Raw genomic sequence first — 115,343 nt, forward strand, 5'->3', positions numbered from 1 at the left:
GCTTTGATTTCGTTCGGGAAAACCTGCCAGGCTTGTCGGATTGCGGCAGTCTATGTGCCTGTGAAGAGTTTTGCCTAAAATGCGTTTTTGCCGGTTTGAGAGGAAGCGTCAGATAACGCCTTCCTCCCATTCTTCTTCTGTTTCCGCTCCAGCAGTCTCATTGTTTGCCGCATTCAGGGCTGCAGTCAGTTTTGTGACTGCCTCATTAATTGTGATCCCGCTCAGCAGGTCACGCAGACCGATATCTATCTTGAGGGTAGCCGTGATGGCATTGCGGACTTGCACAGCCATCAGGGAATCGAATCCCAGGTCAGAGATCGGCATGTCGGGATCCAGCGAGGATGGTGCATAGCCAAGGGCACGCCCGACATGGATTCTCAGGAAACCTTCCAGAAGTTCGGGTCTCTGATCCGCAGGTGCAGCCAGGATATCCATTTCTGATTGGGCCGAAGCGTCAGCGCCCGCTGTCTCAGCCGGGACAGCATTGCGGCCCAGAAGGGCGCGCACGCGGGTGCCGCTTTGTGAAGCGAGAAGATTGAGGTTCGCCTCAACCACGCTCGCATAGGCACGATTCTGGCTCACCAGCCTTTCCATCGCATCAAGTCCTGCCTCAACGCCGATCTGGCCCAGACCAATGCGTTCCCACCGTTCCCGAACGGATGTCGGCAGGCGTGCGGCCATGCCGATATCCGCCCATGCGCCCCAGCCGATGCTGGTGATCGGTTTGCCTTCGCTACGCCCGTGTGCGGCCAGGCTGTCCAGCCAGGCGTTTGCGCCCGCATAGTTCGCCTGACCCGGCCCACCGAACATGGCGGAGCTGGAGGAGAAGAGGACGAACCAGTCTAGCGGCGCACGGGATGCGGCGCGTGTCAGATTCCGTGCGCCATCAACCTTCGGTCCAGCAACCCTAAGAAGGCTGTCCAAAGATTGTTCGCTGAGTGGAGAGTCGTCCAGAATGCCGGCGGCATGCATGATACCGCGCAGGGGCAGGCTGTCTTTCAATGCAGTGGTGAAGAGATGATCGACAGAGGCAGAATCTGCGATATCGCAGGCAATGGCGCGGACTGTGCAGCCATGGGCCTCAGCCATCCGGGTGGCCGTCTGCTGCGCTTCGGCGCTGTCGCCTGAGCGGCCTGCCAGAATGATCTCGCCAGCCCCACGCTTTGCAAGACGTTCTGCAACAGCCAGCCCAAGACCTGAAAGCCCTCCGGTGACCAGATAGGCCCCGTCCTGACGCACTTCCATGCTATCGCCCGTCTGAAAATCAGGCAGGATGGCAATCTTGCCCGTGTGCCGGGCATTCGCCATAAAGCGGAACGCATCAGCAGCCTGGGACAGAGGGAAGGCCTGCACAGGAAGCGGGGTGAGGGATCCACCTTCAACATCCTTCAGAAGACTCTCGAAGGAGGATCTGACCTGAGCGGGATCTGCAATGATCTGCTCGCCTAGATCAACAATCCGGTAATTCACATGCGGAGCACGCTCGGCTGCTTCTTCCGGTGTCCAGATATTATTCTTGCCGATCTCCAGGAAATAGCCGCCTGGCTTGGTCACGCGCATGCCAGCGACGATCATGTCTCCGGACAGCGCGTTGATGACCATGTCGACGCCTTCGCCATTCGTGACTTTTTCGATCTGGTCGCCGAAACTGTCAGACCGGGAATCGAATGCGTGAGAGGCGCCGTGTTCAAGCACGAAGGCGCGCTTTTTCTTATTGCCGGCGGTGGCAATCACTTCGGCGCCCGCCCGCAGGGCAAGCTGCATGGCCGCAAATCCGACGCCCCCGGCAGCGGCATGGACCAATACGCGCTGGCCTGGTTTCAGCCCGCCTGCTGTCGCAAAGCACAGCGCAGCCGTCAGGTAGGTGTTCGGCAGCGTGACGGCGTCCGCAAAAGTAATTGAGGCCGGTTTGGGAAGCACAAAGCGTTCCTTGACGGTGACATGGCTGGCAAAGCTGTCGCCTGCTAGGGCTACGACAGGGTCTCCGGGTTTCAGGCTGGAAACATGTTTGCCGACCCTGCTGACTACACCCGCGCATTCACTGCCCAGTCGGCCAGGATCGCCGGGATACATGCCAAGCGCATTCAGCACGTCCCGGAAGTTGAGGCCGCTCGCGCGAATGGCAATCTCTACATCGTGATCGCCCGGCGCTGTGCGCAGTTCTTCCTCAAGACGCAGCCGGTTGAGGTCCCCACGCTCTGTGACGCGCAGTACGCTACGTGTGTCTTCCGCCAGCGCGGCCGGGGCTTCCACAGGGCTGAGGCGGGGCGCGAAGAATGTGCCATTGCGCAGGGCCAGTTCCGGTTGACTGTTGGACAGCGCCAGGGCCTGCAGAATTGTTTTCGGATTTAGATCCGTATGGGGATCGAGATCCAGCTGCAGGATGTGCGAGGTCTGAATTTCCGTATCTGCTGTACGGCATAGGCCGGCAAGTGTGCCTGCTGAAAGGTCCGGCAGGTCCTCAGGGAGGACGACCTTGGCCCCGCGGGTCAGGACGCACACATTTGTTCCGGCGCCGTCATGCTGAAGGGTCTGAAGTGTGGACAGGACAGCATCATATGTTGCTGCGCCAAAGGTGTCCTTCTCATCGCCACTTGTCGCCTCCATACCTGCGCAGGAAATGACCCAGGACGCAGGGGCTTGCTTGAGCGCTGCTGACAATTGCGAAGGCGCGATCAGGCGTGCGTTCAGTGTCTTTGCGATAGTCTCAGACTGGGCGCCGCCATTCCCGACGACAAGGACGCTCTCCGGGCTTGCGGCCTCAACAGAGGCAACAGGCTGCCAGGACAAGGCCAGCTCATTGAGAGACATCTTTCCTGCGCCCAGGGCGCGCGCCAATGATTCAACTGAGACAACGCGGGCATGAAGCCCTTCAAGCCGGGCGATCGGTTCGCCCTGTTCTGTTTCCATAAGCAGGTCAGCGACAAGCTCAATATCATCAGAGCTTTCCTGGCGCAGACGGGCAACCATGACGACATTGCGCGGGGCAGGCCTCAGCCACTGGATCTTGTCGATCCCGGTCGGCAGGTAGAGGCGGTCCTCGCCATCGCTTGGCACGATTGCGGTGACAGCATGGAAGATGCTGTCCAGAAGGGCCGGATGGAAATTGTAGCTGGCAATGTCCTGTTCTGTATCCGGCAGGGTTGCCATGCCGACGGCGATGCCGTCTCCCTTGTTCAGGGTGGCGAGCCCGCGGAACAAAACTCCGTATTGCAGGCCCAGATTTTCCAGCCTTTCGTAAAGCGCCGGAACATCCACGGCCTCAGCGCACAGGGCGCGTGCCTCAGCCACGGTCGGGATATTGACGCTGTCCGATGTTGTGGTGCCGGACACGCGGGCATGTGCCAGATTTTGCCAGTCAGATCTCTCGTCTTCAGGTACACCGCGGACGATAAAGTCAAAGCCTTCCTCATGTGAGGGCTTGAGTTCCGTATGCAGCGTATGATCCGTGTCAGCATGTAATTCCAGCGGGGCATCAATGACCAACCCGGCAAGCGTGACGGGCTGGTTGCCCATCGCCGCCTTGCCGGCTGTCAGGGCCATCTCGATATAGCCGGTCGCGGGGAAGATGACGCGATCAAGAATCTTGTGATCTGCCAGAAAGGCCGGGAAGTCAGCGCTTAGCGTTGCAATATGCGCATGTGCCGGAGGGGGCATTTTCTGCGTGTCGCCCAGCAGGGGATGAGAGGCTTCGCTGGCGCGTTGACGGCGTGCTGGCTGTTCGTCGATCCAGTAGCGTTGTTGCTGGAAAGGATATGTCGGTACGGCCACAAGTCTGCCGCCGGTCTCTTTGTAGACATTCTGCCAGTTGATTTTCGCGCCAGCGGCATAGGACTGTGCCAGGGCTCCGCGGATGGTGGGCACATCCTTTTGGCCGCGGCGGAGAGATGGAATGGTTTTCCATTTTGCTGCAGGCCGTGCGCGGGCAGCGAGCCCAAGCAGGGCTGGCTGAGGGCCCAGTTCGATGAGGATGTCTGCGCCCGCGTCTTCCAGTGCGCCGATACAGTCTGCAAAGCGTACGGCTCCGCGAGCATGGTCCCGCCAATATCTGGCGTCGGGCTTCTTACTGGCTGGGAAAGCCTGGCCAGTCAGGTTCGAAATCAGCGGCAGTCGCGCAGATTGGTAAGAGACTTTACTCGCGGCCTGCTCAAAGGCATCCAGCATCGTGTCCAACAGCGGCGAGTGGAAGGCATGGCTGACCGACAGGCGTCGGAACCCGATCTCCTTGCTTTCCAGCTCTGCGAGGACGGCCTCAACGGCTTCCTCACTACCGGAAATGACGGTCTCTTCAGGTCCGTTGACCCCGGCGATGGCAATGTCTTTCTCGCGGCCTTTCAGTAGGTTCGCAATCTGGTCTTCGCTTGCAAAGACTGCCGCCATGGCACCGCCAGCGGGCAATTGCTGCATCAGGCGCCCGCGTTCGGCAACCAGACGCAGGGCATCTTCATGCGACATGACCCCGGCCAGGCAGGCGGCGACATATTCACCGATGCTATGCCCGGCGACCATGTTTGGCGTAACGCCCCATGATTTCCATAGCTCTGCCATGGCGTATTCCACGGCAAACAGGCAAGGCTGGGTGTAGAGGGTTTCAGAGATACGGCTGTCTTCTTCGCTCTCAGTATACAGCACATCGAGAAGCGGGCGATTTAGTATGCCGGACAGGATTTGTGCAGAGGTGTCGATGGACGTGCGGAAGACTGGCTCGGTCTCGTACAGCTCTCGTGTCATGCCGGGATATTGAGAGCCCTGACCGGTACAAAGGAATGCAATGCGGGGGGATTGGCTTGTGCTGGCATGTCCCGTCGCGGTGCCGGGCAAGGGAGCGCCCTGGGCCAGAGCCTCAAGGCCTTGCCGCAGGTCATCTGTGCTCGAAGCAACAAGTGCGGCGCGGTGCATGCGGTGCGCGCGGCCAACGGCAAGTGTGCGCGTGAAAGAGGAAAAGTCCGCAGAATTGTCACGGCTCAGATAGTTCGCGTATCGCTCGGCAAGATCCCGCAGGGCGTTCGGGGTCTCGGCTGATAGCGGGACTGTGCGCAGGGCATGATCTTGTTCTGTCTCTGCCGTCTCGGCCTCAGGCGCGTCCGCGAGCAAAATGTGCACATTCGTGCCGCTGAAACCGAAAGAACTGACACCCGCCCGGCGCGGCGTTTCGCGGCGCGGCCATGGCGTAGGGGCCGTTACAACCTCCAAAGCAAGGTCATCCCAGTCAATACCGGGATTGGGTGTTTCGAAATGCAGCTGGGGCAGAAGCGTTTCTGATCTCATGCAGGCCAGAACCTTCAGCAGTCCTGCAATGCCGGAAGCCGCTTCCGTATGGCCTATATTGGTCTTGATGGAACCGATGCGCAGCGGGTTTGAGCGCTCGCGCCCTTCGCACAGAATGGCACCCAGAGCGCCTGCTTCAATCGGGTCACCAATGGGGGTACCGGTACCGTGGGTCTCGATATAGTCGATATCCAGCGGGGTCAGGCTTGCGCTCTTCAGGGCGTTGCGGAGCATGCGCTCCTGGGCTGGACCGCTGGGGACGGTCATGCCGCTGGAGCGACCATCGGAATTGGTCGCAGAGCCGACAATCAGACCGAGAATGGGGTTTCCGTCAGCCTTTGCGTCAGACAGGCGCTTCAGCGCAATCATGGCGCAGCCTTCTGCCCTGGCAAAGCCATTTGCGGAGGCATCGAACGTCTTGCAGGCACCGTCTGGCGAAAGCATGCCCCAGCGTGAGAACATGGCCATGGCATCCGGCAGGGCAATCACGGCGGCGCCACCGGCCAGCGCCAGATTGCTCTCCCCCTCGCGAAGGCTGGCGCAGGCAAGATGGATTGCGTTCAGAGACGAAGAGCAGGCCGTGTCAACGGCAACGCAGGGCCCAAGAAAACCATAGGTAAAGGAGATGCGGCCGGGAGCGGCATTCAGCGCGCCGCCTGTCGCAGAATAGACATCAGACTGTTCGGCGCCCTTCGCCCACATCAGGCGAGCATATTCGGTCGTGGACATGCCGACGAAAACGCCCGTCGCGCTGCCCTCCAGCTTGTCTGGCGCTATACCTGCCGTCTCCATGGCTTCATGAGCCGTTTGCAGAAGAAGACGTTGCTGAGGGTCCAGGGATTTTGCCTCGCGTGGAGAGATGCCGAAGAATTGCGGATCGAACAGGTCAATGCCTTCAACAAATCCCCCCTTTTTGGTGACGATCTTGCCCGCTGCATTCTGGTCAGGCGAATAATATGCATCAGCATCCCAGCGGTCAGCCGGAATCGTGTCGACCGCGTTCACCTTGCCGGCGAGCAGGTTGTGCAGGTCATCCAGAGACTTTACCCCGCCAGGGTAACGCATGCCGCATCCGACAATTGCGATCGGTTCGGTCTTGGCATGCTTGGCGGCATCCAGTTTGGATTGAAGCCGCTCAATGGCGCTGAGTGCGTCTTTCAGCATGTCACGGGAGGTTGTCATGAAGGGAGTCTCTTACGAAGGGCGTTGAAGCCGAGAAGTATGGGGGTAATACTGGCCAGGCAAACAATTGCCAAAAGAATAAGAACCTGAAGGCCGGGCCGCTGATGTGTACTGAGCCAGTTCAGAAGGAATGTGAGTGGAATTGGAGCAAGCAAAAGCGGTGCAACCGGCGCCACAGGCGCTGTTTTTGCGGCTTTATCAAGCATCCACAAGGCGACCAAACTCATTCCTCCGGTAAGCATAAAGAAGAGGATGTGTTGCAAATCCGGTGCCATCCACACCTTCGGAATGAACGGCATCAGGCAAGCGACTATCCCGAGCGGCAAATAGAAAAGATTTGCCGATGTTGGCTCGGTTTTTAGGGCGCGTGTCAACACAATGAACAGGCTGAACGATACAGGCATTCCAATGATTCCGGCCAGGGCACGCGCATGAGGAATGGCTGGCTGTACGAAGATCAGGCCCGCCGCCAGACCGCCTGCAATGGCCGCCAGCCAGAGGAAAGCGGGTGTCCGGTCTTTTGACAGGATCGCCGTAAAGAGGATGACAAGGAAGGGAGTGGCCCAGAATGCGGCATAGGCTGTGTCTCCGAACCCCTGCTGCCTGGCGAAGGCCCAGGAAAGGGGCATCATCAACAGCATGACAGCCCTCAGAAACTGGAAGGTAAGTTTTCCAGTGCGGACCAGCCTTTTGGGGCCCCGAACACCCACAACAAGCCCCCAGATCACCAACTGCATCAGATAGTGCATCCAGACTATTTGAAGAGGCGAATAGGCGTTGAGAAGCGAGCCTATGATGGCTTCCGTAAGGATCCAGACCAGAACAAATCCGACCATCAGGGCTATGCTGCGCGATGCCATCGTCATTCAAGCGTATCCAGTTTCGCGCGAAGACGGGCCATGATGTCTTCTTCGCTCATATCGTCGTCTTCAGCTGTCTGGCGGGTATTCGCATCGGCAGATGCGGCAGGGGCTTTGGGAGTGGCGGCCTCCTGCGGGGCGAAGCGTGTTTCCAGAAAACCTGCCAGCGCGTTCACATTGGGATAGTTGAATGTCAGCGTTGAGGGCAGTTTCAGGCCCGTTCCGACTTCCAGTTTGCGACGTAGCTCCACGGACATGAGACTGTCCATCCCCATTTCAAACAGGCCTCGGTCAGGAGGAATGTTGTCGCCAGAGGACTCTCCCATCACTTGCGCAGCCTGCTCTGAAACAAAGCGCGCGAGTATGTCCAGCCGGGCTGCTTCTGGCGCATTGGCGATTTGCTGATGGAGATCCGTTTCCGGAGTATCAGCGGGGCTCAAGGTTGGTTTCGCCCCAAGGGGCTGGATGCGCCCTGACACCTTCTTCAGGCCGCTTAACATGGGTCGCGCACGACGTGTTTCGTGAAGGTCTGTCAGACGCTGCCAGTCGATCTCGGCAATAAGTGTATGGCCGGTTCTGGCGTCACGCATCAAGTCTCCCAATGAGGCGAGGGCGGCTTCGGCCTGCATCGGTGTCAGGCCCTGAGCAGCATAGGTCTTTTGTGTATCATCAGAGGCGAGACGCATCGTATCCCACGTGCCCCAACCAATCGAAAAGACCTGCAATTCCTCCGGCTTGCGCTCTGCCGTAGCGTCCAGAAAAGCATTTGCGGCAGCATAATGGGCAAAGCCCGGAGCCCCCAGAACGGCGGTGGTTGAAGAGAACAGGGCGAGGAAATCCGCACCGCGCTTGTTCAGCGCCTGTTCGAGCGCCAATGTACCCATCACTTTCGGACGGAACATGGACTGTACCCGCTCCGCGTTCAGATCTTTCAGGGGAGCGGCTTCCAGATGAGCCGCCGCGTGGAACGCGCCACGCAGGGCGGGACCAGCCTGAAGCAGTGTATCCAGAGCGGCATTCAAGGCTTCAGGGTCTGAAATATCTGCTTTCAGGGCAACGGCTTCTGCGCCCACTTCCCGGATGGCTGTCATGGCAGGGCCATCCGGGTCCGGATGCCGGCCCAGCAGAGCGATACGTCCAGCGCCATTTTCTGCAAGCCAACGGCCAATCAGGGCGCCTAGCCCACCAAAGCCGCCTGTGACCAGATATGTGCCATTCTTGTCAAACTGGATGGACCGAGAAGGCACAAAGGACTCTACAAGTCGTGGGGCGTAGCGTTTGCCCTGTCGCCATGCCGTCTGGTCTTCTGTGTCAGCGTTGAGAAGAGAGTTCGCCGCGCATTGGGCCTGAGTTTGCATATCATCATCCGTATCGAGATCAATGATACCGCCCCAAACGGATGGGCATTCCAGGGCCGCGACGCGGCCAAGGCCCAGCAGAGGTGCCTGCCATTGCACGCATGGCTTGGCTGGCGCATCTCCGCAGGCAAATGCCCGGCGTGTTACGATCCAGAGGCGACAATCCTTTTGGGATTCCATCAGGTTTTGCAGATGGCTGAGAGGGGTGAGGAATGCTCTGGCTTCCAGATCCGCTGGCATGGGCTCTGACTCGGGCAGCGCAAGAGCATCCAGATACAAAATGTCCTGCACTCCATCTGGCACCTCATTCAGATCTGAGACCGTCAGGAGCTCAGCCCCGCATGTTTCAAGCGTGTGGGACAGCGTGTCCGTGAAGTTCGTTTTCTCTCCCAGAATGGCAATCCGGTGTTTGGCCAGAGGTTTGCGCGCTGCAATCAGCATTTGCTGGGAGGCGGCGCGGTTCAGCGTCTGGTCTCCGCCGACACTCGCAATGTCTACCAACTCGGCGTCTTGTAGCAACGTTTGCCAGGCGTTCCTTGAAATCAGCGGGTAATCTGCACGCAGGTTTCGATCCGTAAACCGCCACCAGCCCGGTGTCATTCCAAAGGTGAGGTCTACCCATAATTCAGGGACTACGCCTTCCAGCAGTGTCATGATACCACCTGGGGCAAGTAACTGGCTGGCATGGCCAATTGTTTGTGACAGATCCTGTGTCGCATGCAGGACATTGGCGGCGATCACAAGGTCATATTCCTTGCTTTCATAGCCTTGGGAGGCAGGACTTTTCTCGATATCTAGAAGGCCGGTTCGAAAGCCTTTATTATGCCCAAAGTGTTCAGATGCGGCCTCAAGGAAATGGGGCGAGACATCCGTAAACATGTATTCAACGGCGTAAGATGAGAGCGCCTCAAGCACAGCGCCAGTGCTGCCGCCGGTTCCGCCGCCAATTTCCAAAACCCGCACAGGCCGTCCTTCGGGAAGGTCTCGTGTCACTTTTCTCAAGAAGGACGTGATTGTTCCATTATAGGTTCTTGCGAACGGTGCCTCTATGTAGAGTTCCCGCGCTTCGGCAAGTGATCCGCCTGGGAACAACAGGTCGATGGCATCCGCGTCTCCGGTCAACACCTCCGCGAGAGATGTCCCGCAGCGCTGCAGAATGGAGAGTTCTGCGTGTGCTGTGTTTGAATTGCGGATAGCTTCAGACAAGCCCTCAATATCAGCCTTTGGCAAAGCGGCCTGGACCGTGAACTGATCGGCCTCTGTGGTGATAATGCCCTGTTCAGTCAGGATCTTCAGTAGTCTTCCAAAAAGATGTTTCTGGCCATCCGTGATTGAAAGCCGTCTGGCTTCTTTCCCGGCATCGAAGGAACGGCCTGGCGTTTGATCAAAGCCAAGTTTACCCAGGGCTTCAGAGATATAGCCGACGGAGATGTCATCCAGTATTGGCAATACGGATGAGTAAGCTTCCAGGCCCTGCTGCCGGGAGATGTCGGCAAAGGCGTGCGCGAGGTCTTCTGCGATAGCGGCCGGGGATGTTAGATCACGGGCTGCAACCGATCTTGCTGGCGTTTCATGCCAAGCGATTTCATAAGCTGTAGCACGATCAGCCTGCTGAATATTCGTGCGAGTCAGCTGTATGTTTTCCAGTCTGCCGCATGCGTGGCCAGCCTCGTCGTAAATGTCCACATCCACGCATTTTACGTCTGCTGTAGAAGCGGAAGTCTGAATGGCATGACACCAGATGCGGTTTGGAAGCTCGTCTTTCAGGGTCAGGTGTCCAATCCCGGTCAGGAAGAACAGAGGTGTGTCAGCACTGTCAGTCGTCTCAGCCAATGTAGCGCCTGCAGCCTGCAAGACGCCATCCAGAAGCCCAGGATGGGCTAGCGGAGCATCCATTTGCGCGGCCGCGTCAGGCAGAGTGAGGTGGGCAATCAGTTCGCCATCGCGTTTGTGTAACTTATCCAGCGTGCGGAAGCCGCCGGAGAGTTTGATGCCGAGGGAGCCCAGCTTGTTCAGATGGTCTGCAGCCAGGTTTTCCTGACCAAGTTCGATGGCACGAGACGCCATATCTTCCCGTGATGCAGGCAAGTTTGGTTCGTCTGATACCAGACGCCCTGATGCGTGCAGCATCCATTGATCATCACCTTGCGCGCGGCTGTGAATGGTGAATGAAATGGCCCCACCTGGCAGCCTGTTGAGGCGGGTTTCCACTGTTACAGAATTCGCCTGCGCACGCAGCGGAGCGTGAATGCGAAAGTCTTCCGTACACCAGCCGGTATCGCCTGTGACCTTTTCGGCTGCACCCGCCGCCATGGAGAGATAGACAGGACCGGCCAACAGTGCGCTGCCATGGACCATATGCTCCGTCAGCCAGGGATGGGTTTGTGTGGATAATTCCAGGCTGAACGTCAGAGCCTGCGTGTCGACAAGGTGGCCGGCCAGGTTGGCGGATGCCTTAAATCCAGAGGCGTGAGACCTGCGCTTTTCCGATGGGTCAATCCAATAGCGTGTGCGCTGGAACGGATATGTCGGAAGAGGAACGGGCCGCGGGCGCCTGCCTGAGTTCAATTTTGCCCAGTCAATGGAGACGCCTTCCACAAAAAGGGCGCCGAGGGCGGAAGAGATTTCGGACATATCATCATGACCGCGTCTCAGACTGCCGAGAAAGACGGGAGCCTCCTTTTCATGGCTGATATCTCTTGCGGCAAGTGCGGCCAGGACGGGGTGGGGGCCAATCTCCAGGAAGACCCGGTGGCCATCCTTTTGGAGTTTGGCCATGCCCTCCGAGAAACGGACGGGTTCGCGCAAATGTTGGCGCCAGTACTTTGCATCTGGTGCACCTGCTGGTAACGGAGCACCGCCGGTCAGGTTCCATGCTACGGGAATGGTTGCAGGACGTACCCGAATACCGCTGGCAATCTGCTCCATCTCGTTCAGTGCACTGTCCACCTGAGGAGAATGCGCTGCAAAGGAGATGTGCAGTTTATGGCCCTGTATGCCAGCCTTTGAAAGCTTTTCCAGTATGGAATCGATGCCATGGGAGCTGCCAGAAATAACGATGCTGTCTTTGGCATTAATGGCGGCAATCGAAACTTCCTCTCGGAAGGGGGCAATGAGCTCTGCCGCTTCGGCTTCGCTCATGAAGAGGGCGGCCATCGCCCCGCCAGCCGGAAGGCTGGCCAGCAGTTTCCCGCGCGCCGCTACAATCTTCAGGCCATCTTCCAGATCGAAGACGCCGGCAATCGTTGCGGCCGCGAATTCGCCGGCTGAATGCCCGATGACGGCAGTAGGCTCTACGCCCCAGGAACGCCAAAGAGCCGCCAGGCCACATTCGACAGCGTAGAGCGCGGGCTGGGTCCATTCGGTCTGGTGGAGGAGGGCGTCAGACCCTTCGTCTTCATTCATGACCTCAATCAGGGTGCGGCCATTCTCCTGTACGCCAAGGGCTGAGCTGCAGCGGTCAATCACGTCACGGAAGACATCAAAGCGATCATAGAGTTGCCGGGCCATGCCTGGATATTGCGCGCCTTGTCCGGTGCAGAGGAAGACCACGCCGGAAGACTGTCCCGGTTCGACATGCCCGCGCTGAAGGCGGTCATCCTGTTGACCCGAACAAAAGGCGTTCAGGGCGGCCTCTGCTTCCGCTAGCGTGGATGCCCTTACGGCCAGTCTGTCCGGCAAGTGTGCGCGGCCTGTTGCGAGCGTGCTGGCAATGGCACTGAGGGATGCATCTGATCCGCCAAGAATTTGGGCGAGGCCGACGGCCTGCGCCTTGAGAGCAGCCTCACTACGCGCAGAAATTGGCAGGCATACGGAGAATATCTCTGTAGAGGGCGTCTCGGTGGTGTGAGGAGCTGCTTCAAGAATCAAATGGGCATTGGTGCCGCTAAAGCCGAATGAGCTGACCCCTGCAAGCCGCCTGGATGCGTGCGCAGGCCAGTCTTGTGCTTGGCTTGCAATGCTGACGCCCGCGCGGTCCCAGTCAATTTCCGGATTGCCTTGTGTAAAGTGCAGGTGAGGGGGAATTTTGCCATGGTGAAGCGACAGGGCCGTCTTCATCACACCGGCAATACCGGCGGCGCTCTCAAGGTGGCCAAAATTGGTTTTCGCGGACCCTACAATCAACGGCTTGTCGCGTCCCTGTGTCAGGGCAGCAGAAATGGCGCGGATTTCGATCGGGTCGCCGAGCTTGGTTCCGGTGCCGTGCGCCTCAACATAGCTGATATCCTGCGGCATGACGCCGGCATCTTCCAGCGCCTTGCGGATCAGGGCTTCCTGGGCTGTGCGGCTGGGCACCGTGAGACCGGCGCTTCTACCATCCTGATTCATGGCGCTACCGCGAATGACGGCATAGATGCAGTCATTGTCCCGTTCTGCGTCCGACAGTTTTTTTAGGGCAATCAGGCCGCAGCCTTCGCCTCTGGAAAAGCCGTCTGCAGACGCATCAAATGCCTTGCAGCGCCCATCTGGTGCGAGCATTCCGGCTTTGGACAGGGCGACCATGGTTTCCGGTTCGCAAATCACATTGACACCCCCGGCTAGCGCTAGGGAACATTCCCCGCTTCTGAGGGACTGCACCGCCTGGTGAAGCGCGACGAGCGAGGATGAGCAGGCTGTATCCACCGTCATGGCTGGCCCATTCAGGCCCAGCGTGTAGGAGATTCTGCCTGCTGCCACGCTGGAGGCATTTCCAGAGGCCAGATACACATCAATCTGTTCCGCGCCGCGTTCCAGCACCCTGTGATAATGGTCACTGTTGCAAAGGCCAACGAAAACGCCCGTATCGGTGCCAGACAGGCTGTTTGGGGCAATACCAGCATGCTCAAGGGTTTCCCATGCGACTTCCAGCAACAGGCGTTGCTGCGGGTCCATCGTGCTTGCTTCGCGGGGTGTGATACCGAAACTGGCTGCATCAAACCCGCTGATGTCATCGAGGAAGCCGCCTAGTTTGACAGACATCTTTCCGTCAGCATTAGGATCTGTATCAAACCAGTCATCGGCGTTCCAGCGGTCTGTCGGAACTTCCCGAATGGCTTCATGTCCTTCCAGTAGGAAGCGCCAATAGGCGTCCGGGCTGTCTATGCCCCCAGGGAACCGGCAGCCCATGCCTACAATGGCGATGGGGGCAGAGCGCGCCGCTTTTGCCTGCTCCAGCTCATTATTCAGGCGCAGGGCCAGAACGGCCAATTGCTTTGGCGACAGCTTTTGGATGCGTTCAAGAAAATCGGTCATGCATCACTCTTATCATTCAGTCCCAGCATTCGGTCCAATTCTTCCTCACTCAAATCCTCCAGGCCTTCCAGGGCACTGTCGGCGGCGAGTTTCGGGGATGCAGGGGCAGGGGTCTCGGAGGCTTTCTCGACAAAGTCTTCAATCAGGGCACCGCCCAGTGTCAGGAGGGTCGGACTTTCGAACAGCAGGGTTGCTGGCAGCTTGCGCCCGAGGGCGCGGCCCAGCCGATTGCGAAGCTCAATTGCCAGAAGGGAATCCAATCCCATCTCGCCGAAGGGCATGTCCGGATCAATCTTTCTGTTTGCTGGCAGCGCGAATGTTGTGCGCAGCATGTCTTCTAGGAAGGTGTCGAGAATTTTGCGTTTCTGATCGTCAGGGGCGCTGACAATGCGCTGTGTCAATTCTCCGTCCATCTCGGATGAAGCGCCGCCTGCCTTCTGCGACTCCTGCGTAGATTGACGGCTTTCAGACTGTACTGAGTGCTGATGCAGTAACTCCGCGAAAGCGGGCTGGGTTGCGCCTCTCCATTCGCTGAGCTTATGCCAGTCGATTGGCGCCACAGCGACTTGCCCGCTTGCGTGGCTTATCAGATACGCGCTTGCTGCCCGGCCCTCTGACGGACTTATCGCAGATATTCCTTGCTCTGACAGGCGGTTCAAAGTGTCCCCGCCGGCGGCAGCACCTATCTCGCTCCACGGCCCCCAGTCGATGGACAGGCCGGGGAGACCCAGGCGTACCCTGTCCTGCATGACCGCGCCCATGGCAGCGTTTGCGGCGGCATGGTTTGACTGTGTGGGTGATCCGAGAGTGGCGGCCAGTGAAGAATAGGCGCAGAAAATGTCGAGCGCTTCCCCCCGGCTGAGTTCCTCCAGAATGCGCAGACCATCCAGTTTCGGTGCGATCACCGTTTGCAGCGTTTCCTGTGTCTGCTGCAAAAGGCCTGCATCAGATAGCGTGCCGGCGGAATGGATAATGCCACGTAGGGGGAGGCTACTCTGGCGGATGCCGGAGAACAGGCGCTCCAGGGCGGGCTTGTCTGTGACATCTACAGAATGCGTTTCTATCCGGGTGCCACCGGCTTGCAGCTTTGCCAGTTCGGCCTTCACCTCATCCGACGCTGCCTTGCGCCCTATTGCGATGATGCGACCGGCGCCCTCGCTGGCAAGCCAGCGGACAGTATCGAGTCCCAGACCAGACAGGCCACCGGTAACCAGATATGTCGCATTCTGATGAATTACCGGCACATGGTCTCCGTTCCAATCGATGACAATTTTGCCGAGATGTCCTGCCTGCGCCATCAGGCGGAAAGCGTCTGTGACTTTTCCCGGTCCAAAAGTATGGTGCGGTAATGGCTTCAAGGCACCTGCGTTTATCTCGGAGACGATCCGTTTCAGAATTTGCCCGATGCTTCCTGGGTCTTCATCTGCCACATGTCCCCAATTGATCGGCAGGTAGGTGAAAGCCTTGCCAGATGCCGCAACGAAATCTTCCGCGCGAACATCCCGCACTCCCAGTTCGATAAAACGTCCACCCGGCTTGAGGGCCCTCGCAGTGGCATCAATCAAGTCCCCGGTCAGGGAGTTCAGGACCAGCTCCACGCCTTGCCCGCCCGTTGCCTCAAGGATTTGTTCTGCAAAGGCTGGTGAGCGCGAATCCATAACAAGCGTTGCGCCGAGACGGCGCAAGAGCGCTCTTTTCTGCGGGCTGCCTGCGGTGGCGTAAACTTCTGCACCAGCCGCAAGCGCGATTTGTATGGCAGCCATACCTACGCCGCCTGCTGCCGCATGTATGAGAATGCGTTCACCCTTGGTGATCTTGCCAAGCTCTCTGAGGCAGTAATCCGCAGTGACGAACGGAATAGCGAAGGCCGCGCCATCAATCATGCTGAAGCCATGAGGAAGAGGGACCGTAAGGGCCGCAGGCAATGTAACATGTGATGCAAAGGCGCCAGCCGTCATAGCGACGACCGGGTCGCCGATCAAAATGCCTTCAACATCTTCGCCGACCGCAATGACGCGGCCAGCGCATTCCCCACCGAGGGGAGGCGCACCCGGATACTCACCGAGAACATTCAGGACATCCCGGAAATTGAGACCCGTTGCTTCGACCTCGACTTCAACCTCATTACTTCTAGGCTTGCGGCGCTCAAGAGGATGACGTTCCAACTGGCCCAGTGTGCCGGGAGCGGTGTTGACCAGTTTCCAGGTCTCAGTCTGAGACTGAGGAGCGACAGCGGCTTCCCATTTCGTCAGACGCGCCATATAGCGTTTGCCGTCGCGTACTGCGAGCTCTGTCTCCGAATGGCTAGATTTCAGTGCGGTCGCAATCGAAGCCACTGACGAGGTGGTGTCGATATCTATCCGTCGGCAGACAAGTTCAGGGAATTCGAGTGGAACACTTTTGAGGAGCCCGCCGATTGCCGCGTCCTGCGGGTTCAGCTGTACTTCTGTGCCCGTAACGAATTCTCCATTCTGGCTGAGTACGGTCAGGCGGCTATCCGGGTTTGCTGCGACGATATGCTGGATCGTGGTCAAGGCGGAGGGCAGGGTAGCGACCTCGTTTCGGAGAAGCACGATTTCATCCGGCTCCGTGCCAGACGACATGGCCTGTTGCAGTTTTCCGGATATGGCATCAGATGCGATGACTGAGACGGTTTCCCCGCTATGGCGAAGCGCCTCGGCAAGCGGGTCAGCATAGGTGGCATCAGGTGAGACCAGCCACCAATTCCGTTCAGTCTGGAGGTCTGCAGACGCCGTTAGAATGGCCTGATTGCGCCGACATCCGGATGCGTCCAGATCACCATTGAAGGCGCCAGTATCGCTGAGCCCGACCTGCCTGAACAGGTCCAGCCAGGCTTCGCGTGCGAGGAGCGGATTGCCTGTCCGCAGGTCCGTGTCTTCATAGGTCCACCAGCCTGGTGTCAGGCCGACTGTAAGGTCAAACCAGATTTGAGGGCGGGTGACTTCCAGAAGAAGAAGGCGGGCGGAAGGAGACATGACATCCTTCATCCGCTGTAGGGTGTTCTTCAGATTACGTGTGGCGTGAATAACGTTTGCGCCGACAATCAGGTCAATTGAGCCAGCTTCAATGCCTTGTTCGGTAAGATCCCGTTCCAGATCCAATGTCTGAAAGCGCATGCCCGAACGGTGCCTGAAGCGCTCCTCTGCTCTTTCGACAAAGCTCGGCCCGACATCGGTGAATGTATAGCTCGTCCCTTCAGGAAGGCGCTCTACCAGACGCGCTGTGGTGCCGCCCGTGCCGCCACCCACTTCCAGTATACGGAGCGCTGGATCGGCTTCTGCCAGTTCGGAAACCAGGTTTGCAATCAGGCCGTTGAAGTAGACCGATGTTGGTACATCTCGATACAGAGCTTCATTGGCTTCGGTGTTGCCGCTTGGGAACAACAGCTCCAGCGGGTCGCACTTGCCCTGAAGGGCATCGGCGAAACCAGCCTGTGTGCGGACCACGATCTCAACTTCCGGGATAGCTGAAGTGGGTGCGATAGTGCGCAGAGAGGCTTCCAGCTGGTGAGGGTCTGAATGAGACAGGGGGGTAAGGACGGTCCATGTCTCCCCATCGCGCCTGATATCACCTGCCTCTTCCAGAATCGCCAGCAGGCGGCCGAGAAGACGTGCATGACGATCAATGATCCCTAGCCGGTCTTTCAGCTCAGCTTCTGTTACAGTCTCGCCAATGCCGGGTATCCAGCCAAGGTCCAGGAATGCATTGCGGACATAGTCGACGCATGTGCTTTCCAGGCATTCGACAAATGCATCATATGCGTCCAGCCCGGCCTTTTGTGCCAAAGCCGGGGCATGTGTATGTGCTGTTTTCAGAAGGGTTTCTGAGTCTGGAAGGTCTGGCTGTGCTCTCCACACGGTTTTGTAGAGTGCGTCGCTCAAGGGCCGACCGGCGGCTGTCAAAGTCGCCATAGGGTTCAGCCTGCGGAGGCGAACGCCCTCCATTTCTAATATGACCTCTCCCTCACCATTTGTCGCGATGATGTCGACGGTCAGCATGTCCGGTGTTTCAGCGCGTAGCGTTGCTTCGCACCAGATGTGGGTGCTGTGAGTGGAGCGAAGGGTAAGACGGTCCATCGCGAAGGGCAAAAAGGCGTTCTTGCCATTGGATTGGACTGTCTCTGACACTGCAATAATCTGCAGGCAGCCATCGAGCAGAAGAGGATGTATCGGCAAGGCAGGGTCCTGGCGGACGAAGTCCGGTAGAACTACATATCCTGCCGCGCCGGAGTCTGTTGGCGAGGCCTTTTCCAGCACCTGGAAAGCAGGCCCCAAAGATATTCCGCGCGATTTCAGGCCTTCATAGAAGGCGTCTTTGTCAAACTCTGTGTGCGTTGCAATAAGCGCATTGATGTCGCGGCTTGTCTGAGACAGGACCGCTGGGCCGGCTCTCGCCACCGCATGTCGCGTCCAATTCGAAGGACCTTCGGCAGGTTGGCTGTTGACACTGATTGTTCCGTTCGGCCCGTGATTGATCGTCTGAATACGTGTGAAAGCCCCGTCCTCTGTTACAGTAAGGGGCGTTTCAATAATGATGTCTTCAAGCGTGGCGCTATCGGCCAAACCGGATCGCGTCATTTCCGATGCGGACATCATGCTGAGCAGAGCAGCGCCTGGTATAATGATGCCCTCGCCAACCCGGTGGTCCTTCAGCCAGTCGGGAGACATTGCCGATGCACTGCCTTCGCTTATGTCTGCTTCCATTGCCACGGGCAGGCGTTCACCGATGAGGGAAGCCTTCCCCCTGTGGCTCATGGGGCAGACTTTACGTGCCTCTACCCAATGACGCTCCCTAGCGAAAGGATAGGTTGGAATGTCCGTAACATGCCCCCCGCGCACATTCTCAATCGCGCGCCAGTCCGCACGTAGGCCGCTCTCCCAGAGCGCTCCCAGCGATGCCTGTATCTGGTCCCACTCGTCACGGCCGCGCCGCATGGAAGGCAAAAACTTCGCATCCGGGGCGACATTCGTTTCATCGAATGTTTCCCGGACTAAAGCCGTGAGAACAGGTTGCGGGCCAATCTCGACAAAAATGTCTGCGCCATGGTCTGCAAGGGCCAGGGCGCCCTCAGCAAAGTGCACAGTTCCGCGCATATGGTCTCGCCAGTATGCCGGTGTACAGATCGTTTTGCTGTCAGCGGTCTTCCCGGTCAGGTTAGAGATAAGCCGCAGCTTAGGCGAAGAGAATTTGATGCCGCTTGCATATCTTTCAAAAGACTGCAGGACCGGGTCCATGAGAGAGGAATGAAACGCATGGGAGACCGGCAGATGACGGAACTTTATGCCGTCGCGCTCAAGGTCTGAGCTGACCTGCTGTAGCACGCTCAGCGGCCCGGACAGTACAGTCTGGCCGGGAGCATTGATCGCAGCAATGCTTAGCCCGTCGCGCAGGTATTCAGAGACAATTTTCTGTGCGGCGTTGACAGACATCATTCCCCCGCCTGCTGGCAGGCTATTCATCAGACGTCCGCGTTCTGCCACAAGGTCCAGCGCATCTTCAAAGCTGAGAATGCCAGCAGCGCAAGCGGCTGAATATTCTCCGATCGAATGCCCTATTACCAGGTCCGGTTCGATACCCCATGATTGCCATGTGCGGTAAAGCGCATATTCCAGTGTAAAGAGAGCAGGCTGCGTATAGGCTGTCTGATCAAGAAGGCTGTCATCTTCCGTCTTACCAAGCATTACGTCGATCAATGGTGCGTCCAGTTTCCCGGAAAGCTGATGCGAGGCGATGTCAAGAACATCCCGGAAAACGGGAATGCGATTATAGAGCTCACGGCCCATACCCGCGAATTGCGCGCCTTGCCCGGTGAACAGGAAGGCCACTTTCGGCCTGGAACGTATGGGCCCGCTGATGGGAGCATCAGGTTGTGCAAGTGCATTCATTCCCGCCTGCAGATCTTCCGCCGTTGCGCCGGAGACAGTGGTTCTATATGCGAGCTGCGCGCGTCCCGCATTGGCGGTGCGACAGAAATCTGTGAGGGATATGTTTGCCGTGTCTTTAAGAGTTGCCGCGTACTGCGCAGAAAGTGTGTGGACAGCGTCTGGTGTGGCGCCCGAAAGCGCTATCGTCACAGGTGCATCCTGAATAGCCTTGGTGCGAGGCTCGGCGGCTTCCTCAAGAACAATATGGGCATTTGTTCCGCTGAAACCAAAAGAACTGATAGATGCGAGTCGGCGCTCATTCACGGGCTGCCAGATTTCAGTCTCGACAGGGATACGAACAGGCAAGGTTGCCCACGGAATATGCGGACTGGGTGTGCTGAAGTGAAGGTGACGCGGAATGCGCTTTTCCCTCAGCATCAGGACCAGCTTGATTACGCCGATAACACCGGCTGCCGCTTCCAGATGCCCGATATTGGTCTTGACGGAACCAACCACCAGCTTGTCTGCCCGTGAGGAACTGAAAACGTTCCCCAGCGCTCGCATCTCCTGGGGGTCACCCAGAGAGGTGCCTGTGCCATGGGCTTCCAGATAGCCCACATCGTCAGGGGTGATGCCGGCATCTTCGAGAGCTGCCTTTATAACCGCTTCCTGCGCTGGACCGTTTGGTGCGGTAAGCCCGCTGGAAGGGCCATCCTGATTGACTGCGCTGCCGCGGATTACGGCTAGCACGCGGTCTCCATCTTTTTCTGCGTCTTGCAGGCGCTTCATCACCAGGACGCCGCACCCTTCGCCGCGTGCAAAACCGTCTGCGCTGGCGTCGAATGTCTTGCAGCGGCCATCCGGGGCCAGCATGTGTGCGCGGGACAGGGCGATAAAGAGTTCGGGCGAGAGGATCTTGTTTACCCCACCGGCAATGGCCATTCGCGTCTCACCCTTGCGCAGCGAGTTCACGGCCTGATGAATGGCAACCAATGATGAGGAGCATGCTGTATCAAGCGTCACACTTGGGCCTTGCAGGCCCAGTAGATAGGAAAGTCTGCCGGAAACGATGCTGTGGGCAATGCCGGAGGTGAAATGCGCATCCAGCAAATCGGGGTCTTGAGCGCCTAATTGGATATAGGCATAATCAGACCCGGTTACGCCGCAGAAAACGCTGGTTTTTGATCCGGACAAGCTATCGGGCGCGATGCCCGAATGTTCTAGCGCTGCCCAGGCAGTTTCCAGAAACAGCCGCTGTTGTGGGTCCATACTACGGGCTTCACGCGGTGCAATGCCGAACAGCGTTGCATCGAATTTGTCCACCTCATCCAGAAAGCCCCCGCGATCAGTCGCAATGCCGCCTGGCTGCTCCGGGTCCGTCGTAAAGTATTTTGAGTGATCCCATCTATCCGCAGGAATTGGTCCCGTCGCGTCCGTGCCATTTTCCAGAAGCTGCCAGAAGGCTTTCGGCCCTTTGGCCCCTGGTACACGGCAATCAAGGCCAATGATCGCAATCGGAGCGCGTGCAATGTCCTCAAGTTCCTTTGCGCGAGCCTGCGCTTCTTCCAACGCGATGAAGGCGCGCTTCAGTGGAGAAAGTGCTGTCTCGTTCATGTCAGGGCTGCTGGGTGGTTGGGAGGTCATTTCTTCAGGCGTTCCATCAGAAGCGCTTCGACTTCTTCGTCTGTCATATCCGCTATGTCGGTATGATCAGTATGTTGCGTATTGGGTGGTGTCGGTGCCGCAGCGGGTTCAGGGCTGTCTCGTTGAGTGAGTTCGGCGAGGTACTCTGCCATGGCAGTGAGGGTTGGGTAGTCGAATACCAGCGTCGTTGGCAAACCACCCGGAATGTCCAGATCCTGGGCGAGCGCGTTTCTCAATTGAACAGCCATAAGAGAGTCCAGCCCGATATCGAGCAGTCGTTCGTGATCGCCGGGAGGCTGATCCGTCCGACGACGGAGAAGCGCCATCACGCGTTTGCGCAGAAGGTCGCAAATGGCCTGCGGTCGTTCTTTCGGCAGGGCAGCCTCAATTGCTTCCAGTGCAGATTGGATCTCCGGATCTGCTTCGAGCTCCGGCATGTCCATGAATTGTGGTTCTGCAATGATCTCACCTGTGCTGGAAGACATTTCGTCAGATGAGGTGCGTGCCACTACCAGATGCTGGCCAATTGCCTCACCGGTGGAGCCATCGCGGGGCCACGTTTCTGCAGAGGCAAATCCGGCGTCCAGAAGCGCTGCCCGCCATTTTGGAGCATTGAGCAGCGCCAAATCATCCCGCAGATCATCTTCGGCATGACGCCAGCCCTCAATCAGACCCGTGGTTACGTCAAACCATGCAAAATGCGTTGTGGATTCAACAAGAACAAGTGTGCCGGACGGGCGCAAAAGACTGCGCAAATATGTCAGTGTCTCTGGCAGATTGCGAACCGCATGGACGGCATTGGACGCTAGGACAATATCGTAACTTCCTGTCTGGAAGCCCTGTTCTTCAGGAGGGCGCTCTAGGTCAAACAAGGCAAACTTCATGTCCGGCACATTGCGGAACCGCGTGCGTGCACGATCAAGGAATAGGTCCGAGACATCCGTATAGTGATAAGTAGAATTGGTGTCCCGTAATGTGTCCAGCACAGCGGCGCTTGTGCCTCCCGTGCCGGCACCAGCTTCCAGAATTTTCAGTCCCGGTCGGGCAGAGGCGAGAGCATCCACTGCCGCGGCAGCAAGGCCATTCATGTATTGCATTGTCGCCGAACGCTCATAGAGATCGAGCGCAACGGAAAAGTCTCCGCCGGGGAACAAGGTTTCCAGCGGGCTGATGTCACCCCTCAGCACAGGGCCAAGCAAGTCTGCACAGTGCAGGATATAATTGCATAGTGGGATATTGTCGCTCAGGGCTTGCCTTACCGTCGCTCTGCCGGCGTCAAGATCCGGGGCTTGCAGTGCCTGCGGTGCGGTCACGTATTCATCGGAAATCGTCAGATCGCCGCTGTCTGCAAGAGATTGCATCCAGCGTGTCGCTAGTGGGACGAGTGCGTCACACACTTTCATGCTGGATATGATGGCGTCCATCCTGTGGGTCTCGCCATCAGCTGCAAACAGCCCGGCTTCACATAACAAGGATATGATCAATAGGCGGCGGAATTCTGCCAGATCTTGCCATTTTTTCGGATAAGCTGAGGCATCAAAGCCGAGAGGCCCACGCACAGATTCCCGATCAAGACGTGTACAGAGTCTGGACCAGGAAAGGTCTGCGTAAATATGCCTGGTGCCACCGGGCTGCGGTGCGCTGGAGTGCCAGTGGCGTGTCCGCTCAAACGGGTAGGTTGGCAGGCTGATGCGTTTGGGACAGGCAGAGCGCGCAAGGCATGCCGGATCGATGCCTGCGCCGTCCACATAGAGGCGACCTACACTGCTCGCGAGATCTTGCCCCGGATTTCCATCACGTCGCAAGGAGGGCAGGAACACCGGCGCGGATGTGTCGGCACCGGTTGCGATGTCCGCCGCCATTCCTGACAGGACCGGGTGAGGGCCAATTTCAATGAAATGTGTAATGCCTGCGTCCAGCAGGGTACGGATACTATCAGAAAAGCGTACTGGCTGGCGCAGATGGTTAGACCAATGCTCCGCAGTCGATATTTCGGCTCCGTAGCCGCCTGTCAGGTTTGATACGATTGGTATGCTGGCCTTGTCGAAACGTACTCGCTCGGCCGCTGCGCGGAAGCGGTCCACGACCGGATCGACCAGTTTGCAATGCGCTGCGAAGGCAATGCGCAAAATATCGGCGCGGATACCATCCGCATTCAATCGGGCCACAAGGGGCTCCAGGTCGGATGAAGGCCCGCTCAATACATGATTGGCCGGGCCATTATAGGCAGCGATCTCAATGGACGGGGACGCAGAGATTATGTTCCGCAATGTATCTTCATCAGCAAACACGCTGGCCATCATGCCGCCAGCACCTGCCTCCGCCGTCAGCTTGCCGCGTTCTACGACAAGGCGCAGGGCATCTTCCAATGGCATGACGCCCGATAGTGTCGCCGCAACGAATTCACCAAGGCTGTGCCCGCAAAGGGCTTCGGCTTTTACGCCGAATGATATCCACAGCTTTGCCAGCGCATATTCCAGCGCAAACAGGGCCGGCTGCGCTGTGCTCGGGTCTTGAAGTCGGGAGGTGTCCGCGACGGCATGAAGCGCAGCGACCAGTCCGCCGGGAACAGTGTCGCCTAATATATCAGCGCACTGATCTATAGCGTTGCGGTAGACAGGTTGCGTTTCGTAAAGCTCCCGCCCCATTTGTGCATATTGCGCGCCTTGGCCGGTGAACAGGAATGCTATGCGTGGTGGCTTGCCTGCGACAGCCCGGCCCGGTGTAACATCCGGATGGGCTTTGCCTTCCTGAACTGTTTTCAGTGCTGAAACGAGGTCGTCTCTCGACCTGGTCGCGACAGCCAGGCGAGAGGGAAAATGTGCGCGTCCAGCGCCTGCTGTGAAACAGGTGTCCGCAAGCGAATGATGACTATCTTCCAACGTCGCAGCCATCTTGCCTGCCAGGCTGAGAAGAGCGGCGGGGCTACGTGCCGACAGTGGGAAGATTTGCCAGGAAAGGTGCTCTGCGGGTGCGGCTGCTTCAGCCACATGAGGCTGTTCCAGAATGATGTGCGCATTTGTGCCGCTGAACCCGAAAGAGCTGACCCCGGAGAGCCGTGGGCCATTCATTTCTGGCCAAGCTTGCCCTTCGGTTGGTACGTGCACGGATATTGTATCCCAATCAATGTGCGGATTGGGGGTTTTGAAGTTCAGATGTGCCGACAGCCGTCCGGACTTGAGGGCAACCAGGCTTTTTAGAATACCGGCAGCGCCCGCAGCAGATTCCAGATGCCCCAGATTTGTTTTCACCGATCCGACATATATGGGGGCAGCGTCCTTGCGATCACGCCCATAGGCGCGCGCGAGCGCATTCATTTCAATCGGATCGCCTAGCGGCGTTCCAGTGCCATGCGCCTCAACATAAGAGACCTGATCTGGCGTGACGCCGGCTTCCTTCAAAGCCTCGCGGATCAAGGTCTCTTGTGAAGGGCCGTTTGGAGCTGTCAGCCCGTTGCTGCGGCCATCCTGATTGATCGCGCTTCCGCGGATGATTCCCAGAATGTGATCTCCATCTGCTTGGGCATCTTCCAGTCGGCGAAGGGTGAATATTACACAGCCTTCGCCCCGGACGTATCCATCCGCATCCGCATCGAATGTCTTGCAAAGCCCATCCTCGGCCAACATGCTGGCCCGGCTGAAATTGACGTGCACTTCAGGGGAGAGGATGAGGTTCACGCCCCCCGCGAGTGCCATGTCGCACTCTCCGGCCTTCAGGGCCTGACAGGCAAGATGCAGTGCCACCAGGGACGAAGAACAGGCCGTGTCGAGTGTAATTGCCGGTCCTTTCGTCCCCAGGAAATAGGCCAGCCGTCCACTTGCAACGGAGAAAGATGAGCCAGATGTGAAATATGGGTCAATCGCAGGCAGGTCCGACAGCATAGTGCGGCCATAGTCGCTATTTGCCATGCCTAGATATATGCCGAGAGGGGTATCTGTCAGCTTGTCGGGCGCGTAACCGGCATTCTCCAGGGCTTCCCAGCCGGTTTCCAGCACCAGACGCTGTTGAGGGTCCATGCTTGCTGCTTCAAGGCCGGAAATTCCAAAGAACTCGGCATCAAACAGGTCGACTTGATCCAGAAATGCTCCGTAGCGCGCGGATGGGGGCAGATCTGCGGGCATGTCTGAGGCCTGCCAGCGGCTGGACGGAATTTCGCTGATCGCATGACGACCTTCGGTGAGCAGCGTCTCAAACCCGGCAAGGTCAAATATACCGCCCGGTAGGCGGAGACCCGCGCCCACTATGGCGATCGGTCCAGATTTCTCAGCGTTCTGTTTGCGGTTTTCCAACTCGCGGCGAAGGCGACGGATTTCCAGCAGAGCCTGCTTCATTTGCTCGGTAGAGGATGTCATCCCCCGCGTCCCCCTTCCGTTTTTTGCCCCACATCCGAAGCGTTCAGTTCCGCTTCCAGAAGTTCCGCCAACTCTTTATCAGAAAGATGGTCGAGGTCATCAGTGTCATCCCCAACACTGCCGGGTTTTTCATTAAGGGTAGGGCTGAATTGCTCTGCAAGATAGCCGCAAAGACGGTCAATCGTTGGATAATCGAACAGCAAGGTCGCTGAAAGGCGAAGCCCCAGAGTGCGGGCCAGATCATTGCGCAGTTCCACAGCCATCAGGGAGTCGAGGCCAAGATCCTTCAAAGGCTCGGCGCGGCCAATCTCATCGGTTTCGTCCATTCCGATGATGCTGCGTACTGCGCTTTCGGTAATACGGCGCAGTTCAACCTTAATCGCTTCACGTGAAAGGCTTGCCAGCTGGTTATGAAGGGCATGGGCAGCAGAAGAAGAGGGCGTGTTGCTTGCGGCTAAGCCCGTATCCCGGCTAAGGCCGTCGAACATGCTGAGATCAATATCTTTAGGTGCCGTTTCCAGGAATCGGGCCCAATCAACCTTGGCAGCCATCACTGCAGGGTTTCCACTGGCCAGCAAGGTTGCCATCGCCGGAAAGCCGTTTTCAGGTGTAATTGCGCCTAGCCCGCGAGTTGACCAGGTATCGCGGCCTGACTCTGCAAGTCGTGCGCCCATGCCTGCGTTGCTCCAGAAGCCCCATGCCACGCTGAGGGCTGCAAACCCATCGCGACGCCGGGCTGCGGCCAAGGCATCCAGCCCGGAATTTGCGGCGGCATAAAGCGACTGTCCGGGCGCGCCAAGGCTTGCGCCTGCGGCGGAATACAAAACGAAAAAGTCCAGCGACAGGTCGCGAGTCATTTGGTCCAGAAACATTGCACCGCGCAGTTTTCCTTGGACGACGATATCAACATCTTCCGGGGTTCGCGTCATTACAGGGCCATCCCGCAGCGCGCCGGCGGCGTGTACTATCCCCTTCATGGTGGGCAGGGTGTCCGATATTGTTGCCAACAGAGCCGCTACGGCATCCTTATCCCCAATATCGGCCTGAAAGACATGAACGCTCGCTCCCGTTGCCTCAATCTCGGTAATCATATTCTTGGCTTTCTCATCAGGAGCAGATCGGCCTGTCAGCACGATATGCTTTGCACCCTGTGAGGCGAGCCATTTCGCCGTATAAAGACCAAGACCGCCAAGACCGCCTGTGATCAAATAGCTTCCATCCGCATGAATGACGGGTTTGCGACGGGGCGGCACTCGCAGCACAATTTTTCCGGTATGTTTGGCAGCCGCCATAAAGCGCATGGCCTCTGCAGCCTGATCCAGGCCAAAGGTGCGGACAGGAAGAGGGCTGAGGTGACCTTTTTGGAGACCGTCGAGCACATCTGACAGTAGCGGAGCCAGATGTGCGATACCTGCCTCAATATCCTGTCCGAGATCGTAGACATGATAACTCGCATTCGGCTTCATGCTTTGGAAGGTTTCAGGAGACATCAGGTCGCGTTTGCCGATCTCCAGGAAACGCCCGGTTTCGGATAGACAGCGCACACTGGCTGGAATGAAAGCTCCGGAAAGTGAATTCAGAACGACATCGACGCCTTGGCCGTTTGTTGCCTCAAGAACATGGTTTTCAAACTCAAGGGATCGGGAGTCGAAGACATGACTAGCGCCCATCGCTTTCAGCATGTCACGTTTTTCCTGAGACCCTGCGGTGGTGAAAATGTCTGCGCCGCGCGCCAGCGCAATTTTGATGGCAGCCAGCCCCACGCCGCCAGCGCCCGCATGAATAAGTACGCGCTCGCCTTTTTGAAGCTTTGCCAGCCGGTCCAGACCATAGAATGCTGTGCCAAAGGTGACAGTCAGTCCGGCGGCAACTTCATCAGACATCCCGCTTGGAATGGGCATCATCCAGTTTGCGGGGGCAGTCACTTCTTCGGCAATCGCACCGGGTGCGTACCCGAAGACCCGGTCTCCCGGCTTTAGGGCCGTAACAGCCGCGCCTGTTTCAATAACCTCGCCTGCACATTCCACACCCAGAGGCGGCATCGCTCCGGGCAACATGCCGAGTGTGCTGAGCACGTCGCGGAAGTTAAGGCCAGCTGCATGCACGGCTATGCGTAGACTGTCATTTCTGAGCGGTACACGAGGCGTTTCCTTCAGCACGAGGGAGTCAATGCCTGCATCTCCCGGAAGACATAGCGCGAGTGGGGCATCACTCTCCAGCTGTTTCGCGGGCGCGAGACGAGGGGCGAACCATTTGCCATCCCGCAGGGCCAGCTTGACAGGCCCTGAAGCGCTGACGGCGCCGCAGACGGCTTCGCTGACCTGTTCGTAATGACCCTCATCTGTATCCGGATCTATATCCAGGCAATGTATTTCGAGTTCTGGATGTTCGAGCGCCGCGGTTGATACGAAGCCCTGGAGGGCGCGACCGCTTATCGAGGGAGCCGAATGCTCTTGTCCGGTCTGAAAGGCGCCTTGGGATATTGAAGCATATCTGATGGATGCATCGCGGCTGGCGACGCATTGGACGTGAGCGAGCCCTGTCTTGATGACGGCGATGGCGTCATCGGTATCTAGGCTGCTGAGGTCCAAGACTTGTCTTGGCTCAGGGGCTGTAGACAGCCAATCGAGAGCTTTATCCAAGGCCTCCGGATCTGCGGCAGAGATAATGCGGGCATTATCTTTTCCAGCAGCCAGGGCTTTTGCCAATTCCTGATGGTCACCGGAAATGATCAGCCAGGACGCTGCCACTTTGGCACTTTGCAGTTCAATCGGATGCCAGTCTGTTGTGTATAGTTCCACAGGAGTGGCAAGGCTTGCCGCCAGGGCCTGCCGTGAGGCCGGAGCGAAGCGTACGCCCTCCAGCGTGGCTACGGTGTCACCGGTCTCATTACGGAATATAACATCTGCGAGTAATCCATCCGTATCGTTACTTTCCTGTAGACGTGCTTCCGCCGTGAGGCTGAACAGGGAAGTGTGCGCCGGTAGAATAGCAGTCCGGACCGCGATAGGCAGCCAGGCCGTGTCACTGTTTCTCGCCATCAAGGAGCAAAGCTGCAGGCCCGCGTCGAGAAGGCTCGGATGGATGCAATGCGCTGCATGGAGTAAATGAGATGGCAGGTTGATGCTGCCTGTCGCAACACGCTCCCCAATTCTTACATTTGACAGCAGGCGAAAAGCGGGTCCGAATTCGGCACCTATCTTTTGGAAAGAGGTTTCGATATCTGAATCTGAAAGGGAGTGCGTCAGTGTAGCGGGATCAGTTCTGGGGCCTTGTTCGCGTGGGCTGTCTGGATGATCTCTTGCTGTTGCCTCTGCGATCGGATGAGGCAGGGGGGCGGTTTCATCATTTGAGATGAGGTGAAGTTGCAGCAGCCATTCCGAGTTGTTGCGTCGGGCGATGACTTGCCATTGGGCATCTGATCCGTCCAGCCTGAAGCAGGGGAGAGGCGCGGAAATGGAGAAGTCTTCCAGCCGAGCACCTGGGCCGGCCAGTTGCTTGGCTGCCGCGGCCAGAATTTCCACCATAGCTGTGCCGGGTGCAATGGTTTGCCCAAGGATTTTATGATCTTTCAACCAGTCGCGACTTCTCGTAGCCGAGCCCTGAAAAATTGCCAGATCATTGGAGGCGATTGTCAGCCTATGTCCCAAAAGCGGATGGCCTGTATCAAGGCCTGCCAGGCCGGGCTCGGCAGCAGCGACATCACGCCAATAGCGTTTGCGCTGCCATGCATAGGGCGGCAGGGAGACAACATTGCCTTTGGGCTGAAGAGCGGCCCAGTTCGGGGAACTGCCAGTCTCAAAAAGTCGCGCGACGCAGTCGCCCAGAATATCCCGATCCGCCCTACCTCTGCGCAGGGCTGGAACGATAGGGGCGTCTGGCATCTCCGTGTTTTCAAGTGTCGCGGCAATTGATGCAGACAGGACCGGATGTGGCCCGATCTCAACATAGATCGTGCGCTCGTCTTGCGCCGTCTGCTTGATTGCGTTTGAAAACAGGACGGGAGCTCTAATGCCCCGCGCGAAATGCGCTGCATCAATTTGGGAAATAGGCTTTCCGGTGATTGTGGAAATCGCCTGAATGCCGTTGCCGCGGGTGGATTTTATCTCTCCTAGCGTATCGACAAGCTCTTGTTCAAAGGGTGCCATTTGCTCGCTATGGAAAGCGTAGCGGACGGGCAAACGGCGGTAATTTACGCTGCGCGCATCCAATGACGATAACAGGCTGCCCAGCGCCTCCATGTCTCCGGAGATGACTATTTCGTTTGGCGCATTTACAGCGGCTATGCTGAGCGCGTCGCCATATGGTGCAATGGCCTCACTGGCGGCCAACTCGTCAAGTGAGACAGATGCCATCGCGCCTGTGCCATCGGCCTTCTGCATGATCCGTCCACGATGTGCCGCGATGCGAAGGGCTTCCTCAAGAGATAGCAGGCCGGCAGCTTCCATGGCTGCGATCTCACCGACGCTGTGGCCCGTAACAGAGTTGGGCGAGAGGCCCCAGCTTTGAAGCAAGGCCACAAGACCCGTTTGAAGGGCTGTCAGGGCGGGTTGTGCAAAGGCTGTCTCATTCAGGCGGGAAGCGTTGTCCTCGCGCGAAATTTCCTCGATCAATGACCATCCGGTCAGAGGACGGAGTATGGTATCGCAACGTTTTAGATGTTCAGCGAAGAGGGGCTCTGACTCCGCAAGCTGGAACCCCATTTTTGCCTGCTGAGGGCCCTGACCGCAGAACACAAAGCACACATTCGGAGCAGCAGGTTCAACAACTTTGTCCATCCGCTCGGCCAGTTTTTGCGCAAGCGCGTCACGCGACGAAGCCGAGACAGCCATGCGATAGGTTTGATGCGAGCGGCGTTGGGATGCCGTGAAGCATATGTCTGCCAAGGGTGCGGCGTGTGTGTCCAGCCACGCTTTCCATGAGGCCGCATTGGCCTTCAGGGCCTCAGGAGACCGGGCGGAAAGCGGCAAGGTCCAGACCTGTTCTGCGCTTTCTTCAATTGCCGGTTTCTTCAGGTTCGGCGCGGCTTCCAACACGATATGAGCATTGGTGCCGCCGACGCCAAATGAACTGACACCTGCGGCGGGTGTTCCTGTTGTGGCAGGCAGCGCTTGGAGGTCCTCGGCAATCTTGAGCCGGGTGCGATCCAGAGTGATGTGCGGGTTCAGTTTAGTAAAGCCAGGTTGCCCCGGAACCTGCTTATGCGACAGGACAAGAGATGTCTTGATGATGCCGGCGATACCGGCGCCTGCTTCCAGGTGTCCGATATTGGCTTTGACACTGCCAAGCAGACAGTCCGGGCGGTTCGGGCCGGCAGTTCCAATCGTCTCTGCCAAAGCGTCAACTTCAATCGGGTCGCCCAGTATGGTGCCTGTTCCGTGAGTTTCAACATAGACGACATCATCAGGGTGAACCTTAGCATTGACGACTGCTTCGCGCACGAGTGCGGCCTGAGCGTGGACATTCGGTGCGGCCAATAGGGTGGATTCGCCGTCCTGATTTACCGCCGAGCCGCGAATGACAGACCAGATGCGATCCCCATCGGCAATTGCGTCGGAAAGCCGTTTGAGGGCAATTACGCCGCAGCCTTCACCGCGTCCAAATCCATCCGCACTCGCATCAAATGTCTTGCATCGGCCATCAGGAGCCAGGAAGCCGAGGCGTGACATGGAGACCATCAGCTCCGGAGCGAGAATGACGGAGACACCGCCCGCGAGGGCGAGGTTGCTTTCCCCCGTCCTGAGGCTCTGGCAGGCCATATGGACGGCGACCAGTGAAGAGGAACAGGCCGTGTCGACAGAGATGCTGGGGCCCTTCAGATCAAGCAGATAAGAAAGCCTGTTTGCCAGAACGCTGTGCAGAGTGCCTGTCAGTGTTCGCTGATCCATTGAGGCAGGATCGCGGTACAGCATCTGGGCGTAATCATTATGATAGCTCGCAATGAAGACGCCGGTTCGGGAACGGCGCAGATCCTCAAACCGCAGCCCGGCATCTTCCAGCGCTTCTATGGCGACTTCCAGAAATATGCGTTGCTGAGGATCCATTTGATCGGCTTCACGGGCGGGAATGCCGAAATAGCCCGCATCGAACGTGTCGACAGAGTCCAGAAATGCCGCTCCTGCTGCAATGCTGAAGCCTGGCGCGTCCGGGTCTGCGCTATACCATTTGTCCGCATCCCAGCGATCTGAAGGTATGCCGGACACGACATTGCGCTTCTCTAGCAGGAATGACCAGAACTCTTCCGGTGTTTTGCTGTCGCCTGGAAAGCGGCAGCCCATGCCAACAATAGCAATTGGGTCGGCCGCAAGTGTTGCGCCAATCTTCTCGCGTGCATTCCGTGCCATCAGAGCCAGTTTGACCGTTGAAACGCGGTCTGTGTTTTCAGGATTTTGGCTCACTTGCGGTCTCCAAGAAGGGCCGCCAGGGCGTCTTCTTCGCTCATGTCTTCAATTTCAGAAAAGCTGTCATCATAGTCACCGGTCGACGCCTTGTTGGCGTTGGTCGGGTTGGCGGGGGTAATACCCTGCGCAACAGTGTCAGTACACAGATAATCAACAATGGCGCGGGCTGTCGGATAAGTCCAGGCCAGCGTTGCCGGCAGGGGACGGCCAACATGTTTCTCCAGTGCATTGCGCAGTTCAATTCCCATCAGGGAGTTCAGTCCCAAATCGCCCAAGGGTCGGTTCAAGTCGATATCCTGCTGCCCCAGTTTCAGAACCTTTGTGATACTGGCAGGGACAAAAACCTTCGCAGCAGCGGTCCGTTCTTCAAGGGGAAGCGCTTCAAAGCTCCGGCCTGCATTATCGGCAGGCATCTCTTGGGCCAGCAAATCTTCAAACAGCTTGAAGGTGCGGCCAGCCCGGCTGTCCTGAAAAGTTGGCCAGTCCATGCGAAAGGCACTGATGCCGCTCCCGTTGCGACCTAGCAGCCAACCAATCAGCGCGTCCCCTTCTTCGGCCTCCAGAGAGAGTTCTCCGCGGGCATCAAATTCATCGGCGACATGCCCCAGAGCGGCGCGGCCGAGATCTTTCCATGGTCCCCAGGCGATGCTCATGGCGGCTTTACCGCGCGCGATCCGGTCTGCAGCCAGGGCATCCAGTCCGCAATTGGCTGCGGCATATCCTGCGAGACCATGATGAGGCACAAAGCTCATTGTGGATGAGTAGAGCAGAAACAAATCAAGCTCCGGTAACAGACGGTCGAGGAGACGCGCTCCTTCCAGCTTGGGCCCCAGAGCCGCGTTGAAGGTGCTCTCACTCGTATTGGCCGCGAGATGGGTCTCATAGCTGGTGGCGAGGTGGATTACGCCATGAATGGTAGGGCGCATCTCGGCTTCGCGCGCTTTCAGGAAAGCGTTGACGGCGCTTTCGTCGGAAATGTCTAGCGCGGCGGTTTCAATAGAAGCCCCGGCAGATTCAATGGCCAACACGCCCGCAATTCGGTCCGCCGTTTCTGATCCTTTTGCGATGCTTTGCCAGTCTGACCTAGGCGGCAATCCACGGCGTGACAGCAGAATGATGTGCCGGGCCCCGGCTTTGGCCAGCACTGTTGCCGCACGCAGACCTAGAGAGCTGAGCCCGCCAGTGATCAGATAGGCTGCCCCTGGTTTCACTTGGAAATCATGTGAGGGCATGCCCGCCTCTGGCGCCTCATGCAGGCGCGGAACGAAGCAGTCTCCAGCGCGCAGAGCGATTTCGGATTCAGACTCGTCCGAGAGTGCAAGGGCGGCAATGTCTGCGGCTTGTTCCTTGAGGTTCGTCGCAGGGTCGCCATCAATCATCCGGAAACTGAACTCCGGGTGCTCATCGGCAGTTACACGCATGGCCCCAATCAATGGGGCTTGCCCCACGCTCACGCGCTGGTCACCCTCGCCGACGGAAACTGCGCCTTGCGTGACAAAAACGAAATGACAGGTGCTTTGTGCGGTGCCGCGCACAAGGTTCAGAAGCCTTACAGGCAGATAGCCGGCATTCTCTTTGGGCGCGACAATGATGACACCCTGCCAGGTCGAGCTATCCGTGATGGTTGTCTCGGCGTCTTCCACTGAGCAACAATATGGACGTATGCCAGATTGTTGAAGCGCGTTGGAAATGGCCTCTGAATCATCTGCTCTCCCACCAATCACAAGCCAGTCTTGCGTTTCATAGGCTGTCTGCGGTGAGGGCCGCGCGGTTTTGATCCAGTCGATCTGGTGCAGCAGCTGGCGGGTCTGGTCTGTCAGCTGCGCCTTGTGTGCGATCTGGTGAAGAGAGTTACGTTCGGCAGCCTCATGCCAATACCGGCTGCCCTGCCAAGGATAGTGGGGTAGGGAGATGCCCTGGGGTGCTTTACCTGCATACGCGGCCCAGTCGATCTCCGTACCATTGGCCCAAAGCGTGGCAAGGCTTTCCGCCATCACATCCATGGCGGTCCGGTCACGGCGTTCGCTGGCTGTGAGCGTTCCCCCGGCCTCATGATGAGACAGGGTTTGTTCAATGGAGGTTAGCAGGACAGGGTTCGGGCCAAGCTCAACATAGGCTGTCGCGCCAGCCGTGATGGCGGCTTCAATGGCCTGCATGAAACGGACAGGCTCCCTCAGATTGCGGGCCCAATAGCTTGCACCAAAGCTCTCCTCCTCGGAAATTTTACCGTGGACGGTTGAAATCATCGGGGTATGCGGCGCGCGTGGTGCCAGACCGGAAAGTTCAGCGGCAAGCTGCGGCGCGAGGTCTGCCATTTGCGGACCATGTGATGCCACATCCACCTTGATCCGCCTACAGAATATGCCATCGGCCGTCAGGCTTTCGAGAACGGTTTCCAGTTCATTGACATTGCCTGATATGACGCTGGCGCGAGGACTGTTGTTTGCGGCGATGTCCAGCTTGCCGTGAAAAGGGGCAAGGCGGTCGAGGAGATCCGAGTCGGAAAGCTCAACCAGTGCCATGCCGCCATTGCCGCTGGTGCGCGCCATCAGGCGGCTGCGGGCGACAACCACGTGCATGGCGTCTTCGAGGCTGAGGATACCGGAAATGGCCGCTGCGGCAACTTCCCCCATGCTGTGGCCGACGGTCATTGCGGGCGTAACGCCAAGCACACTCCACAACCGGGCATAGCTGATGGCCAGCGCGGCAAGGGTCGGCTGAATGACTGCAATGTCATCCAGACGCCAGCCATCATCCGCTTCATTCAGGCTGATCTGCTCCGTAAGCGACCAGTCGACGAGAGAAGACAACGCACGTTCGCATTGTTCCAGCGCCTCCCGAAAGGCAGGCTCTTCTGACATCAGTGTCCGCGCCATGCCTATCCATTGTCCGCCCTGTCCGGGTGCCGCAAAAACGACATTGGATGCCATACCGGAAAAGGCGCGTCCACGAACAGCGCTATCAGCCCCCCCGCTGAAGGCTTCCAGCGCGGCAATCATGGATACGCGGTCATGATGCACAAAGGCGGCACGCTCTGTCAGTGCGGTCCGTCGCATGGCCGCAGCGGCTGCAAGGGCATGAACCGGCAGGTCCGGTATGTCTTTCAGCTTGTCTGCATATGCGCCAGCCAGAGCGCGCAAAGCATCTTCGCTTTCTGCAGAGAGCGGCAGGATGGCAGGCCGTGACGGCTGAGGCTCATCACGCCCTGTCAGCTTTTGGGCAGGAGCAGATTGCAGCACGAGATGCGCATTGGACCCGGCGATGCCAAAGCCGCTTACACCGGCATAGCGTGACTTACCCGTCCAGGGTATCGCGCGGGCCGGAATTTCCAGCATACCGGATTCCCAGTCGATATCTGGATTGGGGGTCTGAAAGTGCAGGCTCGCCGGCATGCAGCCAGCCTTCAGGGCCAGGGTCGTTTTCAGTAGGCCGGCCATTCCGGCGGCACCTTCCGTGTGCCCGATATTTGTCTTTACAGAGCCAACGCGCAGAGGTGTGCTGCGGCCTTTGCCCATTACTGCGCTCAAGGCGCCGAGTTCAACAGGGTCTCCCATTCGCGTGCCGGTGCCGTGAGCTTCGACATAGTCGACAGAGGCGGGAGAGACATCCGCATCCAACAGCGCCGCGCGCAGCAGGGCTTCCTGACCCTTGCGGCTGGGTGTGCCGAAAGAGCCGCTGGAGTGGCCATCATTATTGATCGCGCTGCCGCGGATGATGGCATGGATTTCATCCCCGTCTTGCAAAGCGCGGTCCAGGCGTTTCAGCAGGACAACGCCAGCGCCTTCACTGCGGACATAGCCGTTTCCGGAAGCGTCCCCAAACTTGCAGCGTCCATCCGGTGCCATCATCCGGCTTTGTGAATAACCTATGGTAATGTGAGGGCTGAGGATCAAATTTACCCCTGCCGCCAGTGCCATGTCCGTTTCGCCTGAGCGCAGGCTTTGCATCGCAAGGTGCACGGCGGTTAGGGATGAGGAGCAGGCTGTATCCAGTGTCAGGCTTGGCCCCATCAGCCCGAGAAAGTGTGAGACACGGCCTGCCGTTGTGTAACGGCCGCTGCCGGTGGTCATCTCGAAATCGGTAATCGTCGGGTCACTGAGGAGACGCATCTCGAAGTCGCTGAGCCATTGGCCGACATAGACCCCCACGCGGCTCTCTGAAAGATTACGGACATCCAGCCCGGCATCTTCAAGCGCTTCCCATGCCGTTTCCAAGACAATGCGCTGTTGCGGGTCCATGCGCTCGGCTTCACGCGGAGAGATATGGAAAAAGCCGGCATCGAAACGGTCAATATCTTCAAGATACCCGCCATAGCGTGTCATGATGTGGCCCGGCTTGGCGGGCTGGTCATCATAAAGGCCGTCGACATCCATCCGGTCAGCAGGGATTTCGCCTACAACGTCCCGGCCTTCCCGCAGTACATCCCAGAAAGATGCAGGCGTGCTGGCCCTGCCTGGAAACCGGCAGGCCATGCCAATAATGGCAATAGATCTGGTTGTGTCAGCCATGATTTACATCGCCTTTGATCACACCGAGCGCGTGCTCATGCCTCTGTGCGCTTCCGGCCTTCACGTGATTTCGCTTCAAGAGTCTCTGAAATGTGCAAAATCAGTGCCGCGCGCTGATCGTCCAGGTAGAAATGACCGCCATCGAACATGCGCAATTCGAAGACCTGATCGGTCCAGGATTCCCAACCTTGCAGCAGGGGCTGGGGAACGAGTCGGTCATTCGTGCCGCCAAGTGCTGTGATGGAAGAGGGCAGTGTGCGAACTTGCCGGTTCTGGATGCGCTCTAGCGCGCGAATATCGGCGCGCAACGCTGGCAGCAAAAGCTCCAGAACTTCAGGGGCTTCGATGATTTCGCGCGGAATGGCCCCATAGCGCTGATTGACCTCCTGAACGAAGGCATCATCCTCAAGGTGTGATAATGGGCCGACGGGGCTCGGCAAATTCGGGGGCTGCCGTGCCGACAGGAACAAATGTATCGGTGCAGGAAGCCCGCTCTGAACCATGGCAGAAGCCAGTTCAGCCGCGAAAACTGCGCCCATACTGTGCCCGAAAAAAGCGTATGGCAGATCTGTCAGCTCAGAGATCTGGGGCAGTATAGACGCGATCAGCTCATCAAAATTGTCAAGAGGCGCTTCTCTCAGGCGGTTTGCGCGGCCGGGAGGCTGGACAGCGATGACCTCAAGCCAGTCCGGCCCCTGAGCTTGCCAGTTTCGATACATGGCGGCACCATAACCTGCACAGGGAAAGCAGAACAGTCGCATGCTGGCGTTCGGTTTAGGGGCAGGTTTGAAAAACCAACTGGCTGGCCGTGGCGTCTCAGTACGCTGCCCGGACATATTCTGGATACTCATAAATACTCGCGCCCCACACAATCACCCCAGGTCCTGACGCTTCAGGTCCGACCAGATCAACTTTCTAAAATACCCACTTCTCCGTGAATAGTCACGGCGGGAATAAACTTTCAGGAACACTAGGGCAGATGTATTGCTTAACTCTCTACACAATTTGCCAAGCGCTCTGAATTCATTTGGATTTGTATATCTAGACGGTATGGATCTTAAGGATTCCCGGCCTTTACAGGGGTGTCCCGTCTGCGGGCCGCATCCTGTTGAGGCGCAACAGAATGCTTCTGATGGCGCGTGAAAGCTCCGCGAACAGCGGGTGACGCAGCGCCCAGAGTGCCAACAGCCAGCAGGGGCAGGCAATGGCTACTGCCGCTATGCTTCCCATGATGCCAATCTGATCAAAGCCGCCTGCGTGCCAGATGATCACTGCCGGGCCTGCGATAGCCGCAAGCGTTGAGAGTAGGCTGAGTTTCAAAGCCCGCAGCAGGTCCAGCCAGCTGAACTTTGCGACATAGGCTTTGACGAAGTGGGTCGACAGGATGACGTTGATCGCCACGATCGGCCAGGTTGCCCAGGCGACGGCCTCCAGCCCGAATTGAGCGCTGACGGCGATGATTGGCAGGGCGATACAGGATTGCAGGATAGAAAGCATGAACGCCTTGCGCACGGCCCCTGCCGCTACCAGGATCGGATAGTTGATACCGGGCGGAAAGTTCAACAAAAGGCCACCCGCGATAATCTGTACGAGGGGAATGGTCTCCAGCCACTGGTCTCCCAGAAATACACGGATCAGAGGATTGGCCAGAAGGATGATCATTGCCAGACATGGCCAGATCAGGCCGCTGATCCGCTCCACAGCAGCCAGATAATATCGCCGCATATCTCCCTTTTCGCGGGCGGCCTTCGAGAAGGCCGGCAAGGCGGCCGCGTTTACACCCGCCATGATTGTACGTTCCGGAAACTGAGAGATCATCGACGCGCGGTTCAGCAGCCCCACCATGGCGGGCGTCATGAAAACACCGACTGTCATCACCGAGATAACCTCTGATGCGCGCTGGACGATGCCCGTTCCCCCACTGAAGATGCTGAAAGAGAGGATTTCCTTCCAGAATTTCAGCGAAGGGCGGAAAATCTCGAAGCTCGGGCGGAAGTAAACCAGCAGCACAGTCCCGACAATTGCGGAGACGACCTGGGCGTAGGCAAAGCTCATATAGCTGGCACCGATATAGGCCGTCACGATCAGCGTAACTGAATTGACCAGTGTGGAAATGATGTTGACCACAGCGAGCTTTCCAAAGGCGAGGTCACGAGCCAGCAATGCGTGCAGAGGGTACACGATCGCGCCCACAGCGAATGGCGCCGCGCACACCTGAAGGTAAATTCCCAACCCCGGAGTATTGAAGGCAACCGCCAGAAATGGTGATGAAAGCAAAAGGCCAACAAGAATGACCGCTGTCAGTATAAGGTTCATCGTGAAGACGGCGCGCGCTTTACCCGTCGTCAGTTCAGGGGTCTGGATAATATAGGCAGACGTGCCGACGTCCCGCAGGGTATTCGCCAGCAGAAGGGCTGCGCCGCCAAGAACGGTGACGCCAAACTCTGCCGGGTTGATAATGCGCGCAACGACCGCGGTGGTAAGCAGAGTGAAAACTGTCGTGAGATATTTGTCCGCTGTAGCGATTACGACAGCTATCCTGACTTTATCCATTCGGCGTCCCCGATTCGATGCGCATCCCGTTTAACCTCTGGATGAGGTGGACGGGTAAGGTCATCACATTATCTGCATAGTCCATGCCGGACGGTCAGGTTATTCGAAAAAACCTGAACCGGCATATTTCCTTGGGGACAGCAGCCGTGGCCCGATAGCCCTGGATTGCAGGAAAGTCATGAATTTCAAACTTCTGGAGTTGGGCGGCGTCTTCTTCGGCCCGATGCAGGCAGGCGGGCTGGCAAGGGTCCACATTAACCTCGAAATGGTCAAGAGGCACGCCCAGACCGCGCCCGTCAGCCTTGATCAACGCTTCCTTTCGCGCCCAGCAGGCAAAAAAGCCATCAAGCTGACGATCCAAAGGAAGAGAAAGCAAATTGGCCGTCTCAGGAGGCGAGAATGTATTGCGGGCCATGCTCTGGAAATCATCAAAGGCCCTGATTTCTTCAATATCTGCGCCAATATCTCCCGAAGTTGCGGTAGCCAGCAGCGCCCATGCACCCGAATGAGACAAGTTGAAGTGGAGCAATGGCGCAGAGCCTGCTGGACTAAGCAGAGAAGGTTTGCCTTGCGGTCCAGTGACAAACTCCAAATCCCGCGCATTGCCAGCTCCGCATGTGCTCAGAACCAGCCGCAGGAAGCCATGCGCGGCGATATAGCGGGTTCGGTGAAGCGGAAAATGAAAGCGGTTCGCCCTGGCCGTTTCGGCAGGAGACAACAGGCTGGCCAGATGTTCCAGTGGGATAGGCGGCAGGTCCGTGGGCATAAGCCAGAGGTGGACTTCATCCAAATAGGGGCGCAGCAAATCACCTGCATCACCGGTCTCAGCTTTCAGTAGGTTCCGTGCAGGAAAATCTTCAAAGATTGTGGGAAGTGTCCCTGTTTGGGTCATTTTGCTCGCAAGATTAATTTTGGCGGTTCTAAAATAAATCGCCGTGTCGTTGACTTGTTCTAAACTGCTATGGCAATGCCTGCCATATTGGAGCATGTTGGGGAAACCTGCGCTATTACTTAAAAGGTGATATGCTCGGGGGTGGGACGCCCATTACTTTTGATTGAATATTTTAGGCTTGGTCCAGGCTCTTTTGGAGGGGACGTAGATTACATTCGGGCAGGGGACGCAACTTGATCACATTCGAGTCCAGCTGAGTCGGTTGCAATCGTGTAGTTAACATGGACATCGACCAATTTATACAGGATCTTGCCAAGCGCGATGTGACCCTCTGGGCCTCGGATGACAAGATACGCTTTCGCGGGCCCAAGGGGGCTTTGCGCGATAGTGACAAGACCGTGCTTCGGAATAATCAAACGGCCATTCTGGCGGCCCTGCAGGCGCGCGAGGTTACGCGGGACATTCCGCTTTCAGACGGGCAGAGGTCCTTATGGTTTGTATACTGGCAGGCGCCGCTTAATTCCGCTTACAACCTGTCTGTCGCCTGGAGGGTGAAAGGCCGTATGGAGCCGGCTGTACTTGAGCAGGCCTTCCAAAAGGTGCTTGAGCGGCATGCTCCTTTGCGTGCCTGTTTCCCTGTTGTGGCAGGGAACCCTGTCCAGCGCATTCCGCGATCCCGCAAGGTGCGTCTTAAGCATTATCGGGTGGAGCATTGCTCGGAGCAGGAAGTCCTGGATCAGGTCAAACAGGTGCACAAACGCCCGTTCAATCTTGTTGATGGCCCTGTCTGCCGACTGGCCCTGTTTCGCGTGGCTGAAAACGATCACATCATCCTATTCGAGGCGCATCATATCGTCTGTGATGCGACGGCCAGCGCTGTGGCCTGTCACGATCTGAAACAGTTTTACAATGATCTTATGGGCGGTCTTGATACGCAAATGTCGTCTAAACAGGCAACTTATCCGGACTATGTGGCCACCCAGAGAGCGGAGCTTTCCGGGCCGAGAGGAAAGGCCCTGATTGCTCATTGGCGAGATGTTCTGAAGGCGCCATTACCAATCATGGAATTGCCCACGGATCGGCCTCGACCCGTCAACCGTACATTCCGCGGCAGCACGATACAGCGAACCTTGTCGCCTGAGCTTGCCTCCAAGCTCGACAAGACCATCAAGGACATGCACACGACACGGCCAACCGTTCTTATGGCAACCTATGCCGTCCTGCTGGGGCAATTGGCTGACCTTGACGACGTGATTATCGGCAGCCCCTTTCTGGGCCGGACTGAAGAGTGTTTCAGTCATACAGTTGGCCACTTTGCTAATCCCTTGCCGATCCGATTCACCCTCACGCCGGGCAAAAGATTCCTAAGGCTAGTTGAAGAAACCAGAGACCGGATGCTGGATGCGCTGGATCATCAGGACATGCCGCTAATGAGGCTTGTTGACACGCTCAATCCGCCGCGCGTCTCCTCGCACATGCCGTTCTTTGATGTCCTGTTCACCTATATCCAGTACGAGCATGTCCTGGGTCGCAGCAAGGAGATGCCGTTTACCGGCGCCGAGGAAGGGTGTTCAGAAGAGTCTTATCCCATTCCGCAAATGGAGGGTCAGTTCGACCTGTCCCTGCGGTTTGAGGATACAGGGTCTGATCTCGTAGTGTATTGGGGATATGATACAGATCTTTATGATCGCGCTACGGTGGAAGCCATGGCCGAGCGTTTTGAAGCGATACTGTCTGATTTTGTTACAGATTGCACGCGTCCGATTGATGTATTTCAACCGGCAAGCTCCTTGCAAGCAGCTTCTGATAATAGTCAGGAGAGCGAAATGGACGTGAATACCCTTTTCGGGAGATTGGCAGACAGGGGGGTTACTCTGTCGCTGGATGGAGATCAGCTGCGGATCAATGCCCCAAAAGGTGCGATTGATGGACCCTTGCGCAATGAACTCGTCGCTATGAAGCCGGCGATCATGGCTGCTCTTCAGTCTGATGCGTCTGGTCAGGCAGGTGATCTTGACCACAAAACAGGTTTGCCCCTGTCTTTCGCGCAGCAAAGACTGTGGTTCTTGAGTCGTCTCGATCCCATGAGCACAGCCTTCAATGTTGGATCTGCGGCCTGGATAGATGGGCCACTCCAGCCAGCAAAGATCATCACGGCTTTCACCCACCTGGCCAAGCGTCATGATGCGTTGCGCATGCGCTTCAAGGAAGTTGAAGGCAATCCGGTGGCTGAGATCGTCGATACGCTTCTTCCTAGTTATGAATATATCGATTTGGCACATGTCGCGCCTGAAGATCAGGAAAGTGAAGTGCAGCGGATCATTGATCAACGCCTGCAGCAGCCTTTTGATCTTGGCACCGGGCCTCTTGCCACCTTCACGCTGATCCGAGTCAACGACACCCGCCATGCTACCCTATTTATGGCTCATCACATCATCGTTGACGGCTGGTCTCTGGCTCTGGCACACCGGGAAGTCGTGGATATTTATGATGCCCTGGTAGAGGGGCGTGAGCCGGATTTGCCGCCAGTTAGCGGGCAGGCGACGGATCATGCCCGTCGCGAGCGACGCATGGCGGTTTCCACAGAATGGAAGGCGCATGTCGATTTCTGGCGTGAGGAATTGCGCGGCGCTCCGGCTGTTATCGACCTGCCGACAGACCGTCGCCGCCCCGCCAATCAGACCTATAAGGGCGCGCGTCTGATCGAACGTTTCGATGCGCAGATGTTCGATCAGTTGAATTCATTGGCCCGGTCCCAGGGTGTAACGCTTTTCATGCTGTTGATGGCGGGCTGGGCGGCTACGCTCTACCGATATAGCGGCCAGTCCGACATTGTGCTCGGGTCTCCGCATGCCAACCGTAATGGTGCAGACCAGGAAGGCATGATTGGCTGTCTGATCAACAATATGGTCCTGCGGTGCCGTATCAATGGCGAACTCAGCTTCAGCGATTACCTCAAGGAAATTCGCCTCACGACACTCGGCTCTCTTGAGCATAGCGAGCTTCCGTTCGACCTTCTGGTCGATACGGTAAACCCCGAACGCAGCGCCAGCCATGCGCCGATCTTCCAGGCGCTGTTCAGCCTGATGAGTTTCCCTAAAATTGAGCATGGCTTCAAGGATACCGAGGTAGAGGCAATTCCGTCAGGCACGGGGGCATCGCGTTATGACCTGTCCCTAGATTGCGTTGATTTCGGCGGCGAATTGCTGACGCAGTATGAATATTCGACAGATCTGTTTGACGCGGCCACGATAGAGCGACTGCATAGCCACTACAAAATGCTGCTTCAGTCTGCGATTGCTGACCCGTCAGTTCCGGTCAACGCCTTGCAGATGCTGACAGCGGATGACCGCGCGTCCATCGCAGATGCCAACACACGAACAGTTCGGGAGTTTGACCGCTCCGCCACAGCGCTCGACATGATCGAGGCGTGTGCGCGCGACTATGCGGATCAGGGTGCGATTACCGATGCGGCGGAAACGCTCAGTTACGCCGACATGGATCGCCGGGCGAACCAGCTGGCCAATCTGCTGCGTGCGCAGGGCATAGATAAGGGCAGTCTGGTGGCGGTCAGTCTTGGCCGCAGCGCCATGTTGCCGGTTGCGCTTCTGGCCGTCTGGAAAGCAGGCGGCGCTTATCTGCCCCTGGACCCGAAACACCCTGAGGAGCGGGTAAATGGTATCGTGTCCGATGCCGGAGTTGACCTGATCCTGACAGATACATCTGCGGTCGGACAATTTTCTGCCCAACCCTCTGTCTTGTCGCTGGACGCTGCCGCAGAGCAGATTGCCTCCATGTCGCAAACTGCGCCGGCACGGACAACCGCGCCGGAAGATGTTGCCTATGTGATCTATACATCAGGCTCTACCGGGCGGCCGAAGGGCGTTGAGGTTGAGCATCGCAATCTTGCGGCCTTCCTTGTCGCGATGCGTGATGAGCCCGGTATTAAGCCCGGTCAGACATTGCTGTCGGTGACCACACCGTCCTTTGATATTTTTGGTCTTGAGGCATGGTTGCCGCTGAGCAGCGGGGCGCGCATGGTTGTCGCCACGCGAGAGACTGCGCTGGATGGCCGGGCTCTTGCTGCGCTGATGGACAGCGAAGGCGTGGATATCTTGCAGGCGACGCCTGCGACCTGGAATGTGCTGATCGAGACGGGCTGGAAAGGCCGCGAAGGCATGAAGGCGCTCTGTGGTGGTGAGTCTCTGCCGCATGCGCTGGCCGAGGGTCTGGTTCAGCGTGTGGGCGAGGTGTGGAACATGTATGGCCCGACCGAGACAACAATCTGGTCCACCGTGCAGCGTATCACCAAGGCGGATGATGCGGCGAGCATCGGCAAGCCGATTGCGAACACACGCACCTATATTCTTGATGATCAGGGCAATCCTGTTCCGCCCGGCGCAATTGGCGAACTCTGCATCGGTGGTGAAGGCGTGGCACGCGGCTATCGCGGACGGCAGGATCTCACCGATGAGCGGTACATGACGCTGAACCTTCCGGGACACGATGAGGAGCGCATCTATCGCACCGGGGACTTTGCCCGCGAGACGGCAGATGGGCGGCTCATCTATCTTGGGCGCCGGGACTTCCAGGTGAAGATCCGCGGCTTCCGTATTGAACTGGGCGAGATCGAATCCGAACTCGGCGCTATTGAAAGCATCGCGGAATGTGCTGTCGTTGCGCATGAGCGCGCGCCCGGAGATCATCACTTGGTGGCATATGTCGTGCCGTCTCAAGGTCGTACGATTGATTCCGGCCTGATCCGGGCTGCGCTGCGCGAGAAGCTGCCGAACTATATGGTGCCATCCTATGTCGTTGCGATGGACACCTTCCCGCTGACGCCCAATCTCAAGGTTGATCGCAAGGCGCTGCCTGCGCCCCAGGAAGAGCAGGCTCCAGCCCCGACTGCAAATGACATCATCATGTCACCTGCTGAACGGAGTGTTGCTGACATCTGGCGCGGTATTCTTGGCGTCTCGCATATCGGCCTGAATGACAATTTCTTTGATATCGGCGGACATTCAATGCTGATGGTCCGGCTGCATGAACGCCTGCGTAGTGAGTTGGGAGCCAATATCGCGCTTATCGAATTGTTCCAGCGTACAACAGTTGCGCAGCAGGCGGCAGTTATTCCGCGTAATGATGGTGTCAAGACCGCACCTGGCAAGCCGGAACAGCCTGTCCTTGTTGCCAAATCAGACCGCCTGTCACGTGCCAAAGAGAGGGCTGAACGACTTCGCCATGGATAAGACTCGTCAATCTTCAGATTTTCCGGCACACGCCATCGCCATTGTAGGGATGGCGGGACGATTTCCGGATGCGCCGGATCTGGACAGTTTCTGGCGCAATGTTGTCGAAGGACATGAGTCCCTGCGCACCTTTGATGCCGAAAGCATGGCAGCTGCCGGGATTCCGCCTGAACTTCAGGCCAATCCGGATTTCGTGCCGAAGGGAACCGTGCTTGACGATACGGATATGTTCGATGCGGACTTTTTCGGAGTGTCTGCCGGGGAAGCGCGGATCATTGATCCACAGCAGCGTATCTTTCTGGAATGCGCCTGGGAGGCGCTTGAACATGCCGGTTACGCGCCCGGGCAGATAGAAGATCCGGTCGGCGTCTATGCCGGCACAGGCATGAATACGTATCTGATGGCGCATATCCTGTCGGACAGGTCTGTTGCAGAGACTGCTGGCGGGTATCAACTGATGCTCGGCAATGACAAGGACTTCCTCTGTACACGAGTAAGCTACAAGCTGGACCTGCGCGGACCAAGCGCCACGGTGCAGACGGCCTGTTCTACCTCTCTTGTGGCAGTTGAAATGGCCTGCCGCGCCCTTTCCCGCGGGGAGTGCGACATGGCATTGGCCGGGGGCGTGTCCATTAACTTCCCCAGCAGTACAGGATATCTTTACCAGGAGGGAATGATTTTCTCTCCTGACGGCCACTGTCGGCCTTTTGACGAAAAGGCCAAAGGTACGCGCGCCGGGGCAGGGGCGGGCGTGGTCACGCTGAAGCGTCTGGACGACGCGCTGCGGGATGGAGACACAATTCACGCCGTCATTCGTGGCATTGCCGTGAACAATGACGGCGCAGCGAAGGCGGGGTACACCGCCCCGTCAATTGATGGTCAGGCCGAAGTCATCGCCATGGCCCAGACGCTTGCGGACGTTGATCCTCGAACCATTGGTTATATCGAGGCGCACGGCACCGCCACGCCGCTAGGAGATCCGATCGAAATTGCGGCCCTGACGCAGGTCTTCCGTTATGAGACAGATGATGTCGGCTTTTGCCGCCTGGGGTCACTGAAGGCCAATATCGGTCACCTCGACGCGGCGGCGGGTGTTGCGGGTTTGATCAAGGCGGCTCTGGTGCTGCGCGAAGGCGTCATTCCGCCTCTTGTTAATTATTCCCGCCCTAACCCAAAACTTGAATTGGACACCAGCCCGTTTGTTGCCAGCGCCGAAGCGACGGAATGGACCGGAAATGGCGCGCCGCGCCGCGCCGCCGTGAGTTCTTTCGGTATTGGCGGAACGAATGTCCATGCCGTGCTGGAGCAAGCACCCGTAGCTGTGCCGGCCATTGCCAGCAGAAAGCATCAGCTGCTCGTCCTCTCTGCCCGCACGAAAGAGGCGCTCACGACTGTGTCTTCCCGTCTGGCAGATCATATCGGTAAAGGCACAAGCCAATCTCTCGCAGACATTGCCTGGACCCTTCAGGCCGGTCGAACTGAATTCCCTGTGCGCCGGTTTGTTATAGCTGGCGATGGAGAGGAAGCCACGGCGGCCCTGTCGCGATCCTTCACGCCGCGTCGACACGAGGGTGGCGCTCGTCAGGTGGCCTTCCTGTTCAGTGGCCAAGGCAGCCAATATGCAGGTATGGGACAGGACCTTTATGCCGGAGAGCCCGTCTATCGCGCTGCGATTGATCAGTGTAACGGTATTCTGAAATATATGGATCTTGATCTGTGCAAGGTGTTGTTTGAAGGCAGTGATGAGGATCTTGCCAAGACCAGCATTGCGCAGCCAGCCTTGTTTGCCACCGAATATGCCATGGCAAAGCTCTGGCAGAGCTGGGGCGTCGAACCTGCTGCGATGATGGGGCACAGCATCGGCGAGTATGTTGCGGCGCATCTGGCGGGAGTCATGACTCTGGAAGAGGCGCTTCTCCTGGTCGCCGAACGTGGCCGCTTGATGCATGCCATGCCGGCGGGTGCCATGGCTACGGTACAATTAGGGGGCGATCAGGTGCGCTCGCGACTCCCAGACGGCGTGGAGATTGCCGCCATCAACGCGCCTGAGCTGACCGCCATATCCGGATCTGCCAGCGAAGTGGAAGCGTTTCTGACGCGTCTTGAATCGGAGGGCGTTGGCGTGCGCCGTCTGCATACGTCGCATGCGTTCCATTCCTCCATGATGGAAGTAGCGCTAGAGCCCTTCCGCGCCGCGGCGGCGAAGGTCAATCTCAAGGAACCGCAAGTGCCATACATTTCCAATGTGACCGGCACATGGATCACGCCTGAACAGGCCGTTTCTCCCGACTATTATGCCAAGCATCTGCGTCAGGCTGTTCTGTTCGAGCAGGGCTTGCAGGAGCTTGCCCGAAACCCAGGTCTCTTCCTTCTGGAAGTCGGACCCGGGATTGCGCTTTCATCGCTTGCCGGCATTTCCCTGGATAACGCACAGCACCGCATCGCCTCGTCCATGCGTCATCCGCGTGACAGTCAGCATGACATGATACCGGCGCTCAACGCTGTAGGGGGCATGTGGGCCGCAGGCGTGCCGATTGACTGGGCGGCGCTTCACGGTGAAACTTCTTCAGTGCACCGCGTTCCTCTGCCAACATATCCTTTCGAGCGCACGCGTCACTGGGTGGACCCAAAGCCTGATGGTGGGTTCATGCAGGCCTCTGCGGTTCAAGTAAATGACCCATTACTGGAAGTATTTTCACCTGAGGCCGGTCTCGGCCAATTCCTTCAGGCGCCGACATGGACACAGGTTCCTGCCGACACAATGCAGGCTCCGGCCTTCAGCGGAAAATGGGTCGTTCTGGCGGATAATGCCGCGTTTGGAAAAGCTCTGGCATCCGGTTTTGAGACAGGCGGTGCCGAGGCTTTGCTTGGTACACCATCAGGCACGTGTGCGGGAGATGCAGCAGACAGTATTCGCACGCTAAACGCCCTCATTAACGAGGCAAATGGAGCGCTTTCAGGTATCATTATTGCGCTTGGTCTGGAAGACGGAGCCAACATTCCTGGTCGTCTTCGCTATGATGTCCTCAGTGCACTGGCGCGCCATCCCGAAATTGCGACTGAGCGTCCAGTCAGGATCGTGCTTGCGACACGTGGCGGCCTGCCTGTGCTGGAGGAAACCGTAACAGACCCCGAAGTGGCTTTGGCTTTTGGCGCTATCAGCGTATTGGCGGCTGAGACGACACATTTGATGCCTCAGCATGTGGACTTCGCGGATGACGGCAAGGCCACATCGCAAACGAATGCGCGGCGTCTTCTTGCTGAAGCGGGGCGTGAAAAGTTCGAACTGCAACTGGCCTGGCGCAAGCATCGCTGGCTGCGACGGTTCGAGCCTATTGAGCTGCCACGCGCTGAAAGAACACCGGATATTCTGAAACAGAAAGGTGTCTATCTGATTACGGGTGGCTTGGGCGGTATCGGGCGTACTCTCGCCCGACAGCTTGCCGAAAAAGTATCTGCACGGATTGTGATGACCACACGAAATGCAGTGCCTCCCCGTGACGCGTGGGATGACCTGCTGGCAGGCGCTTCCGGCGGGGGCAGGATGGCCAGCGTGATCAAGACTGTTCGTGAGATTGAATCTCTTGGGGGAGAAATTCACATTGAACAAGCGGATGTCGTTGACCGAGAGGCCATGCAGGGCGTTGTTGACCGCACCCGTGAAGCATGGGGGGAGATCTCCGGGATTATTCACGCGGCAGGTGTTCCTGGGAATGGCAATCTTCTGGCTCTTGAAACGGAACAGGAGGTGACAGAGACATTCGCTCCGAAAGTTGATGGTCTGCGCGTGCTGGCTGATGTTCTGGGTGACACAGAGCTCGACTTTGTTGCTCTGATGAGCAGTATCAATGCAGTCAGGGGGATTGCGGGCAATGCAGCTTATAGCTCTGCCAATGCTTTCCTTGATAGTTTTGCCGCCTCGAATGAGCGTCCAGCGGCATGGGAAAACATTCTGCTCTTCAACTGGGAGGCCTGGCGTGATGTTGGTATGGCCAGCCGAGTTGATCGCTCGCGGATGAACCCGGATGAACGCGACCTTCTCTACAGGGTTTCGATTACCCCGGATGCGGGGGCAGATATTTTTCAACGTGTTCTTGCCTCTGATGTCGATCAACTTGTCGTGTCAAACTACAATTTGGCCTTCGTACTCATGCAGGAACGCGCGGAGTTGATTTTGCGCGCCCATGGAGCGGATACGTCCCAAGCGAATGCCGAGGGGGCTGCATTCTCTGCTGCAACGGGGGATGTTTCAGCGTCCATTGCGGCAAGGTTTGGCCGTGAGGAAGAGCAGCAGATCGCCATGATCTGGGAAGAGCTTCTTGGGGGTGAAATGCAAGGACCTCACGAGAACTTCTTCGAACGTGGTGGTCATTCGCTGATGGCGACGCGTGTCTTGTCCCGGCTGAATGCCGTCACCGGCGTGAAGCTGACCTTGCGTGACATATTTGACTCTCCCACGATTGGAGAACTCGCCGATTGCGTTGTATCGCATCGTGATGACTCTCAGGATAGTCAGGATACTGATCGTGAGGAGTTTGTGATTTGACCGCGGCGGAACTCCTGTCAGAGTTGCGTGCCAAAGGCATTGAGGTCTCCCCCGGGGATGGCAAACTGCGCGTCAATGCGCCTTCCGGGGCTTTGACGCCCTCTTTGCGTGAAAGCATTACCGCGAACAAGCAGGCCCTTCTGGATCTTTTGTTATCACCTGATCTGGACGAGATTCCTCTGGAGCGTGTGTCCCGGCAAGATGCATTGCCCTTGTCACACTTTCAGGAAAGGCTCTGGCTGCTCCAGCAACTGGACCGGCAAGGGACGGAATACAATCTTGTCACGGTCTGGCCCATGGGCGCAGGGGTGGATGCAGGGCGTCTGGATATTGCTATACGTAAAGTATTGTCGAGGCACGAAATTCTTCATACGGCCTACAGACGAGATGGGGATGTTCTGAAGGCTGTATTGCTTCAGGCTGACGCCGTACACATTGATCGTGAGGATTTAAGCTCACTTTCCGAAAGCGAGCAGAATGCTCACCTTGATCAGGAAGTCGCCCGGCAGACAGCCTTGCCGTTTGATCTGGAGCTGGGCGGAGCTTTCCGCACAATTGTATATGATCTTGGTGGGCGAGGATCCGCTATTCTTGTTGCCGCACATCATATCATTGTCGATCATTGGTCAATGTCGCTGTTGAAGCAGGAATTGCAGTCTTCCCTTGATGATGACGCCTATCCTTACCATGCTGCAGAGGTGCAGTATACGGATTACTCGGTTTGGGCGCGTAAGGTTGAACAAACTCATTCCATGAGCGCGGCGTTGGACTGGTGGGGCGAATATCTGGCCTCTCCGCCGGAGCTGTGCGCCTTCGATGCTGACATGGCCCCCAGCATGCAGGGCACAGGTGCCAGCGTGTCGTTCATGTGGGATGAGACGCTGTCATCAGGTCTTGGAAATTTCGCGCAGTCAGAAAGTGCAACGGTATATATGTGCCTGGTTGCCGCCTGTGCCGCTATGCTTAACCGGCAGACTGGGCAGGAAGACATTCTCATCGGCACGGCTGTCGGGGCGCGTTACCGGCCCGAGTTTGAGACCATTATAGGTCCGTTCGTGAACTCTATTGCCCTGCGTTTGCAGGTCGATCAGAAGGTCTCTTTCCGTGCTCTGGTGGCACAGGCCCGCGAAGCGGTGCTGGAGACCAGTTCCCGAGCTGAAGTGCCCTTTGAGGCAGTTATTGAGCGTGTGCAGCCGACGCGAAATCTCAGCCGCTCATTGCTGTTCCAGACTGCCGTCGTAATGCAGAATGCCTGGGAGGGGCAGTCGGAAGCCATTCATGGCGGCGGCGCCATTCACGATCTCACCTGGTTCATTCGCCCCTTGGAGGGGCGTTTTGTCGGGTCGATGGAGTATCGATCCGATATTTACAGTCAGCAGACAATACAGGGCCTGTTGATACGGCTTGAGGCTTTCCTTCGCGGTGCCATTGCTTCGCCGGACCGTCCAATTGGGGAAATTCCGGTTTATGTTGGTGATGAACGCCAACATCTGATTGAGGCCTTCAACCCACCGGCGAGCGAGTATGACCACTCGCCAGTTGCGGCACAGTTCGCGCGGATGGCCAGTCAGTATCTCTCGCGCCCGGCGGTGACCTTTGCCGGGGAAACGTTCAGCTATGGACTGCTTAATGCGCGTGTGAACCAGGTAGCGCACCGCCTGATCGATATGGGTATCGGCAAGGGGGATATTGTCGGGGTCTGTGTTCAGCGCGGCCACGGTTTGCTGGAATCCCTTCTGGGTGTGCATCGTGCAGGTGCCGCCTATTTGCCGCTGGATCCTGATTTTCCGCAGGGTCGTCTTGAATACCAGCTGTCAGACAGTGGGGCGAAAGCCTTACTGGCGGAGGCGTCATTTTCGGAAAAGCTGGACTTGCCGGAAGGGCTGCTCACACTGGATCTGCAGCAGGATGCCGATGCACTGGCTGCGTGTCCTGATCATGAACCAGACGTTCAAGTCTTGCCTGAAGACATCAGTCATCTGATCTATACGTCAGGATCCACGGGGCGCCCGAAGGGAGTCATCATCCGGCATGGCTCTGTCTCCAACGCGTTCTCTTCCTTACGCCGAGAGCCCGGAATAGGGGCTGAAGATGTTGTTGCCGCGACGACGACAGCGTCCTTTGACATTGCGGGCGTGGAATTGCTGCTGCCTCTGACAGTCGGGGCGCATATCCAGATTCTGTCGAGAGAGATTGCAACAGATGGTAAAGCGCTAGCCAAGGCACTGGATGCCTGTTGTGCGACGATCGCCCAGGCCACTCCGTCTGCGTGGCGCATGCTGGTCGAGGCGGGATGGCAAGGCGGACCTCACATTCGTGCGATCACAGGCGGAGAGCCTCTGACGCGCGACCTTGCGGACAAGCTGCTCTCGCGTGTCGGCTCCCTCTGGAACGGCTACGGCCCGACCGAGACAACTATTTATTCCTCGGGCTGTTTCATTTCGCCGGATGGGGAAGGCATCAGCATTGGCAAGCCCCTATCCAATACCCGCATCTATGTTCTGGATGCCAATGATGAGATCGCTCCGGTCGGTATGCGCGGAGAGATCTGTATTGCCGGTGATGGTGTTGCTGTCGGATATCATGATATGCCTGCCGAGACTGAGACAAAGTTTCGGCCGGATCATTTTGCTGCGTCAGCGGATGGGGCTGGCCTCTATTACCGCACAGGCGATGTAGGCCGCTGGTCATCCGATGGCAGGCTATATCACCTCGGGCGCAGAGACCATCAGGTAAAAATCCGTGGGCTGCGTATCGAACTGGGAGAGGTGGAGTCTATCCTGCTGGCATCACCCGCAATTCGTCAGGCAGTCGTCATCGTCAGCGAAGCTGGAGAGGGGGATCAGCGTCTCGTCGCATATGTCGTTTTCGAGCCTGGCAGTGAAATGACCGCGAGTGAAGTTCGCCGCCTGGCGAGAGATCGCCTGCCCAATTACATGGTGCCCTCCGTGATTGTCGAACTCACGGCTCTGCCCATGACTCCGAACGGCAAGGTCGACCGCAAGGCGCTGCCAGACCCATACAGCCAGGCCATGCAGCGCATGGTTCGTATACCGCCCGCACAGGGCTTTGAGGCTGACCTTGCAGCCATCTGGAAAGATTTATTGCAGGTGCAGGAAATCGGTGCAGAAGACAATTTTTTCGATCTTGGCGGGCATTCGATATTGACGCTGCGCGTTGTGGCACGGGTGGAAGAGATGCTAGGATTGTCGCTTGATCCCCGGCTTATGTTCTTCCAGAACCTAAGACAAATTGCGGCCCAGCTGCGTCGTGATTCCGAGGGTGAGGGATGACGCCGTTCTATTTTGGATCGCGAGAGCGGCGGCTGTTTGGCGTTTATCATCCAGCGCAGGGCGGGGGTGGAAGCCGCGCCGTTGTGATGTGCTATCCTTGGGGATACGAATATGTGAACGCCCACCGCTCACTTGTGAAGCTGGCGAGTCTTCTGTCTCAGGAAGGTTATCATGTCCTGCGCTTTGACTATTTCGGCACAGGGGATTCAGCTGGCGAAGACCATGAAATGACGCTTCAGGGATCACTGAGCGACATTTCCATGGCGATTGAAGAGCTGAAAGACTTGAGCGGAGCAGATCATGTGTCCGTGATCGGCCTGCGTGTGGGGGCGGCGCTTGCTGCGCAGGCGGCAAGAAAATGGCCTGACGATATTTCGTCCCTGGTTCTGTGGGATCCGATCCTCAAGGGCGCAGAGTATTTGCAGGAACTTTACTTGCTGGATGACTCCATGCGCATTCCCGGTGTTGGCCCGGCCGCGCAGTTTTCGCCGGAGCGGGGAGGTGGCCGTGAAGTGATGGGGTTTCCTGTTACAGATGCCCTGGCATCCGAATTCTCGGGTCTGGATGTTGTCAGCACTATCTCGGAACTGAAACTTCCGGTTTTCATGGTCGCCATCCGTCCTGTTCCGGGGCAGGCGGACGTGGCGTATGAATTGTCGTCCCGCGATGGTAGCGGTTTTGAGCTGATTGATGATCAACCCGTCTGGCATGAGGAATGGCCGGATAATGTGGGCGTTATTCCTGTCACTGTTCTAAACCGGATCGTCTCATGGATGAACTGACAGCACAGATCACGGAACGGGCGATCAAGATCGGGGGCGGCGAACAAGTTGCGGCCATCCTGGCGCGGCCTGTGGAGGATACAAGCCTTCCTGCGATTGTTATTCTCAACACAGGTGTTGCCCATCGTGTGGGTCATCACAGGAAATTTGTGACCCTGTCCCGGCGTCTTGCGAATAACGGACACATAGTGGTGCGCTTCGACTTTCCTGGCCTTGGGGACAGCCCGGCCATGACGGGAGAAGATACGCTGCTCGATACTAATATGGCATCCATTCGCGATGTGCTCGACTGGATGGATGCCACCCTGGGGCGGCGCAGAATTGTCCTTCTTGGATTGTGTTCGGGAGCGGACCAATCTATCATCTATGCCAGCCGTGATCCTCGTGTGAATGGGGCAATTCTGCTTGACCCGTCCATTCCTCGGACACGCAGATATTACGTGAATGATTTGTACAAGCGCTTGATGCGCCGTTCTTTCTGGACAAATATCCTGTCCGGGCGCGGACGTGTATGGAACAAGGTGCGTCGCGTTCTTCACCGGCAGACCGGCCCTCAAATGACTCTGCCTGGTCAGTTCTCCCGCCCAAATCTGGAACATCCGGAAGCGATTGCCTTTCTGGAGAATGTCTATCAGGGCGCGATGGATCATCATGCGGAACTGCTTGCCGTGTTTACCGCAGGGCCTCACTATCAGCATAATTACCGTAGACAGATTATTGATGCCTTGCCGGGGGTGGATTTTGGAGACCGGCTGAAGCTGTATTTCCTCAAGGAATGCGACCATACATTTCTTCGTGAGGCGCAGCGCGAGCGTCTGTACACCATCATAGCTGACTGGCTGGCGCAGAGGTTTCCTGCTCTGGAGGAGGTGCGCGTTGATGTTGGGCAGACAGAAGAAACCGGCGATCCGGATATGGAGATCGAGGAGTTCTAGAACGGCTTGAGTTTGCTTGCTGAATTGCCGTGCCTTTGTCTCGGAATCAGCACCAAAAGCCGGACCGGGCGTTGCCCGTCCGGTTTTTGCATTTTCGGTCCTTGCAGATGGAGCAGCGCTCCATGTGAGACAGGGACAAATTCATGGGTTGGAGTGGATCTGCTACGCCCCTGTGCACATGGGCGCCGTCCATCCGCGTGAAGCCGAGGGGATAATCGGGAGGGTCCCCGAAAGCTTCGGACCCGCCGCGAGCCATGTCACAGGCCGCGACAGGCATGAGTATACGCTCGCGAGATAGGGGGGCGGAAAACTATTCTCACAGGCTTTGATTTCGTTCGGGAAAACCTGCCAGGTTTGTCGGATTGCGGCAGTCTGCCAGTTGTTAGGTGCGCCCGCAGGCGCTAACGGTGCAGCGCAGAAAGGATGCGCGGATGGAGAAGGCCGACCGGATTGAGGTGCGCGAGCGCTTGCTTGACCGTCTTTCCCACAAGACGCCGCTCATCATGGGCATTCTGAACGTGACGCCGGATTCCTTTTCTGATGGCGGACAGCACGACTCCCTTGCAACGGCCCTGACCCATGCTGCGGAGATAGCGCAGTATGGGGCGGACATTCTGGATATTGGCGGCGAGTCCACCCGGCCTGGCGGACAGGCTGTTAGTCTGGAAGAAGAATGGGCGCGCGTTGCGGAGCCTATTGCCAGACTGGCGACAAAGGACGCGCTTCCGGTCTCCATTGATACCTATAAGGCAGAGATCGCCCGGCGCGCCACAAAGGCTGGCGCGGTGATTATCAATGATGTGTGGGGTATGACGCGTGATAAGGCTATGGCTGATGCTGTGGCCGAAACCGAAAGCCTCGTCTGCATCACCTATAATCGCGGTGAGGCCGATGCAGGCATTGATTTACGTCAGGACATGACGGACTTTTTCGGCCGAGCTTTCGACATGGCCGCTCAAGCCGGAATTCCGCGTGAGCATATCCTGCTCGATCCCGGTGTCGGCTTTGGCAAGACCTATGAGCAGAATTTCGGTGTGCTGGCGCATCTCGATGCACTGGTAGAGACAGGCTGCCCGGTTCTGGTGGGGGTGTCGCGCAAATCCTTTATCGGGCGCCTGACCGGCAAGCCTGTAGAAGACCGTCTGATCGGCACACTTGCTGCCAATCTCGACAGCGTACAACGCGGCGCTGCAATCCTCCGCGTTCATGATGTGGCTGAGCACCGCGAGGCGCTCGACATGATCCAGTCTATTGGGAGTGCCCGTTGACCGACCGTATTTTCGTAACGAACCTTTGTCTGCATGGCTTTCATGGTGTTCACACCGCCGAGAAATCGCTCGGCCAGAAATTCTTTATCGACATTGACTGCCGTCTTGCAGAGCCGGCCACTTCCAGCGATCTGATGGAAGAGACTGTTCATTATGGCGAGGTTTGTGACCTGGCAGAGGAACTGTCCGGCAAGACGGTGTTCAATCTGATCGAAACCTTCGCGGAACGTATTGCCTCCGCCATTCTGGAAAAGTGGAACATCGTCGAGGAAGTGACTGTCACCGTCCGCAAACCCTCCGCGCCGATCCGCCATCTGGTAGACCATGTCGGCGTTGCCATCACGCGGTCCCGCAATGGCTGAGGCGGCGCTCGGTCTCGGGACAAATCTCGGGGACCGGGAAGCCGCTCTTGCGCGGGCAGTTGACTTGCTGGCGGCGATGCCTGGCATCACGCTTGGCGCTGTGTCGCGTCTCTATCGCAGTGCGCCCTGGGGCCTGGCGAACCAGCCGGACTTTCTCAATCTCTGCCTGCTGATCGACACGGATCTCCAGCCCGCCGATTTGCTGGCAGCATGCAAGCAAGTAGAGGAGAAGCTTGGCCGTCAGGCGCGTGTGCGTTGGGGGCCGCGTGAGATGGATGTCGATATATTGCTGATGCCGGGCGTGGAGATGGACACGGAAAGCCTGGTCATTCCGCATCCGCGTATCACGGAGCGTCGTTTCGTGCTTGAGCCGCTCAGCCAACTGGTGCCGGACTGGCTGCTGGCTGGCGGGGGCACCGTCAAAAGCATGACGGCCGCCCTCAGGGAGAAGGCGGCCGAGCAGATTTGCGAACCGGATGAGGCAGCAACGCGAAAGTTCGCATTGCTGCGTGCCTGCTAGAGGTTTTTCACGATATCCTCGACCATCTTCTTGGCGTCTGCGAGCAGCATCATCGTGTTGTCGCGGAAGAAGAGTTCGTTCTCAATGCCGGCATAACCGGAGCCCATGGAGCGCTTGATGAAGAGGACCGTGCCGGCGTTTTCCACATCGAGGACAGGCATGCCGTAGATCGGCGATGTCTTGTCGGTCTTTGCGGCCGGGTTGGTCACGTCATTGGCGCCGATGACGAAGGCGACTTCGGAATTTCGGAAGTCGGAGTTGATGTCTTCCAGTTCGAAGACTTCGTCATACGGCACCTGCGCCTCGGCGAGGAGCACGTTCATGTGGCCGGGCATCCGGCCCGCAACAGGGTGGATGGCGTATTTGATCTCGACGCCTTCTTCCTTCAGCTTGTCGCACATCTCTTTGAGGGCGTGCTGGGCCTGAGCCACCGCCATGCCGTAGCCGGGCACGATGATGACCTTTGAGGCGTTCTTCATGATGAAGGCTGCGTCTTCAGCCGAGCCGCGCTTGAACGGACGGTCGACCTGAACGCCGCCCCCGCCAGCGGCTGCATCGTCGCCGCCGAAGCCGCCCAGGATGACCGAGATGAAGCTGCGGTTCATGCCTTTGCACATGATGTAGGACAGGATCGCACCGGAGGAGCCGACGAGGGCACCGGTAATGATCAGCGCGAAATTGCCGAGTGTGAAGCCCAGCGCCGCTGCAGCCCAGCCGGAATAGGAGTTCAGCATGGACACAACGACCGGCATGTCTGCGCCGCCAATCGGGATGATCAGGGTGATGCCCAGGATCAACGCCAGAACGGTGAGGCCCCAGAAGGCCCACTGAGCCGTGCCGCCTGTCTGGATCAGGACAACCAGCAGCGCGATGATGCCACCGGCGATCAGTATATTCAGGATATGACGAGCCGGCAGCATGATCGGCGCGCCGGACATGTTGCCGTTCAGCTTGGCGAAGGCGATGACAGAGCCAGTAAAGGTGAGCGCACCAATGGCGGAACCGAGGCCAAGCTCGATCAGGGAGGCCATCTTGATGCCTTCAGTGCCCATGATGCTGAACTGAACGGGTGAGTAGAGCGCTGCTGCGGCAACAAGTACGGCGGCAAGGCCGACGAGGCTGTGGAAGGCAGCGACCAACTGCGGCATGGCGGTCATCGGAATACGACGCGCAGTGATGGCGCCAATGGTGCCACCGATTGCGACACCGCCCAGGATCAGGCCCCAGGTGGTAACGTCAAGTTCGTTCCAGAGCAGGGCGAGGGTCGTTGCGACCGCGATGCCCATGCCGATCATGCCATTGCGGTTCCCTTTGCGGCTGGTCGCCGGGCTGGAGAGACCGCGCAGGGCCAGGATGAAAAGGATACCGGCGACGAGATAGAGCAGCGGTGCCCAGGTAGAGTGAAAACTGTCCACGGTTTACTCCCCCTTCTTCTTGTACATCGCCAGCATGCGCTGGGTGACGAGGAAGCCGCCGAAAATGTTCACGCTGGCGAGAATCACGGCCACGGTGCCGAGGATCTTGGACACCCAATTGTCGGAGGTCAGGCCGAGCGTTGCCGTGGCAACCAGCGCGCCAACGATGATCACCGAGGAGATGGCGTTCGTCACGGCCATCAGCGGGGTATGCAGGGCCGGGGTCACGCTCCAGACTACATAATAGCCGACGAAGCAGGCCATGGCGAAGAGGGCTGCAAGGAGTACAGTTGAGTTGATGCCGCCGGCATCCGCGAAGGCGGGCAGCGCAAAGCTGGCCGCGGCAAGCGTCAGGAGTGCGCGCTTCATGATTTGATCCTTTCGTTCACCGTCTCGCCACCCTTGGTCAGGAGCATGGCGGTAACGATTTCGTCTTCGGTATCGAGATTGAGACTGCCATCCTCGGCCGTCACGAGCGGCAGGAAGGCGAGCAAATTCTTGGCAAACAGCGATGACGCGTCTGCGGGCAGGCGGGCGGGCAGGTTCGAGAACCCGGCCACTTTCACGCCGTTCACATCCACGACTTGATCTGGTTCAGACAACGGGCAGTTGCCGCCCTGGCTGACCGCCATATCGACGATGACTGCGCCGGGCTTCATGGTTTTCACCATGTCTTCGGATACGAGCACAGGGGCCGGGCGGCCGGGTATCAACGCCGTGGTGACGACGATGTCCTGCTTGGCAATGTGGTTCGCGGTCAGTTCAGCCTGCTTGGCCTGGTATTCCTTCGACATTTCCTTGGCATAGCCGCCAGCCGTTTCGGCGGCCTTGAACTCTTCATCCTCTACCGCGATGAATTTTGCGCCCAGTGAGGCGACTTGTTCCTTCGCAGCTGGGCGAACATCCGTTGCGGTCACAACCGCGCCAAGACGACGGGCGGTCGCGATGGCCTGAAGACCTGCAACGCCTGCGCCCATAACGAAGACTTTTGCCGGCGCGATGGTGCCGGCGGCCGTCATCATCATCGGCATGGCGCGGCCATAAATTTGCGCGCCTTCGATGACGGCGCGGTAACCGGCCAGGTTTGACTGGGATGAGAGGGCATCCATACTTTGGGCGCGTGTGATACGCGGTGTGAATTCCATGGACAGGGCCGCAATCTTCCTCGCATTCAGCGGCGCAGCATCCAGGCTTGTTGGGTCCATCAGGGCGATCAGCGCGACACCTTCCGGTAGCGCGGCCATTTCATCGGCTTCCGGGGCACGCACCTTGAAGACAATGTCGGCACCGGACGCAGCCGAGGCAGCATCCTTTGCGATCGTCGCGCCGGCTTCAGAAAAGCTATCGTCAGGGAAACCTGCGATAGTGCCCGCGCCGGACTCGATTGTAATTGAGTGACCATTGGCCACCAGCTTCTTGACGGTTTCTGGTGTAGCCGCCACACGGGTCTCACCAGATCGCCTCTCCCTCAAAACAGATATTTTCATATGTCTGGGATAGAGGAAGATTATTGCGGCGCACAACTAATATTTTTTATTCGGAGGGCATGAGATTGTTCAGTTTAGCTAAAAAGACGGCTTTGGTTACCGGTGCGTCCAGTGGTCTTGGTCGCCATTTTGCCGGAATCCTGGCGGAAGCCGGAGCTCAGGTCGTGCTCGCGGCGCGCCGTCTGGAAAAGCTGGAAGAAGTGGCGGCAGAGATTGAGAAAAGGGGCGGCAAGGCCCTGCCGGTCGCCATGGATGTTACATCCGAAGATAGCGTTTCGGGCGCATTCGCAGAAATAAAGGAAGCGCTGGGTCATCCGTGCGATATTATTGTGAACAATTCTGGCATGTCGCGGGAAGGCTGGTATTGGGAGATGGCGGAGAAAGACTGGAACACCGTCATCGACACGAATCTCACCGGCGTATGGCGTGTGGCAAAGCATGGGACCAAGGCGTTGATTGATGCGGGCCAGGGCGGTTCGATCATCAACATTGCGTCGATTACGGGGCTGGGCACATCGCAGATGATTTCCGCCTATGCGGCCTCCAAGGCGGCGGTTGATCATCTGACGCGCAACATGGCGGTTGAAGCGGCACGCCATGGCATCCGCGTCAACGCGATTGCGCCGGGCTATTTCAAGACAGCGATCAATGATGAATTCCTGGATTCCGAGTATGGCGAGAAGATGCGCAAGCGCGTCGTGATGCGCCGCTTCGGCGAATACAAGGAGCTGACGGGACCCCTGCTTCTGCTGGCCTCCGAAGAGGGCAGCTACATGACCGGATCAACGATTGTTGTGGATGGAGGTCACAGCCTGTCACCGCTTTGAGCGCAGAACACACACGTGAAACCGTGAAAAGTGGGACTGGGTTGGTGATTCGGCTCAGTCCCACAGATTATGTTAGGTAAAGATTAGGCCTCTTGTGAGACAAGCTCCCTATACTTTTCGGAGACTTGATGATGGCTTTGCCAAACCCCAAACCCGAATTGCACGAAGATGGATTCGTAGCGGATAATACAGGCGAGAAAAGCCGGGCCGCCCCAGAGCAGACATATGATGTTTCCGCTCATGGACAGTCACCAGCCCGGTATCTTCAAGCCCGTATCGCTGAAGAGCTTTCGGTTCCCAAAGGACCGAGCATTCGCAGTTCACTCTCAACCATTCTTATTCTGTGCCTGGCGATAAGCGTAGCCGTGCTGAGCCTTTACAGTCTGGGGTGGGTTTAGGCATTCGCTGATCAATTCTGACTGATATGGGACCAGAGCTGGCTTTGGTCCGATTTCACCCTAAACTTCAGAGACATCACCCGTTTATTCCGTCTCAAGGAGACCCTTTCGCATGCGTGTAAGAAAAGCTGTTCTTCCTGTCGCCGGTTTTGGAACCCGCGTTCTCCCGGCCACGAAGGCTATCCCGAAAGAGCTGTTACCGGTCGTTGACCGTCCGGCTTTGCAATATGTCGTGGACGAGGCCCTGGAAGCCGGCATCGAGCACATTGTCTTCGTGACCGGCCGCAACAAGGGCGCGATCGAAGACTATTTCGACATTCCCTATGAGCTGGAAGTCGCGCTGGAAAAGAAGGGCAAGGACGCCATTCTAGAGCAGGTGCGCTCTACGACACTGCCGGCGGGGGCAGCAAGCTTTGTGCGCCAGCAATCTCCGTTGGGGCTTGGTCATGCTGTGTGGTGCGCGCGGGACATTATCGGCAATGAGCCGTTCGCCATCCTGCTGCCAGATGTAATCGTCAAGGCAAAGCCATCTGGCCTTGCCCAGATGGTGGAGGCCTACAACAAGGTAGGCGGCAATATCGTTGCCGTAGACCCTGTGCCGATGGAGCGCGTATCCTCCTATGGCGTTATTGATCCGGTCTCTCGTGATGGCCGTCTGATCAAGATGTCTGGCATGGTTGAGAAGCCACCAGTCGAAAGCGCGCCGTCCAATCTCAAGATCACGGGCCGCTACATTCTGCAGCCGGAAGTTTTTGACCTTCTGGAAAACCAGGACCCCGGTGCCGGTGGTGAAATCCAGCTGACGGATGCCATGGCGCGTCAGATGGAAAGCCAGGATTTCTATGCGTATGAGTTTGACGGCAAGGAATATGATTGCGGCTCAAAAGCCGGTTATTTCGAAGCCGTGCTTGCCCACGCACTGGACAATGAAGAGATTGCCGAGGATGCCAAGGCGCTTGTGAAGCAATATGCGGGTGAACTGTAGCATAACGCCGCTTTTCATGACTTCGGAATGTGGCTAATCCGGCTACATGACCGAACGTAACCTTCCCGACTTCAATGACGTCGTCGCGGCGGAATCCCGCGTGCGGGGTGTTGTCCGCGAAACCCCTGTTCTGAGCCATCCTGTATTGGATGAGCGGGCAGGGGCTACTGTTCTGGTAAAGGCTGAATGCCTGCAGGTGACAGGCAGCTTCAAGATACGCGGCGCCATGAACCGGCTTTCGCAGATACCTGATAGTCAGCGAACGGCAGGTGTGGTCGCGTTTTCTTCAGGTAACCATGCCCAAGGCATTGCCCGTGCGGCAAGGCTGCTCGGGATGCCTGCACTGATCGTGATGCCGGAAGATGCCCCACAGATTAAGGTTGATGGTGTCAAGGCTGATGGCGGTGAGGTCCATCTGTATGATCGCAACGCGGAAAGCCGGGAGGAAATCTCCGCACGTATTGCAGCCGAGCGCGGCGCGGTACTGGTGCCAAGTTATGATGATCCGGATATTATAGCCGGGCAGGGCACGGCAGGCATGGAATTCGCGCGCCAGGCGGCAGCCTTTGGCGGGCCACTGGATCATCTGGTCTGTTGTGCGGGTGGAGGCGGGCTGACGAGTGGTATTGCGCTTGCCATGGAAGGCCTGTCTCCAAACACCTCCATCTGGACGGCTGAGCCTGAGGGCCACGACGACTGGGCGCGGTCTCTGGCGAGTGGAGAGCTTTGTCGCAATGCGCCTGGCACGCGCTCTATTTGCGATGCGATCCTGACGCCTTCGCCGGGGGAGAAATATACTTTCGCGCTTGGTAAGCGCCTGTTCGCAGGCGGTATGGTTGTTTCTGACGATGAGGTGCGCGAGGCCATGCGTCTGGCCTTCCGCTATTTGAAGATCGTGGTTGAACCCGGTGGCGCGGCGGCTCTGGCGGCTGTCTTGCGCGGTGTTCCTGAAGGAATGAAGGGCAAACGTATAGGTGTTATGGCAACGGGCGGCAATGTCGATCCAGAAACCTATGCGGGTATAATTTCTCCTTGAGGTGTATGCTCTATTGTCCAATCCAGGTTAACCCTGTGGTCTTAGACGTTTCGCTATGGTTAACGCGCCGTTCTGCAAGCGGCGCAGATTTGCCTGTAGGTCTTCAAGAGACCTTATAGGCTTCTGATTCATGATGAATGCTGATGAGAGCGCATAATGCGCAGTAGAGGGCATTCAGAATGAAAGTGACTCCGCTTTTAAGTCTCGGACTGTCTGCCGTGCTGGGGATCGGTGCAGTCCTTCTGGGGCGGTATTATATGACCGCTGACAATAATGACGCCGACGCGCAGCCGCAAATGGCTGCCGTCGAGATGGCAAGTGTGCTGGTTGCTGCTTCTGCAATTGAGCCGGGTGAGGAAGTGACGAGTGCGCAGGTGCGTAGCGTCGAGTGGCCAACCAACGCTTTGCCGGAAGGTGTTTTGCGAGGCGCCGCAGATCTGGAAACCGTCCGTTATGCGCGAGGGCTGATCCTGCCGGGTGAGCCGATCATGGCAGCCAAGCTGGATGAGGCGAGCAACCTTCTCACGCTGGCCGCAGCCATAGAGCCGGGCATGCGTGCCGTAGCAATCACGGTACGGAGTGACACGGGCGTTGCCGGGTTTGTGCTACCGGGAGACCGCGTCGACGTGAACGAGTTTATTGAAAAAGAGCCTGGTAATACGGCCACTTATCAGGATGGCGATCAGGTGCGTGTTTCAGGCAAGATGATCGCGCGGCCTGTGCTGCGCAATGTCAAAGTGCTGGCTATAGACCAGACATTTGAGTCCAACATGGAAGGGGCTTTCCCATCCAACACTGTGACGCTGGAAGTCACACCCGAAGGCGCGCTCGCCCTGGGTGCAGCCGGTACGCAGGGCGCTTTGGGCCTGGCGCTGATCGGCCGTGCGGAAGAGGCGGATGTCGTGTCAGTGGTGAAGGCCGAGCCCAGGAAGACCATTGTGCGACGCAGCCCCAGCCGGTCCGTTACGCCGCGTACGACCAATGTTCGCGTCATTAATGGTGACAAGGAAACCCAGGTCGATGCGCCGGTTTCCAAGCCCAAAACCCTGACAGAGGAGGCGAGCTGATGACTGGTCTGATCCGTATCGCTGCCTGTGCAGTATCCTGCGCAAGCCTGAGTTTGCCATCCTTTGCCTGGATAGAACGCACCTCCGCCCCAGAAGCGCAGGTGCTGGTGCTGGAAAAGGGACGCTCTACCGTTATTGAGGCAGATGAGGCGTTTGCCACTTTGGTGGTGGCAGATCCCGAAATTGCTGAAGCCATGGCGACTTCCAACCGTTCTTTCTTTCTGCGCGGCAAGGTGCCGGGGTCTACAACGGTCCTGATTTATAATGGCGATGGCGAGATTTCCGAACTGATCGACGTCGAGGTTGAGCTCAGTCTAGACGAACTTCGTAATGACCTTGGCAATCTTTTGCCCGGTGAAGATATATCCGTATACCCTGTTCATGATGGCGTGTTTCTGGACGGAAAGCTGACCACAGCTGCCGCAGCCGAGATGGCGGTGCAGCTGGCTGAGCGATATGTGCCGGGAGGTGTCGCCAATGGGCTGTCAGTCGGTCAGAGCCAGCAGGTGCTTCTGGAAGTGCGCTTTCTGGAAGCCAGTCGTACAGCGGTGAAGGAAATCGGCTTTGGCAACACAATTGATGCCAGAGATGTCTATTCGTCCACAGATCCGGGGACAATTTCAGGCCTTGCTTCCAAGACGGTCGCGCTGTTCACGAATGTGGGAGGTGAAAACATTGATGTTCAGCTGCGCGCGCTTGAGGAAAAAGGCATAGTTCGTACACTGGCAGAGCCAAATCTGGTGGCGCTTTCCGGAGATACAGCCAGCTTCCTGGCAGGGGGCGAATTCCCTATTCCGGTCGCGAACAATAATGGCGAGATCACCATAGAGTTCAAAAAATTCGGTGTCAGCCTGGACTTTACCCCCACAGTGCTGGGGGACGGGCTGGTGAATTTGCGCGTAAGGCCGGAAGTGTCGCAACTGGACCGGTCTAACGGCATCCGCGCATCCAGCATCGAAATCCCCGGTATTTCTGTGCGCCGTGCCGACACAACGGTCGAGCTGCATGACGGGCAGGCCTTCGCCATCGCAGGATTATTGCAGAATGACTATTCCAATGATGTGCGGCAGACGCCCTGGCTGGGCAATGTGCCCGTGCTGGGCGCGCTGTTTTCTTCAAAGCGCTACCAGCGCAATGAGAGCGAACTGGTGATCATCATTATCCCGCGCATGGTGCAGCCAGCAGCGCATCCGGAACTGCTCTCCAATCCTCTGCAAGCCTTCGCAGAGCCGAGCGATTCCGAATTGTTCCTGCTGAACAAGACAACCATACCGCCGGTCGTGAACTGAGGATCGAGAGATGAAAACCGTATCAAGAGCTTTGGGGCTAATCGCTGTCATCTGCCTGCCTGCCGCCTGCACCACGCAGGAGCAGCAGGAAGGCTATATTTTGGGTCAGGCGACCGCTGACAATATCGCCATACAGGCCGTTCGCGATGTTGTCCTGCCAAATTCAAAGGCCGTTGAAACCACATCCGGTGTTCGCGCCGCGCAAGCGGTAAAGGCGCTGAATGAAGGCAAGACGAAAGAACTTCGCCAGGCCTCGGCCAACGCCACGGGGGGCAGCTGATGTCATCGGCTGCAAGAAAACTGGATGGTGAAGGCAGGTCTGCACCCCTGCGTCAGATACCGGCAATTGCTGCCCTTGCGGGCCCAGCCTGTATGGCGCAGCTGCGCACGGTATGCCGCGATGTGATTGACCTGTCGCAGATGGATCCCGCCAAGGCCGTGCAGGCATATGGCGGTGCGCTCTTGCTGCTGGAACATGGCGTTCCCGGTGTAGAGCAGATCGTGCTGGGCCTCGCGATGGAGAAACCGGACACCGCCGTGCTTATGGTTTCCGATAATCTGCCAGTACATATTGTTCGGGCCCTGATGAAGCTGGGCGCGTCAGATATTCTTCCGGTTTCCGCCCAAGCCTCAGACATTGTCGAGGCGGTCGAGAGACTTAAAGAAAGCGTAGAGGCCGTAGAGCGCGGTGGGGATGAGCGATCCTCTGCCGTCTGCTGGGCTTTTCGCGGCGCGGTCGGGGGCGCAGGCGTTACCACAATGGCGATCGAAAGTGCGTTTGCTATTGCCGAGAAAGTGCGCGGTGCAAAAGTCTGTCTTGTCGATCTGAACCTTGCAGATGGCATGACGAGTTCATTTCTGGAGGCTGTACCGAAACTGGACCTGCCTGCGTTGTCGGCCGCGCCAGAGCGTCTGGATGCGCGCCTGCTTGCCGCGTGGTGCTATCAGCATCCCGATGGCGTGTCCGTTATCACGGCGCCGCGTAACCCAGATGCCGATGAACTTGGAACTGAAGCGGCCATACTGCGCCTGCTGGATGTGGCTTGCGCTGAGTTTCAATATGTCCTGGTAGACATGCCGCGCCACATGATGCCCTGGACCAAGCCGGTTATGGGGGCCGTCGATGAGGCCGTTATAATCAGTGAGCTGACGGTACCCAGCCTTCATGCCGCGGCTGACATGGCGCGAGATGTGGACATTCTGCGCGGTGATGCCGGCAAGGCCAAGCTGGTTCTGAACCGGATGTTTCCGAAAAAGCGCTTCCGTGCGGAGTTTGCAGTCGACAAGGCTGAAAAAGCCATCGACCGGAAGATCGATGCGACGATTACGTCTGACTGGGACGCCGCCCGCACAGCTGTCAATCTGGGCAAACCCATTGCGGATGTGAAGCCTAAGAGCGCCCTGGTCGCCGATGTGGCGAGATTTGTGGATTTCCTGTTGCCTGAGGGCGTGGCGGCAGAGGCGAGCACAATAGGCAAAAGGCGCGCAAAATGAGCCGATTTGGATTCTCTGGCGGAGGTAGCAAACCTCAGGAGCCTGCCTCCCAAACGCTGCAAGTTACACCGGTTGCTTCGCCTAAACCTGTTCAGCCTGTGCCTGTTCCGTCAAATGACACGAAGGGCTTTGACCAGCTGGATGCGAAACTGCGTATCCATGCCAAGCTGATTGATGAACTGGATCTGTCTGCGCTGGACAAGCTGGATGATGAGACCATGCGCCGACGCGTCCGCGCAATTGTGTCAGAGATCATCAAGAAGGAAGACATGGCCATGTCTGCTGCGGAGGAGACCAGCTTTGCCGATGCCGTGATGGACGAGATGACAGGGCTTGGGCCAATCGAACCTCTGCTCAAGGACGATTCCATCGCGGATATCCTGATCAATGGCTGCAATCAGGTATATGTCGAGCGCCATGGCAAGCTGCAGATCGCGCCCGTGCGCTTTGCGGACAATGACCATTTGCTGCGCATTGTGCAGCGGATTGTCTCTGCCGTGGGGCGGCGCGTGGATGAAAGCCAGCCGCTGGTCGATGCGCGTCTTCTGGATGGCAGCCGTGTTAATGCTGCAGTGTCTCCCATCGCTATTGATGGTCCGTTGGTTTCCATTCGGAAGTTCTCGAAATCTCCGCTGACCATGGAAAAACTGGTGGGTTTCGGTGCCATTCCGCAGCCTGTTGCAGACTTCATTCTGGGCGCTGTGAAGTGCCGCGCCTCAACGGTGATATCTGGCGGTACAGGCTCCGGCAAGACGACACTGCTGAATGCGCTATCTTCCGCGATCAGTCCGGATGAGCGTCTTATCACAATTGAAGATGCCGCTGAGCTTCAATTGCAACAGCCCCATGTCGCGCGCATGGAAACCCGTCCGCCGAATATTGAGGGTAAGGGCGAGATTCGCCAGAGGGAACTGGTCAAGAACGCGCTGCGGATGCGTCCTGACCGGGTGATCCTGGGCGAGGTGCGCTCTGAAGAAGCGTTCGACATGCTTCAGGCCATGAATACGGGCCATGAAGGTTCCATGGCCACGATCCACGCCAACAATCCGCGCGACGCGCTGACGCGCCTGGAGCAGATGGTGATGATGGGGGGAATGAAAATTTCTGAAGAGGCCATCCGTGGTCAGATAGCCTCTGCCGTAAACTTCATCGTTCAGGCGACACGCCTGTCGGATGGGTCGCGAAAAGTCGTGTCCATTGCTGAGATTACCGGTATGGAAGGCGCTGTTGTGCAGATGCAGGAGATCTTCCGGTTTGAGCGCACCGGTACCACCGATGACGGCAAGGTGCTCGGCCATTTCGCCGCGACCGGACTTCGCCCGCAATTCCTGGATGAGATGGAACGCCGCGGCGTTCACCTGCCGCCAGGTCTGTTTGATCCTTCAACCCGTTTCTAAGGCCCCACCAACGTGCCCTCACTGCCTGATCTATCAAATATCAGCATGGTTCTGGTGATCCCTGCCGTCATGGCAGCAGGGGCAATTTTTCTTGCGATCCAGTCGGTGGTGGGGCTTGTCACGAATGCACAGACACACCGCATCGTGAACCGAAGGCTTCAATTCAAGGAACGCTTTGAAACCAGCAATGAGGCCATGATTGAGCTGCGCAAGAGTCGGGGCCTGGACAAGGATGGCAATCTGTCCATGCCGGTACGGTGGTTCAATCATCTGGCTGTGAGATCCGGTTTGCCCTTTCAGCCCGTGCGTTGGTTCGGTATGTCTGCTGTTGCAGGCCTCATAGCTGGGTTCGCCTATATGCGGTTTGTGGGCGGATGGCCGATTGCGGTCAGCATAGCCTTGGTCATTTTCATCATGGGACCCATCATCGGGCTTAAGTTTGTGGCGGGCACACGCATGAAAAAGCTTTCCCAGCAATTGCCGGATGCGTTGCAGATTGTCTGCCGAAGCCTTGAGGCAGGCCACCCGGTTGCCACCGCCGTGGCGCTGGTGGCACGCGAAATGCCGGACCCGATCGGCACGGAATTCGGTATGGCAGCGGATGAAGTGTCTTACGGTATGTCGCTGACCAATGCCGTACAGCGGATGGCGATCCGGGCAGGGGATCCCGATGTCGAACTTTTCTCGGCAACGGTGCGTCTGCAGGAACGTACAGGCGGCAATTTGTGTGAACTGTTGAAAGCCAACACCACGACCATCCGTGAACGTCAGACCATGCGCCTTAAAGTGAAGGCGGCTTCTTCAGAAGGACGTGTCTCTGCCATGATCCTGACAGCCGCGCCTTTTATGGTGATGGGGGCGATCCATGTGATGCGTCCGGAATTCTATGGCGAAGTGATCGACGATCCGCTGATCAGGATTGTGTTTCCCTTACTGTTCATCTGGATGGGCATTGGAAATCTGGTCATGCGCAAGATGATCAATTTCAAAATGTAGGGGGGAGACGTAGATGAACTTTTCTCTCACCACACTCATTCCTATCGTGATGCTGGCGCTAGCGGGATTCCTGGCCTTGCCTGCCATCCTGGCTTTCGTGCGCAGTTGGCGTGCCAAGGAAGACCTTGAGAGGCGACTTGAGCGCCGGCATTCCCGCCCAAGGGAAGACTCACCTCGCAATGAGAGCCGTATAGGCCGCGCGGTCATAGGCTTAGCAAATAAGGCGACCCCCCAGAACGAAGAGGCGGTCAGCGCCGTACGCGGCAAGCTGAACAAGGCAGGGTTTACCGGGCCAAATGCCGTGGCACGTTATTACGTAGCCCGTCTTATCTGTCTGGGTGTGCCGCCGGTTATTCTGCTGATTGCGCTGCCATACATGAAACTCTCCAGCATGATGATCCTGATGATCAGCATTGGTCTGGTGATTATCGGCCTGTTGGCGCCGGACTTTTACCTCAACAAAAAGGCAAAGCAGCGCGAACAAATGTGCTCGACCGGGTTTCCGGACATGATGGATCTGATGGTGGCGTGCGTTGAGGCCGGGCTCAGCCTAGATGCCGCCGTGCAGCGGGTTGGGGAAGAGCTGGAAACGCGCCATCCCATCATTGCGGGCTACATGCGCACATTGTCTCTGGAACTAAGGGCGGGCAAAGCACGTAAGAATGCGTGGCGTGCATTTGCGGACCGGATGGCTATTGAGGAGGCTGGATCACTGGCCACAATGCTGCGCCAAGCAGAAGAGATGGGGACAAGCCTGGGGCAAACCTTGCGAATATTTTCGGCCGATATGCGTCAACGCCGCATCCTTCTTGCGGAGGAAAAAGCTATGGCGTTGCCCGCGAAAATGACCCTGCCACTGATTTTCTTTGTGTTTCCTGTACTTCTGGGCGTGTTGACCCTGCCTGCCGTCGTGAAGATACAAGGCATGTTTTAGTGAAATCCTCGCTAGGCGAGTCAGTCTGGCATTGCTAACTATAGCCGCATGAGCATGACATATCTCGACTTCGAAAAGCCCATTGCGGAGCTGGACGCGAAAATTTCCGAACTGGAGGCGCTTGCCGCCAGCAAGGATGGTCCGTCAATCAAGGACGAGCTGACAAAGCTGAAGGCCAAGTCCACCAAACAACTTAAGGACCTTTACAAGGATCTGAGCGCATGGCGCAAAACCCAGGTAGCCCGGCATCCGGATCGTCCGCATTTCTCGGATTTTATTGAGAACATATTCGAGGACTTCGAAGAACTGGCTGGCGACCGCGTCTACGGCAATGACGACGCCATTGTCGGCGGCTTGGCCCGCTTCAAGGGGCGTCCGGTCGTGATCATGGGCCACGAGAAGGGGCGCACCATAGAGAAGCGCCTGAAGCACAATTTCGGCATGGCGCACCCTGAAGGCTATCGCAAGGCCGTGCGTCTGATGGATCTGGCCGAGAAGTTTGATCTGCCCGTGCTCAGCTTCCCGGATACGCAAGGCGCCTATCCCGGCAAGGGCGGTGAAGAGCGTGGACAGGCAGAAGCCATTGCCCGCGGCACCCAGCGCGGCCTGTCGCTGGGAGTTCCGTTCGTCACGCTGATCATTGGCGAAGGCATGTCTGGCGGCGCGATTGGCATCGCAGCGGCCAACAAGGTGTTGATGATGGAGCATGCCATTTATTCCGTGATCTCTCCGGAAGGCTGCGCATCCATCCTGTATCGTGATGCCGGAAAGGCCAAGGATGCTGCTGAAGCGATGAAGATCACCGCGCCAGACCTTCTGAAAACGAAGGTCATCGATGATGTGGTGAAGGAGCCTGTCGGCGGCGCGCATCGCGATCCGAAACGGGCGATGGCGAATGCGGCGAAGGCTCTCGATGCGGCTCTGAAAGAGCTGGAAGGCATGAGCCCGGCTGAGCTGCGCACCCAACGCAAGGAGCGTTTCTACGCCATTGGCCGCGAAGGGCTGTAGTGCCGTAGGCCCGCTGGCCTGACCAAATGCCCGAGAAGGACTGGATCTCCAGCTATTTTGCCCCTCTGGCCCGGTCATCCGGGGCGGCGGGACTCATGGATGATGTTGCGGAAATGACCCCCTCCGGCGACGCGCCTGTGGTCGTGACCGTTGATGCAATGGTGGAGGGCATTCACTTCCGCGCGGATGATCCTTTGGCATCTGTCGCACGGAAGCTGGTCCGAGTGAATGTTTCGGACATCTATTCTGCTGGGGCTTTGCCCACCGAAGCTCTGCTGACGCTCGGCTGGCCGGAGCAGCGACCGGAAGCTGAGCTGGCAGACTTCGCCACAGCCTTCGGGCACGAGCTGGCCGTACATGGTATCCAGTTGTTGGGCGGCGATACGGTGAAGGCACCTGCAGGCCTGTTTCTGTCTCTTACTCTGACGGGTGTTTGCCAGGGGGCGCGGCCAGTGCGCCGAAACGGGGCAAAGCCGGGGCAGGATGTGTGGCTGACAGGCCAGATCGGGGCGGCTTGTCTTGGCTTTGATGCGCTGGGTCGCGGCGATAAAGATGATCGCTGGGTCTATGCCTATCAAGAACCGCGCTTGCCTTATGCCGATATTGCCACTCTTGTGGCGCGCTATGCATCCGCCGCGATGGATGTTTCGGACGGACTGCTGGGGGACGCTGCTCAGATGGCAAAAGCCTCCGGATGCGGGATTGAAATCAATCTCGAAAATATTTCTGTTGCCGGAAATTCCCGTGACCTGTCCGAAATTCTACGGCTCACAACATGGGGAGATGACTATCAGATCCTGTTTTCAGCCGAAAAAAACAAGCGCGATGAAATTCTCTCGTTTGCCTCTGCCTCTGTAATGGACATTGGGGTTGTGGGTGAAATGGCTTCAGATTGCGGCCTGAAGGCCATCTGGAGGGGGGAGGCTGTTAACCTCCCAGAAACCCTCGGCTTTGAGCATGGCTGGTGAGGATCTGGGCTGACTCGCCCTCTAAGCGAGCAATATTGCCTATAAGGAACGGGGCGGGCAGGTTAGATACCTATAATAAGCAGTACATGATCAGGGTATAACCTGGCGTTGAAGTCTGTTTTTTCAGGGAGGAAACCTAACCCATGTGGTATTATCTCGCTCTAGCAGCGGGCGTCTTGTCAGTCCTCTATGGCTGGCTTCAGATCAATTCGATCATGAAGGCCCCGTCGGGTGATGCGCGAATGCGCGAAATCGCCCAAGCAATTCAGGAAGGCGCAAACGCCTATCTCGGCCGTCAATACCGGACCATTGCCATTGTCGGCGTGGTCGTCGTGGTGCTTCTGGCCATCGCATTCCGCAACTGGCATGCGCCCCTCGGCTTTATCATTGGCGCTGTTCTTTCAGGCGCTGCTGGCTTTATCGGCATGAAAGTGTCTGTACAGGCAAACGTGCGCACGACGGAAGCCGCCAAGTCCGGTCTGAATGCCGGTCTCAAAATGGCGTTCAAATCCGGTGCGATCACAGGCATGCTTGTTGTCGGCCTCGCGCTGCTGGGCATCGTGATCTATTACGGTCTGCTGACCAAGGTGGTTGGTCTCGACCTTGCGGTTGAGGGAGAAAAGCGCCAGATCATCGACTCTCTTGTCGCGCTCGGCTTCGGCGCCTCTCTGATCTCGATTTTTGCTCGTCTGGGCGGCGGTATCTTCACCAAGGGTGCGGACGTTGGTGGCGACATGGTCGGCAAGGTCGAAGCAGGTATCCCGGAGGATGATCCACGCAACGCTGCCACGATTGCAGACAATGTGGGCGATAATGTTGGTGACTGTGCTGGCATGGCGGCTGACCTGTTCGAGACCTATGCCGTGACCTTGGTCGCGACCATGGTACTCGGCGCAATCTATTTTGCGGGCTCCAGCTATATCACCGAGATAATGCTGTTGCCGCTGGCGATTGCCGCAGTTTGCATTCTGACATCCATTGTCGGCACGTTCTTTGTGAACCTTGGCGCTGGCAAGACGGATGTCATGGGTGCGTTGTATAAGGGCCTGATCGTGACAGGTGTCTTGTCGATTGGCGGCCTGGCGCTGGCCATTGCGACCGTCATGCCGGCAGGTTTCGGTGTCATGGATGGTGCAGCGGCTGAACTGGGCCTGACCGGAGAAATCACTGGGCTAGACCTGTTCCTCTGCGGTGTGGCCGGTCTGGTCGTTACCGGGCTGATTGTTGTCATCACAGCTTACTATACCGAGACCAAGTATCGTCCGGTGCGCTCCATCGCACAGGCCTCTGAGTCCGGTCACGGCACGAACGTGATTCAGGGTCTGGCAGTGTCGCTTGAGTCAACGGCGCTGCCGGCGCTAGTGATCATTGCGGGCATTATCCTGACCTATAATCTGGCTGGCCTGTTTGGTATCGCCATCGCAACCACGACCATGCTGGCGCTGGCCGGTATCATCGTCGCGCTGGATGCCTTCGGCCCGGTGACGGACAATGCAGGCGGGATTGCGGAGATGGCGGAGCTGCCATCAGAAGTGCGTGACACAACCGATGCGCTGGACGCAGTTGGCAACACGACCAAGGCCGTGACCAAGGGCTATGCCATTGGCTCAGCCGGCCTTGGCGCGCTCGTTCTGTTCGCAGCTTATTCGGAGGATCTCAAATACTTCTCGGCACTCGCCGTGGAGGGGGATTTTTTCTATAATGTCTCCGTCAACTTCTCGATTGCGAACCCCTATGTCGTGGTTGGCCTTCTGTTTGGCGGCCTGTTGCCCTTCCTGTTCGGCGGCATGTCCATGATGGCAGTCGGCCGTGCGGCGCAGGCTGTGGTTGAGGAAGTGCGCCGCCAGTTCCGCGAGATGCCCGGGATCATGAAAGGCGAAGTAAAGCCGGATTATGGCCGCGCCGTGGACCTGCTAACCAAGGCCGCGATCAAGGAAATGATCGTGCCATCGCTGTTGCCGGTGCTGTCGCCTATTGTGCTGTTTGGTGTGATCTTCGTGATCGCAGGCAAAGGGGCCGCTTTGGCCGCCGTCGGTGCAATGCTGCTGGGTGTTATCGTGACGGGCCTGTTCGTGGCCATTTCGATGACCTCCGGTGGGGGCGCCTGGGACAATGCCAAGAAGTACATTGAAGACGGCCATCATGGCGGCAAGGGCTCTGAAGCCCACAAGGCCGCTGTCACGGGCGATACGGTGGGCGATCCTTACAAGGATACCGCAGGTCCGGCCGTGAACCCGATGATCAAGATCACGAACATCGTGGCACTGCTTTTGCTGGCGGTTCTGGCCGGCCTGTAGGGGCCGTTTCCTTTCAGGGAGCCCCCGGTGCATTTGCGCCGGGGGCTTTTTTGTTACCGAAAGTATTGATATAGAAAAATACTATATTTGGTTTGTAAGGTATCAATTAGTCCTATTCTCCTGCTTGGCGTATTGTCGCATAATCGCAGGACAAATCCGGACCATAAATCCTGAACATGTTCGCGGAAGATGTACCCGCCTGGCCGAAAAACTCGACCAGGCCGCACGCAACCAAATCATATTGGGAGAAGACTATGGACGGAAATGACATGACCTCTGACGGAAAGTGTCCGGTTATGCATGGCACACGCGGACGGAGCAATCGTGACTGGTGGCCAAACCAGCTTGACCTAAGCATTCTTCATCAGAACCCTGTGCTGGGCAATCCGCTCGGCGGAGAGTTCAGCTACGCGAGAGAGTTTAAAAAGCTGGACCTTAAGGCGATCAAGCAGGATCTTTATGATCTGATGACGGACTCCCAAGATTGGTGGCCGGCAGACTATGGCCATTATGGCCCATTCTTTATTCGCATGGCTTGGCACAGCGCCGGCACGTACCGCACGGGCGATGGCCGCGGCGGCTCTTCCTCCGGCACACAACGCTTTGCACCTCTGAATAGCTGGCCGGACAATGCCAATCTCGACAAGGCACGGCGTCTGCTGTGGCCGATCAAGAAGAAATATGGAAACAAGATTTCCTGGGCCGACCTGATGATACTGGCCGGGAACTGCGCGATTGAATCTATGGGTGGCACGACCTTCGGATTTGGCGGCGGCCGTGAAGACATTTTCGAGCCCGAGAAAGACATCTACTGGGGCACGGAAATGGAGTGGCTCTCCACAAGCGACAAACCGAACAGCCGCTATAGCGGTGAGCGTGTTCTGGAAAACCCGCTGGCTGCGGTTCAGATGGGTCTCATATATGTGAACCCGGAAGGTCCGGATGGAAAGCCTGATCCAATTGCTTCGGGTAAGGACATTCGTGAAACCTTTGCCCGCATGGCGATGAATGACGAAGAAACTGTCGCGCTGACGGCGGGCGGCCACACATTTGGTAAGTGCCATGGCGCGGGCGATGCTGGTATGGTCGGTGCTGAACCCGAGGGCGCTGACATTGCGGAGCAGGGACTCGGCTGGACAAGCAAGTTTGGCATAGGCAATGGCGATGACACCATAACAAGTGGTCTTGAGGGCGCCTGGACGCCTAATCCGATCAAATGGGATAATGGGTATTTCGACATGTTGTTCGGCTATGAATGGGAACTCGTTAAGAGCCCAGCCGGCGCCTGGCAGTGGCAACCGAAAGACGTGAAAGAAGAGGACATGGCACCGAAAGCGCATGATCTCTCCGGCAAGCAAATCACGATCATGACGACGGCTGACATGGCGATGCGCATGGATCCGGACTATGAGATAATCTCTCGCCGGTTCCATCAGAATCCGGACCAGTTTGCCGATGCCTTCGCACGTGCCTGGTTCAAGCTGACCCACCGTGACATGGGCCCGGTATCCCGTTACCTCGGTGAGGAAGTTCCGAGTGAGGAGCTGATCTGGCAAGACCCGGTTCCGGCTGTGAACCATGAGCTGATTGATGCGGCTGATATTGCCGACCTGAAAGACAAGATCATGTCTTCCGGTCTGACGGTCTCCGAACTGGTGACGACTGCCTGGGCGTCTGCTTCCACATTCCGTGGTTCAGACAAACGCGGCGGTGCAAATGGGGCCCGCATTCGTCTGGCGCCGCAGAAGGACTGGGAAGTGAACCAGCCGATGCAGTTGGAGAAGGTTTTGAAGATGCTGGAAAGCGTTCAGAAGGCCTTCAACTATGCACAGACGGGTGGCAAGAAAGTCTCCTTGGCAGATCTGATCGTGCTCGGTGGCTGCGCGGCTGTCGAGAAGGCCGCGAAGGATGCTGGTCATGCTGTGAACGTGCCGTTCACACCGGGACGGACAGATGCGACGAATGAGCAGACGGATGCAGATTCCTTCGATGTGCTGGAGCCGAAAGCAGATGGCTTCCGTAACTATCTGCAGGTTGAGTATTCTGTGCCTGCTGAGGAGTTACTAGTAGATCGTGCGCAATTGCTGACCCTGTCCGCACCTGAAATGACTGTCCTCGTTGGCGGGCTGCGCGTTCTGGGCGCCAACCATGCTGGTTCCAAATATGGCGTGTTCACGGACCGTCCAGGGAGGCTTACGAATGACTTCTTCGTGAACCTGCTTGATATGGAAATCGCCTGGAAATCGAAGGGTGATTCAAAACATGTCTTTGAGGGGCGTGACCGCAAAACAGATAAAGTGAAGTGGACAGGCACGCGCGTTGATCTCGTTTTCGGGTCAAACTCACAACTTCGCGCTCTGTCGGAAGTATATGCGCAGGAAGATGCCAAGGAAAAATTCGTCCACGATTTTGTGTCTGCATGGACCAAGGTGATGGAGGCAGATCGCTTTGATCTCGCCTGATCTGTCCTTGTGCTGAAATGTGAAGACGGCGCTCCGGGAAACCGGGGCGCCCTTTTTATGACTTTATGAGAGAGGAGGCCATGCGCTGGAACTCTTCCTGCGTCAGCGTCTCGGCACGCGCGGTCGGGTCTATGTCTATGTCCTTCAACCATTCAGCCGCCTTGATGCCGTGCCGTTTCGCGAGCGGCTTCAACGCCGCGCGCAGCATCTTGCGTCTTTGTCCGAAGGCTGCGCCGGCGACTTCTTCCAGCTTGGCCAGATGTGGATAGGCCTCACCTTCTGGTAGGGGATGCAATACAGCTACAGCGCTATCCACTTTTGGCGGTGGGCGGAAAGCGCCCGGTGGCAGGGTGAACGCCATGTGAGGTTTGGTTACGGCATGGGCCAGAACGGCAAGGCGCCCATAATGGTCTGTTCCCGGCGCAGCGCAGACACGCTCGGCCACTTCCTTCTGGAACATCAGCGCCATTTCCCCCCGCCATGGACCGGACTTCAGCCAGTTGATGAGCAACGGCGTTCCAACATTATACGGAAGATTTGCTATAATCATGGCGGGCGTATCCGCGCCCAGATCTGCCAGCATGGCTTCCCACTTCACCTTGCGGGCATCCTTCAGAATTACGTGCAGGCGACCTTCGGCAAATTCTGGCCATGTCTTCAGTGCTTCGGCAAAGCGCTGATCCGCCTCTACAGCGATGACTTTGGCAGCGCCATTATCCAACAGGGCCCGCGTCAAGCCGCCGGGGCCGGGGCCAACTTCGATGACGGTGCGGCCTTCAACCGGCCCAGCCGCCATGGCTGTGCGGCGAAGAATATCCGGATCGAAGAGGAAGTGCTGGCCAAGCGCTTTTCTGGCGGTCGCCTGTGTCAGGCCGGGAGGTGTGTGTCCAGCGGTCATGCCGTTCTCTTGCGATTATCCGTCATCAGACGGGCTTGTTTGATGGCTGCGATCAGGCTGTCAGGTCGCGCATTGCCTTGGGCGGCGGCGTCATAGCCTGTACCGTGATCGGGGCTGGTGCGGACGATAGGCAGGCCCAGCGTGCTGTTCACGCCGCCCCAGAAATCCAGTGTCTTCACAGGGATCAGACCCTGGTCATGTGTCATGGCGATGATGGCATCGAAGCGGCCTGTCAGCGCCTCGGCGAAGACAGTATCAGCAGAGCGGGCATCGCTCATATTGATACCAACTGCGCGCAACTGCTCTGCAGCAGGATTAATAATGTCAATCTCTTCGCGGCCGATCGTGCCACCCTCTCCTGCATGGGGGTTCAAACCGGTGAAGGCAATCTGGGGGTCGAAAATGCCAAAATCCTGCCGCATCGCCGTCGACACGATTTCCCCAAGTGAGACCAGTGCGGGCGTCGTCAGAGCATCACAGGCTTCGCGCAGAGGCGCGTGAATCGTGGCAAGGGCTACCCGCAAGCCGCCACCTGTCAGCAGCATGACGGGCTGTGGGGGTGCCTCAGATTCTGAAGCGCATAGCGCAGCAATGAACTCAGTATGCCCTGGATGCTTGAAACCCGCTCCATACAGGAGGGCTTTATTGATGGGATTGGTGACAATGGCATCGGCCTGCCCGTCAAGACAGAGGGAGACGGCGGTCTCAATGGCAGCGATGATAGCCGGTGCGGTATCTGCATTCGGCTCGCCGAGGGCAGGAATGGGCATATTGGCCAGCGCCAGAACAGGCAGGGCCTTCCGGAATATGTCTGAGGCGTCGTCCGGATGGCTGATGACTTCTACCGCCATATGCGGCGCATAAAGCTCCGGCGCGCCAATGACGAAGAAACTATGTTCAGGTGAATCGCGCAGCTGTTGCCACGCAGCCATGGTGATCTGTGGGCCAACCCCGGCAGGGTCGCCCATGGTCAAGGCAAGAGGTTTCGTCACGGTTTTGCTCACGCCTGCGGTTTTGACCTAAACGCGAGGTGACGCAAGGCCCTAGCGATAGATAATCGTCGCTTCGCGGCGCAGGTCACGCAGTTCACGTTCGGAGATCATGTTGAGTTCCCGGTCTTTCAGGGAGTTCTTCATGTCCTCGCGCGATGGAAGGGCCTCAGCGCCATCTTCACGGCGGCAGACATACATTACGGCAAGCCCGCGGCCCGCAGAGAAGATCTCCGTTGGTTGGCCAACTTCCGTAGCCAGCACTAGCGCTTTGCCTTCAGGGCCCAGTTCATCCACATCAATGTCCTTGAGGTCCGCATAGCGCAGATTGGATTTCGAGTTCGCGGTGCTCTGCACATCGTCGCAGGATTCAATCGTATCCAGGGCAGCTTTCAGGTCAGCTTCCGAGCCGTCTGTGACTTGAAGACGCTTCAGATCAACTTTTGTGGTCAGCTTTGCAGGTTCGCGCTTCGCCATAACATTCAGGATATAAACGCCATCAGCCACAGCAATCGGCTGTAGCAGAGCAGGCGGGGCGGACTCCTGAATGGCGCTTGCCAATTCAGGCTCAAGGTCTTCTGCCGTGATCCAGCCCATGTCACCGCCCGTTGCTGCAGTCGGGGCTGAGGAGATGCGCTGGGCGGCAATGCGGAAGTCCGCGCCCTGGTTAAGCTGTTCGATAATCGTGCCCGCTGCCTGAAGGGCCTGTTCCTTTGTTTCAGGGTCTGGTGCGTAGAGGAAAATTTCTGCGACGCGGTACTGAGTCTTTTTCAGGGAGCTGCGAAGACGTTCCATCTGGTCATCCACCTGATTATCGGAAATACGGATACGGCTGCCATAAAGGCCAGACATCACGCGGCTCCAAGCGATTTCGGCTTTCATCTGGTCTTCAAGGCTAGCCGGATTGACACCAGCTGACAGCAATTGCTGTTTCAGCTGCTCACCGGTCGCGCCGGACTGCCGAGCCATATCGTCCACGGCGCCATTGATGGCTTCGGGTTCAATCTCCATTTCGTACTCAGACGCTTTTTCAAGCTGCAGCCGCTCATCAATCAGCTGTTCCAGGGCTTGGCCGGTGATTTGCTGGATCTGCTCCTGGCTGGGCTGTTGCCCCCCGAAGCTGAGCAGCAGAAGACGCGCGCGTTGGCGAACGTCGGAATAGGAAATCGGCTGGTCGTTAACGATAGCTGCGATACCTTCAAGCGCCAAGCGTTCCTGGCTGCTGGCGTCCTGAGCCGCAGCGGTGCCTGTCAGGGACAGCGCAAAAACCGAGAGAGCGGCAAAGATCTGACGTACCATTTATGGCCTCCGTTGAGTGCCCCACCGGGCCCCATGGCGTACTGTTCAAGCGGACCATACAAGTCCTGTGGGCCTGCGCAACGTATCAGGGCAGTGCCCCCTGATATCTTACAGGAAATTAGGAAAAGCGCGGCAGGTCCAACGCGGCGGTTTGGTCGAATCAATCAAACTCGTTGGATCCGAAATCTCCGATTGTTTTCAGGGAGAAACGGATCATGAAATTTTCTTCCGGGCCCAATGTCCGGTCTCTGATTTCAGACCGTTCATAGACCAGCTCAAATCTGGAGCAATCATCCTCGAAAGCGATGCCATATTGCTGTTTCGCGTTAAGATTCTGCTCGATATCACGCAACTGACCGAAGAAGACCGAGTACTGGTCGGTAACTTGCACTTCGCCGCGTAGAAAAATGCCTTCACTCTGGCTTCCGACAGGGCTGATGCGGTTGCTGATTTTGTAATATTGGGCAATACCCCGAAACCTGTTGAAGCGTGTCGACACTGTAGTGTCTATCCGGTTCAAGTTGAGGTCGTCTTCATCAAGACGGGCTTTTGTGTCGACCCGGAATGCACTGCCATAGCTGGCAGAGGCCGCAACAATCCAGTCCGATGTCGTGCCCTGCAGATTGCTTACAGCATCGAATTTGGGATCTGGTCTAGAGCGCCAGCGCCGCCCAACTGTCGTGCTGAGGTTCAGCCCATTCTTCCAGACTGCACGCGTTGTCAGTCCTGCAGAAAGTTTGCCGTCGCCCTCATAAAGATCGTAGGCGCCGAAACCATTCGCGTCATAGAGTGAAGACTCGTCGAACTCATAGAGCAAGCTGTCTTCGTTCGGGATGGCAGAGTCGTTGACGTTCGAGAGGCCCCAGGCAACCATCACGGCTGGCTCGACCGTAATGTCCACGCTCTCACCTGGCCGGATCATCGGATAAGCCAGCTGTGTGCCGATATTGCCAACGAAGCGGGAGACGTTTGCCTTGCCGGATACGTCCTTGTCCAGGGCGTAGTAGTCGCCTCGCGCTTCGGCGAAGGTTTTCAGCGTGAAACCGCCGGGCAAGATATTCAGATCCGTCCAGTCGCCACCGAGGCTGACCCGGCGGGAATCTGCGCCGACGTCGCGGCTGAGGATCGCGCTGGAGGCATTGACACTCGCATAGCCAAATTTGCCTAAATCCCAGTATTTCTGACCAAAAAACACCGGCGTGGCTGTCGGGATTTCGCCGTCATCATCGGATGCACGCAGACCCTGAAACTTCAGTAAAGCGACATCGGTATAGTAATCATCGCCCTGTCCGACGAGGAAAAGCTGGGACAGCAAGCGGCGGGGTTGGTTCGAGTACAGGCCACGCTGCTTATCCTGCCCATTGATGTCATACCGGCGATCATAAAGATCGTCAGACTGCTGCTCGACACCAAAGCCCCACTTCCAGTTATTGTTGATGGCGAACAAGCCGCTGCCATAGATATGGCTGCGCCATGTGTCGTCGCCAAAGCGTTCCCCATCACTATCGAAGTCCTGCTCCTTGGTGAAGCTGGTATTGATGTTGACTGATCCGGAATAGAATTTCTTGCGGAAGTCCAATTCCAGCAGAGGATTCACATTCTGCGTGACCATCGGCGAAATGGTCATTTCAGAGGAATCAGATATCGCCCAGTAATAAGGCTGTTGGTAATACCAACCGAGTTTCGAGGACATCCCGGCGGACGGTATCAGCAAGCCAGACCGACGTTCGGAATTGGGGTCCGGGTGAGCAAGAAACGGGAAGTAAAACACCGGGATGCCTGCGACTTCGATGACCGCGTCACGATAGGACATCATCTGGCTTTCCTGATCCAGCACCGCGCGCCGGGCGCGAATGGACCAAGTTGGAGTTTTGTCTTTTTCACAGACAGGGCAGGCCGTATAGACGACCTGATCGAGGGCATCTACGCCATCCGCCTGTCGGATGGCAGAGTTTGCCGCGACCGTTGCGCCATCTGCGAGCCGGGCCGAGAAGCCTATGGCATAGCCATCCGCCAGCTTGGAATCGACCTCGATTTCATCAGCAAATTGCTGGCTGCCATCTGTATCAATAATTACGATATTGCCGGTTGCGCGGACACGGTCGGTTGTACGGTCATAGACCAGCTTGTCTGCACGCAGGATCCGGCCTTGATACAGCGCTTCTACATTGCCCTCTGCAACGAGTTTGTTTTCGTCGCGGATTTCGTAGACATAGTCTGCTTCCAGAACAACGCGTTCATCTTGCTCAGGAGCTGCTGCCCCGACAGTGCTCTCTTGGGCGACAGCATACCATGGCAGGCAAGCCGCCATACCCAACGCAGCTGCAACATGATGCCATTTTGCCAAAACGCGTACCCTTACGACTGTCCCTGCGCCCATGGGCGCCCTTCGTGCCGCGTGGGCACATGGTTTCCAGAAGGCTTAGAGAGGAAGGCGGGAATCGTCCAGCCATGAGGCGCTTATGGCTGAATTTTCATATTTTTTAAGATGCAGCGATGACACATCCTTTAAAAGGCAAGCGATGCCAGACCTCCTGGCAGTGTCACGGCATCGCCTGATAGTTCCAACTCCATCAGAATCGCGGCGCATTGCGCGGGAGTTGCGCCAGCCGCTCGGGCAATCTCGTCAATGGGAATCGGGCTGGGTGAGAGGGCCTGGCGCACTCTGTCCGTCAGGCCTTCCGGCAGGTCTTTTGCCGGTTCGCCTTCGTAAAGCGTTGTATCTGCGGCCATGCCGACAAAGGGCAGGCTTGAGAGCATTTCCAGAATGTCGTCTGCGTGACGTACCAATGTTGCGCCCTGACGGATCAGGCGATTGGTGCCGGCCGAACGAGGGTCCAGCGGAGAGCCTGGCACAGCCATCACTTCACGGCCTTGTTCCCCGGCCATACGTGCGGAAATCAGCGAGCCGGACCGTTCTGCTGCCTCCACCACAACGACGCCTCTTGTGAGGCCTGTCACGATGCGATTGCGACGGGGGAAATCCTGTGCCTTGGCGCGATACCCGAAGTGGCTTTCTGACAGGATCAGACCATTCGCGGCGATCTCGGCATAAAGGCGGTGGTGCTGGGGCGGATATATGTGATCGATCGCGCCGCCCAGCACGGCAATCGTGCCGGTTTTCAAGCTGGCGGCGTGCGCTTCGCCATCAATACCAAGGGCCAGACCGGAGACAATCACGAAGCCTGCCTTGCCGAGATCGCTCGCAATATCTCGCGCGAGTTTCTTGCCTGCCGCAGAAGCATTACGCGCGCCGACAATGGCGACGGTAGGTTTGCTGGCAAGGTCGATATTGCCGAGCGCTGTCAGAACGGGCGGAGGGGGATCTAGCGCCTTCAGCAATTGCGGATAGCCCGGCTCGCAACTCGCGATGACGCGCGCGCCGTATCTCTCTGTTGCAGCGAGTTCGCGCTCGACCGCATCTTGCGCCGGCGGCACCAGTTCGCGGCCGGAGCGGCTCTTGCGGGTCAGCTCCGGCAGAGCCTCAAGCGCAGCGGCGGCTGATTTGTAGCGGTGTAGTAACTGAAAGAACGTGACCGGGCCGACATAGGGTGTTCTGGCCAGTCGCAGCCACGCCAGACGTTCCTGGTCTGTCAGTGGCCGTCCCGGTGTCATGCGTCCGGTGTGTCCTTCTTGGCACCGAAGCGAGGTTCCTGGCCCTTCAGCAAGCGGCCAAGATTGGCGCGGTGCGTCCAGAACACGAAGAGAGAGAGCAGGGCCAGGCCGCACAAGATGAACATATTACGTTCTCCGAGCATCCACGCACCAGGCGGAACGAGCGCGGCTGCCGTCAGCGCGGCAAGCGAGGAAATGCGAGTCAGGGCAAACAGGCCGAGCCATATCGGCGCAGCGACGTAAAAGCCCGGCAGGGACACGAAGGGCAACAAGCCTGCATAGGTCGCGACGCCCTTGCCACCCTTGAAGCCCAGCCAGACGGGATAGCAATGTCCGACAAAGGCGAAGGCCCCGGCTACGAAACCGACTTCCCGGCTTGCCAGCAGGCCAAAGCCGAGAGCCAGAAGCCCCGCCTTGAGACTGTCGAGCAGCAGCGTGGCGAGCGCCAGATCCTTGCGACCGGTGCGCAGAACATTGGTTGCGCCGATATTGCCGGAGCCGATCTGGCGAATGTCCCCCAGGCCTGCAGCCTTGGTGATCAGCAGTCCGAAGGGGATGGACCCTGCCAGATATCCGCAGATTGCTGCGAGTGGAAATGCCAGTGAGGCTCCCATCCCATTCTCCTCAATTCCCGATTGAAAGCCTACGGACGAAACGCCAGGCTAGCAAGAGTCTCGCATTCTTAACGTGTGAATACGCATTCGCCAGAAATGAAAGTCTGAATTACCCGTCCCTGCAGCCGGCGGCCATCAAAGGGCGAGTTGGTCGAGCGGGAGCGAAGATACTCGCGTTCGCACAGCCATGGCTTGCCCGGATCGAACAGGATCAAGTCAGCCGGCGCGTCTTCCGCGAGGCGACCTTGGGGCAGGCCAATCATGTCTGCTGGGCCGCAGGTGATGGGTGCCAGCGCTTCCAGCAGGCTAAGCGGGCCATCATGGACAAGGCTGAGCAGGGCCGCGAGCGTGGTTTCCAAACCGGCGGCGCCAAAGCTGGCCTCCCCGAATGGCAGACGTTTCTCTTCCGGCGGCTGCGGATCATGGGCCGAGACGACGGCATCAATCTCGCCTGCTTTCAGCGCCTGGATCATGGCGAGGCGCGTGTCCTCATCCCGGAAGGGCGGGTTCACTTTGCAATAGGTGAGATAGTCGCCGATATCGAGTTCATTGAAGAATAGCGTGTGAGCCGCGATCGTCGTGAACACATTCGCGCCTTCAGCTCGGGATTTCGCAACGAGTTCCAGCGTGCGCGGGGTTGATACCTGGTCCAGGATCAGTGTGCAGCCCGTGGTTTCGGCTAGCATCAGGTCTCGCGCGGCCCCGATCCATTCGGCCTCGCGGGGGATGCCTGCGAGGCCCTTGCGGGCGGCGAAAGCGCCGCCATTCATGACGCCTGAGCCCTTTAGGGCGCGGTCGTCCGGCCTAGACATGATGATAGCGCCCCGGCTGGCGGCATATGTCATGGCGCGCTTCAGAATGGAGGCATTCTGCAGCGGTTCGTCACCATTGGTGAACAGCACGGCACCGGCATCTGCCATAAGGCCGATCTCGGCCATGGCTTCGCCCTTGAGGCCTGTGGTCAGCGCGCCTGCCGGATAGATACGCGCCTTGGCGCTGGTCTTCGCTCGGTCCGAGATGAAGCGCACCAGCGCGACATCGTCAATCACCGGCTTCGTATCCGGCATGACGACAAGGCTGGTCACCCCTCCTGCAACCGCGGCGCGAGATGCGGTCGCCAGGGTCTCTTTCTGCTCATCGCCTGGTTCACCTGTCTTGACGCGCAGATCAATCAGGCCGGGGGCAAGGCAGAGACCTGCAGCGTCCAGGCTTTCTTCTGCATTGGTATGGGGGCCTGTCGCGCCGGGTGTAATCGCGGTGATCTTGCCATCCTCGACCAGGACAGCGCCGGTCTCGTCAAGGCCTGTAGCCGGGTCCAGAAGGCGAGCATTATAGATAGAGAGACTCATGGGCGGCCTCCTGCGAGAAGGTGGAGCACGGCCTCCCGCACAGCGACGCCCATCTCTACCTGTTCGGTAATGACAGAGCGTTCGCCATCGGCAATCGCGCTTTCAATCTCGATGCCTCGGTTCATCGGTCCGGGGTGCATCACGATGGCGTCTTCTTTGGCGAGGGAGAAACGCTCCTGCGTCAGGCCGAAATAGCGGAAATATTCGCGGCGGCTGGGTAGGTAAGCTCCATCCATCCGTTCCAGCTGCAGGCGTAGCATCATCACGACATCCGCCCCCTGCAGGGCGGTGTCAAAATCTGACGTCGCAGAGGCCGCACCCCAGGTCTCCGTTCCTGATGGCAACAAGGTACGCGGCGCGCATAGGTGCACTTCCGCGCCGAGCAGATGGAGCGCCTGAGTCGTCGAGCGGGCAACACGGGAGTGCGCGATATCTCCGCAGATCACAACTTTCAGGCCTTCGACCCGGCCTTTGTTACGTCGGATCGTCAGCGTATCCAGCAAGCCCTGTGTAGGGTGCTCATGCGTGCCGTCGCCGGCATTGATGACCGCGCAGTCGACCTTGCGAGACAGCAGTTTCGCGCCCCCGGAAGCCGAGTGGCGGACAACCAGCACATCCGGTTTCATGGCATTCAGCGTCATCGCCGTGTCGATCAGGGTCTCACCCTTTTTGACCGAAGACTGCGCGACCGGCATAGAGATGACATCCGCGCCAAGGCGGCGGGCGGCAATCTCGAAGCTGCTCATGGTGCGGGTGGAGTTCTCGAAAAACAGGTTCACCACCGTCTTTCCGGACAGGACCGGATCGGCGCGCTGGCCCGCCCGGGTCGCTTCCGCGTACTCATTGGCGAGATCCAGAATGTGAGTGATATCGAGCGGGTGAAGGCCTTCAATGCCTAACAGATGCTCGTGCTCGAAGGTGTAGTGATATGCCGCCTTGGTCATGGAGGCCCTTTCGATTTTCGGCGGTTTAGGCGCGATTCTGGCTTCGGGCAAGGCCCTCAACTGGTCAGAAGCAGATAAAGCCCAGGCATGGTGATCATGGCTAGCACAGTCTCCACAGCAATCAGGTTTGCTGCCAGGGGCGCGTCGCCGCCAAGTTCCTTGGCCAGAATGTAGGAACTGGTCGCGGTAGGCGTGGCGGCGCAGATCAGGGCGACGACCAGCGGCATGCCCGTCACACCCAGCAAGAAGCAAAAGCCAACCGCCAGCGCAGGCAGGCCGAGCAGTCTAACCAAAGACCAGCCAAATGTCCGCGGTCCAGCCCGACGCAGGGCAGACAGGTCTACGCCCGCCCCGGCAGCCAGCAGGCCAAGCGCCAGCGCCGCGTCTCCCAGAATACGCAAACTATCATCCAGGAGACGCGGCAGGGAAATGCTGGCCGCAGCCAGCGCGAGGCCAAGGATACAGGCGATGACTATGGGATTTCTGATCAGCGCAACGAACGGGTTCGGCTTCGGTCCGTGCGGTTTTTCAGCATGAGAGATCAGTGCGTAGACGGAGATAATATTGGCGGTCGGGATCATTACAGCGGCGGCAATAGTGACCAGTGCCAATCCCTGTTCCCCGAACAGAAGACTGCCGATGGAGAGGCCAATCATCGTGTTCCAGCGCACATTGGACTGTATGACTGAACCCACGGCCGGGCCGGGCATGTTTGGCATGAACCGCCCAAGCAAACCAAATGCACCCAGCGTAATCTGCGCCAGGATCAGCGCAGCGGCGAGCCCCCATGGCGCAGTCTCGAACGGGGCATTGGCCAGGGTCCGGACGATTAGGGCCGGGAACAGGACGACATAGGACAGCCGCTCAATGGCCCGCCAGCTTTCAGTCGGGATCCATTTGCGGACAGACAGGATATGTCCGAGCGATACAATCGCGATGACGGGAAGCAGCGCATAGAGAAAGCCGCTCATGGCAGCTGTGCCAGACTATGCATGGCATCCTTCAGGATGACCGCGGCGGCTGACGCATCGATTCGCTCGGCCCGTCGACGACGAGAGATATCGGCAGAGATCATGGTGCGTTCTGCTTCGGCGGTTGAGAGCCGCTCATCCTGAAACAGCAGGGGCACGTCGCGTTTTTGCAGAATGTGCCAGGCCATGGCGCGCACGGACTGGGCGCGGGGCCCCTCGCTGCCATCCATATTGAGGGGCAGGCCCATGACGAGCCCCACAGCCCGCCGGTCATCATAGATGTGGAACAGGCGGTCCAGAACAGGCGCCAGCTTCTTGCCGCGCGGAATGGTTTCTACAGGGCTCGCAATCATGCGCAGCGCATCGGCTGAGGCGACGCCCAGCGTCTTGGTGCCAGGGTCCAGCCCGAGTAGGGCGCCAGTGCGCGGAAAGTCTGCGAGATCAGTTACAGGCATTTGCAGCCCACATAGCGCCTTGAAGCGAGCTTGCCTATGGCGTATTCGAGCCGTTCAAATTGCCGGACTGGAGCCAGACATGAGTGTTACGAAGGATGATGTACGCAAGGTTGCCCGCCTGTCGCGTATCGCCGTGACCGAGGAACATGTGGAAGAACTGACCGGTGAGCTGAATGGCATCATGGGATGGATCGACCAGTTGAACGAAGTCAATGTCGAAGGTGTGGAACCAATGACCTCTGTCGTTGAGACCAAACTCCCCATGCGCGAAGACGTCGTTACCGATGGCAACATCCAGGATCAGGTTCTGGCAAATGCGCCGCGCAGCGAAGACGGCTTCTTCGTCGTGCCGAAGGCAGTCGAATAGATCTCAGATCGCTTCTTCAGCGAACTCTTCATAATTGATCAGAATTTCGGTGCCGGCGGGGATATCCTGTCCCGCGCTGAGCGTGACTGTCTGTGCCTCGCCATCCACCTCGAAGACGGCATTCGCTTCCGGGCTGTGATTGCACATTGAGATCAGACCAAAGGCAACGGCCGCCCGCATCTTTCCGTCAGCATTTTCATCGACATAGAAAACATAGTGGTAGAGGCGCGTTTTCCGGACGGCTTCCGTGTCTTCCTCGTTCAGGATGAGAAGAGGGTAGACGGCGATTACCTGCCCCTTGGAAATGGAAACGGCCGCGAACAGGCCGCGACCGTGAAAAGGGGATTGGCGTACCTCAATCATGGAGGCCTGTATGTTGTCTGGCATGCTGTCTTGTAGCATGCCTGTAACGGGCGGCCACTAGTCTTCTTGGGGCGCGCTCGAAGATTCTTCGACGTCAGCCTTTTCTGCATCCGGGTTCCATTTGTGGATGGATTTCACCGTACAACGCTGCGTGTCGAACGGGCTGCCGTCGCGTCCGCCCATTATCTGAGTCGAGACGATGATGGCATCCATATCGCGCAGACAGCTACCGGTCGAATCTAGGCCAATTCTCATGGCATCATCCAGATTGGTGCAGACGCCCATTACCTCGATCAGGTAATGATCGCGCCCTTCGCGAACGGTCAGCGTGTCACGGGTATTGTTGCCGAAACTGTCGATTGAGCTGGCAAAGCAGATGCGGTCGACCTCTTCGCCGAGACGCGGATCATCGGCATATTTTGCGACACCGCGGGGTGTTTCTTCGCCTGCTGGTGTTGAAGCGCAGGCCGCCAGAAGAATGGGGGCTGCGAGTATGTAGAGTAGAGTGCGCATGGAATCCTCACACATGATCTGATGTTGGAAAAAAGCCTGCTCCAGGCCGGTTCAACTGACAAGAAGGCTCACGGAGACTTGAACTTTCCCTGCAAGACGTCATAGCAAGCGGTCTGAATTCATAAAGAGCGTGCTCCATGACCGAACTGACCAAGCTGACCCTTGCTGCTGCCCTGGATGGCCTGAAGGCCAAATCCTTTTCTGCGCGCGAGATAACGCAGGATTTCATCCAGGCAATCGAGCAATCGCGTGTCTTGAATGCCTATGTGGTCGAGACGCCTGAAAAGGCGCTGGCTATGGCGGATGCCTCCGATGCGCGCTTGGCCAAGGGCGAGGGCGGCAAGCTGGAAGGCGCGCCGCTCGGCATTAAGGATTTGTACTGCACGGCCGGTGTGCGCACGACGGCGTGCAGCAACATTCTGGGCGAGTTCACACCGACCTATGAGTCGACCGTGACGCAGAACCTCTGGGATCAGGGCGCCGTCATGCTCGGCAAGCTCAACATGGACGAGTTCGCCATGGGCTCATCCAACGAAACCTCCCGCTTCGGCCCGGTGGTAAATCCGTGGCGCCGTAAGGGAGACAATCGCGATCTGACACCGGGTGGCTCTTCCGGTGGCTCTGCGGCGGCGGTGGCGGGCGATCTTTGCCTCGCGGCGACAGCATCAGACACGGGTGGTTCCATCCGCCAGCCCGCTGCCTTTACCGGCACAGTCGGCATCAAGCCGACCTATGGCCGGGCCAGCCGTTATGGCATGGTGGCGTTCGCCTCCTCGTTGGATCAGGCCGGTCCGATTTCCAAGACAGTGGAAGACAGCGCCATCCTGCTGGAAGCCATGTGCAGCCATGACCCGAAGGATTCCACATCCCTGAACATCGAGACGCCGGACTGGCGCAGCGATGTGGCCAAGGGCGTCAAAGGCATGCGCATCGGCATTCCGAAGGAATATCGCATGGACGGCATGTCCGAGGAAATCGACAAGCTGTGGGATCAGGGCATCGAATGGCTGAAAGCCGCAGGTGCCGAGATTGTCGACATCAGCCTGCCGCATACGAAATACGCTCTGCCAGCCTACTATATCGTGGCACCGGCAGAGGCCTCTTCGAACCTCGCCCGCTATGACGGTATGCGTTATGGTGCCCGCGTCGATGGGGACAACCTGGCAGGCACCTACGAAGCCACTCGCGCTGACGGTTTTGGCGCCGAAGTGCAGCGCCGCCTGATGATCGGCACCTATGTGCTCTCGTCCGGCTATTATGATGCCTATTACCTGCGCGCGCAAAAGGTTCGCACCAAAATCCTCAACGATTTTGTTGAAGCCTTTGAAAGCTGCGACGCGATCCTGACACCGACCTGCCCGTCACCGGCCTTTGCCTTTGGCGAGAAGAGCGGCGATCCGGTCGAGATGTACCTGAATGATGTCTTCACCGTGACAGCGAACCTGGCGGGCCTGCCAGGCATCTCCGTTCCGGCGGGCCTGTCTGCCGGTGGCCTACCGCTCGGTTTGCAGGTGATCGGCAAGGCGCTGGACGAGGCGGCGTGCTTCCGCGTCGGCGGCGAACTGGAACGTGCAGCCGGCTTCGTGGCAAAGCCTGAAAAGTGGTGGTAGTCTTCGGGGCATGACCCGTTTTCTGACACTCTTCGGTATTCTGCTTGCCTTCAGTCTTGCCCTGATGTGGGGCATGATGGCGCAATATGGCTACAGCCTGTTTGCGCCAGAGATGCGCGGCATGTTGCTGGTCGCGTTTCTCGTGGCGGCCTATGTTGCTTTCCGTATCACGCGTATCCTCTCGCGCCGCAAACGTCGCAAGGAAGACGCGGGGCAGTCAGGTGGGCGGACGCAATCCAGCTTGTCCGGCATGTTCTCTGGCAAAAGCTCTGCGCAGGCCGCCCGTGAGGCGCGTCTTGCCGCGCGTCGCAAACAGCTGATCGAGGAAGGCAAGCTGGAGGATGATTCGCCTCCGCCGCCCGTGGTTGCCGACGAAGAGGATGCTGCCCCGGTGCGTGTCTCACAATCTGCGCCGATCAAGGACCGTATGGCCGCCCGTGCCGAACGCGTGCGCCGCGCCAAGGCCGCTGGCAAGCTGAGCGACGATTAGGCGTTTGAGGGCATTAGCGCGCCAGCGCCCTGTCCTGCAGGTCGGACAACAATCTGCTCTGCCGTTTCTTCTGCTGCATTTCCGCCAGGTCCGCCCTGATCATCTTCATCATCCTCGTCACGATTTGTGATCCTCGACACAAACACGCCAATGCCGATGAGGCCGCCAATAGGTCCGCATTGCAGGATCATCGCAAGCGCCCAGATCCATGGCATCCCCAGATCCATGTTCTTTAGCGACAATAGCAGGCACATCAGCATGATGGTGCCCACAGCGACCCCAACCGAAAAGCCAAATATCAGATGCTTCAGGAAGCCCCGTACGACGGGCTTTTCTTCCTGGCTGGACGCATCCATCATCATTTTGAAGAGCATTCTAGGGCCCCTTATTTCCTCCACATGCCTTAATATTCAACGAGATGTGACAAATTGGAAGGGGGCAGGTCAATCCAATGGGATTACCGGCTCGACAGTCAGGGGAGACGGCGGCTAGAAGAGCCGTTGAAACAGACTGTTAGCAGAGAAGAATATGTCAGCGCGCACACCGTATACGATCAAGGGCGAAACCGGCGATTGGGAGCTTGTCATGGGCCTCGAAGTCCATGCCCAGGTTGCTTCCAATGCAAAGCTCTTTTCGGGCGCGTCCACGGCATTCGGTTCTGACCCGAACTGCAACGTCTCCCTCGTCGATGCGGCGATGCCAGGCATGTTGCCAGTCATAAACAAATTTTGCGTTGAACAGGCGATTCGGACAGGCCTCGGCCTGAAAGCCCAGATCAACACCTGGAGCCGGTTTGACCGGAAGAATTATTTCTATCCCGACCTGCCGCAAGGCTATCAGATCAGCCAGTTTGCCCACCCTATTGTTGGTGAAGGCGAGATCGAAGTGGACGTTGAGCCTGCCCATGGCGGCGATGCCTATTCTTTTACGTGCCGCATCGAGCGTCTGCATTTGGAGCAGGATGCTGGTAAATCTATCCACGATATGGACCCGAACTCTACCTATGTTGACCTGAACCGGTCCGGCGTCGCGCTGATGGAGATCGTCTCCAAGCCGGATGTCCGCACGCCTGCGGAAGCTGCGGCCTATGTGAAGAAGCTACGGGCCATCGTTATCGCGCTCGGCACGTGCGACGGTGACATGGACAAGGGCAATTTGCGCGCTGATGTGAACGTATCCGTCTGCCGTCCGGGCCAATATGAGAAATTCCGCGAAACCGGTGATTTCAGCCATCTGGGCACGCGCTGCGAGCTGAAGAACATGAACTCCTTCCGCTTCATTCAGCAAGCGATCGAGTATGAAGCCCGCCGCCAGATCGAGATTCTGGAAGATGGCGGCGTTGTCGATCAGGAGACGCGCCTGTTCGACCCGGTGAAGGTCGAGACGCGGTCCATGCGCTCCAAGGAAGATGCGCATGATTACCGCTATTTCCCGGATCCGGACCTTCTGCCGCTAGAGTTCGAGCAAGCTTGGGTCGACGAGATCCGCGAGAGCCTGCCGGAACTGCCGGATGAGAAGCGCGCCCGCTTTGAGACCGATTACGGTCTGTCGCGCTACGATGCCGGCGTGCTCAGCGCGGATGCAGAGAAGGCTGACTTTTTCGAAGAAGTGGCCAAGGGGCGTGATCCGAAACTGGCCGCCAACTGGGTGACCCAGGAGCTGTTCGGCTATCTGAACAAACAAGATATGGAGCTGTCGGACAGCCCCGTTTCTGCTGCCAGCCTTGGTGGTCTGATTGAGTTGATCTCGAATGACACAATCAGCGGAAAGATCGCCAAAGACGTCTTTGTCCGGATGATTGAAGGGGAAGGCGAGGCGGCCGACATTGTCGAGAAGCACGGACTAAAGCAGGTGACGGATACTGGCGCCATCGAGAAGGTTGTCGACGAAATCATCGCGGCCAATCCGGAGCAGGTGGCACAGGTCAAGGAAAAGCCGAAGACGATGGGCTGGTTTGTCGGCCAGGTCATGAAGGCTTCCGGTGGCAAGGCCAACCCGAAAGCGGTCAATGACATCCTGAAGGCGAAGCTGGGCCTCTAGGGACCTGGTTTAATCCGGCAGGATAAGGCCGGAGCCTATTCCTTTCAGGACTGCCGTAATCCGGTTGTTTGCGTCGAGCTTCTTGAAGGCGCGGCGCAGGATCGTGTCGACGGTGTTTTCTGTAATGCTGAGCTTTTTAGCTATCGCGATGTTGGACAGGCCCGCTGCAACCAGCGTAAGGATTTCCGTTTCCCTGGGTGACAGGGGCTGTGCTGGCTCTCTCATTGGGAAATCCGCAGAAAGCGCAATGAATGTGTTGTGCGTATACTGACACACGAGTTGCAGCTCAGCGATTTCCTGTACTTCCAGGTCAAGTGGCCCGGTCAGACTGCCAAGCCCGAAAAAGGCCATTGTGCCGATGGGGCCGAAGATTGGTATGGCCAGGCCATCTCTCAGTCCAACCTGCTTCAGTTCCTTCAGGAAGGCGCGCTGCTGCTTCGACAGTTTCATCCTGTCTTCGACATCAAACCAGTGAAAGGGGCGCGCCTCGGAACGTGCCTGGTTCAAGAGGGGGTCGAAGTCAGCATAGCGATTTTTTAGGTATTTCTCTGCCCAGTCGACAGGGAAGGTCTGGTGTATAATCCCGTTCTCTATAGGCACCCTGCGCAGCTGTTCGGCCAGGATATGGTAAGACGAAACATCTATACCATAGTGCCTGACAAGCTGATCAAATGAGCGAAATAACGCCTCAGTATCCTCAGTGTTTTCCGCTCTCTCGATGTAATCCTTGAGAGTTGTCCTCACGCGTCCACCCTTATGTGAGGACGCTTGTATACCTCATTAACGAGGATTAAGCTACAATTTAGCTTTAATCCGCGTGGCGAGCTCACCCAATACCTCGGTATCGGCCATCTCTCCGCTGGCATGACGGCCCAGATCCTTGCCTTCCCAGCGCGGAATTATGTGGAAGTGCAGATGGAACACGGTTTGCCCTGCTGCACTGCCATTGAACTGGGTCACGACCAGACCGTCCGGGGAGAGGCCTTGCTCCACGGCTTTCGCAACTGTCTGTACACGTCGCATGTATTCGCCAAGCTTGTCCGAGGGCATTTCCAGGAAGTTGCGCGCTTCAACGTCTTTCGGGATCACCAATGTATGCCCTTCAGACTGCGGAAAGACATCCATGAAAGCCAGAGCCACATCATCCTCGTACACTTTCACGCAGGGAATCTCTCCGCGGAGCATCTTGGCGAAGATATTGTCGGGGTCATAGGGTGCGTGCAGGGTCATTGTTGAGGGAGTCCTTTCTATTGGGGGTAAAAGGTTACAATGCGTCTTAGCAAAATGGCCTTCATTGCTCGCCTTTCTTGAAAGGCGTGCGCTCGCTCAGATATTCGATATCGGACTCCACAGCTTCGCGCTCGCGTTCAAGATAGTCCGCAACGGCATTGCGCAGGCCCGGGTGGGATATCCAGTGCGTTGAGTAAGTTGTTACCGGCGCATAGCCGCGGGCCAGCTTGTGACCGCCTTGCGCGCCCGCCTCCACAAATTCCAGGCCGTGCGCGATGGCATAGTCAATGGCCTGATAATAGCAGGTCTCGAAATGCAGCATCGGTCTGTGCACGGTGCAGCCCCAATACCGTCCATAAAGTGTGTCTGAACCGATCAAGTTCATGGCGCCGCCAATCGGCACGCCATTCTCCATCGCGAAGATAAACAGCAAATCGTCGCTCATTCGCTCGCGCAGCAGGGAGAAGGACTGGCGGGTCAGATAGGGTGAGCCCCACTTTCTGCTGCCGGTGTCCATGTAGAAGACAAAGAACGTGTCGAGATGATCCTCGGTGATCTCGTCCCCGCGCAGATGCACAAACTCAAGCCCCTGTTGAGCCTTTTGCCGCTCCTTGCGCAAATTTTTTCGCTTGGCAGAGGAAAGATCGCCCAGAAAATCCGTAAACGTATTATATCTTTTATTTTGCCAGTGGAACTGCTGGTCCGTGCGTAATAGTAAGCCGTTGCGTTCCATCATCTCTGCGTCTTCCTTTGGCAGGAAGTTAATATGCAGAGAGGAGAGTTCATTGCTCTCGGCCAGCTGTATGGCGCCTGAGAGCAGGGCGGTCTTCAGGCGCGCTTCATCCGGGCCAGGCTCCACCAGAAACCGTCGACCCGTCACAGGCGTGAATGGCACCGCGCCTAGCAGTTTTGGGTAGTAGACTCCGCCGGCGCGTTCAAAGGCATCAGCCCAGGAATGGTCGAACACAAACTCTCCGCGTGAATGGCTCTTGCCATAGAGCGGCATGGCGGCTTTGAGTTTTCCGGAGGCATCTCGCAGCAAAATGTGGCGTGGCATCCAGCCCGTCGCGGCAGTGGCTGCGCCGGAGCTTTCCATGCTCTCCAGGAATTCCCACTTCAGGAACGGATCATAGCGGACGCCCTTCGGGTTCGCGACGGCATTCCATTCTTCGGGGCTGACATCGGCCAGCGCTGAAGCAAAACTGATTTTCAGCGCGGTATCGTCCATACCCCGAAACTAGGGCAAGGCGATGTCTGTGACCAGTGCTGGGGCGAGCAGTTCGAAGATGATTGCCGCTTTTTTATCTGCGGCGTCCTGGGCTTCAGATTCTGTACGCACTGTCCATGTGACGCGCGGATAGTCCACAGGGATCAGCGCCGCCGCCTTGCTGATATCGGAGACATTGACGGCCACATAGTCGATGCGGTCGACCACTGCGCGCTCGATGATGGTCTGGAAACTTTCAGTCCCAATCGTCTCGATGGGGCCAACGAGTTGTCCGCGCATCAAACCGTCCGGAAGGGCGCGCACACAGGATTCGGAAAAGCTCATCGCCGCCGCCAGACCTTTATGCGACAGCAGCATCTTTCCTGTCTTATGTGCCAATGCGACCGGGTTTGTATCCTTGTCGACCTTCATCTCGGTCAGCAGCGGCAGGTTGCGCGGCCATATATCCAACAATTCGCGGAAGGTTGGGATACGCGCCCCCAGAATAAGCGGTACGTCCTGCAGCTGTTCGCAGGACAGCTGGTTGATCTTGTCAGTCCGGTCGGAGAGGCGTGAGAGATCGCTATCGTGAAATACGACGATCTCATTGTCTGCCGTCAGCCGAACATCAAATTCAATGCCCAGGCCAGCGTCGATTGCGGCCTGAAAAGCGGGGAGCGTGTTCTCCACACAGCCTGTGCCCCATAGCCCTCTATGAGCGTAGACATAGTCTGATAGGAAGAACCGCTCCGCCATGTTTTCTTAGTCGGCAATCTCAAAGATACCGTCCACTTCGACGGCCACGCCGAGAGGCAGTTCCGGACAGGAAACGGCCGAGCGCGCATGCTTGCCGGCATCGCCGAAGACTTCGGCCATCAGATCCGAACAGCCATTGATGACTTGTGGAATGTCCGTGAAGCCGGGCGCAGCATTCACAAAGCCACCGAGTTTTACGACGCGCTTGATGCGGGACAGGTCACCCAGGGCTGCGTGGCATTGCGAGATCAGATTGATGCCGCAAATACGCGCCGCTTGCTGGCCCGCGGACAGTTCCATGTTTTCACCCAGTCGGCCTTTGATGAGACCTTCCGAAGATGCGCTAACTTGGCCGGACACAAACAGCAGGTTGCCCGTTTGTACATAGGCCACATAGGTGGCGACAGGTTTCATCGGCTCCGGCAGAACGATGCCGAGGGCGTCGAGGCGAGCTTCGGGTGTGGTCATGGAATACTCCTTGTTTGTATCCATGCGTCCCTAGCCCCTGCCTGCTGCGCTCGGCAAGGGTTGAGAGATTGAAAATGCGACTATCAGGGTTGCAGCTTTTTCATGCGGGCTGCCCGGCCCGTGATTACGGCGTCTACGCCGAACTTTTCCCGTGCGATATCCGACGCACGCTCGGCCGCGGCGCGCTTGGCGATCAGCGGGTCCAGCAGGTCTGCGCCATCGGCCTTGTGATCAGACAGTTCCGACAGGCCGACCCCAATCAGACGATATCGCACACGTGCGCGTGTCTCCTTGGCCAACAGAACCCTGGCGGCCCTGAACACAGTTTGCGCTAGTTGTGTAGGTTCAGACAGGGATATCCGACGGGTCAGCGTACGGAAGTCGGCTGTCTTCAGTTTCAGGGTCACGACACTGCCATCCAGGCCGGTCTTTTTGGCGCGGTCAGCTGTCTTCACGCACAGTCGCCATAGCTGGTCCTCCAGCCAGGCGGCATCAGAAACATCTTCGCTAAATGTCGTTTCAGCGGAAACTGATTTGCGCTCTTCATCGATTCGTACAGGCCGGTTGTCGATCCCGTGCGCCCGTTGTTTTAGCCACATGCCAGTATCGCCATAACGCGAAATTAGCGTTTTGACGTCGGCGCGGTGGATGTCTTCCACCAGATCGTAGCCATCCAATTCGAGCTTTGCGGCCAGTTTCGGCCCAACACCATGCAGGAAGCCAATGGGCTTGGGCCCCAGCAGACTCTCGGCCTCTTCTACAGAAATGGCCGCAAATCCACGCGGTTTATCCAGTTCGCTGGCGGTTTTGGCGAGAAACTTGTTCACCGACAGGCCAATCGAGACGGTTACGCCGATATCCCGTTCAATCTCAGCCGCGAGGCGAGCAAGCGATGCTGCCGGAGGCGCGCCATGGACCGCTTCCGTTCCGGAAAGGTCCATATAAGCCTCATCGACAGAGACGGGCTGAACCAGCGGCGTAAGCGATTCCATCTTGGCTCGGATCTGTTGCGCTGCCTGACGATACTTTTCGCTATTTGGTCGGACCACGACCGCATCCGGACAGGCCTTGAGCGCCTTGAACATAGGCATAGCAGACCGCACGCCGTACAGACGTGCAATGTAGCAGCATGTGGCGACAACGCCGCGCTGTCCGCCGCCCACGATGACGGGCTTGTCTTTGAGGTCTGGCTTGTCTCGCTTCTCGATCGCCGCGAAGAAGGCATCGCAATCCATGTGGGCTATGGTGAGTGATCCGAGGGCAGGGTGCTGCAAAACGCGCCGCCCGTTGCATTTCGGGCAGACATCATGCGCCTCCTCGGCCATATGATAACATTCACGGCATAAGGTATACATTTCAGGATGTTCTTGCCATGTTCTTAGAATTCGAGCAATCGGTTCGACAGAAACTCGTAAACCCGTGTTAAGGAATTAGGGTGTAGCTGGAATTCAACTCCTCGAATCGCCCAGAACCAAAGGCATCCGCAATCATCATGACTAAGACGCAAACCAGGAAAGTTCTGGTTGTTGAGGACAATGAACTCAACATGCGCCTGTTTTGCGACTTGCTGGATGCCTATGGCTTTGAAACCTACCAGTGCCGTGACGGCGCAAAGGCCGTTGAGATTGCCCGCAGGGAACTGCCCGATCTCATCATTATGGATATCCAGCTGCCCGAAGTTTCCGGCTTGGATATTACGCGCTGGTTGAAAGATGATGACAAGGTCGCGCACATCCCGGTGCTGGCTGTCACCGCATTTGCCATGCGGGCAGACGAACAGCGTGTGCGCGAAGCAGGATGCGAGGGATACCTCTCAAAGCCTATCCAGATATCAACTTTCATAAAGGCGGTTGAGGCATTGATGCCCAAGGAGGCGGCGTGAGTGCCCGTATCCTCGTTGTTGATGATATCGAGGCCAACCGGCGTCTCCTGAAAGCTCGTCTGGAAGCCCAATACTACACTGTTTTGCTCGCTGAAAACGGTATGCAAGCCCTTGGCATGGCCAAGGAAGAACAGCCCGACATCATCCTGCTTGATGTCATGATGCCGGGCATGGATGGTTATGAAGTTTGCAAGCGCCTGAAGGCTGACAATCAGACCGCACACATTCCGGTCGTCATGGTTACGGCCCTGAATGACACTGAAGACCGTATTCGCGGCCTTGATGCGGGTGCCGAAGACTTTCTGACGAAGCCTTTTGAAGACTTTGCCCTGATGTCGCGCATCGGCGCGCTGACGCGCTATAACTCGGTTGCCGCTGAACTCCGTCAGCGCCAGGCGAGTGGCCTGAAAGACGAATTGAACGAAAACCTGCTGCAGAGAATTCGCGACAAGCCGGCCCGCGTCTTCGTGGTGGATGACAATCCGCGCAGCTCTGCCCGCATTGCCGACATGTTGAGATCCGGCGGCCATAATGCTGTTACACTGATTGAGGCAGGGGGGCTTTCAAACTTGGCAGAGCAGGGCGTTGATATCCTGCTGCTCTCAATGCTGAGCGACCGGTTTGATGCGCTTAAGCTTTGCGCGCATTTCAAATCCAATGAGGCCACCCGGTCCCTCTCAATACTTCTTCTGTGTGACCCGGAAGATCAGCAGCGTGCCGGCAAGGGGCTGGAGCTGGGCGCCAGTGATGTGATCTTCTCCCCGGTAGACCGGCAGGAATTGCTCGCCCGTGTCCGCACACAGGCTCGCCGCGCCCGCTATATCGACATGTTGAGAGAAAGGGTGGATCGCGGGCTGGAACTGTCGATCATTGATCAACTGACCGGACTCTACAATCGCCGCTTCATGATGAATCAGCTCGAATCCTTCATGAGGCGCGCCGTGATGGGGGGTGCACCTGTCTCTGTAATGATGGCGGATATCGACCATTTCAAATCGGTAAACGATACCTATGGCCACGATGCAGGCGACGAAGTGCTGGTGGAAGTTGCCAGACGTCTTAAATCCAATGTGCGGGCGCTGGACGTGGTTTGCCGGCCGGGCGGGGAGGAGTTCCTCGTCATCATGCCCGAAACCCCTGGAGACCTCGCCTGCGCCGCGGCTGAGCGTATTCGCCAGGCTGTTGCGGCCCAACCCTTCTCTGTAAACAAGGGAGAGCGCGAGATCAGCATCACAGTCAGTGCAGGCGTCGGCACTATCCTGGGACCGGATGATACCGTTTCCGATCTCATCAAACGCGCTGACGTGGCGCTCTATCAGGCAAAGTCATCCGGTCGGAACCGCGTAGAGAATCAAGCTGCCTGATTGACTTCTGCCTGATACGGGCTCAGTGGGCCGCATCATGACTGACCGGTTCGCGGCGTTTCGCCATTCCTCCTATCGCAGATACTTCCTGTCGCGCTTCCTGACATCTCTGGCAGCGCAGATTGTCTCTGTGGCTGTTGCCTGGCAGATGTATGACCTGACACAGAATGCAGCGCTGCTCGGCTGGATCGGACTGGTGCAGTTCTTGCCAGCCCTGCTGCTGGTCGTAGTGACCGGTGTGACCGCAGACAGGCTGGGACGCCGGAATGTCATGGGTGTTGCCGTGACGATGGAGCTCGCCTGCGCCGGATTCGTCCTGTTTCTCGCCATCACAGGCACGTTCCAGCCGGTCATCGTCCTTGGTACGCTGACAGTCTTTGGCATTGCGAGAGCCTTCTACACGCCTGCCTCGTCTAGCCTCGCGGTCAATCTGGTGCCGCGAGATGATTTCGCGAATGCTGTTGGCTGGATCGCCTCATCCTGGCAGGCGGCCTCTATCTTCGGTCCCGTCGCAGGCGGCTTGCTATACGGCATCTATCATGGCGCGGCCTATGCTACGGCAGTTGTCCTGTTCGGCATTGCGGCTGTTCTGATCTTCTCCATTCCGAAGCCTGAGCAGCGCATCGAACGGGAGGCCACAAGCATGAGCACACTGCTGGGTGGCTTCAGCTATGTCCTGAAGCAGAAGATTGTTCTGGGCGCGATATCGCTGGATCTCTTTGCCGTACTTCTGGGCGGAGCGGTGGCGCTGCTACCGGTTTATGCACGTGACATCCTGCATATCGGGGAAGAGGGGCTGGGCTTGCTGCGCGCAGCGCCAGGCATAGGCGCGCTGATCATGCTGGGCATTATCACGGCGTTCCCGATCAAGGATCATGCGGGAATCGTCCTGTTTATCTCGGTCGCTTTGTTCGGGCTGGCTACGGTCGTCTTCGGACATTCCACTGTCGCATGGCTGTCCATTCTGGCCCTGATGTGCGTTGGTGCGTTTGACATGGTATCAGTCTATATTCGCGAGGTGCTGTTGCAGCTCTGGACACCGGATCAGGTGCGCGGCCGGGTCAATGCCGTGAATTCCATTTTCCTGGGCGCGTCCAATGAATTGGGTGAAGCGCGGGCCGGCTTCATGGCGGCCAAATGGGGCGCGGTATTTACCGTTGTAGCTGGTGGCTATGCCGCTGTTGGTATTGCCGCTGCATGGGCCTTCATGTTCCCCGGTATCCGCAAGACGCGAGACCTGCATCACGGGGCACCGGAAGAGTAGCGGGCAACAAAAAACCCGCTCATTGAGCGGGTTTTCTGAAATCTTCATAAAGAACAGGATCTTACTTGATCTTGCCTTCTTTGAATTCGACGTGCTTTTTGGCAACCGGATCGTATTTACGCTTGACCATTTTCTCGGTCATATTGCGCGGGTTTTTCTTCGTCACATAGAAGAAACCGGTGTCGGCCGTCGAGTTGAGGCGGATCTTGATGGTGGCTGGTTTGGCCATGACGAAAGCTCGCTTATGTTAGCGTCTGAAACTGGAAAGCGGCTTAATGGCGAGGTGCGGACCGGAAGTCAAGCGCCATTGCTGCTAGAGACGGTCGGAAGTGTGTCCGCTACGGGTCCATCGCAGGAACGGCGGGCCGCGTTGAAGGTCTGGTTTTTCCAGTCTTTCCTCGATTTCCCCGAGCATAAAGCGCGTTACATTGGGCAAATCCAGGTCCAGAGCGTCTTTCAGCGTCACCCATTGCAGGTCTGACAGTTCGGCACCATCGACCGGCGGGCGCTCATCAATCAGCGCCTCTTCGGCCTCCGCCATAAAGAATCGCGCATCGAATCGGCGCGGCCTGTAGGGCGGTGTGATCGCTCGACCGATAAAGGTTAGCGGGGAGAGATGCGGCGCGGCGTCCAGCGCGTGGAAGCGTTTCCAGCCTTTGACATAAGTGTCCGGCATTTCTGCCTCACGGGCCACCAGCAGGCCGGTTTCTTCAAAGGTTTCGCGGATGGCTGTCAGGCCGAAAGCGCGGGGCTTGCGGCGCGTCTGGAGGCGCAGCTTGGCTTCCACTTCAGGCCGGAACTCGCAATAGGAGGTCGCCCGGCCATCCTCGGGGTCTACACGCCCGCCCGGAAAGACATATTTGTCCGGCATGAAGACATGCCCGCCAGAACGCTTGCCCATCAGTACGCGCGGGTGGGAGGCATCCCGGCGCACCAGAATCAGCGTTGCCGCATCTTTCGGGCGCGGGCTGCGCTTGCCGGTCTCGACGACATCGCCGTCATTTTCCTTGTCATAGGCTGATCCGATCAGACCAGTCTTCGGGGCAGTATCAGGCATAAATCTACTTCTTGCGGCCACGCCGCTTGTGCTTGGGCAAGGTCTTCTTGCTGAATTTCGGTTTTCCACTCTGTTTGGACTGGATACGGCCCGGGCCGCCTCTGCGGGAGGGGGTATCTGTATCTGTCTTGCGGCGGGCCTCCCTTCGGCCCTTTGGGGCAGGCATGGGCTCTGATAGCATTTCCAGCAGCAGGCCGCCTTGCAGCGGCGTGACTTCCTTCAGACGCACCTTCACGATTTGGCCGAGGCCATAGGTCTTGCCGGAGCCGCGTGCATAGATCTGCATCGCAGCATCATCCAGTACCCAGTAATCGTCCGAGATAGACGAGATAGGCACGAAGCCATCTGCACCAGACCCGGCCAGTGCCACGAACAGGCCCGCGCCAGTTACACCGGTGATGCGGCCTTCAAACTCTGCGCCCACCCGGTCAGCCAGGAAGAGGGCAAGATAGCGGTCGGTCGCCTCGCGCTCTGCTGCCATGGAGCGACGCTCGGTGCCGGAAATATGCTCGGCAATCTCCTCCAGCCGCACTGACATGTCTTTCGACAAGCCATCCGGGCCGAGGTTCAGCGCTGCGATCAGCGCGCGGTGCACGATCAAATCGGCATAGCGGCGGATCGGAGAGGTGAAGTGGGCATAGCGCACAAGATTCAGGCCGAAATGGCCGAGATTCTCTTCGGAATAGATCGCCTGGGCCTGCGTGCGCAGCACCATCTGCGTGACCATCTGGTCATAATCACCGCCTTGAATATCTTTAAGCAGGCGGTTGAACTTTTCAGTCTGCGGACGCTCGCCCACATGCCATTTCATGTCGATGGTCTGTAGGAATTCCGCAAAGGCCGCGATCTTTGCGTCGGTCGGCACATCGTGCACGCGATAAATCAGCGGGCTTTTCTGCTTCTCCAGCGTTTCGGCAGCGGCCACGTTTGCCTGGATCATGAACTCTTCGATAAGGCGGTGAGCCTCAAGGCGTTCCTTGGTGATGATGCCTTCAATCTCTCCGTCCTCGGAGAAGATGATACGGCGTTCCGGCAGGTCGAGGTCAAGCGGCGAGCGTTTGTCCCGCGCCTTCGCCACAGCGGCATACGCGCTCCAGAGCGGCTTCAGCACATCTTCCAGCATCTCGCCGGCCTTGCCGCCCGGCTTGCCGTCTATCGCGGCTTGAGCCTCCTGATAGGACAGCTTGGCGGCAGACTTCATCATGCCACGAATAAAACGATGAGAGCGCTTGGTGCCGGATTTGTCAAAGATCATCTCCACCGCCATGCAGCGGCGCAGTTCCCCTTCGCGCAGCGAGCATTCGTCCGCAGACAGCTCAAAAGGCAGCATCGGCACAACCCGGTCCGGGAAGTAGGTGGAGTTGCCGCGCTTCAGCGCCTCGCGGTCCAGCGGGGAATTCTCGGTCACGTAAGCCGCGACATCCGCAATCGCGACAATCACGCGCCAGCCATCGTCCAGCTGTTCTGCGAAGACGGCATCGTCATGGTCGCGCGCATCATGCGGGTCGATGGTGATCAGCGGAATTTGTGTCAGGTCTTCCCGCTCGGCCTTGGCCGGTTTCGGATCACGGGCCTGTTCCAGCGCGGCTTCCGGAAACTCGACCGGGATGTCATGCGCATGGATGGCCAGCAGGCTCGCCGAGCGCGGATCATCAATGTGGCCGATCACTTCGCGCACAATGCCCAGATTCGGGCCATACTGACGCCGGGCCTGGGGCTTGGGCACGGTGATGACGAGATCGCCATCTTCCGCGCCATTGCGGTCCGCTTCCTGGATCAGGAATTCGCGACGTTCCTTGCGGTTGGACGGGGTCACCTTGCCGCCGCGCGGGCCCTGCGAATACAGGCCGACAATCGAATTGCTCAGCCGCTTTTCCAGCACGGTCAGCGCGCGGGCCTGCCACACGCCATCGACCAGCTTGATCTTGCAGAGGGCGCGGTCTCCTTCGCCGGGCTCGGTCACCTTGCCGCGCGGCTTGCCGGAGAGGCCCGTATAGATGATGTCCGGACCGAAGGGGCCATTGTCGCCGACGGCCTTGCCGATCAGGTCACCATTCTCGTCCTGATGGGTGAATTGTACCACGCCGGTGGGGGGCGGACGGTCGGCCTGGGCCCAGGCGCGTTTGCCTGTGCGTTCAAGGGTGCCGTCCTCCTCCAGTTCCTTCAGGATTTCACGCAAGGTGGCGCGGTCGCGGCCCTTCACTTTTAGGCCGCGCGCAATGTCCTGCTTCGTGGTGGCGTTCGGATGGTCCCGAATATAATCAAGGACCGTTTGCTTATCTGGAAAACTCATACAGCCGCATATAAGCGGACTCGCGTCAAATTGCGCGGGTTTTTACTGTATCTGCTTCTCAGTCTTCCTTTTTCGCGGCTGGTTTCTTCTTGGCAGGGGCCTTTTTCTTGGCGGCTGGCTTTTTAGCTGCAGCTTTCTTTGCCGGGGCTTTTTTCTTGCCGCCTTTGGTGGCTTTGGCGTTGATCAGCTCGATGGCCTGTTCCAGCGTCACGGTATCCGGCGTCATATCCTTGGGCAGGGTGGCGTTGGTCTTGCCATGCTTCACATAGGGGCCATAGCGGCCTTCGAAGACCTCAATCGCCCCGCCATCGGGGTGATCACCCAGGGATTTCAGCGCCGTTGCCGCCCCGCGGGCTGCGCCCTTGGCCTTCTTGTCCGCGATCAGCGTCACCGCATGGTTCAGGCCGATGGTGAAAACATCGTTCGGGTCTTTCAGGTTCGCATAGGTCTTGCCGTGCTGAACATAGGGGCCGAAGCGGCCGAAATTGGCGAGGATGGGCTCACCATCTTCAGGGTGTTTGCCGACTTCGCGGGGCAGGGAGAGCAGCTCCACGGCGCGGTCCAGCGTCAGGGCCTGCGGGTTTTCCTTCTCGGCTTTGGTCAGCGAGGCGCGTTTCGGCTTGTCGTCCGTCGCCATCTCGACATAGGGGCCAAAGCGGCCGGTCTTGAGGAAGACGGTCTCGCCCGTTTCCGGGTGGATGCCCAGTTCCTCACCGTCGGGATTGATCGCGCTTTGCTCTCCGGTGGCGGAGAATTGCCGCGTATATTTGCACTCCGGATGGCGGGAGCAGCCAACAAAAGCGCCATAACGGCCGAGCTTCATCGACAGCTCGCCCTCTTTGCAGAGCGGGCACTGACGTGGATTCTCGACCGGGTTGCCATCGGCATCCTGGCGCGGGAACACATAGGCGCCGAGTTCTTCGTTCAGCACATCCAGCACTTCGGAAACGCGCAGATCTTTCGTCTGGTCGACGTCCGAGATGAATTGCTGCCAGAACTCCTTCAGGAAGGCTTTCCAGTCGAGCTTGCCGTCAGAGATGATGTCCAGCTTCTCTTCCAGGCCGGCGGTGAAGTCATACTCCACATAGCGCTGGAAGAAGTTCTCCAGGAAGGCCGTCACGAGGCGGCCCTTGTCCTCGGGGATCAGCTGTTTTTTCTCGAGACGCACATAGCCTCGGTCTTCCAGCGTCGACAGCGTCGAGGCGTAGGTCGACGGACGGCCAATGCCCAGCTCTTCCAGCTTCTTGACCAGAGAGGCCTCGGTGTAACGTGGCGGCGGCGTGGTGAAGTGCTGAGTGGCGTCCGCCTTCAATAGGTCGGCATGCTGGCCTTCCTGCATTTTCGGCAGGCGATTCTCGTCATCGTCGCTGTCTTCGCCTTCGTCGCGACCTTCCATATAGAGCTTGATATAGCCATCAAACACCAGAACCTGACCGGTCGCCCGCAGTACGGCGCGGCCATCCTTGGATGTCAGGTCAATGGTCGTGCGCTCGAATTGTGCCGTTTCCATCTGTGAGGCGACAGCGCGGCGCCAGACCAGCGTATAGAGCTTTTTCAGGTCTCCATCGCCGTGATACTCTTCAGGGCGCAGGTCGAAATTGGTCGGGCGGATGGCTTCGTGAGCCTCTTGCGCATTCTTTGCCTTTGAGGAGTAACGGCGCGTCTTTTCCGGCAGGTAGCGCGCGCCATAGTTCGACTGTATCATGGATCGGGCCGCCGTATAGGCTTCCTCGGCCATGTTCACACCGTCGGTCCGCATATAGGTGATGCGGCCTTCCTCGTAGAGCTTCTGGGCGGCCTGCATGGTGCGCTTGGCGGTGAAGCCCAGCTTGCGGGAGGCTTCCTGCTGAAGCGTGGAGGTAATGAAAGGCGGCGGCGGGTTGCGCCTGACCGGCTTTGCCTCGACCGAGCTGACAGAATAGCCACCGCCACGCACGACCTCCAGCGCCTTGTCGGCATCGCCCTTGTTGCCGAGCGTGAATTTCTTCAGCGTCTCGCCGTCCAGGCTGTAGAGTCGGGTTTCAAAATCCGTACCGTCAGGTGCGCGCAGATTGGCCAGCACGTTCCAGTACTCTTCCGGCTTGAACAGTTCGATCTCGTTCTCGCGGTCGCAGACAATGCGCAGCGCAACGGATTGCACACGGCCAGCCGAGCGGCTGCCGGGCAGCTTGCGCCACAGCACCGGCGACAGGTTGAAGCCGACCAGATAGTCCAGCGCGCGGCGGGCAAGATAGGCGTCGACCAGTTCGGCATCGATCTGTCGGGGTTGCTCCATCGCAGCGGTCACGGCGCTCTTGGTTATGGCGTTGAAGACGACGCGCTCGACCGGCGTGTCCTTCTTAAGGGCGCGGCGCTTGCGCAGGGCTTCAACCAGGTGCCAGGAAATTGCCTCTCCTTCGCGATCAGGGTCGGTCGCGAGGATAAGCGTGTCGGCTTCCTTCAGCGCAGAGGCGATCTCGGAGATTCGCTTGGAGGATTTTGAATCCGCTTCCCAGACCATCTCGAAATCATTCTCCGGATCTACTGATCCGTTTTTGGAAGGCAGGTCGCGGATATGGCCGTACGACGCCAGGACTTTATAGTCCTTGCCGAGGTATTTATTGATGGTTTTGGCCTTGGCGGGCGACTCGACGACAACAAGTTTCATGCGCTTACCTCTTTAAGGCGGCGAGAGATGGGGGGCGGAGACGTCAGCTGTCAAGGCCGGGCTGTGTTCAACCGTCTTCCTTGTAGGCGATGTAGGTGAGAGTACAGAACAAAACAAACAGCGGCGGACTCCAAGCAGCCACTATAGGAGGCGCGGCACCGGTGGCCCCCAGGCTGGAAGAGAATTGGGTGAAGAAATACAGTCCCACAGCTGCAAGTGATCCTATGGCCAGCAGTTGGGAATTGCCTCCCATACGCTGAAGGCGAAGGCAAACCACCGCACCTATCAGGGCCATCGCCACGAACAGCGCGGGAAGGGCCATCAGCGCGCTGAGTTGCATCTTGTAACGCGAGGCATCTAGGCCCGCCGCCTGGGTCTGGCGCACGAAGTGGGGAAGATCCCAGAATCCGATTGTGTTCGGCGAGGCGAACTTGTCGAGCAGTGTGCTGGCATCAAGGGTTGTTGGAATGGCCAGATTGGCTTTGCGCTCGGTCGGCTGGTTCGGGATGTTTTCCACAACGCCTTCCAGCTGCCAGAAGCCATCGCGCAGGATCGCCCGGTCAGCATCAATGCGTCGGGCAAATGCGAAATCATTTGTCGGGCGCCCATTGGCGTAGAGGCGCTCTTCTTGGATCATCTTTACATCCTGGAGGTTCACACCGCCTTCTTCGACGCGCTTGGCATGAATTACAATCTGGTTAGTCTCATCGCCCTGACGCAGCCATATGCCGGTATCGGAGACCGAAAGCGTGGGCTTGCCCTCATTTAGCAGCCTGTCGCGGGTTATCTCGAAGGATTCCGTCAGGCGCGCGGCAAAGGGGTTCAAAACCATCATCGTGAACAGGCCCATCACCAGTCCTAGTCCGATAACCGGAGTTAGAAAGCGCCAGGCCGAGATGCCACTTGCGCGAATAATCGACAGTTCCGAACGGCGGTTGAGGCGGGTGAACGCCATCATCGAAGCCACAAGCAAGGCAAAGGGTAGCGTCTGCTCGACAATCTGAGGCAGCTTCATCATGGAGAGTTGAAGCGCACCGAGAATGCTGAGCGAGACATCGCCGCCGACGGTCCGCAGCTGCTCAACCACGTCGATCATCAGGATCGCCAGCAGTAGAATGCCCAGCACAAGAGCAAGCCCGGTCAGGCACTCTTTGAGAATGTAAAGCTGGATGCGGGAAAACAGGGGCATCAGTTGGCCGCGCCTCCTGCGCCGCGGAACAGATCAATATGCGGGCGTTCGATTTTTCCCAGATGCCTGCCACGGGCGAAATAGATATAGCTGAGCGCACCAATTGCCGACAGTGGAGCCAGCCATTGCAGGATATTCAGTGCCGGGTCACTCGCCGCCTGAGACTGAAGGACAAGCTGCACAATCAGAACGCCAATGGCTCCGCCGGTCGCATAGCCGATCCGGCGACTATAGCCCTTCCGGCTGAAATCGCCGCCCAGCACAGCATAGATTGCCAGCAGGACCATGACGATATTCAGGAGCGGCGTGGTCAGGCGGCTATGAGCTTCTGCCAGGAAGGCATCCGCCTCTTTCAGTTCGAAATAATTGGTCCGGTCCACGAAAAAGAGTTCGTAGAGATATTTGTCAGAGGCCTTCAGCACGAGGTCTGACTCCTCTTTCATGAACTCGCTGAGATCGAACAAATATTGATCGAATTCCAGAATGGAAAGCTGCTGGTTTTCGTCCAATTGCTGACTGGTTGCATCGCGCAGCAAAAGGGTTGGCTTGCCGTCCACTTCGATCAGCGCGGCGCTGCGGGCCAGAATGTCTGTCGGGTGCGCGGCATCAGTCATATCGGAGATCAGCACGCCTCTCAGTTCCCCGCCTACCTGTTCACGGGCATAGAAGGTCAGCCGGTCGCCATTGCTGGTGAATTGGCCAGGGCGGATCAGGGCGGCAGCCAGATCGGCCCGCGCTGTCGCCACCGTTTCCCGCATCGCACGTTGCGCCATAGGCTGGACCCACAAATTGACGGTCAGATGGGCAATTGCGCAGATGACGGCGAGGCGGATAAGCGGCGAGGCGACCTGCCAGCGGGTCATGCCAGCGGCTTGGGCCACAACGATCTCGCTGTCCTTGTGAATGCGGTTCAGAGACCAGACACTGGCCACAAACAAAGCGAGCGGCAGCAGCAGTGCAATGATCTGAGGCGCGCCGAGCATGACAATATAGAAATAAGTCAGCGCCGACTGTCGGTTCTCAAGAATCAGGTCGGTCCGTGAAAGGCCTTGAGCAAGCAAGGCAAGCATTGCCAGGCCGCCCACAATGATGACCACAGCCCTGAGGACTTCGAAAAATAGATATGTCTGGACTTTGGTCATAATGCGTAAGGCAGGCTTTTCGCAGAATCCTTCAGAAACGGGTGATATTTCCCTAGCTAACGAGTTGCGCTGCGCGCGTCGACGTTTAGTTTCCGCTGCAAATGGAGAATCCGCATATGAAAATAACATTCGCAGACAATGCCAAAGCTGAGATCGTTGCCTTTATCGTTGATGAGGATGGCGGTTTGCCTGCTGCGGCCACTGATTTTGATAATGCCTCAGGTGGCCTTCTGGCAGAAGCCATGGAAGGCAGCCGCTTTTCCGGCAAGAAAGATCAGCAATCTCTCATCGTGATGCCTAAAGGCAGTGACACCCGCCGCGTTGTCCTGATCGGCGGAGGCAAGCTGGACAAGCGCGATGCCCGCGTTCTGGAGGGCCTGGGCGCCAATCTTTACAAGTCGCACTCCGGCAGCGGCTTCAAATCCATCGCCATTCATGCTGCTTCCGCTGAAGACGCAGCCCGCATGGCTGTCGGCGCGAAGCTCGCGGCCTATCGGTTTGACGACTATTTCACCAAGCTGAAAGACGATCAGAAGCCGACCGTTGAAAGCGTCACTTTCATCGTGGAGGATGTGGCTGCTGCCGAGAAAGCCTTCGAGCCGCTGAATGCTGGAGCTGAAGGCACCATTCTGGCACGGACGCTGGTGAATTTGCCGCCGAACGATCTCTATCCGGCTGCCTTTGCAGACCGTCTGAAAGAAATGAGCGATCTGGGCGTAGAAGTCGAAGTGCTCGGCGAAGAGAAACTCGCCAAGCTGGGCATGAACGCCATGCTGGGCGTCGGCCAGGGCAGCGTCAAGGAAAGCCAGCTCGGCATCATGAAATGGATGGGCGGCACGGAAGGCGATGATCCGGTTATCCTGATCGGCAAGGGCGTCTGCTTCGATACCGGCGGCATCTCCCTGAAGCCGGGACCGGGCATGGAAGACATGCGCGGCGATATGGGCGGCGCAGCGGCTGTGACCGGCACCATCCGCGCGCTGGCCGAGCGCAAGGCGAAGGTCAATGTCATCGGCCTAGTTGGCCTGGTCGAGAACATGCCGGACGGAAACGCGATCCGTCCGGGCGACATTCTGAAGTCCGCCTCCGGCCAGACCATAGAAGTGCAGAACACAGACGCCGAAGGCCGCCTCGTTCTGTGCGATGTGCTCTGGTATGCGCAGGAGCATTTCAAGCCGAAAGCCATGGTTGATCTCGCTACACTGACTGGCGCAATCGTGATCTCTCTCGGCCACCATCATGCCGGTCTGTTCACCGCGAGCGATGATCTTGCGGACGAACTGTCCAAGGCGGGCCAGACCGAAGGCGAGCGCGTCTGGCGCTTGCCGCTGGGCCCGGAATATGACGCGCTGCTGAAGTCAAAATTCGCGGATATGCGGAATATTGGCGGTCGCGCGGCTGGCTCCATCACAGCGGCGCAGTTCCTGAAGCGCTTCGTGAAGGAAGACGTGAAATGGGCGCACATCGACATTGCCGGTGTGGCCTGGGTTGAGGGTGAAAAAGCGGCCTTTGATGTCAGCTGGGCCTCCGGTTTTGGTCCGCGCCTGCTCGACCGCTGGATCGCTGACAATTACGAAAGCTGATCGGCATGACTGAGGCGCCAAAGCCGGAATGGTGGTTTTACCATCTCTCCCGCACCACGCTGGAGCAGGCTGCGGCGCCGCTCATGCAAAAATGCCTAGAGGTGGGCTGGCGGGTTCTGGCTGTCAGCCCGAATCCTGAGCGCCGCGCTGCGCTCGACGCCTTCCTGTGGACCTTTGACGAACGGACCTTCCTGCCGCACGGCCAGGCAGAAGCGCCAGGGCTCGACCCATCGCGCCAACCCATTCTGCTGACCGACAAAGTGGAGAATGTGAACACCGCGAATGCGTTGTTCCTGATGGATGGGACGACGGCGCCGGTCGATGCGCCTTATACGCGCTGCATGGTCATGTTCGATGATGGCGACCATGACACGCGCAGCCTGGCCCGCCAGCAATTCAAGGCCGCCAAGGATGCCGGCCTCGTGACGCGCTATTTCCAGCAGACTGGAAGCGGTGGCTGGAAAGAGGCAGGCGTCTGAGCGTGCCTGCCAAAATTTCCATCGGAGCCAGCAGCTTGTCCGCCGCAGAATTTGTTCGCCTACGGGCCGGCCTTGGATGGGGTGAGGTCTCTGAGGAAGACGCGGATCGTTCGCTCCGCGCAAGTTTGTTCCAGTGTACGGCGAGGGCGGGCGGCGAAGCCATCGGTTTCGGTCGTGTCGTGGGCGATGGCGTAATGTATTTCTACATTCAGGACATGATGATCCGGCCGGAGCATCAGGGCCACGGCATCGGGGCGAGTATCCTCGAAACCCTGCTTGGTCAGATCCGGGAAAAGGCTGGCAGCGGTGCCATGATTGGTCTTATGGCAGCGAAAGGGAAAGCGGGCTTCTACGAGAAATACGGCTTCGTTTCGCGGCCCAACGAGGCTTATGATCCCGGGATGATCCTGGTGCTCTAGTCGGCCCTAGGCCTTCTTCACGAATTCGGATTTCAGGCCCATCTGGCCGATACCGTCAATCTTGCAGTCGATGTCGTGATCGCCATCGACGAGACGGATATTCTTCACCTTGGTGCCGCGCTTCACGACCTGGGACGAGCCCTTGATCTTCAGATCCTTGATCACAACGACCGAGTCGCCATCGGCGAGCGGGTTGCCATTGGAGTCCCTGATGCCGCTGCCACTGTCTTCAGATTCGGTCGCGCTCCACTCATGGGCGCATTCCGGGCATATCAGGAGCGCGCCGTCTTCATAGGTGAACTCGGAGCCACATTTGGGGCAGGGGGGAAGCGTGCTCATCCGCGAAATCCTTGAAACTGTTACAGGGATCGCCCTAGGCCGCCGAATCGATCTGCGCAAGAGCCGCCTTCCATGCTTGCCCCGGCGGGTGGGCCCGGTTATAGGCCCGCGAGAAACAGTTTCCCCCATAAACAGGAAGTCATCATGGCTGTGCAGCGTACCTTTTCCATCATCAAGCCTGACGCCACCGAGCGTAACCTGACCGGCGCGATCAATGCCGTCTTTGAAAAAGCTGGCCTGCGCATCATCGCCCAGCGCCGCATTCGCATGACGCAAGAGCAGGCAGAGCGCTTCTATGGCGTTCACCGTGAGCGTCCGTTCTTCGGCGAACTGGTTGAATTCATGACTTCCGGCCCGGTTGTCGTGCAGGTTCTGGAAGGCGAAAACGCCGTTGCCGCACACCGCGAAGTGATGGGCGCAACGAACCCGGCAGAAGCCGCTGACGGCACGGTCCGCAAACTGTTTGCGAAATCCATCGGCGAAAACTCGGTCCACGGTTCCGACTCCGAAGAGAATGCTGCGATCGAGATCGCCCAGTTCTTCTCCGAAGCTGAAATCGTCGGCTAAGGCACTCGGCCTTCGGGCTTGTGAGGTTTCCAAGGGGCTGCACCGGTTGGTGCAGCCCCTTTTGTTTTGCGCAGCACGTTTGGCCGGAGAGGCATGGCCTTCCAGATGATCTGGTTTAATTTCGATGAGATGAAGCCGGGTCAGGTATCCGGCAATGGTAACCGAGTTTTCGGGATATGGGGAAGGCTGATTTCCAAGCAAGAGTGCACGACAGCCGAAGCCAGGCAGCGCGCCACAAGATCCAGCCAGGGCGCAAGCCATCCGTCGCTGAGCACCTCAGCCAGTCTGGCAAATGGCTTCAGCGGTTTCGAGGCCTGCACGCGACCCGAAAGATCATCCGAGAGTTGAATGATTCCAATGCGGCCATTCCACATCACGCCCCAAAGCATTTGAGAGCCGGGGCCGCCATTCTGCCGAAACCATGCCTTCAGGCGCAGAATGCGCAGATAGATCAGCGGCCAGATGGGCAGCAGATACCAAGGCAGGCCCGGCATGGGAGAAAAGAGCGAGAAAGAAGGCATCGTCATCAGAGGCTAAAGGAGCGCTGTATGCGACGGACTTGGTAGGGCGATTTCCCCGTCCGCCCTTTAGGCACCTCGCCTTTGAATGGGGAAAGATAAGCGGGGGCTTGAAGACGCTTAAGCGCGCGCCTTGATCTCTGCGCAGGCCCTGGCCAGCGCTTCGGGGTAGAGGCTGTGTTCTTCCGGCAGGATGCGCGCAGCAAGGGTCTGTGCTGTGTCGCCGGGCAGGATGGGCACGTGGGCCTGCTGAATGACAGCGCCTTCATCGACGCCTGCAGTGACCCAGTGCACGCTGCAGCCAGCCTCGGCATCGCCCGCATCAATCGCACGCTGATGCGTGTCGAGGCCCTTGTATTTAGGCAGCAGGGACGGGTGGATATTGATCAGGCGGCCCGACCATTTTTCCACAAACCAGGGGGTCAGCACGCGCATGAAACCGGCCAGCGCGATGATTTCAATTCCGGCGGCTTCCAGCCTGGCGTCCATTGCGCGCTCAAAGGCCACACGGTCCTTGCCGAAATCCTTGTGGTCGACGACAGCCGTCGCGACGCCTTCCGCTGTAGCGGTCTCAAGCCCGCCTGCATCCGGGCGGTTGGATAGGACCAAGACCGGCTTTGCCGGATAAGCCGGATCGCGCGCGGCTTCCAGCAGCGCCTTCATGTTGGAGCCGCGCCCGGAAATCAGGATAGCCAGATTGAGGCGCGTCATCCGCCGACGAGATCCCCGAGGATGACGGGCTGCTCGCCGGCCTCTTTCAACTGGGAGATCACGGTGTCCACCTTGTCAGGCGCGGCCGCGAAAATCATGCCGATGCCCATATTGAAGGTGCGGTGCATCTCGTCCAACTCAACGCCGCCAGCTTCCTGAAGCCATTGGAAGACCGGCTTGGGTGTCCAGGCCGAACGGTCAATCCGGGGGGCGAGATGGTTCGGGCACATGCGCGGGGTGTTTTCGGTGATGCCGCCGCCGGTGATGTGGGCGAGGCCCTTGATCAGGTCCCCCTTGATCAGCGGCAGGGCTGCGTCGGAATAGAGGCGCGTTGGGGTGAGCAGTGCTTCGCCGAGGCTTTCATTCGAGAACGGAGAGGTCGAATCATATGACAGGCCTTCACGCTCCACGATACGGCGGATGAGGGAATAGCCATTGGAGTGAGGGCCGGACGAGGCGATGCCGATCAGCACGTCCCCCTCAGCCATGTCGCCCATGCGAGGCAGAACCTTTGCGCGGTCCACAGCGCCAACCACGAATCCTGCGAGATCATAATGGCCG

Annotated in this window: 75 protein-coding genes (1 of these 75 running past the window's edge); 33 read left to right on the forward strand and 42 right to left on the reverse strand. The window is 57.9% G+C overall.

What is annotated here, in order from left to right; all coding sequences use genetic code 11:
• Positions 1 to 108 precede the first annotated feature (108 nt).
• The 10 genes from HY2_RS05055 to HY2_RS05100 all read right to left on the reverse strand — a co-directional run bounded on the left by HY2_RS05055 (position 109) and on the right by HY2_RS05100 (position 40,231).
• On the reverse strand, positions 109 to 6,450 hold the full coding sequence (locus HY2_RS05055; RefSeq protein WP_034825346.1) for a type I polyketide synthase: 6,342 nt from the start codon (positions 6,448 to 6,450) through the stop codon (positions 109 to 111).
• A complete protein-coding gene (locus tag HY2_RS05060) occupies positions 6,447 to 7,316 on the reverse strand; it encodes a DMT family transporter (protein WP_034825348.1) in 870 nt (289 codons plus the stop codon). The genes HY2_RS05055 and HY2_RS05060 overlap by 4 nt, the downstream gene beginning before the upstream one ends.
• Complete coding sequence (locus HY2_RS16645; protein ID WP_051594739.1) at positions 7,313 to 13,900, reverse strand: type I polyketide synthase; 6,588 nt, start codon at positions 13,898 to 13,900, stop codon at positions 7,313 to 7,315. Before HY2_RS16645 ends, HY2_RS05060 begins: the two co-directional genes overlap by 4 nt.
• Positions 13,897 to 21,399, reverse strand: a complete 7,503-nt coding sequence (locus tag HY2_RS05070) for a type I polyketide synthase (RefSeq protein WP_034825350.1) — start codon at positions 21,397 to 21,399, stop codon at positions 13,897 to 13,899. Before HY2_RS05070 ends, HY2_RS16645 begins: the two co-directional genes overlap by 4 nt.
• Before the next feature lie 26 nt (positions 21,400 to 21,425).
• Positions 21,426 to 25,781 (reverse strand): type I polyketide synthase, encoded by a 4,356-nt coding sequence (locus HY2_RS16650; protein ID WP_051594740.1) that lies wholly within the window; start codon positions 25,779 to 25,781, stop codon positions 21,426 to 21,428.
• A complete protein-coding gene (locus HY2_RS05080; RefSeq protein ID WP_034825352.1) occupies positions 25,778 to 32,179 on the reverse strand; it encodes a type I polyketide synthase in 6,402 nt (2,133 codons plus the stop codon). Before HY2_RS05080 ends, HY2_RS16650 begins: the two co-directional genes overlap by 4 nt.
• Positions 32,176 to 36,690: a type I polyketide synthase gene (locus HY2_RS05085; RefSeq protein WP_034825353.1), complete on the reverse strand. Its 4,515-nt coding sequence runs from the start codon at positions 36,688 to 36,690 to the stop codon at positions 32,176 to 32,178. The genes HY2_RS05080 and HY2_RS05085 overlap by 4 nt, the downstream gene beginning before the upstream one ends.
• Positions 36,691 to 36,725: 35 nt before the next feature.
• Entirely contained in the window at positions 36,726 to 37,451 is a 726-nt protein-coding gene (locus HY2_RS05090; RefSeq protein WP_051594741.1) for a thioesterase II family protein, read from the reverse strand.
• Positions 37,452 to 37,764: 313 nt separating this feature from the next.
• Positions 37,765 to 39,243 (reverse strand): oligosaccharide flippase family protein, encoded by a 1,479-nt coding sequence (locus HY2_RS05095; RefSeq protein ID WP_034825354.1) that lies wholly within the window; start codon positions 39,241 to 39,243, stop codon positions 37,765 to 37,767.
• A gap of 94 nt (positions 39,244 to 39,337) precedes the next feature.
• Entirely contained in the window at positions 39,338 to 40,231 is an 894-nt protein-coding gene (locus tag HY2_RS05100; RefSeq protein ID WP_081814936.1) for a 4'-phosphopantetheinyl transferase family protein, read from the reverse strand.
• Between the two features lie 185 nt (positions 40,232 to 40,416).
• Here HY2_RS05100 and HY2_RS16655 point away from each other — a divergent pair, with 185 nt between their 5' ends.
• The 8 genes from HY2_RS16655 (at position 40,417) to folK (ending at position 57,090) form a co-directional block, all read left to right on the forward strand.
• Positions 40,417 to 45,384 carry a non-ribosomal peptide synthetase gene (locus HY2_RS16655; protein ID WP_051594743.1) on the forward strand — a complete coding sequence of 1,656 codons (4,968 nt, stop codon included), beginning with the start codon at positions 40,417 to 40,419 and terminating at the stop codon, positions 45,382 to 45,384.
• Complete coding sequence (locus HY2_RS05110; RefSeq protein WP_034825355.1) at positions 45,377 to 49,930, forward strand: type I polyketide synthase; 4,554 nt, start codon at positions 45,377 to 45,379, stop codon at positions 49,928 to 49,930. The genes HY2_RS16655 and HY2_RS05110 overlap by 8 nt, the downstream gene beginning before the upstream one ends.
• Entirely contained in the window at positions 49,927 to 53,223 is a 3,297-nt protein-coding gene (locus HY2_RS05115) for a non-ribosomal peptide synthetase (RefSeq protein WP_034825356.1), read from the forward strand. The genes HY2_RS05110 and HY2_RS05115 overlap by 4 nt, the downstream gene beginning before the upstream one ends.
• A complete protein-coding gene (locus HY2_RS16660; protein ID WP_051594744.1) occupies positions 53,220 to 54,005 on the forward strand; it encodes an alpha/beta fold hydrolase in 786 nt (261 codons plus the stop codon). The genes HY2_RS05115 and HY2_RS16660 overlap by 4 nt, the downstream gene beginning before the upstream one ends.
• Positions 53,993 to 54,940, forward strand: coding sequence for an alpha/beta fold hydrolase (locus HY2_RS16665; RefSeq protein WP_051594745.1), 948 nt, complete (start codon positions 53,993 to 53,995; stop codon positions 54,938 to 54,940). The genes HY2_RS16660 and HY2_RS16665 overlap by 13 nt, the downstream gene beginning before the upstream one ends.
• A gap of 407 nt (positions 54,941 to 55,347) precedes the next feature.
• Complete coding sequence (gene folP / locus HY2_RS05130; RefSeq protein WP_233346348.1) at positions 55,348 to 56,208, forward strand: dihydropteroate synthase; 861 nt, start codon at positions 55,348 to 55,350, stop codon at positions 56,206 to 56,208.
• A complete protein-coding gene (folB, locus tag HY2_RS05135) occupies positions 56,205 to 56,570 on the forward strand; it encodes a dihydroneopterin aldolase (protein ID WP_034825358.1) in 366 nt (121 codons plus the stop codon). The genes folP and folB overlap by 4 nt, the downstream gene beginning before the upstream one ends.
• Positions 56,563 to 57,090 (forward strand): 2-amino-4-hydroxy-6-hydroxymethyldihydropteridine diphosphokinase, encoded by a 528-nt coding sequence (gene folK / locus HY2_RS05140; RefSeq protein WP_064773875.1) that lies wholly within the window; start codon positions 56,563 to 56,565, stop codon positions 57,088 to 57,090. The genes folB and folK overlap by 8 nt, the downstream gene beginning before the upstream one ends.
• On the opposite strand, the gene HY2_RS05145 is transcribed toward folK, so the two are convergent.
• The 3 genes from HY2_RS05145 to HY2_RS05155 are packed head-to-tail and all read right to left on the reverse strand — an operon-like array spanning position 57,087 to position 59,992.
• Positions 57,087 to 58,505 (reverse strand): NAD(P)(+) transhydrogenase (Re/Si-specific) subunit beta, encoded by a 1,419-nt coding sequence (locus HY2_RS05145; RefSeq protein WP_034825359.1) that lies wholly within the window; start codon positions 58,503 to 58,505, stop codon positions 57,087 to 57,089. The genes folK and HY2_RS05145 overlap by 4 nt on opposite strands.
• Before the next feature lie 3 nt (positions 58,506 to 58,508).
• Positions 58,509 to 58,874 (reverse strand): proton-translocating transhydrogenase family protein, encoded by a 366-nt coding sequence (locus tag HY2_RS05150; protein WP_081814938.1) that lies wholly within the window; start codon positions 58,872 to 58,874, stop codon positions 58,509 to 58,511.
• Positions 58,871 to 59,992 carry a Re/Si-specific NAD(P)(+) transhydrogenase subunit alpha gene (locus HY2_RS05155; RefSeq protein WP_034825360.1) on the reverse strand — a complete coding sequence of 374 codons (1,122 nt, stop codon included), beginning with the start codon at positions 59,990 to 59,992 and terminating at the stop codon, positions 58,871 to 58,873. The genes HY2_RS05150 and HY2_RS05155 overlap by 4 nt, the downstream gene beginning before the upstream one ends.
• Positions 59,993 to 60,051: 59 nt before the next feature.
• Between HY2_RS05155 and HY2_RS05160 the strand changes: the two genes are divergently transcribed.
• From HY2_RS05160 to katG, 14 genes are all read left to right on the forward strand, one after another.
• Complete coding sequence (locus tag HY2_RS05160; protein WP_034825363.1) at positions 60,052 to 60,819, forward strand: SDR family NAD(P)-dependent oxidoreductase; 768 nt, start codon at positions 60,052 to 60,054, stop codon at positions 60,817 to 60,819.
• A gap of 510 nt (positions 60,820 to 61,329) precedes the next feature.
• Positions 61,330 to 62,202, forward strand: coding sequence for a UTP--glucose-1-phosphate uridylyltransferase GalU (gene galU, locus HY2_RS05165; protein ID WP_034825365.1), 873 nt, complete (start codon positions 61,330 to 61,332; stop codon positions 62,200 to 62,202).
• Between the two features lie 46 nt (positions 62,203 to 62,248).
• The gene (locus HY2_RS05170) at positions 62,249 to 63,238 is read left to right on the forward strand and encodes a threonine ammonia-lyase (protein ID WP_034825367.1); all 990 of its coding nucleotides are present in this window, start codon (positions 62,249 to 62,251) and stop codon (positions 63,236 to 63,238) included.
• Positions 63,239 to 63,417: 179 nt separating this feature from the next.
• Entirely contained in the window at positions 63,418 to 64,305 is an 888-nt protein-coding gene (gene cpaB, locus HY2_RS05175) for a Flp pilus assembly protein CpaB (RefSeq protein ID WP_034825369.1), read from the forward strand.
• Positions 64,305 to 65,594 (forward strand): type II and III secretion system protein family protein, encoded by a 1,290-nt coding sequence (locus HY2_RS05180; protein WP_051594746.1) that lies wholly within the window; start codon positions 64,305 to 64,307, stop codon positions 65,592 to 65,594. Before cpaB ends, HY2_RS05180 begins: the two co-directional genes overlap by 1 nt.
• A gap of 10 nt (positions 65,595 to 65,604) precedes the next feature.
• Entirely contained in the window at positions 65,605 to 65,874 is a 270-nt protein-coding gene (locus HY2_RS05185; protein WP_034825371.1) for a hypothetical protein, read from the forward strand.
• Positions 65,874 to 67,088, forward strand: coding sequence for a CpaE/TadZ family protein (locus HY2_RS05190; protein ID WP_034825373.1), 1,215 nt, complete (start codon positions 65,874 to 65,876; stop codon positions 67,086 to 67,088). Before HY2_RS05185 ends, HY2_RS05190 begins: the two co-directional genes overlap by 1 nt.
• Positions 67,085 to 68,485: a TadA family conjugal transfer-associated ATPase gene (locus tag HY2_RS05195; protein ID WP_034825375.1), complete on the forward strand. Its 1,401-nt coding sequence runs from the start codon at positions 67,085 to 67,087 to the stop codon at positions 68,483 to 68,485. Before HY2_RS05190 ends, HY2_RS05195 begins: the two co-directional genes overlap by 4 nt.
• Positions 68,486 to 68,497: 12 nt before the next feature.
• Positions 68,498 to 69,481, forward strand: a complete 984-nt coding sequence (locus HY2_RS05200) for a type II secretion system F family protein (protein ID WP_241762391.1) — start codon at positions 68,498 to 68,500, stop codon at positions 69,479 to 69,481.
• A 13-nt stretch (positions 69,482 to 69,494) separates the two neighbouring features.
• Positions 69,495 to 70,415, forward strand: a complete 921-nt coding sequence (locus tag HY2_RS05205) for a type II secretion system F family protein (RefSeq protein ID WP_034825377.1) — start codon at positions 69,495 to 69,497, stop codon at positions 70,413 to 70,415.
• Positions 70,416 to 70,463: 48 nt separating this feature from the next.
• The gene (locus HY2_RS05210) at positions 70,464 to 71,423 is read left to right on the forward strand and encodes an acetyl-CoA carboxylase carboxyltransferase subunit alpha (protein WP_034825379.1); all 960 of its coding nucleotides are present in this window, start codon (positions 70,464 to 70,466) and stop codon (positions 71,421 to 71,423) included.
• 26 nt (positions 71,424 to 71,449) lie between these two features.
• Positions 71,450 to 72,391: a thiamine-phosphate kinase gene (thiL, locus tag HY2_RS05215; protein ID WP_051594747.1), complete on the forward strand. Its 942-nt coding sequence runs from the start codon at positions 71,450 to 71,452 to the stop codon at positions 72,389 to 72,391.
• A 143-nt stretch (positions 72,392 to 72,534) separates the two neighbouring features.
• Positions 72,535 to 74,688, forward strand: a complete 2,154-nt coding sequence (locus HY2_RS05220) for a sodium-translocating pyrophosphatase (protein ID WP_034825381.1) — start codon at positions 72,535 to 72,537, stop codon at positions 74,686 to 74,688.
• 269 nt (positions 74,689 to 74,957) lie between these two features.
• Positions 74,958 to 77,150: a catalase/peroxidase HPI gene (gene katG / locus HY2_RS05225; protein ID WP_034825581.1), complete on the forward strand. Its 2,193-nt coding sequence runs from the start codon at positions 74,958 to 74,960 to the stop codon at positions 77,148 to 77,150.
• A 55-nt stretch (positions 77,151 to 77,205) separates the two neighbouring features.
• Here katG and rsmA read toward each other — a convergent pair whose 3' ends face one another.
• The 10 genes from rsmA to ruvX form a co-directional block, all read right to left on the reverse strand.
• Complete coding sequence (gene rsmA / locus HY2_RS05230; RefSeq protein ID WP_051594748.1) at positions 77,206 to 78,048, reverse strand: 16S rRNA (adenine(1518)-N(6)/adenine(1519)-N(6))-dimethyltransferase RsmA; 843 nt, start codon at positions 78,046 to 78,048, stop codon at positions 77,206 to 77,208.
• The gene (pdxA, locus tag HY2_RS05235) at positions 78,045 to 79,052 is read right to left on the reverse strand and encodes a 4-hydroxythreonine-4-phosphate dehydrogenase PdxA (protein WP_081814939.1); all 1,008 of its coding nucleotides are present in this window, start codon (positions 79,050 to 79,052) and stop codon (positions 78,045 to 78,047) included. The genes rsmA and pdxA overlap by 4 nt, the downstream gene beginning before the upstream one ends.
• 39 nt (positions 79,053 to 79,091) lie before the next feature.
• The gene (locus HY2_RS05240) at positions 79,092 to 80,336 is read right to left on the reverse strand and encodes a peptidylprolyl isomerase (RefSeq protein ID WP_034825383.1); all 1,245 of its coding nucleotides are present in this window, start codon (positions 80,334 to 80,336) and stop codon (positions 79,092 to 79,094) included.
• A gap of 160 nt (positions 80,337 to 80,496) precedes the next feature.
• Positions 80,497 to 82,716: an LPS-assembly protein LptD gene (locus HY2_RS05245; RefSeq protein WP_034825385.1), complete on the reverse strand. Its 2,220-nt coding sequence runs from the start codon at positions 82,714 to 82,716 to the stop codon at positions 80,497 to 80,499.
• 128 nt (positions 82,717 to 82,844) lie between these two features.
• A complete protein-coding gene (gene dprA, locus HY2_RS05250; RefSeq protein WP_034825387.1) occupies positions 82,845 to 83,951 on the reverse strand; it encodes a DNA-processing protein DprA in 1,107 nt (368 codons plus the stop codon).
• Positions 83,948 to 84,565, reverse strand: coding sequence for a glycerol-3-phosphate 1-O-acyltransferase PlsY (plsY, locus tag HY2_RS05255; RefSeq protein ID WP_034825389.1), 618 nt, complete (start codon positions 84,563 to 84,565; stop codon positions 83,948 to 83,950). Before plsY ends, dprA begins: the two co-directional genes overlap by 4 nt.
• A 68-nt stretch (positions 84,566 to 84,633) precedes the next feature.
• The gene (pyrC, locus tag HY2_RS05260) at positions 84,634 to 85,914 is read right to left on the reverse strand and encodes a dihydroorotase (RefSeq protein ID WP_034825391.1); all 1,281 of its coding nucleotides are present in this window, start codon (positions 85,912 to 85,914) and stop codon (positions 84,634 to 84,636) included.
• The gene (locus HY2_RS05265) at positions 85,911 to 86,858 is read right to left on the reverse strand and encodes an aspartate carbamoyltransferase catalytic subunit (RefSeq protein WP_034825393.1); all 948 of its coding nucleotides are present in this window, start codon (positions 86,856 to 86,858) and stop codon (positions 85,911 to 85,913) included. The genes pyrC and HY2_RS05265 overlap by 4 nt, the downstream gene beginning before the upstream one ends.
• Positions 86,859 to 86,914: 56 nt before the next feature.
• The gene (locus HY2_RS05270; protein ID WP_034825395.1) at positions 86,915 to 87,829 is read right to left on the reverse strand and encodes an AEC family transporter; all 915 of its coding nucleotides are present in this window, start codon (positions 87,827 to 87,829) and stop codon (positions 86,915 to 86,917) included.
• On the reverse strand, positions 87,826 to 88,284 hold the full coding sequence (ruvX, locus tag HY2_RS05275; protein WP_034825398.1) for a Holliday junction resolvase RuvX: 459 nt from the start codon (positions 88,282 to 88,284) through the stop codon (positions 87,826 to 87,828). The genes HY2_RS05270 and ruvX overlap by 4 nt, the downstream gene beginning before the upstream one ends.
• A 79-nt stretch (positions 88,285 to 88,363) precedes the next feature.
• On the opposite strand from ruvX, the gene gatC reads away from it, so the two are divergent.
• Positions 88,364 to 88,651 (forward strand): Asp-tRNA(Asn)/Glu-tRNA(Gln) amidotransferase subunit GatC, encoded by a 288-nt coding sequence (gene gatC, locus HY2_RS05280; protein ID WP_034825402.1) that lies wholly within the window; start codon positions 88,364 to 88,366, stop codon positions 88,649 to 88,651.
• A gap of 3 nt (positions 88,652 to 88,654) precedes the next feature.
• Here the strand turns inward: gatC and HY2_RS05285 are convergent, their stop codons facing one another.
• Both HY2_RS05285 and HY2_RS05290 read right to left on the reverse strand, forming a co-directional pair.
• On the reverse strand, positions 88,655 to 89,038 hold the full coding sequence (locus HY2_RS05285) for an SET domain-containing protein (protein ID WP_051594750.1): 384 nt from the start codon (positions 89,036 to 89,038) through the stop codon (positions 88,655 to 88,657).
• A gap of 33 nt (positions 89,039 to 89,071) precedes the next feature.
• Entirely contained in the window at positions 89,072 to 89,527 is a 456-nt protein-coding gene (locus HY2_RS05290; RefSeq protein WP_034825406.1) for a DUF6491 family protein, read from the reverse strand.
• Between the two features lie 137 nt (positions 89,528 to 89,664).
• On the opposite strand from HY2_RS05290, the gene gatA reads away from it, so the two are divergent.
• Both gatA and HY2_RS05300 read left to right on the forward strand, forming a co-directional pair.
• Entirely contained in the window at positions 89,665 to 91,137 is a 1,473-nt protein-coding gene (gatA, locus tag HY2_RS05295) for an Asp-tRNA(Asn)/Glu-tRNA(Gln) amidotransferase subunit GatA (protein WP_034825409.1), read from the forward strand.
• A 10-nt stretch (positions 91,138 to 91,147) separates the two neighbouring features.
• Complete coding sequence (locus HY2_RS05300; RefSeq protein ID WP_034825411.1) at positions 91,148 to 91,627, forward strand: hypothetical protein; 480 nt, start codon at positions 91,148 to 91,150, stop codon at positions 91,625 to 91,627.
• Here HY2_RS05300 and HY2_RS05305 read toward each other — a convergent pair.
• Complete coding sequence (locus HY2_RS05305; RefSeq protein ID WP_034825414.1) at positions 91,624 to 92,001, reverse strand: hypothetical protein; 378 nt, start codon at positions 91,999 to 92,001, stop codon at positions 91,624 to 91,626. The two genes, HY2_RS05300 and HY2_RS05305, sit on opposite strands and share 4 nt — an antisense overlap.
• A gap of 154 nt (positions 92,002 to 92,155) precedes the next feature.
• Between HY2_RS05305 and gatB the strand changes: the two genes are divergently transcribed.
• Entirely contained in the window at positions 92,156 to 93,667 is a 1,512-nt protein-coding gene (gene gatB, locus HY2_RS05310) for an Asp-tRNA(Asn)/Glu-tRNA(Gln) amidotransferase subunit GatB (protein ID WP_034825416.1), read from the forward strand.
• A 9-nt stretch (positions 93,668 to 93,676) separates the two neighbouring features.
• Here gatB and HY2_RS05315 read toward each other — a convergent pair whose 3' ends face one another.
• The 6 genes from HY2_RS05315 to HY2_RS05340 all read right to left on the reverse strand — a co-directional run bounded on the left by HY2_RS05315 (position 93,677) and on the right by HY2_RS05340 (position 98,683).
• Complete coding sequence (locus HY2_RS05315) at positions 93,677 to 94,411, reverse strand: LuxR family transcriptional regulator (protein ID WP_051594751.1); 735 nt, start codon at positions 94,409 to 94,411, stop codon at positions 93,677 to 93,679.
• A 51-nt stretch (positions 94,412 to 94,462) separates the two neighbouring features.
• Positions 94,463 to 94,897: an HIT family protein gene (locus tag HY2_RS05320; RefSeq protein WP_034825418.1), complete on the reverse strand. Its 435-nt coding sequence runs from the start codon at positions 94,895 to 94,897 to the stop codon at positions 94,463 to 94,465.
• Between the two features lie 61 nt (positions 94,898 to 94,958).
• Positions 94,959 to 96,125 carry a GNAT family N-acetyltransferase gene (locus HY2_RS05325; RefSeq protein WP_034825420.1) on the reverse strand — a complete coding sequence of 389 codons (1,167 nt, stop codon included), beginning with the start codon at positions 96,123 to 96,125 and terminating at the stop codon, positions 94,959 to 94,961.
• Between the two features lie 9 nt (positions 96,126 to 96,134).
• Positions 96,135 to 96,860, reverse strand: coding sequence for a glycerophosphodiester phosphodiesterase family protein (locus tag HY2_RS16670; RefSeq protein ID WP_081814941.1), 726 nt, complete (start codon positions 96,858 to 96,860; stop codon positions 96,135 to 96,137).
• A gap of 6 nt (positions 96,861 to 96,866) precedes the next feature.
• A complete protein-coding gene (locus HY2_RS05335) occupies positions 96,867 to 97,328 on the reverse strand; it encodes a RidA family protein (protein WP_034825596.1) in 462 nt (153 codons plus the stop codon).
• Positions 97,329 to 97,411: 83 nt separating this feature from the next.
• Positions 97,412 to 98,683: a DNA polymerase IV gene (locus HY2_RS05340; protein WP_034825422.1), complete on the reverse strand. Its 1,272-nt coding sequence runs from the start codon at positions 98,681 to 98,683 to the stop codon at positions 97,412 to 97,414.
• A 137-nt stretch (positions 98,684 to 98,820) separates the two neighbouring features.
• Here HY2_RS05340 and HY2_RS05345 point away from each other — a divergent pair, with 137 nt between their 5' ends.
• Genes HY2_RS05345 through HY2_RS05355 form a run of 3 tightly spaced genes read left to right on the forward strand, consistent with a single transcriptional unit; the run spans position 98,821 to position 101,838 of the window.
• A complete protein-coding gene (locus HY2_RS05345) occupies positions 98,821 to 99,210 on the forward strand; it encodes a response regulator (RefSeq protein ID WP_034789747.1) in 390 nt (129 codons plus the stop codon).
• On the forward strand, positions 99,207 to 100,574 hold the full coding sequence (locus tag HY2_RS05350) for a PleD family two-component system response regulator (RefSeq protein ID WP_034825424.1): 1,368 nt from the start codon (positions 99,207 to 99,209) through the stop codon (positions 100,572 to 100,574). The genes HY2_RS05345 and HY2_RS05350 overlap by 4 nt, the downstream gene beginning before the upstream one ends.
• 37 nt (positions 100,575 to 100,611) lie before the next feature.
• On the forward strand, positions 100,612 to 101,838 hold the full coding sequence (locus HY2_RS05355; RefSeq protein ID WP_034825598.1) for an MFS transporter: 1,227 nt from the start codon (positions 100,612 to 100,614) through the stop codon (positions 101,836 to 101,838).
• Positions 101,839 to 101,899: 61 nt separating this feature from the next.
• On the opposite strand, the gene rpmG is transcribed toward HY2_RS05355, so the two are convergent.
• From rpmG to HY2_RS05385, 6 genes are all read right to left on the reverse strand, one after another.
• Complete coding sequence (gene rpmG / locus HY2_RS05360) at positions 101,900 to 102,067, reverse strand: 50S ribosomal protein L33 (protein WP_034789743.1); 168 nt, start codon at positions 102,065 to 102,067, stop codon at positions 101,900 to 101,902.
• 84 nt (positions 102,068 to 102,151) lie between these two features.
• On the reverse strand, positions 102,152 to 102,895 hold the full coding sequence (locus HY2_RS05365; protein ID WP_034825426.1) for an NUDIX hydrolase: 744 nt from the start codon (positions 102,893 to 102,895) through the stop codon (positions 102,152 to 102,154).
• A gap of 4 nt (positions 102,896 to 102,899) precedes the next feature.
• Positions 102,900 to 105,188, reverse strand: coding sequence for a ribonuclease R (gene rnr, locus HY2_RS05370; protein WP_034825428.1), 2,289 nt, complete (start codon positions 105,186 to 105,188; stop codon positions 102,900 to 102,902).
• 58 nt (positions 105,189 to 105,246) lie between these two features.
• Complete coding sequence (gene topA / locus HY2_RS05375) at positions 105,247 to 107,835, reverse strand: type I DNA topoisomerase (RefSeq protein WP_034825430.1); 2,589 nt, start codon at positions 107,833 to 107,835, stop codon at positions 105,247 to 105,249.
• A 67-nt stretch (positions 107,836 to 107,902) separates the two neighbouring features.
• Positions 107,903 to 109,024, reverse strand: coding sequence for an LPS export ABC transporter permease LptG (gene lptG / locus HY2_RS05380; RefSeq protein ID WP_034825431.1), 1,122 nt, complete (start codon positions 109,022 to 109,024; stop codon positions 107,903 to 107,905).
• The gene (locus tag HY2_RS05385; RefSeq protein ID WP_051594753.1) at positions 109,024 to 110,166 is read right to left on the reverse strand and encodes an LptF/LptG family permease; all 1,143 of its coding nucleotides are present in this window, start codon (positions 110,164 to 110,166) and stop codon (positions 109,024 to 109,026) included. The genes lptG and HY2_RS05385 overlap by 1 nt, the downstream gene beginning before the upstream one ends.
• Before the next feature lie 116 nt (positions 110,167 to 110,282).
• On the opposite strand from HY2_RS05385, the gene HY2_RS05390 reads away from it, so the two are divergent.
• Genes HY2_RS05390 through HY2_RS05400 form a run of 3 tightly spaced genes read left to right on the forward strand, consistent with a single transcriptional unit; the run spans position 110,283 to position 112,647 of the window.
• Positions 110,283 to 111,749: a leucyl aminopeptidase gene (locus HY2_RS05390; RefSeq protein ID WP_034825432.1), complete on the forward strand. Its 1,467-nt coding sequence runs from the start codon at positions 110,283 to 110,285 to the stop codon at positions 111,747 to 111,749.
• A 5-nt stretch (positions 111,750 to 111,754) separates the two neighbouring features.
• Complete coding sequence (locus HY2_RS05395) at positions 111,755 to 112,228, forward strand: DNA polymerase III subunit chi (protein ID WP_034825433.1); 474 nt, start codon at positions 111,755 to 111,757, stop codon at positions 112,226 to 112,228.
• Between the two features lie 2 nt (positions 112,229 to 112,230).
• On the forward strand, positions 112,231 to 112,647 hold the full coding sequence (locus HY2_RS05400) for a GNAT family N-acetyltransferase (protein WP_051594754.1): 417 nt from the start codon (positions 112,231 to 112,233) through the stop codon (positions 112,645 to 112,647).
• Positions 112,648 to 112,653: 6 nt separating this feature from the next.
• On the opposite strand, the gene HY2_RS05405 is transcribed toward HY2_RS05400, so the two are convergent.
• Positions 112,654 to 112,986, reverse strand: coding sequence for a zinc ribbon domain-containing protein YjdM (locus HY2_RS05405; protein WP_034825434.1), 333 nt, complete (start codon positions 112,984 to 112,986; stop codon positions 112,654 to 112,656).
• A gap of 144 nt (positions 112,987 to 113,130) precedes the next feature.
• Between HY2_RS05405 and ndk the strand changes: the two genes are divergently transcribed.
• Positions 113,131 to 113,553, forward strand: a complete 423-nt coding sequence (gene ndk, locus HY2_RS05410) for a nucleoside-diphosphate kinase (protein ID WP_034825435.1) — start codon at positions 113,131 to 113,133, stop codon at positions 113,551 to 113,553.
• Between the two features lie 140 nt (positions 113,554 to 113,693).
• Here ndk and HY2_RS05415 read toward each other — a convergent pair whose 3' ends face one another.
• The 3 genes from HY2_RS05415 to purM form a co-directional block, all read right to left on the reverse strand.
• Positions 113,694 to 114,080, reverse strand: coding sequence for a hypothetical protein (locus tag HY2_RS05415; protein ID WP_034825437.1), 387 nt, complete (start codon positions 114,078 to 114,080; stop codon positions 113,694 to 113,696).
• Positions 114,081 to 114,191: 111 nt separating this feature from the next.
• Entirely contained in the window at positions 114,192 to 114,782 is a 591-nt protein-coding gene (gene purN / locus HY2_RS05420; RefSeq protein WP_034825438.1) for a phosphoribosylglycinamide formyltransferase, read from the reverse strand.
• On the reverse strand, positions 114,779 to 115,343 hold the 3' portion of the coding sequence (purM, locus tag HY2_RS05425; protein ID WP_034825607.1) for a phosphoribosylformylglycinamidine cyclo-ligase. It continues 461 nt past the right edge of the window; only the last 565 of its 1,026 coding nucleotides appear in the window; its start codon lies beyond the right edge, outside the window; it ends in the stop codon at positions 114,779 to 114,781. Before purM ends, purN begins: the two co-directional genes overlap by 4 nt.

It is taken from the genome of Hyphomonas pacifica, assembly GCF_000682675.1.
GTDB classification, from domain to species: domain Bacteria; phylum Pseudomonadota; class Alphaproteobacteria; order Caulobacterales; family Hyphomonadaceae; genus Hyphomonas; species Hyphomonas pacifica.

Excerpts from the sequence above, each read along its gene's own strand:
- HY2_RS05110 (WP_034825355.1), top strand. The coding sequence starts at position 45,377 with ATGGATAAGACTCGTCAATCTTCAGATTTTCCGGCACACGCCATCGCC.
- ruvX (WP_034825398.1), bottom strand. The coding sequence starts at position 88,284 with ATGCCTGTAACTGATCTCGCAGACTTTCCGCGCACTGGCGCCCTACTC.
- galU (WP_034825365.1), top strand. The coding sequence starts at position 61,330 with ATGCGTGTAAGAAAAGCTGTTCTTCCTGTCGCCGGTTTTGGAACCCGC.
- HY2_RS05355 (WP_034825598.1), top strand. The coding sequence starts at position 100,612 with ATGACTGACCGGTTCGCGGCGTTTCGCCATTCCTCCTATCGCAGATAC.
- HY2_RS05070 (WP_034825350.1), bottom strand. The coding sequence starts at position 21,399 with ATGAACGAGACAGCACTTTCTCCACTGAAGCGCGCCTTCATCGCGTTG.
- HY2_RS05185 (WP_034825371.1), top strand. The coding sequence starts at position 65,605 with ATGAAAACCGTATCAAGAGCTTTGGGGCTAATCGCTGTCATCTGCCTG.
- HY2_RS05055 (WP_034825346.1), bottom strand. The coding sequence starts at position 6,450 with ATGACAACCTCCCGTGACATGCTGAAAGACGCACTCAGCGCCATTGAG.
- HY2_RS05395 (WP_034825433.1), top strand. The coding sequence starts at position 111,755 with ATGACTGAGGCGCCAAAGCCGGAATGGTGGTTTTACCATCTCTCCCGC.
- gatC (WP_034825402.1), top strand. The coding sequence starts at position 88,364 with ATGAGTGTTACGAAGGATGATGTACGCAAGGTTGCCCGCCTGTCGCGT.
- HY2_RS05415 (WP_034825437.1), bottom strand. The coding sequence starts at position 114,080 with ATGACGATGCCTTCTTTCTCGCTCTTTTCTCCCATGCCGGGCCTGCCT.
- HY2_RS05390 (WP_034825432.1), top strand. The coding sequence starts at position 110,283 with ATGAAAATAACATTCGCAGACAATGCCAAAGCTGAGATCGTTGCCTTT.
- HY2_RS05320 (WP_034825418.1), bottom strand. The coding sequence starts at position 94,897 with ATGACCCTGCACGCACCCTATGACCCCGACAATATCTTCGCCAAGATG.
- katG (WP_034825581.1), top strand. The coding sequence starts at position 74,958 with ATGACCTCTGACGGAAAGTGTCCGGTTATGCATGGCACACGCGGACGG.
- rsmA (WP_051594748.1), bottom strand. The coding sequence starts at position 78,048 with ATGACCGCTGGACACACACCTCCCGGCCTGACACAGGCGACCGCCAGA.
- HY2_RS05160 (WP_034825363.1), top strand. The coding sequence starts at position 60,052 with ATGAGATTGTTCAGTTTAGCTAAAAAGACGGCTTTGGTTACCGGTGCG.
- HY2_RS16650 (WP_051594740.1), bottom strand. The coding sequence starts at position 25,781 with ATGACATCCTCTACCGAGCAAATGAAGCAGGCTCTGCTGGAAATCCGT.
- HY2_RS05285 (WP_051594750.1), bottom strand. The coding sequence starts at position 89,038 with ATGCCAGACAACATACAGGCCTCCATGATTGAGGTACGCCAATCCCCT.
- HY2_RS16660 (WP_051594744.1), top strand. The coding sequence starts at position 53,220 with ATGACGCCGTTCTATTTTGGATCGCGAGAGCGGCGGCTGTTTGGCGTT.
- HY2_RS05150 (WP_081814938.1), bottom strand. The coding sequence starts at position 58,874 with ATGAAGCGCGCACTCCTGACGCTTGCCGCGGCCAGCTTTGCGCTGCCC.
- HY2_RS16670 (WP_081814941.1), bottom strand. The coding sequence starts at position 96,860 with ATGGCGGAGCGGTTCTTCCTATCAGACTATGTCTACGCTCATAGAGGG.
- HY2_RS05305 (WP_034825414.1), bottom strand. The coding sequence starts at position 92,001 with ATGCTCTTCAAAATGATGATGGATGCGTCCAGCCAGGAAGAAAAGCCC.
- HY2_RS05090 (WP_051594741.1), bottom strand. The coding sequence starts at position 37,451 with ATGCGACTGTTCTGCTTTCCCTGTGCAGGTTATGGTGCCGCCATGTAT.
- HY2_RS16645 (WP_051594739.1), bottom strand. The coding sequence starts at position 13,900 with ATGACCGATTTTCTTGAACGCATCCAAAAGCTGTCGCCAAAGCAATTG.
- purN (WP_034825438.1), bottom strand. The coding sequence starts at position 114,782 with ATGACGCGCCTCAATCTGGCTATCCTGATTTCCGGGCGCGGCTCCAAC.
- pyrC (WP_034825391.1), bottom strand. The coding sequence starts at position 85,914 with ATGAGTCTCTCTATCTATAATGCTCGCCTTCTGGACCCGGCTACAGGC.
- HY2_RS05300 (WP_034825411.1), top strand. The coding sequence starts at position 91,148 with ATGACCCGTTTTCTGACACTCTTCGGTATTCTGCTTGCCTTCAGTCTT.
- HY2_RS05170 (WP_034825367.1), top strand. The coding sequence starts at position 62,249 with ATGACCGAACGTAACCTTCCCGACTTCAATGACGTCGTCGCGGCGGAA.
- HY2_RS05220 (WP_034825381.1), top strand. The coding sequence starts at position 72,535 with ATGTGGTATTATCTCGCTCTAGCAGCGGGCGTCTTGTCAGTCCTCTAT.
- rnr (WP_034825428.1), bottom strand. The coding sequence starts at position 105,188 with ATGAGTTTTCCAGATAAGCAAACGGTCCTTGATTATATTCGGGACCAT.
- HY2_RS05085 (WP_034825353.1), bottom strand. The coding sequence starts at position 36,690 with ATGGCTGACACAACCAGATCTATTGCCATTATTGGCATGGCCTGCCGG.
- folK (WP_064773875.1), top strand. The coding sequence starts at position 56,563 with ATGGCTGAGGCGGCGCTCGGTCTCGGGACAAATCTCGGGGACCGGGAA.
- HY2_RS16665 (WP_051594745.1), top strand. The coding sequence starts at position 53,993 with ATGGATGAACTGACAGCACAGATCACGGAACGGGCGATCAAGATCGGG.
- HY2_RS05205 (WP_034825377.1), top strand. The coding sequence starts at position 69,495 with ATGAACTTTTCTCTCACCACACTCATTCCTATCGTGATGCTGGCGCTA.
- HY2_RS05365 (WP_034825426.1), bottom strand. The coding sequence starts at position 102,895 with ATGCCTGATACTGCCCCGAAGACTGGTCTGATCGGATCAGCCTATGAC.
- HY2_RS05265 (WP_034825393.1), bottom strand. The coding sequence starts at position 86,858 with ATGACCAAGGCGGCATATCACTACACCTTCGAGCACGAGCATCTGTTA.
- HY2_RS05240 (WP_034825383.1), bottom strand. The coding sequence starts at position 80,336 with ATGGTACGTCAGATCTTTGCCGCTCTCTCGGTTTTTGCGCTGTCCCTG.
- gatA (WP_034825409.1), top strand. The coding sequence starts at position 89,665 with ATGACCGAACTGACCAAGCTGACCCTTGCTGCTGCCCTGGATGGCCTG.
- lptG (WP_034825431.1), bottom strand. The coding sequence starts at position 109,024 with ATGCCCCTGTTTTCCCGCATCCAGCTTTACATTCTCAAAGAGTGCCTG.
- HY2_RS05290 (WP_034825406.1), bottom strand. The coding sequence starts at position 89,527 with ATGCGCACTCTACTCTACATACTCGCAGCCCCCATTCTTCTGGCGGCC.
- dprA (WP_034825387.1), bottom strand. The coding sequence starts at position 83,951 with ATGACACCGGGACGGCCACTGACAGACCAGGAACGTCTGGCGTGGCTG.
- HY2_RS05340 (WP_034825422.1), bottom strand. The coding sequence starts at position 98,683 with ATGTATACCTTATGCCGTGAATGTTATCATATGGCCGAGGAGGCGCAT.
- HY2_RS05100 (WP_081814936.1), bottom strand. The coding sequence starts at position 40,231 with ATGCTCCAATATGGCAGGCATTGCCATAGCAGTTTAGAACAAGTCAAC.
- ndk (WP_034825435.1), top strand. The coding sequence starts at position 113,131 with ATGGCTGTGCAGCGTACCTTTTCCATCATCAAGCCTGACGCCACCGAG.
- HY2_RS05405 (WP_034825434.1), bottom strand. The coding sequence starts at position 112,986 with ATGAGCACGCTTCCCCCCTGCCCCAAATGTGGCTCCGAGTTCACCTAT.
- HY2_RS05180 (WP_051594746.1), top strand. The coding sequence starts at position 64,305 with ATGACTGGTCTGATCCGTATCGCTGCCTGTGCAGTATCCTGCGCAAGC.
- HY2_RS05385 (WP_051594753.1), bottom strand. The coding sequence starts at position 110,166 with ATGACCAAAGTCCAGACATATCTATTTTTCGAAGTCCTCAGGGCTGTG.
- cpaB (WP_034825369.1), top strand. The coding sequence starts at position 63,418 with ATGAAAGTGACTCCGCTTTTAAGTCTCGGACTGTCTGCCGTGCTGGGG.
- HY2_RS05335 (WP_034825596.1), bottom strand. The coding sequence starts at position 97,328 with ATGACCACACCCGAAGCTCGCCTCGACGCCCTCGGCATCGTTCTGCCG.
- topA (WP_034825430.1), bottom strand. The coding sequence starts at position 107,835 with ATGAAACTTGTTGTCGTCGAGTCGCCCGCCAAGGCCAAAACCATCAAT.
- HY2_RS05195 (WP_034825375.1), top strand. The coding sequence starts at position 67,085 with ATGAGCCGATTTGGATTCTCTGGCGGAGGTAGCAAACCTCAGGAGCCT.
- HY2_RS16655 (WP_051594743.1), top strand. The coding sequence starts at position 40,417 with ATGGACATCGACCAATTTATACAGGATCTTGCCAAGCGCGATGTGACC.
- HY2_RS05325 (WP_034825420.1), bottom strand. The coding sequence starts at position 96,125 with ATGGACGATACCGCGCTGAAAATCAGTTTTGCTTCAGCGCTGGCCGAT.
- HY2_RS05245 (WP_034825385.1), bottom strand. The coding sequence starts at position 82,716 with ATGGGCGCAGGGACAGTCGTAAGGGTACGCGTTTTGGCAAAATGGCAT.
- HY2_RS05270 (WP_034825395.1), bottom strand. The coding sequence starts at position 87,829 with ATGAGCGGCTTTCTCTATGCGCTGCTTCCCGTCATCGCGATTGTATCG.
- HY2_RS05210 (WP_034825379.1), top strand. The coding sequence starts at position 70,464 with ATGAGCATGACATATCTCGACTTCGAAAAGCCCATTGCGGAGCTGGAC.
- HY2_RS05345 (WP_034789747.1), top strand. The coding sequence starts at position 98,821 with ATGACTAAGACGCAAACCAGGAAAGTTCTGGTTGTTGAGGACAATGAA.
- plsY (WP_034825389.1), bottom strand. The coding sequence starts at position 84,565 with ATGGGAGCCTCACTGGCATTTCCACTCGCAGCAATCTGCGGATATCTG.
- gatB (WP_034825416.1), top strand. The coding sequence starts at position 92,156 with ATGTCAGCGCGCACACCGTATACGATCAAGGGCGAAACCGGCGATTGG.
- HY2_RS05155 (WP_034825360.1), bottom strand. The coding sequence starts at position 59,992 with ATGAAAATATCTGTTTTGAGGGAGAGGCGATCTGGTGAGACCCGTGTG.
- HY2_RS05095 (WP_034825354.1), bottom strand. The coding sequence starts at position 39,243 with ATGGATAAAGTCAGGATAGCTGTCGTAATCGCTACAGCGGACAAATAT.
- rpmG (WP_034789743.1), bottom strand. The coding sequence starts at position 102,067 with ATGGCCAAACCAGCCACCATCAAGATCCGCCTCAACTCGACGGCCGAC.
- thiL (WP_051594747.1), top strand. The coding sequence starts at position 71,450 with ATGCCCGAGAAGGACTGGATCTCCAGCTATTTTGCCCCTCTGGCCCGG.
- HY2_RS05060 (WP_034825348.1), bottom strand. The coding sequence starts at position 7,316 with ATGACGATGGCATCGCGCAGCATAGCCCTGATGGTCGGATTTGTTCTG.
- HY2_RS05190 (WP_034825373.1), top strand. The coding sequence starts at position 65,874 with ATGTCATCGGCTGCAAGAAAACTGGATGGTGAAGGCAGGTCTGCACCC.